This window comes from Lactimicrobium massiliense (assembly GCF_900343155.1).
GTDB lineage: Bacteria > Bacillota_I > Bacilli_A > Erysipelotrichales > Erysipelotrichaceae > Bulleidia > Bulleidia massiliensis.
The window spans coordinates 1-115343 of record NZ_OUNG01000002.1 but is presented as its reverse complement, the minus strand read 5'-3'; the positions used below and the strand labels follow the sequence as shown (position 1 = coordinate 115343).

Annotated in this window: 111 protein-coding genes, 1 rRNA gene, 1 other RNA gene, 1 pseudogene and 3 other annotated features (1 of these 117 running past the window's edge); of the genes and pseudogenes, 100 read left to right on the top strand and 14 right to left on the bottom strand. The window is 48.6% G+C overall.

The window, feature by feature from the left end; all coding sequences use genetic code 11:
* From DHU66_RS03995 to DHU66_RS03950, 10 genes are all read left to right on the top strand, one after another.
* Positions 1-335, top strand: the 3' portion of a protein-coding gene (locus tag DHU66_RS03995; RefSeq protein WP_108774607.1) for a Jag family protein. It extends 304 nt beyond the left edge of the window; the window shows 335 of its 639 coding nt (coding positions 305-639); its start codon lies off the left edge, out of view; the stop codon is at positions 333-335.
* A gap of 45 nt (positions 336-380) precedes the next feature.
* Positions 381-1784: an ROK family protein gene (locus tag DHU66_RS03990; protein WP_108774606.1), complete on the top strand. Its 1404-nt coding sequence runs from the start codon at positions 381-383 to the stop codon at positions 1782-1784.
* Positions 1785-2334: 550 nt separating this feature from the next.
* Positions 2335-3714: a chromosomal replication initiator protein DnaA gene (gene dnaA, locus DHU66_RS03985; protein WP_245309377.1), complete on the top strand. Its 1380-nt coding sequence runs from the start codon at positions 2335-2337 to the stop codon at positions 3712-3714.
* Positions 3715-3872: 158 nt separating this feature from the next.
* A complete protein-coding gene (gene dnaN / locus DHU66_RS03980) occupies positions 3873-5009 on the top strand; it encodes a DNA polymerase III subunit beta (protein WP_108774605.1) in 1137 nt (378 codons plus the stop codon).
* 158 nt (positions 5010-5167) lie between these two features.
* Positions 5168-5368 carry an RNA-binding S4 domain-containing protein gene (locus tag DHU66_RS03975; protein ID WP_108774604.1) on the top strand — a complete coding sequence of 67 codons (201 nt, stop codon included), beginning with the start codon at positions 5168-5170 and terminating at the stop codon, positions 5366-5368.
* Entirely contained in the window at positions 5368-6453 is a 1086-nt protein-coding gene (gene recF / locus DHU66_RS03970) for a DNA replication/repair protein RecF (RefSeq protein WP_108774603.1), read from the top strand. The genes DHU66_RS03975 and recF overlap by 1 nt, the downstream gene beginning before the upstream one ends.
* 92 nt (positions 6454-6545) lie before the next feature.
* Positions 6546-8468: a DNA topoisomerase (ATP-hydrolyzing) subunit B gene (gene gyrB / locus DHU66_RS03965; protein WP_108774920.1), complete on the top strand. Its 1923-nt coding sequence runs from the start codon at positions 6546-6548 to the stop codon at positions 8466-8468.
* Positions 8469-8484: 16 nt separating this feature from the next.
* Complete coding sequence (gene gyrA / locus DHU66_RS03960) at positions 8485-11037, top strand: DNA gyrase subunit A (RefSeq protein WP_245309376.1); 2553 nt, start codon at positions 8485-8487, stop codon at positions 11035-11037.
* Between the two features lie 283 nt (positions 11038-11320).
* Complete coding sequence (locus DHU66_RS03955; RefSeq protein ID WP_108774602.1) at positions 11321-11722, top strand: Hsp20/alpha crystallin family protein; 402 nt, start codon at positions 11321-11323, stop codon at positions 11720-11722.
* Between the two features lie 40 nt (positions 11723-11762).
* Positions 11763-12191, top strand: coding sequence for an Hsp20/alpha crystallin family protein (locus tag DHU66_RS03950; protein ID WP_108774601.1), 429 nt, complete (start codon positions 11763-11765; stop codon positions 12189-12191).
* Positions 12192-12245: 54 nt separating this feature from the next.
* On the opposite strand, the gene DHU66_RS03945 is transcribed toward DHU66_RS03950, so the two are convergent.
* Positions 12246-12536, bottom strand: a complete 291-nt coding sequence (locus tag DHU66_RS03945) for a hypothetical protein (protein ID WP_108774600.1) — start codon at positions 12534-12536, stop codon at positions 12246-12248.
* A gap of 119 nt (positions 12537-12655) precedes the next feature.
* Positions 12656-12868, top strand: a binding site (T-box leader).
* A 34-nt stretch (positions 12869-12902) separates the two neighbouring features.
* Here DHU66_RS03945 and serS point away from each other — a divergent pair.
* The 25 genes from serS (at position 12903) to DHU66_RS03820 (ending at position 33764) form a co-directional block, all read left to right on the top strand.
* A complete protein-coding gene (gene serS / locus DHU66_RS03940; RefSeq protein WP_108774599.1) occupies positions 12903-14195 on the top strand; it encodes a serine--tRNA ligase in 1293 nt (430 codons plus the stop codon).
* A 92-nt stretch (positions 14196-14287) separates the two neighbouring features.
* Positions 14288-14383: signal recognition particle sRNA small type (ffs, locus tag DHU66_RS03935), an RNA gene on the top strand.
* Positions 14384-14875, top strand: a complete 492-nt coding sequence (gene tadA / locus DHU66_RS03930) for a tRNA adenosine(34) deaminase TadA (protein WP_108774918.1) — start codon at positions 14384-14386, stop codon at positions 14873-14875. It begins immediately after the preceding RNA gene.
* A 47-nt stretch (positions 14876-14922) separates the two neighbouring features.
* Positions 14923-16674, top strand: a complete 1752-nt coding sequence (dnaX, locus tag DHU66_RS03925; RefSeq protein WP_167836246.1) for a DNA polymerase III subunit gamma/tau — start codon at positions 14923-14925, stop codon at positions 16672-16674.
* Between the two features lie 11 nt (positions 16675-16685).
* Positions 16686-16994: a YbaB/EbfC family nucleoid-associated protein gene (locus DHU66_RS03920; protein ID WP_108774597.1), complete on the top strand. Its 309-nt coding sequence runs from the start codon at positions 16686-16688 to the stop codon at positions 16992-16994.
* Between the two features lie 2 nt (positions 16995-16996).
* The gene (gene recR / locus DHU66_RS03915) at positions 16997-17590 is read left to right on the top strand and encodes a recombination mediator RecR (RefSeq protein ID WP_108774596.1); all 594 of its coding nucleotides are present in this window, start codon (positions 16997-16999) and stop codon (positions 17588-17590) included.
* Positions 17591-17610: 20 nt separating this feature from the next.
* The gene (locus DHU66_RS03910) at positions 17611-19278 is read left to right on the top strand and encodes a formate--tetrahydrofolate ligase (protein WP_108774595.1); all 1668 of its coding nucleotides are present in this window, start codon (positions 17611-17613) and stop codon (positions 19276-19278) included.
* Between the two features lie 15 nt (positions 19279-19293).
* Positions 19294-20196, top strand: coding sequence for a hypothetical protein (locus DHU66_RS03905; protein WP_108774594.1), 903 nt, complete (start codon positions 19294-19296; stop codon positions 20194-20196).
* A complete protein-coding gene (mnmG, locus tag DHU66_RS03900; protein WP_108774593.1) occupies positions 20183-22063 on the top strand; it encodes a tRNA uridine-5-carboxymethylaminomethyl(34) synthesis enzyme MnmG in 1881 nt (626 codons plus the stop codon). The genes DHU66_RS03905 and mnmG overlap by 14 nt, the downstream gene beginning before the upstream one ends.
* On the top strand, positions 22053-22682 hold the full coding sequence (locus DHU66_RS03895) for a hypothetical protein (protein WP_108774592.1): 630 nt from the start codon (positions 22053-22055) through the stop codon (positions 22680-22682). Before mnmG ends, DHU66_RS03895 begins: the two co-directional genes overlap by 11 nt.
* A gap of 170 nt (positions 22683-22852) precedes the next feature.
* A complete protein-coding gene (gene rsmG / locus DHU66_RS03890; protein ID WP_108774591.1) occupies positions 22853-23548 on the top strand; it encodes a 16S rRNA (guanine(527)-N(7))-methyltransferase RsmG in 696 nt (231 codons plus the stop codon).
* Positions 23549-23557: 9 nt separating this feature from the next.
* Entirely contained in the window at positions 23558-24376 is an 819-nt protein-coding gene (locus DHU66_RS03885; protein WP_108774590.1) for a ParB/RepB/Spo0J family partition protein, read from the top strand.
* A 12-nt stretch (positions 24377-24388) separates the two neighbouring features.
* Positions 24389-25171 carry a ParA family protein gene (locus DHU66_RS03880; RefSeq protein ID WP_108774589.1) on the top strand — a complete coding sequence of 261 codons (783 nt, stop codon included), beginning with the start codon at positions 24389-24391 and terminating at the stop codon, positions 25169-25171.
* On the top strand, positions 25171-26064 hold the full coding sequence (locus DHU66_RS03875; protein ID WP_108774588.1) for a ParB/RepB/Spo0J family partition protein: 894 nt from the start codon (positions 25171-25173) through the stop codon (positions 26062-26064). Before DHU66_RS03880 ends, DHU66_RS03875 begins: the two co-directional genes overlap by 1 nt.
* 106 nt (positions 26065-26170) lie before the next feature.
* Positions 26171-26530: a hypothetical protein gene (locus DHU66_RS03870; RefSeq protein WP_108774587.1), complete on the top strand. Its 360-nt coding sequence runs from the start codon at positions 26171-26173 to the stop codon at positions 26528-26530.
* Between the two features lies 1 nt (position 26531).
* Entirely contained in the window at positions 26532-27236 is a 705-nt protein-coding gene (locus DHU66_RS03865) for a F0F1 ATP synthase subunit A (RefSeq protein ID WP_108774586.1), read from the top strand.
* A gap of 15 nt (positions 27237-27251) precedes the next feature.
* Positions 27252-27491 (top strand): F0F1 ATP synthase subunit C, encoded by a 240-nt coding sequence (locus tag DHU66_RS03860; RefSeq protein ID WP_108774585.1) that lies wholly within the window; start codon positions 27252-27254, stop codon positions 27489-27491.
* Positions 27492-27505: 14 nt separating this feature from the next.
* Complete coding sequence (gene atpF / locus DHU66_RS03855; RefSeq protein WP_108774584.1) at positions 27506-28021, top strand: F0F1 ATP synthase subunit B; 516 nt, start codon at positions 27506-27508, stop codon at positions 28019-28021.
* Positions 28011-28556, top strand: a complete 546-nt coding sequence (gene atpH / locus DHU66_RS03850) for an ATP synthase F1 subunit delta (RefSeq protein WP_108774583.1) — start codon at positions 28011-28013, stop codon at positions 28554-28556. Before atpF ends, atpH begins: the two co-directional genes overlap by 11 nt.
* Positions 28553-30082, top strand: coding sequence for a F0F1 ATP synthase subunit alpha (gene atpA / locus DHU66_RS03845; protein WP_108774582.1), 1530 nt, complete (start codon positions 28553-28555; stop codon positions 30080-30082). The genes atpH and atpA overlap by 4 nt, the downstream gene beginning before the upstream one ends.
* Positions 30079-30933: an ATP synthase F1 subunit gamma gene (gene atpG, locus DHU66_RS03840; RefSeq protein WP_108774581.1), complete on the top strand. Its 855-nt coding sequence runs from the start codon at positions 30079-30081 to the stop codon at positions 30931-30933. Before atpA ends, atpG begins: the two co-directional genes overlap by 4 nt.
* Positions 30934-30950: 17 nt before the next feature.
* A complete protein-coding gene (atpD, locus tag DHU66_RS03835; protein ID WP_108774580.1) occupies positions 30951-32342 on the top strand; it encodes a F0F1 ATP synthase subunit beta in 1392 nt (463 codons plus the stop codon).
* On the top strand, positions 32339-32740 hold the full coding sequence (gene atpC / locus DHU66_RS03830; protein WP_108774579.1) for an ATP synthase F1 subunit epsilon: 402 nt from the start codon (positions 32339-32341) through the stop codon (positions 32738-32740). Before atpD ends, atpC begins: the two co-directional genes overlap by 4 nt.
* The gene (locus DHU66_RS03825) at positions 32737-33273 is read left to right on the top strand and encodes a hypothetical protein (RefSeq protein ID WP_108774578.1); all 537 of its coding nucleotides are present in this window, start codon (positions 32737-32739) and stop codon (positions 33271-33273) included. Before atpC ends, DHU66_RS03825 begins: the two co-directional genes overlap by 4 nt.
* A gap of 89 nt (positions 33274-33362) precedes the next feature.
* Positions 33363-33764 (top strand): transposase, encoded by a 402-nt coding sequence (locus DHU66_RS03820; protein ID WP_135358294.1) that lies wholly within the window; start codon positions 33363-33365, stop codon positions 33762-33764.
* Positions 33765-34523: 759 nt separating this feature from the next.
* Here the strand turns inward: DHU66_RS03820 and DHU66_RS03815 are convergent.
* The gene (locus DHU66_RS03815) at positions 34524-35762 is read right to left on the bottom strand and encodes a glycerate kinase type-2 family protein (RefSeq protein ID WP_108774576.1); all 1239 of its coding nucleotides are present in this window, start codon (positions 35760-35762) and stop codon (positions 34524-34526) included.
* A gap of 174 nt (positions 35763-35936) precedes the next feature.
* Here DHU66_RS03815 and DHU66_RS03810 point away from each other — a divergent pair, with 174 nt between their 5' ends.
* The 6 genes from DHU66_RS03810 to DHU66_RS03785 all read left to right on the top strand — a co-directional run bounded on the left by DHU66_RS03810 (position 35937) and on the right by DHU66_RS03785 (position 40981).
* Positions 35937-37247 (top strand): phenylacetate--CoA ligase family protein, encoded by a 1311-nt coding sequence (locus tag DHU66_RS03810; protein ID WP_108774575.1) that lies wholly within the window; start codon positions 35937-35939, stop codon positions 37245-37247.
* 133 nt (positions 37248-37380) lie between these two features.
* The gene (locus tag DHU66_RS03805) at positions 37381-37719 is read left to right on the top strand and encodes a metal-sensing transcriptional repressor (protein WP_108774574.1); all 339 of its coding nucleotides are present in this window, start codon (positions 37381-37383) and stop codon (positions 37717-37719) included.
* A gap of 76 nt (positions 37720-37795) precedes the next feature.
* On the top strand, positions 37796-38815 hold the full coding sequence (gene cbiM, locus DHU66_RS03800) for a cobalt transporter CbiM (protein WP_108774573.1): 1020 nt from the start codon (positions 37796-37798) through the stop codon (positions 38813-38815).
* Between the two features lie 4 nt (positions 38816-38819).
* Complete coding sequence (locus DHU66_RS03795; protein ID WP_167836245.1) at positions 38820-39518, top strand: energy-coupling factor transporter transmembrane component T; 699 nt, start codon at positions 38820-38822, stop codon at positions 39516-39518.
* A gap of 10 nt (positions 39519-39528) precedes the next feature.
* Positions 39529-40191 (top strand): energy-coupling factor ABC transporter ATP-binding protein, encoded by a 663-nt coding sequence (locus DHU66_RS03790; RefSeq protein WP_209451733.1) that lies wholly within the window; start codon positions 39529-39531, stop codon positions 40189-40191.
* Between the two features lie 91 nt (positions 40192-40282).
* A complete protein-coding gene (locus tag DHU66_RS03785; RefSeq protein WP_167836244.1) occupies positions 40283-40981 on the top strand; it encodes an HAD family hydrolase in 699 nt (232 codons plus the stop codon).
* Here the strand turns inward: DHU66_RS03785 and DHU66_RS12000 are convergent.
* Positions 40944-42305: a DEAD/DEAH box helicase gene (locus DHU66_RS12000; RefSeq protein WP_167836243.1), complete on the bottom strand. Its 1362-nt coding sequence runs from the start codon at positions 42303-42305 to the stop codon at positions 40944-40946. The genes DHU66_RS03785 and DHU66_RS12000 overlap by 38 nt on opposite strands.
* A 112-nt stretch (positions 42306-42417) precedes the next feature.
* Here DHU66_RS12000 and mnmE point away from each other — a divergent pair, with 112 nt between their 5' ends.
* The 5 genes from mnmE to DHU66_RS03750 are packed head-to-tail and all read left to right on the top strand — an operon-like array spanning position 42418 to position 46710.
* Complete coding sequence (gene mnmE / locus DHU66_RS03770) at positions 42418-43737, top strand: tRNA uridine-5-carboxymethylaminomethyl(34) synthesis GTPase MnmE (protein WP_108774570.1); 1320 nt, start codon at positions 42418-42420, stop codon at positions 43735-43737.
* Position 43738: 1 nt separating this feature from the next.
* A complete protein-coding gene (locus DHU66_RS03765; protein WP_108774569.1) occupies positions 43739-44506 on the top strand; it encodes a TatD family hydrolase in 768 nt (255 codons plus the stop codon).
* On the top strand, positions 44499-45032 hold the full coding sequence (gene rnmV / locus DHU66_RS03760; RefSeq protein WP_108774568.1) for a ribonuclease M5: 534 nt from the start codon (positions 44499-44501) through the stop codon (positions 45030-45032). Before DHU66_RS03765 ends, rnmV begins: the two co-directional genes overlap by 8 nt.
* Positions 45029-45871, top strand: coding sequence for a 16S rRNA (adenine(1518)-N(6)/adenine(1519)-N(6))-dimethyltransferase RsmA (rsmA, locus tag DHU66_RS03755; RefSeq protein ID WP_108774567.1), 843 nt, complete (start codon positions 45029-45031; stop codon positions 45869-45871). Before rnmV ends, rsmA begins: the two co-directional genes overlap by 4 nt.
* Positions 45868-46710: a 4-(cytidine 5'-diphospho)-2-C-methyl-D-erythritol kinase gene (locus DHU66_RS03750; protein ID WP_108774566.1), complete on the top strand. Its 843-nt coding sequence runs from the start codon at positions 45868-45870 to the stop codon at positions 46708-46710. The genes rsmA and DHU66_RS03750 overlap by 4 nt, the downstream gene beginning before the upstream one ends.
* On the opposite strand, the gene DHU66_RS03745 is transcribed toward DHU66_RS03750, so the two are convergent.
* Positions 46711-47526: a tyrosine-protein phosphatase gene (locus tag DHU66_RS03745; protein WP_167836242.1), complete on the bottom strand. Its 816-nt coding sequence runs from the start codon at positions 47524-47526 to the stop codon at positions 46711-46713.
* Positions 47527-47621: 95 nt separating this feature from the next.
* On the opposite strand from DHU66_RS03745, the gene DHU66_RS03740 reads away from it, so the two are divergent.
* Together DHU66_RS03740 and DHU66_RS03735 are read left to right on the top strand one after the other, a co-directional pair.
* Positions 47622-48527 (top strand): bifunctional UDP-N-acetylglucosamine diphosphorylase/glucosamine-1-phosphate N-acetyltransferase GlmU, encoded by a 906-nt coding sequence (locus DHU66_RS03740; protein ID WP_108774564.1) that lies wholly within the window; start codon positions 47622-47624, stop codon positions 48525-48527.
* Positions 48528-48607: 80 nt separating this feature from the next.
* Entirely contained in the window at positions 48608-49570 is a 963-nt protein-coding gene (locus DHU66_RS03735; RefSeq protein ID WP_108774563.1) for a ribose-phosphate diphosphokinase, read from the top strand.
* Between the two features lie 78 nt (positions 49571-49648).
* On the opposite strand, the gene DHU66_RS03730 is transcribed toward DHU66_RS03735, so the two are convergent.
* From DHU66_RS03730 to DHU66_RS03715, 4 genes are read right to left on the bottom strand one after another with little or no spacing between them, the layout of a single operon-like run.
* Complete coding sequence (locus tag DHU66_RS03730; RefSeq protein WP_108774562.1) at positions 49649-49930, bottom strand: winged helix-turn-helix domain-containing protein; 282 nt, start codon at positions 49928-49930, stop codon at positions 49649-49651.
* Positions 49931-49934: 4 nt separating this feature from the next.
* Positions 49935-50660, bottom strand: a complete 726-nt coding sequence (locus DHU66_RS03725) for a hypothetical protein (protein ID WP_108774561.1) — start codon at positions 50658-50660, stop codon at positions 49935-49937.
* Between the two features lie 14 nt (positions 50661-50674).
* Positions 50675-51361: an ABC transporter ATP-binding protein gene (locus DHU66_RS03720; RefSeq protein ID WP_108774560.1), complete on the bottom strand. Its 687-nt coding sequence runs from the start codon at positions 51359-51361 to the stop codon at positions 50675-50677.
* On the bottom strand, positions 51354-51713 hold the full coding sequence (locus tag DHU66_RS03715) for a GntR family transcriptional regulator (RefSeq protein ID WP_108774559.1): 360 nt from the start codon (positions 51711-51713) through the stop codon (positions 51354-51356). The genes DHU66_RS03720 and DHU66_RS03715 overlap by 8 nt, the downstream gene beginning before the upstream one ends.
* Before the next feature lie 126 nt (positions 51714-51839).
* Between DHU66_RS03715 and DHU66_RS12515 the strand changes: the two genes are divergently transcribed.
* From DHU66_RS12515 to DHU66_RS03685, 7 genes are all read left to right on the top strand, one after another.
* Positions 51840-51965 (top strand): hypothetical protein, encoded by a 126-nt coding sequence (locus DHU66_RS12515; RefSeq protein WP_280952618.1) that lies wholly within the window; start codon positions 51840-51842, stop codon positions 51963-51965.
* A 39-nt stretch (positions 51966-52004) separates the two neighbouring features.
* A complete protein-coding gene (locus DHU66_RS03710; protein WP_108774558.1) occupies positions 52005-52943 on the top strand; it encodes an RpnC/YadD family protein in 939 nt (312 codons plus the stop codon).
* Positions 52944-52990: 47 nt separating this feature from the next.
* Positions 52991-53194, top strand: coding sequence for a hypothetical protein (locus tag DHU66_RS03705; RefSeq protein ID WP_108774557.1), 204 nt, complete (start codon positions 52991-52993; stop codon positions 53192-53194).
* A 47-nt stretch (positions 53195-53241) separates the two neighbouring features.
* A complete protein-coding gene (locus DHU66_RS03700) occupies positions 53242-53484 on the top strand; it encodes a hypothetical protein (RefSeq protein WP_108774556.1) in 243 nt (80 codons plus the stop codon).
* Between the two features lie 170 nt (positions 53485-53654).
* On the top strand, positions 53655-55364 hold the full coding sequence (locus tag DHU66_RS03695; RefSeq protein ID WP_108774555.1) for a phosphoenolpyruvate carboxykinase (ATP): 1710 nt from the start codon (positions 53655-53657) through the stop codon (positions 55362-55364).
* Between the two features lie 88 nt (positions 55365-55452).
* A complete protein-coding gene (locus DHU66_RS03690; RefSeq protein ID WP_108774554.1) occupies positions 55453-55986 on the top strand; it encodes an HD domain-containing protein in 534 nt (177 codons plus the stop codon).
* 108 nt (positions 55987-56094) lie between these two features.
* The gene (locus DHU66_RS03685) at positions 56095-56589 is read left to right on the top strand and encodes a nitroreductase family protein (RefSeq protein ID WP_108774553.1); all 495 of its coding nucleotides are present in this window, start codon (positions 56095-56097) and stop codon (positions 56587-56589) included.
* Positions 56590-56619: 30 nt separating this feature from the next.
* On the opposite strand, the pseudogene DHU66_RS03675 reads toward DHU66_RS03685, so the two are convergent.
* Positions 56620-58833: pseudogene (locus DHU66_RS03675) on the bottom strand (bifunctional diguanylate cyclase/phosphodiesterase).
* Between the two features lie 338 nt (positions 58834-59171).
* On the opposite strand from DHU66_RS03675, the gene DHU66_RS03670 reads away from it, so the two are divergent.
* A complete protein-coding gene (locus DHU66_RS03670) occupies positions 59172-60476 on the top strand; it encodes an IS4 family transposase (RefSeq protein ID WP_108773886.1) in 1305 nt (434 codons plus the stop codon).
* 217 nt (positions 60477-60693) lie between these two features.
* On the opposite strand, the gene DHU66_RS03665 is transcribed toward DHU66_RS03670, so the two are convergent.
* Positions 60694-61152, bottom strand: coding sequence for a hypothetical protein (locus tag DHU66_RS03665; RefSeq protein ID WP_108774550.1), 459 nt, complete (start codon positions 61150-61152; stop codon positions 60694-60696).
* Positions 61153-61352: 200 nt separating this feature from the next.
* On the opposite strand from DHU66_RS03665, the gene DHU66_RS03660 reads away from it, so the two are divergent.
* Genes DHU66_RS03660 through DHU66_RS03645 form a run of 4 tightly spaced genes read left to right on the top strand, consistent with a single transcriptional unit; the run spans position 61353 to position 64391 of the window.
* Positions 61353-61718, top strand: coding sequence for a GntR family transcriptional regulator (locus DHU66_RS03660; RefSeq protein ID WP_108774549.1), 366 nt, complete (start codon positions 61353-61355; stop codon positions 61716-61718).
* Positions 61705-62589 (top strand): ABC transporter ATP-binding protein, encoded by an 885-nt coding sequence (locus tag DHU66_RS03655; protein ID WP_167836241.1) that lies wholly within the window; start codon positions 61705-61707, stop codon positions 62587-62589. Before DHU66_RS03660 ends, DHU66_RS03655 begins: the two co-directional genes overlap by 14 nt.
* Positions 62582-64102 carry a hypothetical protein gene (locus DHU66_RS03650; protein ID WP_108774547.1) on the top strand — a complete coding sequence of 507 codons (1521 nt, stop codon included), beginning with the start codon at positions 62582-62584 and terminating at the stop codon, positions 64100-64102. Before DHU66_RS03655 ends, DHU66_RS03650 begins: the two co-directional genes overlap by 8 nt.
* 1 nt (position 64103) lies before the next feature.
* The gene (locus DHU66_RS03645) at positions 64104-64391 is read left to right on the top strand and encodes a winged helix-turn-helix domain-containing protein (RefSeq protein WP_167836240.1); all 288 of its coding nucleotides are present in this window, start codon (positions 64104-64106) and stop codon (positions 64389-64391) included.
* 71 nt (positions 64392-64462) lie between these two features.
* Here DHU66_RS03645 and DHU66_RS03640 read toward each other — a convergent pair whose 3' ends face one another.
* Together DHU66_RS03640 and DHU66_RS03635 are read right to left on the bottom strand one after the other, a co-directional pair.
* Positions 64463-64663, bottom strand: a complete 201-nt coding sequence (locus tag DHU66_RS03640; RefSeq protein WP_108774545.1) for a cold-shock protein — start codon at positions 64661-64663, stop codon at positions 64463-64465.
* Positions 64664-64846: 183 nt separating this feature from the next.
* Positions 64847-66211, bottom strand: coding sequence for an ATP-binding protein (locus tag DHU66_RS03635; protein WP_108774544.1), 1365 nt, complete (start codon positions 66209-66211; stop codon positions 64847-64849).
* A 210-nt stretch (positions 66212-66421) separates the two neighbouring features.
* Positions 66422-66629: a binding site (T-box leader), on the top strand.
* A 35-nt stretch (positions 66630-66664) separates the two neighbouring features.
* Here DHU66_RS03635 and metG point away from each other — a divergent pair.
* From metG to DHU66_RS03485, 30 genes are all read left to right on the top strand, one after another.
* On the top strand, positions 66665-68605 hold the full coding sequence (gene metG / locus DHU66_RS03630) for a methionine--tRNA ligase (RefSeq protein ID WP_108774543.1): 1941 nt from the start codon (positions 66665-66667) through the stop codon (positions 68603-68605).
* Positions 68606-68646: 41 nt separating this feature from the next.
* Positions 68647-69423 (top strand): diacylglycerol kinase catalytic domain-containing protein, encoded by a 777-nt coding sequence (locus tag DHU66_RS03625; protein ID WP_108774542.1) that lies wholly within the window; start codon positions 68647-68649, stop codon positions 69421-69423.
* 16 nt (positions 69424-69439) lie between these two features.
* Positions 69440-70990 (top strand): PTS sugar transporter subunit IIBC family protein, encoded by a 1551-nt coding sequence (locus DHU66_RS03620; RefSeq protein WP_108774541.1) that lies wholly within the window; start codon positions 69440-69442, stop codon positions 70988-70990.
* 356 nt (positions 70991-71346) lie between these two features.
* A complete protein-coding gene (locus tag DHU66_RS03615) occupies positions 71347-72327 on the top strand; it encodes a helix-turn-helix domain-containing protein (protein WP_108774540.1) in 981 nt (326 codons plus the stop codon).
* Between the two features lie 308 nt (positions 72328-72635).
* Entirely contained in the window at positions 72636-73616 is a 981-nt protein-coding gene (locus tag DHU66_RS03610; protein ID WP_108774539.1) for a PfkB family carbohydrate kinase, read from the top strand.
* Positions 73617-73619: 3 nt separating this feature from the next.
* Positions 73620-75470 carry a PTS sucrose transporter subunit IIABC gene (locus tag DHU66_RS03605; RefSeq protein WP_108774538.1) on the top strand — a complete coding sequence of 617 codons (1851 nt, stop codon included), beginning with the start codon at positions 73620-73622 and terminating at the stop codon, positions 75468-75470.
* Between the two features lie 202 nt (positions 75471-75672).
* Entirely contained in the window at positions 75673-78207 is a 2535-nt protein-coding gene (gene mutS / locus DHU66_RS03600) for a DNA mismatch repair protein MutS (RefSeq protein ID WP_108774537.1), read from the top strand.
* Positions 78197-81061, top strand: coding sequence for an excinuclease ABC subunit UvrA (gene uvrA / locus DHU66_RS03595; protein ID WP_108774536.1), 2865 nt, complete (start codon positions 78197-78199; stop codon positions 81059-81061). The genes mutS and uvrA overlap by 11 nt, the downstream gene beginning before the upstream one ends.
* Before the next feature lie 98 nt (positions 81062-81159).
* Entirely contained in the window at positions 81160-81378 is a 219-nt protein-coding gene (locus DHU66_RS03590) for a hypothetical protein (RefSeq protein ID WP_108774535.1), read from the top strand.
* A 54-nt stretch (positions 81379-81432) separates the two neighbouring features.
* Entirely contained in the window at positions 81433-82383 is a 951-nt protein-coding gene (gene hprK, locus DHU66_RS03585) for an HPr(Ser) kinase/phosphatase (protein WP_108774534.1), read from the top strand.
* 3 nt (positions 82384-82386) lie between these two features.
* A complete protein-coding gene (locus DHU66_RS03580; RefSeq protein WP_108774533.1) occupies positions 82387-83703 on the top strand; it encodes a prolipoprotein diacylglyceryl transferase family protein in 1317 nt (438 codons plus the stop codon).
* Between the two features lie 98 nt (positions 83704-83801).
* On the top strand, positions 83802-84083 hold the full coding sequence (locus tag DHU66_RS03575; protein ID WP_108774532.1) for a hypothetical protein: 282 nt from the start codon (positions 83802-83804) through the stop codon (positions 84081-84083).
* Positions 84084-84171: 88 nt separating this feature from the next.
* Positions 84172-85056: an RNase adapter RapZ gene (rapZ, locus tag DHU66_RS03570; protein WP_245309373.1), complete on the top strand. Its 885-nt coding sequence runs from the start codon at positions 84172-84174 to the stop codon at positions 85054-85056.
* On the top strand, positions 85049-85996 hold the full coding sequence (locus tag DHU66_RS03565; RefSeq protein ID WP_108774531.1) for a gluconeogenesis factor YvcK family protein: 948 nt from the start codon (positions 85049-85051) through the stop codon (positions 85994-85996). Before rapZ ends, DHU66_RS03565 begins: the two co-directional genes overlap by 8 nt.
* Positions 85997-86013: 17 nt before the next feature.
* Positions 86014-86934 carry a DNA-binding protein WhiA gene (gene whiA, locus DHU66_RS03560; protein ID WP_245309371.1) on the top strand — a complete coding sequence of 307 codons (921 nt, stop codon included), beginning with the start codon at positions 86014-86016 and terminating at the stop codon, positions 86932-86934.
* Complete coding sequence (locus DHU66_RS03555) at positions 86931-87110, top strand: hypothetical protein (protein WP_108774529.1); 180 nt, start codon at positions 86931-86933, stop codon at positions 87108-87110. Before whiA ends, DHU66_RS03555 begins: the two co-directional genes overlap by 4 nt.
* Positions 87107-88021 carry a GNAT family N-acetyltransferase gene (locus tag DHU66_RS03550; protein WP_108774528.1) on the top strand — a complete coding sequence of 305 codons (915 nt, stop codon included), beginning with the start codon at positions 87107-87109 and terminating at the stop codon, positions 88019-88021. The genes DHU66_RS03555 and DHU66_RS03550 overlap by 4 nt, the downstream gene beginning before the upstream one ends.
* Positions 88022-88102: 81 nt before the next feature.
* On the top strand, positions 88103-89122 hold the full coding sequence (gene gap / locus DHU66_RS03545; RefSeq protein ID WP_108774527.1) for a type I glyceraldehyde-3-phosphate dehydrogenase: 1020 nt from the start codon (positions 88103-88105) through the stop codon (positions 89120-89122).
* A 122-nt stretch (positions 89123-89244) separates the two neighbouring features.
* Positions 89245-91422 carry a fibronectin type III domain-containing protein gene (locus DHU66_RS03540; RefSeq protein WP_108774526.1) on the top strand — a complete coding sequence of 726 codons (2178 nt, stop codon included), beginning with the start codon at positions 89245-89247 and terminating at the stop codon, positions 91420-91422.
* A 3-nt stretch (positions 91423-91425) separates the two neighbouring features.
* Positions 91426-91656, top strand: coding sequence for a DUF4339 domain-containing protein (locus tag DHU66_RS03535; protein ID WP_108774525.1), 231 nt, complete (start codon positions 91426-91428; stop codon positions 91654-91656).
* Between the two features lie 233 nt (positions 91657-91889).
* Positions 91890-93233 (top strand): cysteine--tRNA ligase, encoded by a 1344-nt coding sequence (gene cysS, locus DHU66_RS03530; protein ID WP_209451732.1) that lies wholly within the window; start codon positions 91890-91892, stop codon positions 93231-93233.
* On the top strand, positions 93233-93619 hold the full coding sequence (locus DHU66_RS03525) for a Mini-ribonuclease 3 (protein ID WP_108774524.1): 387 nt from the start codon (positions 93233-93235) through the stop codon (positions 93617-93619). Before cysS ends, DHU66_RS03525 begins: the two co-directional genes overlap by 1 nt.
* The gene (rlmB, locus tag DHU66_RS03520) at positions 93616-94329 is read left to right on the top strand and encodes a 23S rRNA (guanosine(2251)-2'-O)-methyltransferase RlmB (RefSeq protein ID WP_108774523.1); all 714 of its coding nucleotides are present in this window, start codon (positions 93616-93618) and stop codon (positions 94327-94329) included. Before DHU66_RS03525 ends, rlmB begins: the two co-directional genes overlap by 4 nt.
* 113 nt (positions 94330-94442) lie before the next feature.
* Positions 94443-95027: a hypothetical protein gene (locus tag DHU66_RS03515; protein ID WP_108774522.1), complete on the top strand. Its 585-nt coding sequence runs from the start codon at positions 94443-94445 to the stop codon at positions 95025-95027.
* Between the two features lie 62 nt (positions 95028-95089).
* Positions 95090-95245: a 50S ribosomal protein L33 gene (rpmG, locus tag DHU66_RS03510; RefSeq protein WP_108774521.1), complete on the top strand. Its 156-nt coding sequence runs from the start codon at positions 95090-95092 to the stop codon at positions 95243-95245.
* Positions 95246-95255: 10 nt separating this feature from the next.
* The gene (locus DHU66_RS03505) at positions 95256-95546 is read left to right on the top strand and encodes a preprotein translocase subunit SecE (protein ID WP_108774520.1); all 291 of its coding nucleotides are present in this window, start codon (positions 95256-95258) and stop codon (positions 95544-95546) included.
* 1 nt (position 95547) lies between these two features.
* Positions 95548-96141 carry a transcription termination/antitermination protein NusG gene (nusG, locus tag DHU66_RS03500; RefSeq protein ID WP_108774519.1) on the top strand — a complete coding sequence of 198 codons (594 nt, stop codon included), beginning with the start codon at positions 95548-95550 and terminating at the stop codon, positions 96139-96141.
* 145 nt (positions 96142-96286) lie between these two features.
* Entirely contained in the window at positions 96287-96709 is a 423-nt protein-coding gene (rplK, locus tag DHU66_RS03495; protein ID WP_108774518.1) for a 50S ribosomal protein L11, read from the top strand.
* 5 nt (positions 96710-96714) lie between these two features.
* Positions 96715-97392 (top strand): 50S ribosomal protein L1, encoded by a 678-nt coding sequence (rplA, locus tag DHU66_RS03490; RefSeq protein ID WP_108774517.1) that lies wholly within the window; start codon positions 96715-96717, stop codon positions 97390-97392.
* Positions 97393-97464: 72 nt separating this feature from the next.
* Positions 97465-98541 (top strand): M24 family metallopeptidase, encoded by a 1077-nt coding sequence (locus DHU66_RS03485; RefSeq protein ID WP_245309369.1) that lies wholly within the window; start codon positions 97465-97467, stop codon positions 98539-98541.
* A gap of 43 nt (positions 98542-98584) precedes the next feature.
* Here the strand turns inward: DHU66_RS03485 and pepI are convergent, their stop codons facing one another.
* Entirely contained in the window at positions 98585-99484 is a 900-nt protein-coding gene (gene pepI / locus DHU66_RS03480) for a proline iminopeptidase (protein WP_108774516.1), read from the bottom strand.
* Entirely contained in the window at positions 99477-100148 is a 672-nt protein-coding gene (locus tag DHU66_RS03475) for a TetR/AcrR family transcriptional regulator (RefSeq protein WP_108774515.1), read from the bottom strand. The genes pepI and DHU66_RS03475 overlap by 8 nt, the downstream gene beginning before the upstream one ends.
* Before the next feature lie 105 nt (positions 100149-100253).
* On the opposite strand from DHU66_RS03475, the gene DHU66_RS03470 reads away from it, so the two are divergent.
* The 10 genes from DHU66_RS03470 to DHU66_RS03425 form a co-directional block, all read left to right on the top strand.
* A complete protein-coding gene (locus DHU66_RS03470; RefSeq protein WP_108774514.1) occupies positions 100254-101087 on the top strand; it encodes an aldo/keto reductase in 834 nt (277 codons plus the stop codon).
* Between the two features lie 21 nt (positions 101088-101108).
* Complete coding sequence (locus tag DHU66_RS03465; RefSeq protein ID WP_108774513.1) at positions 101109-101987, top strand: NAD(P)-dependent oxidoreductase; 879 nt, start codon at positions 101109-101111, stop codon at positions 101985-101987.
* Between the two features lie 2 nt (positions 101988-101989).
* On the top strand, positions 101990-102607 hold the full coding sequence (locus DHU66_RS03460) for a flavodoxin family protein (RefSeq protein ID WP_108774512.1): 618 nt from the start codon (positions 101990-101992) through the stop codon (positions 102605-102607).
* Positions 102608-102684: 77 nt separating this feature from the next.
* Positions 102685-102799 (top strand) — a sequence feature (ribosomal protein L10 leader region).
* 30 nt (positions 102800-102829) lie between these two features.
* Positions 102830-103378 carry a 50S ribosomal protein L10 gene (gene rplJ, locus DHU66_RS03455; RefSeq protein WP_108774511.1) on the top strand — a complete coding sequence of 183 codons (549 nt, stop codon included), beginning with the start codon at positions 102830-102832 and terminating at the stop codon, positions 103376-103378.
* Positions 103379-103399: 21 nt separating this feature from the next.
* Positions 103400-103774, top strand: a complete 375-nt coding sequence (gene rplL / locus DHU66_RS03450; protein WP_108774510.1) for a 50S ribosomal protein L7/L12 — start codon at positions 103400-103402, stop codon at positions 103772-103774.
* Between the two features lie 56 nt (positions 103775-103830).
* On the top strand, positions 103831-104424 hold the full coding sequence (locus DHU66_RS03445; protein WP_108774509.1) for a class I SAM-dependent methyltransferase: 594 nt from the start codon (positions 103831-103833) through the stop codon (positions 104422-104424).
* 110 nt (positions 104425-104534) lie between these two features.
* On the top strand, positions 104535-108716 hold the full coding sequence (rpoB, locus tag DHU66_RS03440; protein WP_108774508.1) for a DNA-directed RNA polymerase subunit beta: 4182 nt from the start codon (positions 104535-104537) through the stop codon (positions 108714-108716).
* Positions 108716-112537, top strand: coding sequence for a DNA-directed RNA polymerase subunit beta' (gene rpoC / locus DHU66_RS03435; protein WP_108774507.1), 3822 nt, complete (start codon positions 108716-108718; stop codon positions 112535-112537). The genes rpoB and rpoC overlap by 1 nt, the downstream gene beginning before the upstream one ends.
* A gap of 135 nt (positions 112538-112672) precedes the next feature.
* A complete protein-coding gene (gene glmS / locus DHU66_RS03430; protein WP_108774506.1) occupies positions 112673-114514 on the top strand; it encodes a glutamine--fructose-6-phosphate transaminase (isomerizing) in 1842 nt (613 codons plus the stop codon).
* 726 nt (positions 114515-115240) lie between these two features.
* Positions 115241-115343, top strand: a 16S ribosomal RNA gene (locus DHU66_RS03425); the annotation flags it as partial.

The following is a 115343-nucleotide window of genomic DNA, read 5'->3' as shown; positions in this document are numbered from 1 at the left end:
CTGCCTTCAATACTGTTGTCCGCAGTGCAGTCAACGCCGCCTTTAAGAGCAGAATCAACGTTCTGATTGATGTCAACCACTACAAGGAAGACCGCTATTCCAAGCTGCGCTTCCTTGCTAAAAAGCTTGGCCGTCAGGTCCAGAAATCCCATGTCGATGTGGAAATGGATCCGATGCCGAATGATGAGCGCAAAGTCGTTCACCAGCAGCTTAATGAATGGCATAATCTGCGCACGGAATCTGAAGGTGAAGGTGCCAGCCGCCATGTCTGCATCCGCTATGTACCGGATGCGAATGAACCTGCTGAAAATACAGCAGAAAGTGAAGAAGCATAAGGGATATCGTGTACGATATCTCTTTTTTTCATCTATTATTAAGGTATGAAATGGACAAAGGAAGAATGCTGTACATGGATTAAAAGCCTCCATGTGGAAGGCTTTGATCTGCACCAAGAAGAAGACCACTATCAATTTGTCTCATCAAATGCAAATGGCAGTATCAACATCTACCCTGAGGACATTGTCGAGCTTTGCATCCAGGACAAAGAAGGCAAGACCACGTTCTACCTGCACTTTCACATTGAAGACAAAGAACATGATCAGGATCTGATCCATCAGATGCTTGTCTCGCTGCAGGAAACCGCCCGTAAGCGTATTCTGCAGGTTGTACTCTGCTGTACATCCGGACTGACTACATCCTTCTTTGCCCAGCAGCTTAACCAGGCTGCCGAAATTCTTCATGAAGACTTTGTCTTCTCAGCAGTCTGCTTCTCTGATTTGTATAAGAAGGGCTTTGACTGTGACATCATCCTGCTGGCCCCACAGATTCATTTCCAGTACAAAAAGGTCAAAGACGTTTTCCACGATCAGCTTGTAATCCGGATTCCCGCAGATATTTTTGCGGCTTATGATGCCGGCAGAATGCTGGGATTGCTGCAGAAAGAATATATGCAGCACATTGATGAAAGCATTGGCGAAGAAAACATTCCACTGCGTTCCATCTATGACAATCCATACCGCATCCTGACCATCGCTGTCATCAGTCACCGCCAGCAGACACGCTTTGGCTACCGTATCTATGACCATGGCAGTAAAACCCTGGACAAAGAAGTCATTAAGCCTGACATCACGCTGCAGGACCTTTTCGATCTGCTGGACTATGTGATGATGCGCCATCACAACATCGATGCCATCGGTATTTCCTTACCAGGCGTTGCCAACCATGGCTTCCTCAACCTTGAACATTCCGACTTTGATCACTATAACCTCGCCGATGCCATCACAAAACGCTATCACCATCCCGCTATCATCCTGAATGATGTCAATGCCATGGCTCTTGGCTACCATGCGATGCATGAAGACAGTGACGACATGGCCTTCTGCTTCATGCCCCATGGCCAGATGGATCTTGGTGCCGGGCTGATTATGGATGGAAAGCTGCGCCTTGGCTATGCCCACCATGCCGGTGAAATGCACCACCTGCTCAAAGCATTCTGTCCCAACATCTCATCAGATAACATCACGCCGGAAAGTACCAGACAGCTGTTAGTCATCTCAATCCTGTCACTGATCTCCACACTTGCCCCGGCAAGAATCGTCTACTATTGCGAACTGTGCCCAGACCCTGATGAAATATGCAATGCACTGGCAGAGTACATTGAACCTGCCTATATTCCCGAAATCATCCACGTCAACCGTCTCAAACGCTACCAGCTGCCCGGCACCATGATCCGCTGTCTGGAAGTACTCAACAGGCATACCATCAAGGAACATATGAAATACTGACACTTCTGGCATCTATTGCAGAGGTTTTTTTCTGTGGAAAAGCCGTCTTACATTCCCATCATCCACAGTGGATAACTTTCTACCGCAAGAGTTTTCCACATATTGTAAAAAGCCTGTAAATAAGCCTACTTTTCCACTGTCGTACAATTTTATACACGGTGGAGAACAGGATTCTCATACCACTTTTCAACAGTGTTTTCCCCGATCCACAAAATGAATTTTCCACATATGTTGAAAACTGTTGATAACAGCAAAATAGTCAGTATTTATGCATATTTTTTCATGTTAGTAAAATGTTAAAAACAAGTCATGTTCTGATGATTTTCCACATTTTTATGAGTTATGCACAATGTGGATATTTTCTCCACAAATTATCCACACCCTGAATTTTGTGGAAAAGTGTGGAAAACTTTCTTTTAACCTGTATTTATCGTATGATCTGCATTTACTGCTATTGTGGAGAAAATAGTTTTCAACAATTTTCATGTGGATTTTACCATCGTGCATGCCTACAATAGTCGTGCTGTAAGCAAGCAATACAGGAGTTTTCATGATAACAGAGAACAAAGATATGTACCTTCAGGATGTCTGGGGGAAGGTACTGCAATATCTGCAGATGAACTGCAATATGGAGCCAGAGATCATCGATAATTTTTATCGTCCTTGTTCTCTGTACGATTTAACATCGTCCAAGGCTGTCATCCTCGCCCCGACGATCGTCAACAAACAGATTCTGCAGCCGGAGTCAGAAATGATCTCAGCCGCATTTACAGACATTCTGCAGGCCGATTCGCCTATCACGGTAGAAATATGCCGGAAGGACGATCTGCACAATGTCATGCGTTCTAACAGCCTTCCTGAGCAGGATCTCGATGAAGCATCCTTTCCATCCATGCCCATTCAGAAGGACCGCACCTTTGACAACTTCGTCGTCGGTGACTGCAACCGCGAATCCCATGCGGCTGCCCTGGCATGTGCTGCCAAGCCCGGACAGTTCTTCAATCCCTTATTTATCTATGGCAATTCAGGCCTTGGCAAGACACACCTGTTAATGGCCATCGCCAACTACGTATTGAAGAATGATCCCACCCGCAAGGTGTATTACACTGAATCTTTAAAATTCGTTGAAACAGTTGTCAATGCCATCCGTGATAACAAGATCGAACAGTTCAAGCGGTACATGTACTCCGTCGATCTGCTGCTGATCGATGACATCCAGTTTCTGGCAGGCAAAGAAAAATCACACGAAATCTTCTTTACCATCTATAACGAACTGATCAATAACCGCAAGCAGATCTGCATTGCCTCAGACCGCCAGCCCAATGAAATCAAAGGACTGGAAGACAGACTGATTTCCCGCTTCTCCAGCGGTCTGAGCGTTGGCATTGATTCACCGGAATTTGAAACATCACTCGCCATCCTGCAGATGAAGATCCGCCAGAACGGCTATGGCATTGAAGATGTTGACCCGGAAGGCCTGGCCTATATTGCCTCCAACTTCTCCGGCAATGTCCGTAACCTGGAAGGGGCATGGAACAGAGTGCTCTTCTATGCCATCCAGTTCCAGCCAGACGGCGGCGTCATCCGCTTTGAAACCGTCATGAATGCCCTGAAGTCGCAGGCCGTCGTCTCAGACAAGACCGGTCTTTCACCAAAGAAGATCATCCAGGCTGTGGCTGACTACTATGGCCTGACCCACCAGCAGATTACATCCAAGACAAGAACAAAGAACATCGCCAATGCCCGCCACATCTCCATCTACCTGTGCCGGCATCTGCTCAATCTGTCCTACATCAAGATCGGCGAAGAATTCGGCGGGCGGGATCATTCCACGATCATCAGTGCCTGCACCAAAGTCAGCCGCCAGATCAAGAGTGACCCTGCCATGGCAACCGCCATCCAGCAGATCGAAAATTCCATCAAACAGTAAAAAGTTTTCCACAGTTATCCACCGGTTATCCACACCGCATCAATGCTGGAAAACACGCATTTCTACAAGCTGTTTCATGCTTTATCCACAGTTTCCACAGGCTTAGTAATAATAAGCCTGATAAAAGATATAAAATAACAGACAGGAGGCCAACCGCCATGAACTTCACCGTATCCAAAAACAAATTCTACGCAGCTCTGCAGAACGTCGCCCATGCGATTTCTCCAAACAGTCCGCTGCCCGTCTTAAAAGGCATTAAGATCAACGCCAATGAACCTGACAACCTCATCCTTACTGCCAGCAATAACGATCTTGCCATTCAGACATCCTTAAGCAATGAACAGGACAAGGATCTCAACCTGACCATCGAAGAAGGAGGCGCAGTTGTCATTGATGCCAAATACCTGCTTGATATTGTCCATAAGATTGATGGCGATACACTGCATATGGAAATCATCGACGGTGCTCTGACCATGGTCAAAGGACAGAATGCCCAGTACCGCATCAATGGCATGAAAGCAGATACCTACCCAACCATTGACCTTTCCAAACCAACCGATGCCATCACAACCAAGGCAGACCAGCTGGCAGAGATCATTGATGAAACAGCGTTTGCCGCAAGTGATCAGGAAACCCGTCCGGTTCTGACCGGCGTCAACTTTGCCCTGCATGACGGTGTTCTGGAATGCACGGCAACTGACTCTTACCGCCTGGCCAAGAAAACCATTCCTTTTGCCAGCGACCTTACCTTCCGTGTCACCATTCCTGCCAAGAGCCTCAATGAAGTCAAGGCGATCATGTTGCAGGAGGCAGACAAGGATATCGAAATTGCCCAGAATACCAAGAAGGCACAGTTCTCCAATGGTACTGTACTGCTGCAGACAAGACTGCTCGATGGTGGCTATCCGGATACAGACCGCCTGATCCCGAGAGAATTCCATCATACTTTGACCATCAGACGTTCCACACTGCTCAGTGCCCTGGACCGCTGCATCTTCAAGAGTGACAACATGACTGTCAACCGCCTGCAGTGTTCCCAGGATGATGTCATCTTCTCCAATGGCTCTCAGGAAATCGGCGACTTCCAGCAGTCACTGATGGAAGAGGGGACAAAGTTCGAAGGTGATCCGATCGATATCAGCTTCTCCGGTGCCTATGTTCAGCAGGCAGCCAGAGCTCTCAAGGGAGACACCATTGAAATCTGCTTCTCAGGACCAATGAAACCATTCATCCTGAAAGATCCTGCCAACGATACGATCCTGCAGCTCGCTCTGCCGGTACGCACTTATAACTGATCACATACAAGCTCCTGCCCAAGGAGCTTTTTTGATGCCTTTCTGCACGGTTGTTTCAGCCTGCTTTCATTCCCCGGAAATGCCTTGTTTATCGGCAAAAATCAACATTTTTATGGTATAATCCAAGAGTGGATTTTTCATTTGAAAAGGAGCCCGTCATGACCAGAGAAAAGACAGAATATATCACCCTTCAGCAGTTTCTCAAAAAGGCAGGACTCGTCCAGTCCGGCGGCGAGGCAAAGGTCATGATTCTGCAGGAAACTGTCAAAGTAAATGGCATTCCTGAAACCCACAGAGGCAGAAAACTGTATCCCGGTGATATCGTAGAAGCCTGCGGCAGAAAGCTTGTCGTTGGCTGATGCATGTAAGCAATCTGAAACTGCATCAGTTCCGCAACTATGAGCAGGCTGAAATTACCTTCTCTGATGGCATGAACGTAATCACGGGTGATAATGCCCAGGGAAAGACAAACCTGCTGGAAAGCCTTGTTTATTTGTCTTTGACAAGGTCTTTCCGCATCAACAATGAGCGCCGCCTGATCAAAGATGGCTGCGAGTATGCGGACATCCGCTGCACGCTTCATGAAAACAATGAAGAAAAAGTGCTGCGGGCCCTGATCACACCCAAAGGAAAGACACTGCTGATCGATGGCAATGCCATGAAAAAAAGCAGTGACTTCATCGGCATTCTCAATGTCATACTCTTCTCACCGGATGATCTTGGCTGGTTCACGGCATCTCCCATGGACCACCGCCGCCTGCTCAGCCAGGAAATTGCCAAGATTTCACACAAATACATGCATGCTCTCTACAGCTATCAAAGCCTGCTCAAACAGCGCAATATTGTGCTGAAGCAAGAGAGCGTAGATGAAACCTTCCTGGATACGCTGGATGAAGAAATGGCTGCCCAGGAAGCTGTCATCATTCGTGCCCGCCGCTACTTCACAAGCCAGATCAATCAGAATCTCGGCAGTCTCTTCCATACCTTGTCAAAAGAAAACCATCAGGTACAGGCTGTCTATGCCTGCTGCATGGATGGCAATGCAGACAGGCAGGACATCCAGAACATGCACAAAGAAAGCCGGCTGAAAGACCGCCAGTACCAGACGACCACAGCCGGTATTCACCGGGAAGATTTCACCTTTGATCTGGATGGCAGAAGAGCAATTGATGCGGCATCCCAGGGACAGAAGAGAATGATTCTGCTGGCCTATAAGATGGCCCTGCATGCCTGTATTGAAAACAATACCGGCCGCAATGCCATATACCTGCTGGATGATGTGCTCTCGGAACTGGATCTGACCAGACAGCAAACCCTGCTGGAAATGATCCGCGGTTCACAGTGCATCCTGACAGCGACCAGCATACCCGCATTTTTAAAGACAGATCACATGAAAGAATACCGGATCAAAGCCGGTACGATTACAGAAATGGAGGCATTATGAGTACAGAAGACGATTTCAGGCGCAAAGAGGAAGAAGAACTGCTTCAGGAAGAGCCGGATATCTCCCATGCCGTGATTGGCCAGGAACTGGATATGAAGGCTACCCAGGAATATGATGATTCCGAAATTCAGGTTCTGGACGGCCTGGAGGCAGTCAGAAAGAGACCGGGCATGTATATTGCCACGACATCTTCCCGCGGTCTGCACCACCTGATCTGGGAAATCGTAGACAATGGCATCGATGAAGCCATGGCCGGCTATGCCTCTACTGTTACCGTCACAATTGATAAAAACAATGCAGTACAGGTTGATGATGACGGCCGCGGCATGCCTACCGGCACCAATGCCAAGACCAGGAAATCAACGATTGAGACCATCTTTACTGTCCTGCATGCCGGCGGCAAGTTCGGCGGCGGTGCCTACAAGATCTCCGGCGGCCTCCATGGCGTCGGTGCATCCGTTGTCAATGCCTTGAGCACATGGCTGGAAGTCACCGTCTATCACGAAGGCAAAGTTTACTTTGTCCGCTTTGAAAACGGCGGCCATGCCGTAGCGCCATTGCATGTCATCGGTACCTGCGACCCGAAAAAACATGGCTCTACTGTCCGTTTCCAGGCAGATCCGACCATCTTCCAGGAGACCACTGTTTATGACCATGATACGGTCAGAAACAGGCTCAGACAGCTTGCCTTCCTGAACAAGGGCATCCGCCTTGTCTTCCATGATGAACGCATGGAAGACCCTGAAAAACGGGATTACACATTCCTATATGAAGGCGGCGTGCGTGAATATGTTGCCTTTTTGAACAAGGACAAGGAAGTCGTCAACCCGGATATCATCTATGCCGAAGGCTATGAATCCGATATCCAGGTAGAAGCAGCCATTCAGTACAACGATGGCTACAACCAGTCTGTCTATACCTTCTGCAATAACATCAACACGGTAGAAGGCGGCACCCATCTGGAAGGCTTCAATCTTGCCCTGCAGCGTGAGATCAACAAGTATGCCAGAAATGCAAAACTGCTCAAGGACAAGGATCCCAACCTGTCTACCGAAGACTGCAAGGAAGGTATCACCGCTGTCATCTCCGTCAAGCATCCGGATCCGCAGTATGAAGGACAGACCAAGACAAAGCTTGGCAACAGCGAAGTCAGAAAGATTGTCTCAGATATCTTCGGCTCTCAGCTGGAAAAGTTTCTGATGGAGAATCCGGATGAGGCCAAGGCCATCGTCGAGAAGTGCTCCCTGGCATCCCGGGCTAGAATTGCAGCAAAGAAAGCCAGAGAGATGACCAGAAGAAAGAATCCGCTGGAAGTGGGTTCTCTGCCTGGCAAGCTTGCGGACTGCTCAAGCAAGGATGCCAGCATTTGTGAAATCTATATCGTCGAGGGAGACTCCGCTGGCGGCTCTGCCAAACAGGGCAGAGATTCTCACTATCAGGCCATCCTGCCTTTAAGAGGTAAGATCCTGAACGTTGAGAAAGCCAGGGAGGAACGTGCCTTTGATAATAATGAGATCCGCTCCATGGTTACGGCCTTTGGCTGCGGGATCAAGGAAGAAGTAGATGTATCCAAGCTGCGTTACAACAAGATCGTCATCATGACCGATGCCGATGTTGATGGTGCGCATATCCGGACACTGCTGCTGACATTCTTCTACCGCTACATGAAACCAGTGCTGGAACAGGGCCATGTCTACATTGCCCAGCCGCCTCTGTACAAGGTACAGAAGGGCACCAGTGTGAAGTATGCCTATACCGATCATCAGCTGGAACAGGTGAAGGCGGAGATGGGCTCCAAGATCTCGATTCAGAGATACAAAGGACTTGGTGAGATGGATCCTTCCCAGCTGTGGGAGACAACCATGGATCCAAAGAATCGCACCCTGATCAGAGTCACCGTCGATGATGCCGAGGAAGCAGACCGCAATTTCAGCATGTTGATGGGTGAGGAAGTAGAACCCCGCAAGCGTTTCATTATTGATAACGCCCACTTTGTAGAGAATCTGGATGTCTGAGGAAAGAAGGTAAGTTATGGGATTAGACGATTTCATGGAATTTGACGAAGAAAACTTCGACCCAGGCAATATCACCGAAACAGATTTATCTCACGAGATCCGCCGTGACTTTCTGGAATACTCGATGTCTGTCATCGTGGCCAGAGCCCTGCCGGATGTAAGGGATGGACTGAAACCGGTACAGAGAAGAATTCTCTATGCCATGTATCAGATGAACAATGGACCTGACAAGCCATACCGTAAGTGTGCGCGTATTGTCGGTGATACTATGGGAAAATATCATCCTCATGGCGATTCTTCCATCTATGGTGCCCTTGTCTATATGGCCCAGGACTGGAACATGAGAGAAGTACTTGTCGATGGTCATGGCAACTTTGGCTCCATGGATGGCGATGGCGCTGCTGCCATGCGTTATACCGAAGCCAGAATGTCCAAGATTGCCGTAGAGATGCTGCGGGATCTGGATAAAGAAACCGTGGATATGCAGGACAACTATGATGGCGAAGAAAAAGAACCGGTTGTACTGCCATCCCGTTTTCCAAACCTGCTTGTCAATGGCTCCATGGGTATTGCCGTAGGCATGGCCACCAATGTAGCCCCGCACAATCTTGGTGAGGTCATCGATGGCTGTGTTGCTGTCATGGACAATCCGGAAATGACTGCAGTTGAACTGATGCAGTACATCAAAGGACCGGACTTTCCGACCGGCGGCTATATCCTTGGCCGCAGCGGCATCAAGCGCGCCTTTGAAACTGGCCGGGGCTCCATCATCATGCGCGGCAAAACCCGCATCGAAGACATGCCGAATGGCAAAAAGAGAATCATCATCTACGAGATTCCCTATGCTGTAAACAAGGCCACCATGGTCGAGAAGATTGCTGCGCTGGCCCGTGAAAAGCAGATTGAAGGCATCACAGACCTGCGTGATGAATCCAACATGGACGGTGTCAGAGTCGTCATTGAACTGCGCAAGGACGTCCAGCCGGAAGTCATTCTCAACCAGCTGTACAAGCTGTCACCGCTGCAGTCAAACTTCGGCGTCAATAACGTTGTCCTGTTTGACGGTGTACCGCGCACCACATCCATGAAGGATATGCTTGTCGGCTACATCAAGTTCCAGGAAGAAGTCATCACCAGAAGGACGCAGTATGACCTGCGCAAGGCCAGTGAAAGAGCCCATATCCTGGAAGGACTGCGCATTGCCGTCGATAATCTGGATGCGATCATTCATACGATTCGTGATTCCAAGGATGCCAATGAAGCCATGCCAAGACTGATGGACGGCTTTGGACTGGATGAGATCCAGGCAAAGGCCATCCTGGATATGCAGTTCAGAAGACTGACAGGTCTGGAACGCGAAAAGATCGAGAATGAATACCAGGATCTGCTGCTCAAGATTGCGGACTATCAGGATATTCTGTCCCATCATGAGCGCATCGTACAAATCCTCAAGGATGAAATGCTCGAGATCAAAGCAAGATACAACACACCAAGACGCAGCGAGATCATTGATGCACCGGAAAGCATGGATGATGAAGATCTCATCCCGGTAGAGAATGTCATTGTCTCACTGTCGTCCAATGGCTATGTCAAGCGTCTGACCACAGATACCTACCGTGTACAGAACCGCGGCGGCAAGGGCATCAAGGGCATGGAACTCAATCATGACGATGTCATTGACCAGTTCATTAACATGTCGACCCATGATTATCTGCTTGTCTTCACCAATACCGGCAGAGTCTTCCGGATCAAGGGCTATAACATTCCTGAATTCTCCAGAACATCAAAGGGTATTCCGATGATCAACATCATTCCAATGGATAAGACAGAGAAGGTCAAGGCCATGGTGCCATATGCCGACACTGGTGATGACAAAGTCAAATACCTGTTCTTTGCAACAAGCAACGGCCTGGTCAAGAGAACACCAATTTCAGAATTTGAATCGATCATGAAGAATGGCAAGAAGGCTATTACTCTGCGTGATGATGATGAACTTGCCTTTGTCAAAGGCACTACCGGCCACAATGAGATCATCCTGGCTGGTTCCAACGGCAAAGCAGTCAGATTCGCTGAAGATTCGATCCGGCCAAGTGGAAGAGGATCCATGGGTGTCAAAGGCTTCAATACCGATGGCAGTACGGTCATTGGCATGGCTCTGGACAGTGAAGGACAGTATATCCTCACTGTCAGCGAAAACGGCTATGGCAAGAAATCACTGCTGTCAGAATACAGACAGACAAACCGTGGTGCCAAGGGTGTCAAAGCTGCCAGCATCAACGAAAAGACGGGCAGCCTGGTATGCATGAAAGCCGTCAACGGTGATGAAGACTGCATGATCATGACCAATGACGGTATCGTCATCCGCATCTCGCTCAAACAGGTATCTGTCTATTCCAGAAGTGCAGCCGGTGTCAGACTCATTCATGTCTCCGGTGATTCCAAAGTACAGACCATCTCCATCCTGGAACCGGAAGAAGATGAAGAAACTGCGGAAACAGCAGACAAAGAGAAAGAAGAACCCGCAAAAGAAGCAGAAACACCGGAAACAGACGATGATTCTGCCAAATAAGCACTGAACACATCTCAACAGAACATCAGATCTGGCAGATAAACTAATTAACTGCCAGATCTTTTTTGATGCATTATGATGATCAGAATTGAATTGCATGCATATATCAAATTATATTTAATAAAATGATAATTAGAATAATTAAATAATTGAACACATAAGCATATAAGTTGAAATGAAATAAAAAATAATTTATAAAAATTTAGCACTTAACTATTGACAGTGCTAAACAAGTGATTACTATTATGGGTGTAAGAGGTGAGAGCCTCAGGGAGGTAATAACATGAGATACGCACCTGAAAGAAGTTTGTTTGAAGATATGTTCAATGAGTTTGGCCTGAATTCCACAGGTCTGATGAGAACAGATGTCCATAAGAAGGATGGCAGCTACAGCTTAGAGGTTGAGCTGCCGGGATATCACAAGGATGATATCAGAATTTCTCTGTACAATGGTGAGCTGACGATCCGTGCACAGCACAATGAGAGTAAAGAAGAGAAAGATGCCAAGGGTGAAGTCATTCATTCCGAGCGCAGCTATGGTGCCGTGAGCAGAACGTTCTACGTCGGTGATCATGTGAAGGAGAGCGACGTACATGCGTCCTATAACAACGGTATTCTGACTGTGACGGTTCCTTCCGCTGAGAAGAAAGAAGCCGAAGAGAAGAAGTATATTGATATCCAGTAATCAGTAAAGAGAAGTTTGATCAGTAAAGGAGATGATTGCAATGAGGTTCATGCCGGATGTGAGAGATGATTTTGATCTGTTTGATGATGTCTTTGACAATGGGTTTGATGTTCCGATGTTCAATCAGGAGCCTGTGCTGAAGACAGATGTGGTTGAGAAAGACGGCAAGTATATCATGAAGACAGATCTGCCGGGCTTTGCAAAGAATGATGTCAAGGTAACACTTGAAAACGGTACATTGAGCATTCACGCTTCCCGCCATGAGAACAAGGACGAGAAGGACAAGAAGGGCAAGGTGCTGCGCCGTGAGAGAAGATACGGATCCTACAGCCGCAGCTTCTATGTAGGCAATCAGGTGAAGGATTCCGATGTGAAGGCAAACTATAACAATGGTGTACTGACCATTGAGCTGCCTGCTAAGGAAGACAAGAAAGAGATCCCTGAAAAGAAGTATATCGCAATCGAATAAACCCCTCTCAAATAAAAAAGACAGGCAGTGCCTGTCAAAGAAATTGGATTTGGACTACTTTCTGTCCTTATCCTTTTTCTTTTTTTTCTTCTTATCTTCAGACTTTTCTTTATCCTTGTCTTTCTCTTTCTTCTTCGCTTCCGGCGCATCTTCTTTCCGGGCAGCCATATCTTTACGAATCAATCCTTCCAGGTACGGCTTCACGCCATTTTTTCTCTGCAGCCACTCAATAATATCTTTCTCTGACTCCAGGTTGAAACGCATGGAGAAGGACCGATACTTTTCCCTGTTATAGGCGTTATTGTAATCCAGCTTCTTGGCATATGAACTTTTTGTACGTGTCATTTTGCCCTCCTTTATATATGCGGCATGATTCAAAATGGTTTTGCATGAATGGTGCTGTTCGCCCTCATGTTAGCATGTTGAATCTCTGTTGACAATGTGTTTTTAGAATGGTTAAATGGGGTAAAGCGCTGAAGAGATCTAGTACTTTTGTGGCTGCAGTGCAGAGAGCCGGCATCTGATGAAAGCTGGTATGCAGCAGAAAGGAAGTCCATCTTGGAGTGAAGCTAATTCCTTCCGGCTGCGTCCGTTATCCGATATGAGAGGCTGATATTGTTTCACGTGAAACATATTGGCAATCAGGGTGGCACCGCGAACAACACATCGTCCCTATAGGATGGTGTTTTTATTTTCAGAAAGGAGTCGAACATGATCGACATCAAATTAATCCGTGAAAATCCGGATCTCGTCAAAGAAAACATCAAAAAGAAGTTTCAGGACGAAAAGCTGCCTCTTGTTGATGAAGTAGCCAAGTTTGACAAGGAACACCGTGAAGTCAAACAGAAGGGCGATGAACTCAGAGCAGAGCGCAACCGTCTGTCCAAGTCCATCGGCAGCCTGATGCGTGAAGGCAAGAAGGACGAAGCACAGAAGGTCAAGGATCAGGTCAAGTCCATGGGTGATGAACTTGAATCTCTGGAAACAAGAGAAAAAGAACTGGATGATGAAATCACCAAGAGAATGATGGTTATCCCGAACATCATTGATCCATCTGTGCCGATTGGTAAGGATGACAGTGAGAACGTAGAAAACGAACGTTTCGGTGAGCCAAAGGTTCCGGACTTCCCGATTCCGTATCATACAGATATTCTGGAAAGCCTGGATGGACTTGACATTGACTCTGCCGGCCGCACATCCGGCAATGGCTTCTATTATCTGAAAGGTGATGTTGCCAGACTGCATTCCTCCATTCTTGCCTATGCGAGAGACTTCATGATCAACAAGGGCTTCACATACTTCGTGCCGCCATTCATGATCCATGGCAATGTCGTCAATGGCGTCATGTCCTTCAAAGAAATGGAAAACATGATGTACAAGATCGAAGGCGAGGACCTGTATCTGATCGGTACATCTGAACACTCCATGGTTGGTCGTTTCATTGGTCAGATTCTCAAGGAAGAAGATCTGCCGCAGACGCTGACATCCTACAGCCCGTGTTTCCGTAAGGAAGTTGGTGCCCATGGCATTGAAGAAAGAGGTCTGTACAGAGTCCACCAGTTTGAAAAGCAGGAAATGGTCGTCGTCTGCAAGCCAGAGGATTCCATGTACTGGTATAACCAGCTGTGGAAGTATTCTGTTGAATTCTTCCGTTCTATGGATATCCCGGTCAGAACGCTGGAATGCTGCTCCGGTGACCTGGCTGACCTCAAGGTCAAGAGCTGCGACGTCGAGGCATGGTCTCCGCGTCAGAAAAAGTACTTTGAAGTCGGATCCTGCTCTAACCTTGGCGATGCCCAGGCAAGAAGACTGAAGATCAGAGTGAAGGGCAAGGATGGCAACTACTTCCCACATACACTGAATAATACTGTTGTAGCACCACCGAGAATGCTGATTGCATTTGTTGAGAACAACCTGCAAGCAGATGGATCTGTATTGATTCCAAAGCCTCTGCAACCATATATGGGCGGTCAGACTGTTCTTGTTCCTAAGAAAAAGAAGTAATGCGTCAAAGCTGCAGGTGAAATCCTGTGGCTTTTTGTTTCACGTGAAACATTCCAAACCTCACAGTTGCCACAAATCAAAAACTTTCATATAATAAACAGCGGTACAGCAAACATGTACTAATCTGGTCAGATCCGGAAGGAAGCAGCCATACGTTCCTCTGTTTGCGTGTACCACTTTTTATTATCATGGAAAAAACACCTGAATATTACATGAGACTTGCTCTGAAAGAAGCAGAGAAAGCAGTTGCCATTGATGAAGTACCTGTTGGCGCCGTGATCGTACAAAATGGCAAAGTGATTGCCAGAGCACACAATCTCAAAGAAAAAAAGATGCAGTCTACAGCTCATGCGGAAATGCTGGCTATTCAGAAAGCATCCAGAAAGCTGAACAACTACTATCTTGATGACTGTGATCTGTATGTCACTCTGGAACCCTGCATGATGTGCACCGGTGCGATCGTATTGAGCAGAATCCGGACATTGTACTATGGCACTGCTGATCCTAAAGGCGGATGTACGGATACACTGATTCAGGTACGAAACATCAAGCGCTTGAATCATCATCCGAATGTTATTTCTGGTGTACTACAGCCAGAATGTGCCGAGATTCTAAGCTCCTTTTTCAGAGAAAAGCGCAAACATCCAAAGAAGAACCGGAAACCTGTGCAGCCTGCATAAATATGCAGGTTTTTTGCTATAATAGGGGAACGAAGAGGAGAGTGTCTGTGAGCAAACTGGCATTATATCAGAAGTACAGATCATCTACATTTGACGAGGTTGTCGGGCAGGAAGTCACGGTGCGCACCATCAAGAATGCCATCAAAGAAAACAAGGTAGGACATGCCTATCTGTTCTGTGGACCAAGAGGCACGGGCAAGACAACGATGGCCCGTCTGCTTGCCAAGGCAGTCAATTGTGAAAATCCAGAAGAAGCACCCTGCGGTCATTGTGAAAGCTGCATCGCTGCAGCCAATGGCACCCATCCTGATATCATTGAAATCAATGCTGCCAATGAGACCCACGTGGATGATATACGTGACCTGATTGAACGGGCAAGACTGGCACCGATGGTTGGAAAGCATAAGGTCTATATCATCGATGAGGTGCATCAGCTGTCATCCGCAGCATCCTCTGCATTGCTGAAAACACTGGAAGAACCGCCTGAAAATGTCATTTTCATTCTGGCAACGACAGATCCTCAGAAACTGCTGCCAACCATCATTTCCAGATGCCAGCAGTTCAATTTCTATCGGATTAAAACAGATCAGATTCAGAATCATCTGCTGGATATTGCCAAAAAGGAAAATATTGAGATGGATGAGGGTGCGGCCAGAAAGATTGCCATCCTGGCCAACGGCGGTATGCGTGATGCACTGTCCATCATGGACCAGTGTGCTTCCTTTTCATCCGACAAGATACAGGAAAAAGATATCGACCGTATTTATGGTCTGACATCTTTGCAGGAACAGATTGATCTGCTGCAGAATCTGTTTGACCATGATCTGGCAAGTGTTCTTAACAGAATCCGCAGCTATGATGAAAGCGGCATTGATATGAACCGTATGTCAGATGCTCTGATTGCGGATCTGAAAGATGCGGCCGTGTACGGCTATACAAGACAGGCAGATCTATTGAAAGTACTGGATGAAGAACATGCAAAGCAGCTGAGCAAAGACCATTCACCGGCAATTCTGTTAAAAATGATTGATGTACTGATGGATGGCAAGAATAAATTCAAGCTTGCCCAGAGTGCTTCTTCGGCCTTTGAAGTGGTATGCCTGGAAACCATTGCGGCTATGGATGCACCAGTAGAGTCAGAACAGGTGCAGACGGTCAGAAAACCTGCTGCTGATAAGATAAAAGCTGAGCAAAAAGCCGAAAATAAGCCGAAACCTCCAGTATCCATGATGCAGCAGTCGTATGCACTGGAGCAGAATGAGGAGCACCCTGTCAGTGCAAACGAAGAAGTATTATCTTCAGCACCAATAGAAACAAAAACAGAAACATCATCTGATCTCAGCATGGATGATATTCTTGCCATTCTGCAGGTCTGCAATAAGGACGATAAGAGTGCAGATCAGCAGAAATACAGTCATCTGAATGAAATCATGGGTTTGGAAAAGGCAAAATGGAAACTGATGCTTAATGGCGTTGTGATTGCAGCAAGCGGAAAAGATCTGATCCTGTTTGCATGTGACAATGCCGCAAGTGCTTCCCGCATCAACAGTGACAAGGAAAACCGCGGGCTATATGGCTTTCTGCGGGATGATCTGCATATTGAAAAAAGGCCGTATGCGATCACATCAGGACAGTTTCAGGATGCGGCAAGGCAGTTTATGATCCGCAGAAAAAACAATACATTGCCCGATCCCTGGAAATGTGAATCATACAAAGATAACGAAGATATTCCGCATCAGGAAACATCAGAAGAAAAAGTAATCAATCTGTTTGGCAGAGAAAATGTACAGATCATATAGAGGAGAGAAACATGGATTTTAACAGCATATTGCAGCAGGCCCAGATGATGAAGGATAATCTTGGCAAGCTGAGTGAAGAACTTGATGAAAGAACCTATACCGGCAATAATGGCGGCAAAGATGGTGCAACCATTGTGATCAATGGCCGATATGAAGTACAGAGTGTCACCATTGGTGAAGATCTGTGTGACAAGGATAACCGTGAGATGCTGCAGGACATGATCCTGCTGGCCTTCAATCAGGCAAGTGACAAAGCGCGTGAAGATCGTGAAAAGTCACTGGATGAGGCAACCGGCGGCCTGAATATTCCGGGGATGTGAGCATGTACCCGCAGAGTCTGAGAAAACTGATTGACTGCTTTAAGATGCTGCCGGGTGTCGGTGAAAAGACCGCAGAACGCTATGCACTGCTTGTGACTGATATGAATCCTGAGAAGGTGCAGAACTTTGCGGATGCACTTGTCGAAGTACGCAACAATCTTCACCACTGCAAAACATGCGGCAACCTCTGTGAAGGGGATGAATGCGAAATCTGTACAGATACAGAACGTGATCATGCCCTGATCTGTGTCGTGGCATCTCCCAAGGATGTCATCGCCATGGAAAAAACAGGTGAATACAAAGGTGTTTATCATGTCCTGAACGGACTGATCTCAACAACAAAAGGCATTATGCCGGAAGATCTGAACCTGCAGACACTGCTGGAAAGGGCAGAACATGCAAGGGAGATCATCCTGGCAACAAATACAACACTCGAAGGAGAAACGACGGCAATGTATCTGAACAAGCTGCTTGCCAGCCAGTATCCGGATTTATTGGTTACCCGCATTGCTCATGGCCTGCCAAGCGGCGGTTTACTGGATTATGCTGATGAAATGACCCTCGCCCATGCGATGAGTGACCGCAGAAAGATGTAATCAGAAAGAAGGTGGAACATATGAATGAAGATTTGAAAATTGCCCAGGCTGCGACCCTGGAAGACATTGAAACCATTGCTGCAAAGGCAGGTATTGCCAAAGAATATCTGGAACCTTATGGCAGAGACAAAGCCAAGGTCGATACCAAAATATTTGCCAGTCTCAAGGATAAATCAGATGGCAAACTGATTCTGGTGACAGCCATTACCCCGACAAAAGCAGGTGAAGGCAAGAGTACAACAACCATTGGTCTTGTCGATGGACTGAACAAGATTGGCAAGAAAGCCATGGGTGCCCTGCGTGAACCATCCCTGGGACCTGTCTTTGGCTTAAAGGGCGGTGCCACCGGCGGCGGTCATGCCCAGGTCATCCCGATGGAAGCGATCAACCTTCACTTTACCGGTGATATGCATGCCATCACCACTGCAAACAATCTGATTGCTGCGATGCTCGACAATTCGATCTATCAGGGCAATCCATTAAATATTGATCCAACTAAGGTTGTCTGGAAACGCTGCATGGATATGAATGACCGCACGCTGCGTTCCATCACGATTGCCCAGGATAAGAAGACAAACGGTGTGGAACGCAAAGACGGCTTTGTCATCACTGTGGCATGTGAAGTCATGGCCATCCTGTGTCTTTCCAAAGACCTCCGCGACTTCCAGCAGCGCATTGCCAGATGCGTTGTCGCATATACCTATGATGACAAGCCAGTCACCGTCAAGGACATCCAGGCAGACGGTGCTGCTACAGTTGTCATGAAGGAAGCTCTCAAGCCGAATCTTGTACAGACATTGGAACACAATCCGGTTCTCATCCATGGCGGACCATTTGCCAATATCGCCCATGGCTGCAACTCCCTGATCGCCACAAAGCTTGCATTAAAACTCAGCGATTATGTTGTCACAGAGGCAGGCTTCGGTGCAGATCTTGGTGCCGAGAAGTTCCTGGATATCAAGTGCCGCATCGGCAATCTTCATCCTTCTGCAGTTGTCATTGTCGCTACTGTCAGAGCACTCAAGATGCATGGCGGTGTTGAACAGGAAAACCTGCAGACAGAGAATGTTGAAGCCATGCTTGCAGGTGCAGAAAACCTGCAGAAACATATTGAAACCATTCAGGCATTCGGTCTGCCGTATGTGGTTGCCATCAATAAGTTTGTAAAGGATACATCGGCAGAAGTCGCTGCCCTGCTTTCCTGGTGCAAAGACCACAATCACCCGGTATGCCTGGCCGATGGCTGGGCAAAGGGCGGTGCAGGCATGACGGAACTTGCCAGCTGTGTGAGCAAACTTTGTGAGAAGGAAAATCACTATGCACCGATTTATGATGTCAATGATTCGATCGAAGACAAGCTGACAAAGATTGCCACGACTGTCTATGGTGCAAAGGACGTCGAATTCTCTGATGAAGCAAAGGCGAAGATTGTTCAGTTTGCAAAGTATGGCTGGGACAAGCTGCCTGTGTGTGTTGCCAAGACACAGAACTCTTTGTCCGACGATGCCAAGCTCAAAGGCAGACCGCGTGATTTCACGGTTCATGTCAGAGATCTCAGCATCTCGGCAGGAGCTGGCTTTGTGGTTGCCTATACCGGCACAATCCTGACGATGCCAGGTCTGCCCAAGGTACCGGCAGCGGTTAATATGGGTGTTGACGAAAACGGCAATACCTATGGTCTGTTCTGATTAGAAAGGATATGCATGAGTTCCATTGCCTACGTAAGTGATCCAGCCATGCTGGAATATCATCGTCTGTGCCGCAGCCAGACGATCCTGTTCTGGCGGCTGACCGTGAAAAACAGATTCTCAGATTTCCATCATGGAGATCTGCTGTTTTTCTATGCCCGCGGCCCCCGCTCCAGGAAGAAGGGATTTATTGGCTACGGGCATTACGAAGGCACAAGAAAACTGTCACTGAACCAGATGTGGAAACAGTTTGGCAGAATGACCGGCTATGATACCAAAGCACAGCTGGAAGAAGCCATTGCCAAAGCATCCCGAAACCACATTCCGGAATCCATGCAATGTCTCATCCTCAGCAACATCGTCTTCTTTACAGCACCTGTCTTTCCAAAAGAGGTCGGCCTGGATATTCCTGCTAACCTGGAATCCTACTGCTACATTGATAAGGATGATCCTTCTGTGACAGTACGTATTCTGAAACAAGCGGATAAATTTGGCATTGATCTCTGGAGCTATGACAACAGGCAGTCTCCTGAGACTGTTTTCAAGGCAGATGAAGTCCGCCACATCCTTGCTATGGCCTGCTATCAGATGGGCAAAGAAACAGGATCAGAAAATGAGAAGACCATCAGCCATCGTCTGGCCAGAGAAAAAACAAAAGTAGACGGCTGGGAATTGATCAGGGGATCACTGAGTGACTGCGGATCCATGGACAGCCATGGCATTCATCTTGCCATTCCCTTTGTATGCAGCAGTATTGACCGTCCGCACCGTATGCAGATGTGGATTGGCCGTGCAATGCTCTATGCATTGTATCTGAAACAGAATAAAATCAATGATGCACTTTCTGTGTCCGTACTATGTGAGACAGAGGATGCGGAAATGGAAAGGCTCGTGAAACAGTTGAATGGACAACTATGAAGTCATTGTAATCGGCGGCGGCCATGCCGGCATTGAGGCAGCACTTGCCTGTGCCCGCATGCATCACAAGACGCTGCTGTTATCACTCAGTATTGAAAACATCGGCAAGATGCCATGCAATCCTTCTGTCGGAGGACCAGCCAAAGGCATCGTTGTCAGAGAAATTGATGCCCTTGGCGGTCAGATGCCAATCACCGCAGACAAAACAGCACTGCAGTTCAAGATGCTCAACAGTGCCAAAGGACCTGGTGTCAGAGCACTGCGCGTACAGTCTGACAAGCTGGCTTACAAAGCCATGATGCAGGATGTCTGTCTGCATCAGGAAAACCTGACAGTCAAGGCAGACATGGCTGTGCGCCTGAATGTGGAAGATGGAAAGGCCACCGGCGTCACATTAAAGGATGGCTCTGTCATCAACAGCCAGATTGTCATCCTGACAACCGGTACATACATGGCCGGTCTGAACATGATCAGCAGTGAAGTCACACCAGGCGGACCAGACCGTGAAACCACAACAAACGATCTGTCCGCATCACTGCGGGAAGCAGGTCTGCGCACATTCCGCTTAAAGACCGGCACACCGCCAAGAGTGCTGACAAAATCCATCGATTTCTCTAAAACAGAGATCGAACCAGGTACCAACAAGTTCATCTGCTTCTCTGACACGACAACGCATATTCGCCCGTTTGACCAGCAGGTACCTTGCTATCTGACCTATACAACCCCGGAAACACATGAGCTGATTCTCAGCAATCTGCACAAGTCATCTATGTATTCCGGTGTTGTCAAAGGTGTTGGACCGCGCTACTGCCCATCCATCGAAGACAAGCTTGTTCGCTTCAAGGACAAGCCAAGACATCTCTTATTCCTGGAACCGGAATCACTGTCTCTGGATACAACCTATGTCCAGGGATTCTCCACATCTCTGCCAAGAGACATCCAGGAAAAGATGGTTCACTCTCTGCCGGGCTTTGCCAATGCCGTGATCAAGAAGTATGCATATGCCATCGAATATGATGCCATCGATCCAATCCAGATGCGGCCATCTCTGGAATCCAAGATCATTCAGAATCTGTTCACTGCCGGTCAGGTAAATGGCACCTCCGGTTATGAGGAAGCAGCCGGACAGGGTATCATGGCAGGCATCAACGCCAGCCTGAAACTGGAAGGAAAGCAGCCACTCATCCTTTCCAGAGATGAAGCCTATATCGGGGTCATGATTGATGATCTGACAACCAAGGGTACGGCAGAACCATACAGGCTGTTAACAAGCCGTGCTGAATTCCGCCTGTTATTACGCCATGACAATGCCGATCAAAGACTGCTGGAAAAAGGCTATCAGATTGGTCTGATCTCTGAAGAGAGACATGATGCGTATCTTAAAAAGATGGAGAAAATCAAAGATCTCAAAGAACATCTGAAAAATACAGGTCTGAACCATGAAAATAAGGATGCCAGCGATTATCTTGTCTCACTTGGCTATAGTCCGCTGGAAGGACACGTGTCAGAAGATGAACTGGCCAGACGTCCGAAAGTCGATCTGTATACGCTGCTTTGCAAAGCAGGGGAAGATGTGGATGAAAGAATTGCCGAACAGGTTGGTATTGAAGTCCGCTATGAGGGCTATATCAATAAGGCAAAGCGTGAAGCAGCAAAATTAGCAGCCATGGACCATGTCATTCTTCCTGATGATCTGGATTATCAGAAGGTCGACAATCTGTCTATTGAAGGCAGACAGAAACTGTCAAAGTTCCGTCCTGCCACCATGGGCCAGGCATCCCGCATCTCGGGTGTCAATCCGGCTGATCTTGCCGTACTTGCTATATATCTCAAAAGTCAGAAAGAAGTGAAGTCATATGAATTATGAAGAAGTTGTTTCCAATGTCCAGGTCTATGGTCTGGAAGAATCCGTCAAGGGATCCAAATATCCCATGGCAACCGATCTTGCCAAAGTTACCTCGGAAGTAACCCCAACCACCCAGAAACTTGCGAACGCTAAAACAGGATCCGGCCATGATAACTTCATGAACGGCATCGTTGTCCAGTTTGATCTGACCTTCACCAACAAGGCATGGGTCGAAGCCGAGCGCTATCACTTCCTGGACTTTGTCTCTTCACAGTCCACCATGCACCGGATCACCAAGTTTGATCTTGATCAGGCCTATATTTCCTATGTCGATCCCCGCATCATCACGATCATGAAGGAAAAGGTCAAGGATTACAATGACCTGCAGGCCGATATCAAGCGTCTCAAGGCAGAAGGCAAAGACACCTCAACCCTGGATGATCTTGCCCGCAGTAAGTATCTGGAAATCCTGTATTCCAACCCGGCCGGCTTCCGTTTGACCGCCCGCATGACGACCAACTATCGTCAGCTCAAAACGATCTATTTTCAGAGAAGAGATCACAGACTGCCGGAATGGCGTGCTTTCTGCAAGTGGATTGAAACACTGCCATATGCCGAATTTATTACAAAAGCACAGTAAAACAGCAGGGTACATGTATGTAATCAGATGTGGAGAATAAACTTTTCCACATTTATTTTGCCCTGTACGTTTTCTTTTCATGAAAATGTGGATAAATTGTTTTTCAACAATCCAATGTATCCGCATCTGAATCTTGATGGTAGAATGGGTTAGCGCAGAGAGGGAAAGACATGACCAATGAACAACTGAAGGATGCCTGCACGGCCATGCACATGCCTTTAGACAATGAACAGATGGCAATGCTCCATATATATGCTCAGATGCTTGCCAGCTGGAATGAAAAGATGAATCTGACTGCTATTACCGAGGAAGAGGAAGTCAATGAAAAGCACTTTCTTGACAGCATTCTGCCTCTTGGCGATGTTCATGTCCTGGGAAATATTTGTGATGTCGGCTCCGGTGCCGGCTTTCCCGGCCTTGTCTGGAAGATCGTAAGACCAGACCTCACTGTCACCCTGCTGGAGCCAACAGGCAAGCGCTGCACCTTTCTGCAGGCAGTGATTGATGAGCTGCATCTCAATGAAATCAAGGTCATCAATAAAAGAGCTGAAGATTTTGCCAAGGAAAAAAGAGAAAACTTTGATGTGGTAACAGCCAGAGCCGTTGCCAATCTGTCACTGCTTTCAGAACTCTGCCTGCCTCTTGTCAGGCCAGATGGCCTCTTCATTGCCATGAAAGGCCTTCATGGAGACGAAGAAGCCATTGCGGCAGAACATGCCATCACCGTTCTTGGCGGCAGAAAAGAAGCTGAATACAAACATGAACTGCCATCGGGTGAACGCATCAACCTGGTTTACCGCAAGGTCAAAAAGACACCAGTGATGTATCCACGCAATTATGGCCAGATGAAGAAGAAACCGCTGTAAGGAGATTGTATGCGAACAAAGGGAAGAAAAGGAATCCTTGATATCTTTGACCGTCAAAGTGAGCAGACAATCAAACAAATTCCGGTGGAGCAGATTGCAGCATCCCGCTATCAGCCAAGACTGAAGTTTGATGAGGAAGCATTGCAGGAACTTGCACAGTCGATCAAGGAGCAGGGACTGATTCAGCCGATCACGGTCAGACAGGTAGAAGATCATTATGAGATCATTGCCGGTGAGAGAAGATTCCGTGCCTGCCAGATGGCCGGCTATGACACGGTGCCATGTTATCTGCTGACACCAAGTGAAGATCAGGCTGCCCAGATGGCACTGGTAGAGAACATTCAAAGACGTGACCTCAGTGCGATTGAGGAAGCCAAGAGTTATGTACAGATCATGCGGCAGGCCAGTCTGACCCAGGAACAGATGGCAGAGAGGGTCGGCAAATCGCAGTCGGCCATTGCCAACAAGATCCGCCTGCTGAATCTTCCTCAGGAAATTCAGGAAGGCGTGCTGGACCAGAAAATTTCGGAGCGGCATGCCCGTGCACTGCTGAGTGCGCCGGCTGAAAAGCAGAAACAGATTTACCACGAGATTCTCAAGCATGGCCTGACTGTGCGGGAAACCGAAGACTACATCAGGAAAGCATCACAGCCTGAAAAGGTACATAAAAGACAGAAGACAAAGGGATTCACCAGGCAGACACAGCTTGCCATCAATTCGGTGAATCAGTGCGTACAGATGATCCGTAAGATGGGCATTGACGCAGAAGTGCAGCAGATGGAAACAGACAATGACATCCGAATGGTCGTCCGTTTCCCTAAAAATTAAGGGAAAAACGTTATGGGAAAAATTATTGCAATTGCCAACCAGAAGGGCGGCGTAGGAAAAACAACCACCAGCATTAACCTGGCAGCTGGTCTGGCATATTTTGACAAGAAAGTACTGTTGGTCGACTTTGACCCCCAGGGCAATGCCACCCATGGCATCGGTGCCAACAAAGTCGGTTTTGATGCAAGCGTTTATGATGTATTAACCGGCGACAATACCCTGGAAGAAGCCACTGTGCATCTGACCATGCCGCCGCTGGATGTTCTGCCCAGCACGATCGATCTGGCTGGTGCCGATGTAGAGATGAGCTCCTATGAAGTCGGCAAGGAACAGCTTCTCAAGAAGCGCCTGGAACCAGCCCGCGACAAGTATGATTTCATCATCATCGACTGCCCGCCGGCACTGGGCCTTTTGAATACAAACGCACTGACTGCTGCTGATTCTGTCATGATCCCGGTACAGTGTGAATATTTTGCCCTGGAAGGACTGACCCAGCTGTTAAGCACGATCCGCCTTGTCCAGAAGCTCTGGAACCCGCATCTGTCGATCGAGGGCGTATTACTGACGATGTTTGATGTGCGTACCAGACTGTCAGTCGAAATCCAGCAGGAAGTGCGCAAATACTTTAAAGAAAAGGTGTACCATATCGTGATTCCACGCAATGTCAGGCTGTCGGAAGCACCATCCATGGAAAAGTCGATCTTTGAATATGACACCAGATGTGATGGCGCCAAGTCTTATGCACAGCTTGTCAAGGAAGTCATTACACAGAATGCAAAGGACGGCAGAAAATAATGGCAGAGAAGAAAAAGAAACTCGGCAGAGGACTTGATTCCATCTTTGGCGGCAATGTGGAACAATTCCTGGACGAGATCCAGGAAAATGCCAATGATGAACCAGGCCGCCGGGAAGTACAGATCAATATCAATGAAATCAGGCCGAACCCATATCAGCCTCGTAAAGAGTTTGATGAAAAAGGACTGCAGGAACTGGCTGACTCCATCAAGGAACATGGCATCTTTACACCGCTGTTAGTCAGAAAGTCTGTCATGGGCTATGACCTGATCACCGGTGAAAGAAGACTGCGTGCAGCCAAGATGGCAGGCCTGGATAAAGTGCCAGCCATTCAGGTAGATTTCGATGATTCAGAGATGATGGAAATCGCGCTGCTGGAAAACGTGCAGCGTGAAAATCTCAATCCGATCGAAGAAGCCCTTGGCTATGAAGCCCTGGTCAAAAAGCTTGGCTATACGCAGGAAAAGCTTGCCGAGCGGGTCGGTAAGAGCCGTGAGTACTGCGCCAATATGATGCGTCTGCTGAAACTTCCTGATTCCATCAAGGATCTGGTCGTCGCAAAGAAACTGACGATGGGGCACGTCCGCCCATTGCTCAGCTTAAAGGATGAAGATGCGATGGAAGATGCGGCCGATGAAATTCTGAAAAAGAAGATGTCGGTGCGTGAAGTTGAAAAATATGTCAAGCAGCTCAATGCCCAGGATCAGCCGGCTTTGAAGAAAGAGAAGGAAAAAGATCCGTATACGAGGGATCTGGAAACCCGCATGAGTGATAAGTATGGCACCCGGGTAGAAATCGGCAGGCACGATATCAGGATCAGTTTCAGTGATACTGATGATCTCAATCGTCTGCTGGAAATGCTTGGCTGTCTGGATGAATCAGAGCAGGATTAACAAACAAAGCACATTTTCTGTCTATGATATACAGGAAATGTGTTTTTTTTACAGATGAATTCCACTAAAATTATAAGTATGGTTCATATCCGAAAGGAGTGATACGATGTGTACGAATTCGTGGAAGCTTTTCAGGATTTTGACGATTCTGATATCGCTGGTCACCGCAGTATTTAACTGGCGGTGGACAACAGGTTTTCTTGCGGGAACGGCAATGTGCATTCTGCTGTATTACCGCACAGATACCTACTGGAGCGATATCCTTGACAGTGGTACGACCAAAGGCAGCCGCTACATGTTTCATTTCGCCATCAATTTTCTTCTGATGGCACTGCCGATGGTGCTGGCAGCACTGTTCCCGCAGATCATGAATATCTTCGCAGCGGCACTCGGCTTACTGATGATCAAGATCACGGTCACCGTGGAAGTACTGCTGCCAAAAGGAAAGGAGGAAGCACGATCTTAGAATGAAAATTCAATCGGATGTCTATACGATCATCCTCATTACCCTGATCATTGGCATCAGTATTGTCCTGATTTCAAAGAAGATTGACAAGCTTGATCCCTATGCAAAGCCCAAAGGCTTTACCGGCGCGGTTATCCTTGGCGTCCAGGCAGTTTACAACACGGTCAGTGACAACACCGGCAGAAAGCTGGCAGACCACTATGTACCGTATATTCTTGTCCTGTGGACATATATCTTCCTTGCCAATATCATCTCGCTGTTCGGTATTTCATCACCAACTGCGAATCTGTCCGTGACCCTGCTGCTGGCCATCATTACCTGGGTTATGATCCAGTATGTGGAGCTCAAATACGGCGGCTTCAAAGGCTACATGCACAGCTTCATTGAACCGATTGCCGTCATGCTGCCAATGAACATCTTCGGCAAATTCTCTACCATGATCTCCATGTCGCTGCGTCTGTTTGGAAACATTCTGTGCGGCGGCATCATGATGCAGCTGGTATACAACGCCTGCCAGTCACTGTCCAACCTGTTGCTGGGCTGGATCACCAAGTCAGGAACCGTATTCAATTTCATGGCGCCGATTCTGGCTCCATTGCTGCATGCATACTTCGATCTGTTCTCTGGATTCATCCAGACACTCGTCTTCGTCACATTAACAGTAGTTCTGATCGGGAATGATATTCCTGAAGATATCAAGAAATAAAAAGGAGAAAAAAATATGGATATCAACAAAGGTTTAATCGCAATCGGCGCCGGCCTGGCAGTTATGACAGGTATGATGACTGGTCTTGGTGAAGGTACCTGCGCAGCTCATGCCTGCGATGCCATCGGCAAGAATCCGGAAGTCGAAAGCAAGATCCGTTCCACGATGATCCTTGGTATTGCTCTTTCTGAGACATGTGCCATCTATGGTCTTCTGGTTGCCATCCTGCTGATGTTTGTCTATCCGAATCTTTAATAAGAGGCTGATCAATGATTAATATCGACATCGTTGAACAGCTTGTTCCAAACGTTTACACGATGATCGTTCAGCTCTGCTCCACACTCGTTCTGTTTTTACTCATGAAGAAATTCCTGTGGAAGTCCGTCAAGAAATTCATGAATGCCCGGGAAGAGAAGATGCAGTCAGATCTGGCTGCATCTGCTCAGGCAAAACAGGATGCCCTTGGCGACCGCCAGAAGGCATTGAGCGAACTCCAGGAAGCTTCTTCCCGCAGCAAGCAGATTGTGGACGCTGCCGTACAGCAGGCCAAGGATGAAAAGACAAACATCCTTGCACAGGCAAATCAGGAAGCTGATGCGGTCAGAAAGAAGGCCCAGGAACAGATTGAATCCGAGCGTCAGGATATGTACAGGTCCATGCAGAAAGAAATGGTCGATGTGGCGATGGCCGCAGCCGGCAAGCTCATTGGTGAAAAGAGCAATGAGGAAATGGACCGCAAAGCCGTTGACGCTTTTGTAAAGGAAGCAGCCGGCAATGAGCAGTGAAGTCGCTGAAAGATACGGCACAGGTCTGTTCGAGCTGGCATGTGAAGACAATACCGTTGAAAGCAAGAAGGAACAGGCAGAAACACTTCTTGATACATTAGAACAGAGTGATGAACTGCTTTTATTCCTGCAGGCTGTCAAAGTTACGAACGAAGAAAAGAAAGATACGGTTGTGGAAATCTTCAAAGATACACTGGACAAGGACATGATCAACCTGATCAGGCTGCTTGTCGACCGCGATCGTACCTGGTATCTCAAGGATATTCTGCGTGTGTATATCGGTCTTGCCGACGAGAAACTCGGCATCCAGAAAGCAGAAGTTTACTCGGCCCGCAAACTGAGCAAAGAAGACCTGCAGCGCATCGCAGATGCCATTGGTAAAAAACAAAACAAGAAGATTATTCTGCGCAACATTGTGGATCCATCCCTGATTGCCGGCATCAAAGTCAAAGTTGGCAATACCGTGACGGATATCACCATGAAGAGCCAGATTGAAAATCTCAGACAAGCATTACTGAAAGGAGGCAACGCATGAAACAGCTGCGTCCGGAAGAGATCAGTTCCCTGATCAAGGATTCCATCAAGAACTATGACAGCCGCATTCATTCCGATGATGTTGGCTATGTCATCAGTGTCGGTGATGGCATTGCCATGGTCCAGGGTATCGATAAAGCTATGTCATCCGAACTGCTGGAATTCCCGCATGGCGTCATGGGTATGGTACAGAACCTCGAAGAAGACCATATCGGTGTCGTCTTGTTTGGCGATGATTCCCTGATTCATGAAGGTGATGAAGTACGCCGCACCGGCAGAATTACAGAAGTACCGGTCGGTGATGCCATGCTGGGCAGAGTCGTCAATGCCCTTGGCATGCCTATTGATAACAAAGGTCCCATCAACACAACCAAGACCCGTCCGGTAGAAAGAGTCGCTCCTGGCGTCATGACCAGAAAATCTGTCTGCCAGCCGCTGATGACAGGTCTTAAAATTATTGATTCCATGATTCCGATTGGCAAAGGCCAGCGTGAATTGATCATTGGTGATCGTGAAACCGGTAAGACTGCCATTGCAGTTGATACCATCATCAACCAGAAGGGCAAGAACGTTTACTGTATCTATGTCGCGATCGGCCAGAAGGAAAGCACCGTAGCCCGTATGGTACAGAAACTGCGTGAGACCGGTGCCATGGACTACACAGTTGTCGTTAACGCAGGTGCTGCTGAAAGTGCACCGCTACAGTACATTGCACCATATGCAGGCTGTGCCATTGGTGAGGAATGGATGGAACAGGGCAAGGATGTCCTGATCGTCTATGATGACCTCTCCAAGCATGCAGTTGCCTACCGTACGATGTCCTTACTGCTCAGACGTCCTCCGGGAAGAGAAGCCTATCCTGGTGATGTCTTCTACCTGCACAGCAGACTGTTGGAAAGAGCTGCCAAGCTCTCGGATGCCCTGGGCGGCGGTTCTTTGACGGCACTGCCGATCATCGAAACCCAGGCAGGTGATATCTCTGCCTACATTCCGACCAACGTGATTTCCATCACCGATGGTCAGATCTTCCTGCAGACAGATTTGTTCGCTTCCGGTGTCAGACCGGCCGTTGATTCCGGCCTGTCCGTATCCCGTGTCGGTTCCAGTGCCCAGACCAAGGCAATGAAGAAAGTATCCTCATCCCTCAAGCTGGATCTGGCCCAGTACCATGAAATGCTGAGCTTTGCCCAGTTTGGATCTGATCTGGATGCCAATACCAAGAAGATCATTGAACATGGTGCCAGAGTGACAGAACTGCTCAAACAGCCGCAGTATCAGCCGATGTCCATGGCAGATCAGGTATTGTCCCTGTACTCGGCCAGGAAAGGTCAGCTGGATCAGGTGCCAACCGATCAGGTTGCCGCATTTGAAAAAGCCATGCTCAGATTCTTCCATGACAAGCATGCCGATCTTGTCAAAGAGATCGAGGATACGGAAGACATCAGCAAGGAACTTGATGCAAAGCTGAGTGCTGCTATGGATGAAGCCCTGCAGCATTTCCAGCTGCTTAAGGGAGTCGCTGCATGAGTCAGTCCAAACAGGCCCTGCGGTCCCGGATCAAATCGGTCAATTCGACCAAGAAGATTACCCGGGCCATGGAAATGATTGCCAATGCCAAGCTTTTCAAGCAGAGAAACAAGATGGAAAGCAATCGTGAATATGCCCAGCGCCTGCAGGACACCGTCAATGAGATTGTCACCAAGAACAAAGGAATCGACAATCAGTTCATGAAGCCCAGGACTGCCAAAGCAGTCTACTCCATCGTATTCTGCTCTGACCTTGGTCTTTGCGGCGGCTACAATGGCAACATTACCCGCTATGTTGAGACCTATCTGAACAAAGAAGATCCGATGATCCTGATCGGCACCTCATTGTTCCATATCCTGCAGGAGAAAGGCTTCCATCTGCTCAATGACAAGCCGATTTCCAGTGATCACATGGATTTCATGACTCTCAAGGGCTATGTCGAAGATGGCGTGAAGCAGTATCAGGCAAACAAGGTTGGCAAAGTTCAGCTTGTCTATACAAAGTTCATCAATACGATGACTTTTGTGCCTGCTGAAGATGTCTTGCTGCCATGTGAAGTCAGGGAAGACCAGCAGGTCAAAGAAAATGAGAACCACGTCGAAACATTGTTTGAGCCGGATCCGGATACGATTCTGGATGCACTGATTCCGATGATGATCGCCGATGTTGCCTATTCTGACTGGATGGAGAGTACAACCAGTGAGCAGGGCAGCCGCAGGGTTGCCATGAAGACGGCAACAGACAATGCGAATGATCTTTCTGACAAGCTGCTGCTGGCTTACAACAAGGCAAGACAGGCGGCGATCACGCAGGAGATTACTGAAATCGTCAGCGGATCACAGGCCGTCTGACAAGAAAGAAGGAAAAGATGGAAAATACTGGAAAAATCGTACAGGTCATCGGACCTGTCGTAGATATTCGCTTTCATCCGGATCATTTGCCTTCCATCCGCAATGCAATTCATATCAAGATGGGTGATAAGGAAATGACCTGTGAAGCAGCCCAGCATATCGGCGATGATATCGTCCGCTGTATTGCCATGTCTTCCACCGACGGCCTTGTCCGCGGCATGGAATGCATTGATACCGGCAATCCAATCGAAGTGCCGGTAGGTGATGAAGTACTGGGCAGAATGTTCAACGTCCTTGGTGAACCGATTGATGGTCTGGGACCGATCAATGCCAAAGAGCATCTGCCGATCCACCGTCCTGCCCCGACCTTTGCCCAGCAGCAGACATCCAGTGAAATTCTGGAAACCGGCATCAAGGTCATTGACCTGCTGTGCCCGTATGCCAAAGGCGGTAAGATCGGTCTGTTCGGCGGTGCCGGTGTCGGCAAGACCGTATTGGAACAGGAGCTGATTCATAACATTGCGATCGAGCACGGCGGCCGTTCCGTCGTTGCCGGTGTTGGTGAAAGAACCCGTGAAGGCAATGACATGTACTATGAGATGAAGCAGTCCGGCGTCTTGAAGAACACCGTGCTTGTCTATGGCCAGATGAATGAATCTCCGGGTGCCCGTATGCGTGTTGCTCTGAGTGCACTGACCATGGCAGAGTACTTCCGTGATGAAGAACATCAGGATGTGCTTCTGTTCATCGATAACATCTTCCGTTTCACCCAGGCTGGCTCGGAAGTATCTGCTCTGCTTGGCAGAATGCCTTCAGCCGTTGGCTATCAGCCAACCCTGGCAACCGAAATGGGCCAGCTGCAGGAACGTATCACATCGACCGACAAAGGATCCATTACATCCGTACAGTGTGTCTATGTGCCTGCCGATGACCTGACCGACCCTGCGCCGGCTGCTACTTTCACCCATCTGGATGCCAGACTCGTTCTGGATCGTTCCATTGCTGCACTGGGTATTTACCCGGCCGTAGATCCGCTGCAGTCCAGTTCCAGAATGCTGGATCCGCTGGTAGTTGGTGAAGAGCATTATGAGACAGCCAGAAAGGTTGTTGAGATTCTGCAGAGATACAAGGAACTGCAGGATATCATTGCCATCCTTGGCATGGAAGAACTTGGTGAAGAAGACAAGCGTACCGTCAACCGGGCAAGAAGAATCCGTAACTTCCTGTCACAGCCGTTCTATGTTGCCGAACAGTTCTCCGGCCTGCCGGGTGTCTATGTCAAGGTTGAAGATACGATTCGTTCCGTCAGAGCGATTCTTGATGGCAAGTACGATGATCTGCCTGAACAGGCTTTCCTGTCTGTAGGCACCATTGAAGATGTCGTCAGGAAGGCAGAGAGTCTGAAATGAGTACGCTGCACGTGAGGATTGTCACCCCGCATGGTCTGTACAAGGAATTTGATACAGAGATTCTCAATGTGCAGACAAATGATGGTGATCAGGGCATCCTTGCCCATCATATGCCGCTGGTGACAATGCTGAAGATTGGTAAGATGTCGACGGTGGAAAATGGCAGAAGAGAAGAATATGCCGTGGCCGGAGGGCTTCTGTACTTCCGTGACAACACGGCTGAGATTCTGACCGATGCAATCGAAAGCAAGGATGAAATCAATGTAGACAGAGCCGAAGCTGCTAAGAAAAGAGCAGAAGAGCGGCTTGCCTCCAAGGATCCTAACATCGACATGAAGCGTGCCCAGGCAGCACTCGCCAAGGCACTTAACCGTCTGGAGCTCAAACATATCAAATGATCAGAAGATACTATAAGTCTGTCATTTCGTTAAAAGCAGCATTGCGCCAGACCATCAATGCACTACTTGTCTTCCTGTTTGCCTATCTGACCTTTCATACCGGCACTAAAACATACTGGTATCTGGGCGTGATCACTGGCATCACATTGATCATCCAGATCATTCTGACTGAGATCAAAAAAGCTTCCACAACAAGAAGTCTGCACCAGGTGAAACATGCGGATCAGTATTATGATGAAGGAGCTATGCTTGGCAAATCCTTCTTCCTGGAAGACAGAATTCTTCTTTGCACAGATAAGATCAAGGTGAAAGAATATCCATCCACCGGATGGACAAAGGTGCAGATCAAGCCGGGCAAGAAAGAAACCATGCAGGTAACACTGCAGGGCAGTGAAAGTATTACATTCACTGTCGATAACAAACTGCAGGCGGAAAGGCTTGCGGCTTTCCTGAAGAAAAGAAACAAAGAAATTACCATTGATGGGATTGCACCAAAGGGAAATGGAACCCTGCAGGAATTAAAGAGTGAATGAAGAACACCAGCTGATACGTATTGGCTGGTGCTTTTTCTGGTTGCCAGGCATTCAGAATTCATCGGAATCGACGAGTTTCTGCTAACAAAGTGCATAAGTATGCGAGTGTTATCATCGACCCGATGAAAGGCTGTGTTCTGTATCAGGTGAATGAGAAGAAGCAGACGGTATATGAGTTCATGGAATTTGTCAAAGATGACTGGATACGCCACGTAAAGGCGGTTGCCCGTGACAGAAACAGCGATTACAAAGAAGCTTTTAAAGACAAGGATCCGGAAGTGAAGATCATATTCGATCATTGTCATATCGTTAAAAATTCAAATGACAAGGAAGTCTCTGAAGTGCACAAAGATGAACAGGAGAGACAGATCTCAGAAGGCAAAACCGAAGCAGAAACACTTCTGAAGGGATCAAAGTACGTCTTCATGGCAACTGAGTGGTTACTTTCTCCCGACGCTAACAATACTAATCTTTTCTTTACAGCATCATGAATTCCGCTCATCTGAATATTTTCTCTCAAACATAAAATGACCTCCGCAACAGGTAAAAGCTCTGTACTGCTTACGGAGATCATCTGATAAGTAAAGGAGGACTTTACATTTTGTCTAAACGATTTTTAGACTTTTTTGGGGGTGCATATAATTTAAATGATGAATACAATGTATCTCCTAAAAGAACTAATTCAATCAGATTGTGTGGATAAGGAGATTTTATACAGACAGTAATAACCGCAGCCACCCAAATCGGGATTGACCACAGAAAACGATGATATTTTTCCTCCTTTGTCAAATTCCACCAGAAAAGTTTTTTCATAATATTACGACCTTATAGGATCCCACCATCCACTGTTGTATGGACCTGCAAGATGTCTGCTATAAGGAGAAGATTCATAGAAATTAATATATTCATTGATAATTTCAGGCACGGATACCTGGCAATTCATTGCCAGGAAGAAGCACCCATCCTCCTATCTTTATAATTATTTGCAGATTCGTCTGTTTGACTGATTTGCCTGCTTTCTGCAGCCTGACAATATTCTTTAATGGATTTTCCTTTACCATAAAAGCAAATATTCCTCCTGAAATCATTATACGGGAAAGAATTGTCACTATCCGCCACAGCGTGTATACATTTGCACATTGCAAAAGGAAAAATCAGTTGAAAATGGCACAGACACATGAGCCCTCAAAGTCATATTTCTTATCGATGATCATGTTCTGCATCAACTGCTGCCGCAAAAAGTAATATCTTTACCTGCGCTTGATTAAAAGTACAGTCAGATCATTGACATTGGTGCCGGTAGGACCTGTTTTGACCAGAGCACCCGCAGCCTGTAAGGCATGATAGCTGTCATTATCAGAAAGAATGGCAGGAATGGAAAAGCCTTTCTCCTGCAGCAGTTGTGCCGTATGTTCATCCACCATACCCCCAGCCGCATCACTTGGCCCATCCGTGCCATCTGAACCAATGGAAAAAAGACATGTGTCATGATATCCGGACAAGCCTTCACTTGCTGATAAAGCCAGCTCCTGGTTTCTGCCACCCATACCGCTGCCAGTCAGATGCACAACGGTTTCGCCACCCAGAACATATGCCAGTGAAATCGGGCTGCCCTGATGATCACGGGCAATTGCCGACAGGAACCTTCCTGCTTCCCTGGCTTCACAGTCCAAAGAAGATGTCAGATAGATGGGCGTATAACCAAGTCTTTTGCATTCCTCCTCAGCACTTTGACACAGTTGTTTCACACTGCCAGTGACGATGCTTTCCACATTCCATAACGCTTTGGGTGTTTCTTCCTGCAATGCTGCAATTGCATCATCAGACAGGGTGAGATGGTATTTGCTTACAATTGCCATCGCATCCTGGCAGGTATGGGGATCCACGGCGGCCGGACCGGACGCAATGGCATCCAGCGGATCGCCAATAATATCAGACAGAATAATCGCGTACACATGGGCTGGCTGGCACAGCTGGCCGAATCTGCCTGCCTTCACACCGGACAGGTGCTTGCGGATGATATTGATTTCCTGGATATCTGCTCCACAGGCAAGCAGCTGGCTGGTGATATTCTGCAGTTCAGGAAGGGGAATGATCGGATCCTCAAACAGGGCACTGCCGCCGCCGGAGATACAGAAGATGACAAGATCATCCGACGATAAATCAGAAACCAGCTTCTCGGCCTTCTTTGTGGCAAAGATACTGTTCTGATCAGGCACAGGGTGGCTTGCTTCCAGACATTTGACATGGGGGATATCGCCTTTGACATGGCCGTACTTGGTGATACAGACACCTTTGTACAGCCTGTCACCAAGCTGCTTTGCGACTGCATCTGCCATCGTCCAGGCGGCTTTGCCAATTGCCACAAGCACAATTTTTCCTGTTACTTCCGGCATCTTCTTCAAGGCAGAAATGACGGCCTGATCAGGCTGGGCATCCTGCAGTGCTTTCTTCATAATCTGCTGTGCATCTTCTTGTATTGTTCTCATCGTACAGTCCTCATTTCTATTGTATGACACCAGTGTTTGCGGCAGGTAAAAACACGATGAAATTGCATGCATGATTTTGAAGAGGATTAATTTGATCATAATCGTCTCCAATTTGATCAAATTCATCAAAATGATCAAATTGAAGTATCGGTGTACTGATATACTGTGGATGAGATGTCATTACTTACACTTGTCATAGAAAGCCGGAGATACTGGCAGAATTCGCTGCTTTCACGGGAAGAGATCCAGCAGAAGAGTCTGGATGGTTTTCATCATGTGCTTGTGCATGCCTATGATCATTCAGCGTTTTATCATGATCTGTACAGCAGAGCGGGACTGAAAAGAGATGATCTTTTTGAGATTGCACCAGTCGATGTGCCAGTGATGGCAAAGCAGGATGTGATCGATCATTTTGAAGAAATTGCCACTGTTCCAGTCCATCATACAGCAGATGGCTGGAAGGCGTCCCATGGCGCCATGGTGATTCATTCTTCTGGTTCTACGGGAATACCGACGCCGTTTGTTTATGGACGTGGAATGATGACGGCAATTGAGGCAAACTTTGTCAGACTGGTCAACAGAGGCGGCATGAACCGGATTGCCTGGCCTGATCTGCCGATCAAAAACATCCATGCGGCATCGGTTGGCTCCGGTTATGCCAGTACGCTATTGTTAACAAGCGGGTTGAAGAAATATCATGTGAACTGCATTGTGGTGAAAGCTTCTGATCCTTTGGACGAATGGGTCAGTAAGATCGGTGCTTTCCAGCCGCAGTTTCTTTCCGGCTATCCATCCTGTGTGGCGATTCTATTGAAACTGCAGAAAGAGGGCAGGATTCATCTTGCCCCGAAGAAAATCATCATCGGCGGTGAACCAGTCACGAAAGAACAGATGCAGGCTCTGTGTGATACATTCCATGCGGATGTGATCAATTACTACGGCAGCTCTGAATCCATCCTGATTGGTGCCGGCGGCAGCTGGTATGAAGGCATGTATTTGTTTGATGATCTCAACTATGTCGAGGAAGATTCCATGCACAGACTGATTCTGACAACCCTGCACAATCCGGAATTTCCTTTGATTCGCTACCGCATGAATGACATCATGACCGGCTTTGATAAAGGCTACGACGGCGTATTGCCGTTTACGCATATTGATGGCATTGCCGGACGTGTGGAGGATACTCTCTGGTATGACAATGAAGAAGGAAAGCCTGATTTCCTGCATCCACTGCTGCTGGATGATTTATATGTGGAAGGCGTATCTGCCTATCAGTATGAAAAGACAGGAAAAGAGGAACTGACCGTGTATTGTCTGACAGATCAGGATCATCAGAAAGTACAGGCGGAAGTAAGAAAACAGGTTGGAGAAATGCTGGCAGAGAAAAAGATGCGCAACATCAGAATTCGAACTGTATTTCCGGAACAGTTATATCGGAATCCGGTATCAGGCAAGACGGCCATGATTGTAAATCGCAGCAGATGAGGCAGAATCTGAAAAGATATCAGGATTCTGCTTTTTCATGCTTTCAGGTATTCTTGAATATTCCGTGTATTTGGGACAATCATTGTGTTCTGATGGATGCGGAAAATGTGGATTATCGTATAAAGTTATAGATATGAATAAGGTACAGAAAGATAATGTTGGAATTCCTGGTGATGTGACTGTGGGACATGCACACGTTCATGGGCACTATCATTCACCTGAAGAAAAGAAAAAGCAGCTGAATCGTCTTGCCAAGGCGAGCGGGCATTTGACCCATGTGAAAACGATGATTGAAAATGATGATGATTGTTCTGAGGTATTGATGCAGCTGGCGGCCGTAGAGTCTGCTCTGCATAGTCTTGGCAAAGAGATCATCAATGAACATCTGACACACTGTATTACCCATGCGATTGAGGATGGCGATACAGATGCAATCGAAGAATTTAAGAAGGCAATATCAAAGTACATGTAAGTAACCCCCACCCGGGTTGTGAGTAATTCCCATTTTTCATACAATGTAAGCACATACAGAAAAAGGGGAGAATACAATGCATATTCCGGAGAATTATCTTTCACCTGCCACGTGTGCCGTTATGGGGGCAGCAATGGTACCAGTGTGGGTACATGCTGTGCGCAGGGTAAATCGTGATCTGCCAAAGGAGAAGATGCCGCTGCTTGGGGTTGGAGCGTCCTTTTCTTTTCTGAGCATGATGTTCAATGTACCACTGCCGGGCGGAACAACCGGTCATGCCGTAGGCGGCACATTGATTGCAATCTTATTCGGACCAGATGCGGCCTGCATTGCAATCTCCATTGCTCTGTTGCTGCAGGCAGTGATCTTTGGTGACGGCGGTATTTTATCATTTGGCGCCAACTGCTTTAACATGGCCTTTGTGCTGCCCTATGCAGGATATGGCATTTATTCGCTGATCCAGAAAGCATCAGGAAAGAAGGACCGGCATGGCATCAGCTATGCCGCTGCTGCGATTGGTTCCTATGCAGGCATCAATCTTGCGGCATTATGCACAGCCATCGAATTCGGCATCCAGCCCATCCTGTTTCATGACGCAGCCGGCAACGCTCTGTATTGTCCCTATGGTCTTTCCGTTTCCATCCCGGCTATGATGATTCCCCATCTGCTTGCTGCAGGCATTGTGGAAGCTGCTTTTACAATTGCAATTCTGGCCTTTGTCAGAAAGACATCACCGGATCTGCTGTACGGTGATGCCACAAAGACACACACAAAATCTCATGTGCCACTGTTTGCTCTGACTGCCATTTTAATTGCGGCATCACCATTGGGTCTTCTTGCCCAGGGAACAGCATGGGGAGAATGGGGTGCAGATGAGATCTCAGCAATTGTCACAAATGGAAAAACACTCGGTTATACACCGCAGGGGTTATCAAAAGGGTGGACATTACAGGCCTTACTGCCGGATTATGCAGTTTCCGGCTTCAATGAGATCATCGGCTATATCCTGTCTGCCATCATAGGAACAGCTTTGCTGATTATCTTTTTCAAACTGCTTTCCATTCCTGTGAAGAAAAAGGAAAAGTATGCTGCCTGAATGGATGCAGAAAGAAGATGATTACCATCCGGAAAAGGATGGCAGCCGTTTCGCTCTTTCTACGATCAAAACCATTGGCTGTGCCATGGCACAGATCCGTGTTCAGCATGGCCATGAAAAAGGGCGGACACTGCCGCCTGTTTTCAAACTGTGCCTGCTGTTGATCCTGATCCTGTCCGTGTCCATTGCTCGAAGCAGAATCCTGCTCATGGCATGTGCTGCCATGATCCTTGGATATCTTTGCACATGGCCTGCAAAAGATATCCTGCCTGTTGTCAAAGCCAGCAGCAGGGCATCGCTGCTTGCATGCTTGCTCTTGCTGCCGGCAATGCTGATGCGTCCAACCCTGATCCCCAACGATCTTTTCATCATTTCCAAAGTGTTTCTCTGTGTCAGTGCACTTGGGATCTATAATCACACAACCCAATGGAATCACATCACCACAGCACTGCGAAAGCTCCATCTGCCTGCCGTCTTCATCTTCACGCTTGATCTCACCCTGAAATACATTGTTCTGCTGGGTAGCCTGATCAATGATCTGCTGACTTCTGTGCAGCTTCGCTCGGTGGGCAAAAATCAGAAGAAGTACAATTCCATTGGCGGCGTCATGGGCATCACATTTGTGCGCGGATCAGAAATGAACCAGCAGATGTATGAAGCCATGCAGTGCCGCGGCTTTACAGGCGATTATAATGGACTGTGATATGTGCTTGATGGAACTGAAAGATATTAGCTTTGCATACAGTGAAGATGAACCGCCGGTGCTGGAACACCTCAGCTTTTCACTTGGCAAAGGAAGATGCCTGGCAGTGGAAGGCGCCAATGGTGCTGGCAAGACAACCCTGTTCCAGCTTCTCAACGGCCTGTCTTTTCCCCAGGATGGCACTTACTTCTTTGATGGTGTACAGATTGATCAGAAATACCTGAAAGACCAGCAGAAAGCCAAAATGTTTCATAAACGGATCGGCTATCTGTTCCAGAACCCGGATGTGATGCTGTTCAATGGCAGTGTGTATGATGAGATTGCATTTGGGCCAAGGCAGATGGGACTGTCAGACCGTGATGTCAGAGAAAGAACAAATGACTGTCTGAAACTGTTCCATCTGGAAGCACTGGCAGACAAGGCGCCGTATCATCTCAGCGGCGGACAGAAAAAACGGGCAGCACTGGCAGCGGTTATGTCATTGAATCCGGAGGTATTGATCCTTGATGAGCCATTTGCCTCTCTTGATCAAAAGACGATTGAACAGCTGGAGACATTTTTGCTGGATCTTAAAGCTGCCGGCAGAACCATTCTGCTGGCAGACCACCAGAAAACATGTATAGAAAAACTGGCAGATGACGTATTGAAGCTGCCGCAGAGAACCGAAGAATAATGCAGGCAGAATATGAATTCTGCTGTTCTTTCTGGCATTGCATGAAAAACCTGCTATCATAGCAGGGCTGAAATGACAGAAGGAGATGGGCATGAAGAAACTGGTGATCTTTGATGTGGATGGTTTACTGCTGAATACGGAATTTATCTGGCAGAAGATCTGGAATGAAGTGGGCAAGAGGAATCATGTGCCGGCGTTTGGGCCATTATTTCATAAAGCGGTTGGCACCAATGGCGATATGGTCATGAATATGCTTCGAGAAGAACTGCCTGCTTTGACTTCTGATGAGATTGACAAGCTGCGGGATGATGTTTTTGCACTGGGAGATGTGCAGATGGACCGTGATCTGTCTTTGATGCCGGGTGCCCAGGAGCTGCTTGCCGATCTGAAAGAGAAGAAGATTCCGATGGCAGTTGGTACGGCCACATCCCGCATCAAGACGGTGGAGCGCTTTGCAAAAATGCAGATCACACAGTATTTTTCCTGCATCGTATGCGGTGATGAAGTGAAAAAGAGAAAGCCTGATCCTGAGATTTATCAGACACTGCTTGCCAAAATGAAAACAGCACCGGAAGATGCACTGGTGCTGGAAGACACATGCTATGGGGTTGAAGCTGCCCATCGCGCCGGTATTGATGTCATCATGGTGCCCAGCATCAATGCACCGACTGGCACTGACAGACAGCGTGCCTGTGCCATCCTCGACAGTCTGTATGATGTCCACAAGCTGATCAGCTACGGAACCATCCAGCTTATGCCAGCACACTCTTCTGGCGAAGCTGCACTTTGACTTTCTTCTTCTTGATCGTCAGTCCTTCCAGCAATGGCAGGACTTTTTCTCTGGGCAGAAAGATGATGACAGCACAATAGCGGTCCTGCAACTGCAGCCGGCCGATCTTTTCAAACGGCATCCTGGCACACAAAGCACCAATCACATCCTTGATGCGGATCCCATCTTTTTTGCCAAGCGATAACAAAATTTCCGTGGCATCCACGTTTTCTGCTGCTGCTTTTGCAATTGGCCGGGAAAGATCACCGGCCTGATTCCGGATCTGATACGGTTCTGCGATATCCATGATCTGCTTTCCCATGTCACTGTCCTGATCATCCGGATCCAGCAAAGCAATCGTCATGCCGGCTTGTTCCTGATGGCCGGAGCGGCCAGAGCGGTGCAGGAAAGTATCCATATCCACCGGCAGATCATAGTGAATGACTCTGGATATGCTGGTGAGATCCAGGCCCCTTGCGGCCGCATCTGTCGCACACAATACCCGGATTTCACCTTGTTCAAACTGATGCAGTGTATGCAGGCGCTTTGCCTCATCAAAGTAGGCAGAAAACGGTGCCGCAAGAATCTCATGATGAGACAAAACGTCACAGATTGTATTGGCATCCGAACGATGATTCACAAATACAATGGCCTGCTGGATGCCGTCTTCGTGAAGCAGTTCCAACAGTGTCTCTTTCTTATTCTGGGTAAGGATGTCATAGGCTTTGATGTTTTGGCTGAGCTTTGCCTCATCCAGAATCACTTCTTCATAAGGCTCTGGCAGAAAGGATTTGACATCCTCATGCAGCGTCGCGGAAAACACAGCACGCTGTCCTTTTACCTGCTCAAGAATCTGCTTTGTCTGTTCACTCTGGCCAGTGCCTGCCATCATGTCTGCTTCATCAATGATTGTCAATGTGACACGCTTCAGGTTCAGCCTGTTCTGATGAATCAGATCCAGCAGCCTGCCTGGTGTGCCAATCACCAGTTCAGCTCCTTGTTTCAAGAGATTTTCCTGCTGTTCAATCGGCATGCCGCCAATCAGGCAGGCCGTATGAATGCGTGTATACAGGGAAAGCCGCTGAGCCGTCTGTTCCACCTGCACCGCCAGCTCCCTGGTCGGGGTCAATACAAGCACCTGGGTCTCTCTGTTTTCCTTGATGCAATCCAATGCAGGCAACAGATACGCCGCGGTCTTGCCAGCGCCGGTATGAGCCTGGACATAGAGACTTTTTCCCTGCTTCAATAACGGAATGCATTTCTGCTGAATCGGCCGCAAGTCTTTCATGCCGCAATGCACCATTGCTTTTTGCAGTGTTTCTTTTGCAATCATCGTATCGCTCATAATTCTAGTGTAGCCTTTGTGCAGGAAAAAATGCAAATCGATGTGAGCGGTGCAATCTGTGCGGAAAGAAGAAAGGGAAGGTATACTAATAAGGAAATGAAGGGAGACAGACATGGAAGATACAATTGCGGCGATTGCGACTGCCAATGCCATGGGGGCCGTTTCGATGATTCGCATCTCGGGTGAAAATGCGATATCCGCTGCGGAAAAGATCACACACAAAGACTATTCCCATGCGGCTGGCTATACCATCCACTTTGCGACGGTCTATGATGGCAAAGAACCCGTGGATGAAGTGCTTGTCTCTTTGTTCCGGGCACCAAAGTCCTATACGGGTGAAGATGTGGTGGAGCTGTCATGCCATGGCGGTATGTATATCACCCGTCGTATTCTTTCCATCGTATTAGGCACTGGCGTGCGCATGGCAAGACGCGGTGAATTTACGGAACGTGCCTTTCTCAATGGCAAAATGGATCTCACCCAGGCCGAAGCGGTCAATGATCTGATCCGCTCCCGTGACAAAGTCAATGCCAGAAGTGCGGTCCATGCCATCAAGGGATCCGTTCAAAAACTGCTGGCGCCGCTGGAAGAAGATCTGACCCAGATCATCTCCAACATCGAAGTCAACATCGACTATCCTGAATATGATGATGTCCACCAGCTGACCGAAGAGGAAATCCTGCCCAAGGCAAAGCAGTGGGTGAAGCAGATTGATCAGATCATTGAGACAGCCCAGGATGCGGTGCTGATCAAAGAAGGTATTGATACTGTGATCCTTGGCAAGCCGAATGTTGGCAAGTCCTCTCTTTTGAATGCCCTGCTGGAAGAAGACAAGGCAATTGTGACGGATGTGGCCGGTACAACCCGGGATCTTGTGGAAGGCAGTGTGCGGGTCGGCAATATCACACTGAACCTGATTGATACGGCCGGCCTGCATGATTCATCCAACAAGATTGAACAGATCGGCATGGCCAAGACCATGGATGCACTGCACAAGGCACAGCTTGTCATCGTGGTCATTGATGCCTCCCGCCAGGACGCAGAAGATGAAAAGCTGCTGGCGATGACAAAAGATAAAAGCAGAATTGTCGTCTATAACAAGAAAGATCTGCAGGAAGTGCCGGGCAAGCTTTGTATCTGTGCCGGCAGGGGCGACGTGCAGGCATTGAAAGATGCCATTGAGACAAAGTATGAGAAAGAGCTGCTGGCAGCACAGTCTGATACCTTGAATAACGAAAGGCAGATCGGTCTGGCCATTGCCGCCCGCAATTCTGTGCAGGATGCCATTGCCTCTTTGGAAGCTGGCATGGAGCTGGATCTTGTGACCATCGACCTGCAGAAGGCATGGACAGACTTAAGAGAAATGACAGGAAAGGCAGGCAGGGAAGATCTGCTGGATGAAATATTCAGCCGGTTCTGCCTCGGTAAGTAATATGCAGTATGTTGATACACATGCCCATCTGTTTGATGAGGCATTTCACGATGATTTTCATGATGTTGTCAGGCGTGCTGAAAATGCCGGCATCACCAGGACACTGATCATCACGCTGAAACATGAAGAGACGATGCAGGCCATCGCCTTTGCTGGCAAAGATCCTGAACACTATCAGGTCGCGGCGGCCATCTTCCCCGAAGACGCTGACAAGATCACGGATGCCGACTATGCCCAGTTTGAAAAAGACGCCGCCCTGCCCCAGGTCAGCGTACTTGGTGAAATGGGTTTGGAATACCACTGGGTCAAGGATCCAGGCATCCGGCAATTGCAGAGAGATCTGTTTGTCAAACAGATGGAACTTGCCAAAGCACTGAACAAGCCGGTGGCAGTCCATGCCCGCGATGCCATGCAGGATACCTATGACCTGATGAAACAGGTCCATCCAAGAGGCCTGCTGCACTGCTTCTGTGGCACCAGGGAAATGGCAAAGGAATTCACAAAGCTCGGCTTCTTTCTTGCGCTGGGCGGGGCACTGACATTCAAGAATGCCCGGCATTCGGTTGAAGTTGTGGAAACGGTAGATGAAAAGTGGCTGCTAACAGAGACCGACTGTCCGTACATGGCACCGGAACCAGTGCGCGGCACCCGCAATGAGCCGGCCAACATTCCCTATATTCTTGCCAGGATGGCATCTGTGCGCAATGAAAGTGTGGAACACATGGCAGATGTTGTGATGGCTAACTATGAAAGGTATCTCCATGGCTGAGAAGAAACGGATCAAAGAACTGATTGTAGTGGAAGGACACCATGATACGGCAAGGCTGAAACAGCTGTATGACTGCGATACGGTGGAAACCCATGGTACGTGTCTTTCTGACTGGACGCTGCGTTTGATCAAGCGGGCTGCCAGAACCCGCGGTGTGATTGTCATGACGGATCCGGATTCTCCTGGCAACCGCATCCGCAAGGCAGTCAATGATGCCGTGCCTGGCTGTATGAATGCCTTTGTGGATAAAGCGCATGCCCATACGACACATAAAGTAGGCGTTGAGCATGCGGATGACAAAACGATCCAGGATGCACTGGACAATCTGATTACATTTACGGAAGAGAGTCATCTGACGATGCAGGATATGTATGCACTGGGCCTGTCAGGACGTCCTGACAGTGGGGAAAAGCGTGAGAAGATCGCACAGCTCTATCATCTTGGCAATGGCAATGCAAAGACCATGCTGAGCAGGCTGAATGCGCTTGGCATCAGTAAAGAAGAACTCCAGGAGGCACTGAAATGACAAAGTGGATTGCAACACCATCCCGGACAAAACAAATCCTGGCAGATTATGGCCTGCATGCAAAGAAGGGCTATGGTCAGAATTTCCTGGTGGATCCGATGCTTGTGGAGCGCTGTGCCCAGCAGGCTCATGCCGAAGATGCCGTCATTGAAATCGGACCAGGCATCGGCTCATTGACCGAGCAGCTTGCCCGCGTGGCGAAACATGTCACCGCCTATGAAGTCGACGAAGATCTGAAACCGGTCCTGGCAGATACATTGTCACCCTATGACAATATCGAAATCATCTGGCAGGACTTTCTGACCTGTGATATCAAGACAAAAGTGCAGGAACTCAGGGAACAGTACGGCAGTGTTTCCGTGTGTGCCAATCTGCCTTACTACATCACCACACCCGTCCTGTTCCGTTTGTTTGAGGAAGCACCTGAGATTCCCTATATTACGGTCATGGTGCAGAAGGAAGTTGGAGAACGCTTTGCGGCTGGTGTCAATACCCAGGAGTATGGTGCCCTGAGTGTGGAGGCGCAGACACTGTATGATGTCAGAAAGCTGTTCAATGTGCCGGCCAGATCCTTCAATCCCAGTCCGAATGTGGACAGTGTGATCATTCAGTTTGCCCGCCGGTCGGAAACTGTTGATCCAGAAGATCTGCAGAAATTCTTCACCTTTGTCAAAGCCTGCTTCCGCCAGAGAAGAAAGACGGTTTACAATAATCTCAGAGACTATCTTGGCTCAGGAGATCAGGCACTTGCTGTCCTTGAAAGGGCAGGCATTGATCCCCGCACCAGAGCGCAGGAACTGAGCAAAGAGGAGTTAAGAAAGCTGTACGATACATTATGAGAGAACGTGCTTATGCCAAAATCAATCTGTGCCTGAATATCAAAGACACAAGAGCAGACGGCTATCATGATCTGGAGATGATCATGGTGCCGATTGACTTCTATGATGTGCTGGAAATGGATATTGCCCCGGAAACAACCCTGTCCAACAACCGCAGCTTTCTGCCGGTCAATGAGAAAAATACGGTGATTAAGGCAATCCGGGTCATGCGTGACCGCTATGGCTTTACGGAAAACTTTGCCTGCACACTGAACAAGCATATTCCAACCCGGGCAGGTCTGGCCGGGGGCAGTGCCGATGCGGCGGCCGCCATCCGCATGATGAACCGCATGTTAAACCTGCAGATGAGCAGAGATGACATGATTGAAGTGGGCAAGGAGGTCGGTGCCGATGTACCGTTCTGCCTGTTGAATCAGCCGGCCTTTGTTCGGGGCATCGGCGAGATCCTGCAGCCATTTGTATGCCATCCTGACTTTGAAATCCTGCTGGTCAAGCCCAAGCGCGGTGTCTCCACCAAGGAGGCCTTTGCTCTCAGTGACAAGACAGATCCCATCCATCCTGACTGCATGGCCATGTGCAGGGCATTGATTGAAAATGATTATCAGGGTGTGATTTCATCGCTTGGCAATTCCCTGGAGGATGCGGCTGTACAGCTTGTGCCCGAGATTCGCAGCGTAAAAGAAGCCCTGCATGCGCTGGGCTTCGATGGCGTATTGATGTCAGGCTCAGGCAGCACAGTCTTTGGCATCACCAGAGATCATGATCTTCTGGAAAAAGCCAGCCAGCTGCTGTATGAGCGCAAATATTTTGTCAGAAGAACGCGGATTCTTACCCGCTGATCATTCCAGATACATGGCTTTCAGCCGATCAATCTCATCATCGCTGAGATTGATTTTTTTCTGCACAAATTCCTTTACAGAACCATATTCACGGTCACACCAGTCCATCATCTGTTCCATGGTCTCCGGCATGACGCCAAACATGCACCGGATGCCGGTCATGATGCGCTCATCATCAGTGAGCTCACGTGCCTTTTCCAGCATCGACTCAATCCGGTCTGCCCGGAACTCATTGGTAAGCAGATAGTCTTCCATCATGGTTTCTCTGTCAAAGTCCAGTACAGACATCAGGAAGACAGCCGCAATGCCAGTACGGTCCTTGCCGGCATTGCAGTGCCACAGCACAGAACAGCCATCCGGATTGGACAGCAGATAGTCAAAGAACTTGCGGTATCCCTGCTGGGCACGGAACGTCTTGATGATCTCAATATAGAAGCCATACAGATCAAACGGCATCTTGACCATCTCCATGACCATGGACAGTTCATCATCATTGGCATGCACAACCGGATTTTTATCTTCAGACACCTCTGGATTGACCGAAATCCAGACATAGTCTGTGCCGGGAATGGAAACATCCGGCTTGGCAGCAGCTTCCAGGCGGGTGCGGAAGTCAATGATCGTTTTGACATGATATTTGTCAGTCAGTAAGGCAATGTCATCATCCTGCAGATTATGCAGATTGGCGGTGCGCAGAAGACGGTCCATGCGGATCTTTCTGCCCACTTTGTTTACATAGCCGCCCAGCTGGCGGTCATTGTCGACATGGGCAAGCCCCAGGGCATGGGGCATGGCCGTGACGGATTCATAGTCCATAAAAAAGTCCTCCGCTTTCATGATACATCATCCGCCACCGGTTGGGATGGCAATTGCCAGCGGTATAATAGACTTGCAACTAGCGGAGGATGAATATGAAGAATGCAATTATCATGGCCGGGGGCAAAGGCACCCGCATGAAGTCAGACAAGCCCAAGGTTCTGCATGAAATCCTGCATGAACCGATGCTGGGACTGGTTATTGACAGCCTGCAGGCTGCCGGGGCACAGCGGATTGTGACCATTGTCGGCTATCACCATGAAGAAGTCGAAAAAGCCATGGCAGGCAGATGTGAATTTGCCGTGCAGGAACCGCAGCTTGGCACCGGCCATGCGGTCATGCAGGCTCATCAGCTTGAAAAGGAAGAGGGTATCACATTGGTGGCATCCGGTGACTGTCCGTGTGTACGGCCGGAAACGTATGCCCACATGTATGAAGCGCTCAAAGATGCCCAGATGGCCGTATTGACGGCTGTTCCGGATGACAATGGTGCCTATGGCAGAGTGATCCGGAACGCAGATGGCAGTGTGAAGAAGATTGTGGAGTTCAAGGATGCGGATGAAGAGGAAAAAAAGGTCAGGGAGGTCAACACCGGCATCTATGCCTTTGATACACAGTCTTTGTTTGCAGGACTGTCTCATCTGGACAACAACAATGCCCAGCATGAGTACTATCTGACCGATCTTGTGGAGATTCTGCAGAAGATGGGAAAGAAAGTAACAGCCGTTGCCTGTGATGACTGGCAGGAAGTATCCGGCATCAATGACAATCCGGCCCTGGCCGCATCCAGTTACTATCTGCAGCAGCGCATCAACCTGGCCCATATGCAGGCCGGCGTGACAATTGTCGATCCAAAGAACACCTACATCGGTCCGCATGTGTCAATCGGCCATGATGTCGTCATCTATCCCAATACGTGCCTGTTTGGTGATACGAAGATTGCGGATGGAACTGTCGTAGCACCGGGTACGGTGCTGACAAACGGAAAGATTGGCCTGTAAGATTGGGATTCTAACCTGTTCATAAAGCGGTTTCGCGCTTATAATATAACCTGTTTGTGAGGATATAGAAGGGAACCAGTATGGTAAAGGAAACTGTCATTTTCGCACTTACTTCCAGCACTGATCTCGCTGCGCATGTATGCCGGGATCTTGGCCTGCCGCTTGGCAAAATCAAGGTGGAACATTTCGCTGATGGTGAGATTCTTGTAGAACCGCAGGAATCTGTCCGTGGAAGATCTGTCTTCATTGTCCAGAGTACATGCAATCCGGTAACGGAGAGACTGATGGAGGTGCTTGTATGCATTGATGCCTGCAAGCGTGCTTCTGCCGGTGAGATCAATGTCATCATGCCGTATTATGGCTATGCCCGCCAGGACCGCAAGGCAAAGCCCCGCCAGCCGATCACAGCAAAGCTTGTTGCAGATCTTCTGCAGGTAGCTGGTGCTGACCGTGTTGTCGTATTTGACCTGCACGCAACCCAGATTCAGGGCTTCTTCGATATTCCGATTGATGATCTGACCGCTGTACCGATGCTTGGTCAGTATTTCAAGGAGAAGAACCTGCCGTCTGACAAGCTGGTCGTTGTATCACCTGACCACGGCGGCGTCACCAGAGCAAGAAGACTGGCCGATATTCTGGATGCACCGATTGCGATCATTGATAAGCGCCGTCCGAAGCCGAACATGGTCGAAGCACAGAATGTCATTGGTGATGTGAATGGCAAGATCTGCATCGTTGTCGATGATATCTGCGATACAGCCGGATCTCTTGTTGCAGGATGCCAGATCCTGAAGGACCATGGTGCTTCTGAAATCTATACCGGCATCACACATGGTGTCTTCTCCAGAGATGCGATTGAAAAGATCGAGAATTCTCCGATCAAGGAAATGGTCATCACCGATACCATTCCGATGAGTGAGGAACAGAAGGCAAGAACGACCAAGATCCACGTTCTGTCCGTCGCAGACATGATCGCCAGGACGATTGATTCCATTCAGAACCATACACCGGTATCTGATGTCTACGATCTGTTCAAGGACTGAGGACATAACAAAAGTTACACATACAGCCAGTGGAAACACTGGCTTTTTCATACAAAAAAGGAAGCCGCAAAGACTTCCTCAGGCTGTAAATCGATAACCCATGCCCATATCATAATTGACATGGACTGGATGAGATGGATTCACTTCAATCTTTTCACGAATGTGGCGGATGTGCACAGAGATGATCGGCCTGACTTCAAACGGCTCTTCCTGCCAGGCATGACGGTAAATCTCTTCGGGAGAGAACGTGCGGTCAGGATGAGCCATCAGGAAGTGCAGAATCTGAAACTCCTTGGGAGTCAGATGGCTGTTTCTGCCATTGGCAGAGACACTGTGCTTTTTGATATTCAGAAAGATCATAGGCTTATACCGATAGTTTGTCCTGCATCAGCCATCCGTCAAGACCATACAGACCAAGCACCCAGACAAGAGATAACAGGGTAGTGGCCGCATAGCTTGTATCAACTCTGCTGGTCATCCATGCATTCAGGCAGGCAAGGACAATGAACAGCAGGAAGGCCAGCCAGCCGCCGTACTTTTTGCCATTGAACAGCGTGGCCTGAATAATGACGGCAGAGAATGCAGCAAGGGTGAAGGAGAGCAGTTCCAGCAGGCTGATAACGCAGAATCTGACAATATCAAGCACGCGTAAACTGTCCAGATCAAACGCAGACAGGAAGGCACGGATCGTGATATCCGGGCTGATGGTGCCGGCTGCTTTGAGGTCAATGATGGCCAGCAAGGCAAAGAAGGCAATCATGACAAAGAAAGATACCGTGTTTTCAATCACTTTGGCACCCAGGATCTCCCAGGAGGAGTGAGGTGTCAGAAACAGCATATAGCTCTGCTTGGTATTGAGATCCTTGTACAGAATCATTGTGGAGTAGATGGCAATGATCATCAGGCCAAGGGCAGTCGTAAAGACAAGCCCCATAGAGCCAAAGATCAAGGATCTGCTCATGTCATATTTCACCGGATTGCCATGGAGCAGACCAACCAGAAACAATGCCTCAAACAAACAGGCAATGACAATAATGATCAGCTTCAGATTCCGCGTTTTACGGAATTCATATTTCAACAGTTTTCCCATGTTTTTTCTCCTTCTTACTTCATGATTTCACGATACAGATCAGCTAGAGAATCATGATCCTCACTGCGGACATCTTCCGTATCAACCGTCTTGATCAGATGACCGTTGTGAATAAAGATCGCATCTGTCACATACTGTTCCAGCTCTTCCACCAGGTGGCTGGAGATGACAATGGCTGTATCCGGCTGGGCAGCAGAAATAATCGTGTTCATGATGGCATCACGTGATAACAGATCAATGCCGTTGAGCGGCTCATCCAGCAGATACACTTTGGCATGGCGGGACAGCACGCCGGCTGTTTTCAGCTTTGCCAGCATGCCAGAAGACAGATTCTTCAGCTTTTTGTCAGCAGGCAGCTGCATTTTCTCTAAAAGATTATCAAAGCGCGATGGATCAAAATCATCAAAGAAGTCGGCAAACCAGGACCGTACATCCTGCACGCTCATCCAGTCATAGAAGTAGGATTCCGTGCTCATATAGGCAATGTACTTCCGGCTTTTCACACCCACCGGTTCGTCTTCATACAGCACTTCACCGGATGTCGGCTTGCTTAAACCAGCCGCAATCTTCATCCAGGTCGTCTTGCCGGATCCATTGGGGCCAAGCAGGGCATAAATCTTTCCTGGTGCAATCGTAAACGACACATCATCCAGTGCCGTCGTATTCAGAAATTTCTTCGTAACATGATTTGTTTCAAGCATCTTTCCAATTCTCCCTGATCATCTGGATCATTTCTTCTTCACTGTAGCCAAGCTCTTTCAAACTGCTGATCAGACTGTCAACAGACTCTCTTGCCATCTGATTGCGGATGTTTTTCACCATGTCCGCATCCTCGCTGACAAATGTGCCAAGTCCGCGCCTGGTCATACAGATGTGTTCACTCTCCAATACCTGATATACCCGCGAAGCAGTATTCGGATTGATCTGAAATGCAATGGCAAGATCACGCGTTGAAGGCATCTTTTCACCTGGCTTGCGCTTGCCAGAGGCAATCTCTTTCTCAATCTGATGTACAACCTGCAGATAGATCGGCATACTCGTGTCATACTTCATATGTCTTCCTCACTAGTGCACTAGTAGATTAGTACACCGTGACGATAAATGCAAGTAAAAGAAACAAATTTCTTTTCCAACAGGGAAAACATGGCTTTTCTGGCTATAAGGAAGCAGGGAACAGATATGTCAGAACAGTATGCAAACCGGCAGGATAAAGGACAACTGGGCAGACTGCAGAATATCCAGGCATCAAAGATGCTGGCAGAAAATGCTTTGGGCTCACCCGGATTCTGGATGAGCAGACCGTAAAAGATATTCTTTACAGAACAGAGAAGCAGGAGAAAAACAATGATGCCAATCAACAATGCCATTAACCTTGCCTATCAGAAAGAACAGTTGGATCTGTATGCCAAGAAGATCATGGCAGACGATCAGATCATCAGAGTTCTGCTGAAAAATGCAGTACCAGATCTGTTTCCCCAGCAGGTAGAAATAACCATCAGAAATATGTTGGTCTCCAAGGTGCCTGTAGACCCTGGCTATACCAATCGAATCAGCGTGAAACAACAGGAAAACTTTATCCCGTCGGAAGGCAGAATTGTCTTTGACCTGCTGTTTGATACGCAGCTACAATCCAATAAAACAATCACTGTCAATGTCGAGATCCAGAAGAATTTCCATCTGAAATATCCACCTGCCTGCCGGGAAGAATTCTATCTGGCAAGACAGATTTCTGCACAGGCGGAAAGCATCTTTTCACTGGCCAGACAGGAGTATGGAAAGATTCATCATGCGATTGGCATCTGGCTGTACCTGAATGTGCCAAAGAAATACAGCAATACCATCATCAGATGCCAGAGAGAACGCAGAATCATGGCGGGATCAGGACAGCAAAGAACGGATAACTTCCCATCCACGATCATTGAAATCATGGTCGGCAATGAACCGTATACTGGTGACAATGATCTTCTCCATGTGCTGCATATCATCTTCAAAGAAACCTGCAGCGCAGAAGAGAAGATGAAAAGGCTGGCACAATTCGGCATCATCGATCATAATGAATTCAGAAAGGAGCTGAGAGATATGTGCAACTACAGTGACCTGATTTATGAGAACGGTATCAGGAAAGGCAAGATGGAAGGCAAGCTTGAAGGCATAAGAGAGCATAGTCTTCAGGCCGCAAGGAATATGCTCCAGATGGGTGGCTTTTCGGATGAAACAATTGCCCAGATATCTGGTATTTCTCCTGCAGAAGTTCGTCAGCTCCGCAAGAAGAAGCTTAACTGATAACAGGAGCATCCTTCTCCAATGAATTCAGAAAGGAGCTGAGAGATATGTGCAACTACAGTGATCTGATTTATGAGAACGGTATCAGGAAAGGTAAGATGGAAGGCAAGCGTGAAGGCATAAGAGAGCATAGTCTTCAGGCGGCAATGAATATGCTTCAAATGGGTGGCTTTTCGGATGAAACAATTGCCCAGATATCCGGTATCTCTCCTGCAGAAGTCCGTCAGCTCCGCAAGAAGCAGCTTAACTGATAACAGGAGCATCCCTCTCCAATGAACTCAGAAAGGAGCTGAGAAATATGTGTGATTACAGCGACTGGGTCTATGAAAAAGGCTATCAGACTGGGTATCGGCAGGCGTATCGGCAAGCGTATCAGCAGGCGTATCAGGAAGAAGTAAGAAAGTATGCAGTCAATATTGCAGAAAAAATGATGAAAGATGGCATTCTTCCTGATGAAAAGATTGCAAAGATTGCAGGTTTAAGTCTTGAAGAAGTCCAGCAGTTGAGGAACCATCCAGAGAATGGATCCGATCAATCATGAATCAGATGGGTGCTGCCAGAAATGGTAGCTTTTCTTTTGACTGTCAATACAAAAATTACAAAATGTATGAAAGAATCGTGAAAGAATTCTTGAAGTCTTGAAAGAAAATTGGAAATCAGTCATCATTAGGGCAAAGGGGACAGATTCATTGTTGACATTGGAGGTTATTTATGAAGGAACCATGCTATTTTCATGATCATGAGGTGATTCTGAACTATTCTGCCGAGTTTGTCACCTCAACATCACAGCTGCTGGATTCTCAGGTATTCAATGAGTTTCTGGATCATTATCTGACGTATCTGGACAGCCACCGCGGTGATCTGCGTGTTTTTTTATACAAGAACACGGATGAGCGGAAAAAAGTAAAAGAAGACCTGAAGAATGTTCTCCATGTTCTTTTGTTAATGAACATGAACAAGGTGGATATGCCGTATCTTCAGCTGCCTGAGACAATGCAGGATGTGATTGAGGAAGGATACCGCTATTGGAACAGTCTGCAGCGTTTCAGTGTGCTCTATGCCCAGAGAGCAGATTCCTATCAGACCAATTCCTTTATGAACGTGGACAACCAGATCAATGAGGTTGCCCGCAATTTCTTCCGTACTGTTGAAGCCAAAATCACCGGCCGTGCGGATAATGTCTACCGTCAGATTCAGGCAGGCACCAATGCCTCTTTGCTCATGCAGAAATATGCCTGGAAATGCCCGAAGGAATATCAGGAACTTGCGGATATTGACTTTGTGCATACAATCATGGTCCGTACACCATTGATCATTCATACCAAGTCCAACAAGCGCACCAACACCTTTGCACCATCGGATCACAATCCTGTCCTGGATTTTAAAAAGGGTGATGATGACTGGTTCTGCTTCCCGGCACTTGTTGGTGAAGTCCTGATCTTTGTGTATTTCCACAAAGATGAAATGAGCTCCTGTGTCGCCACCTCCGGTCTGTTTCAACTGGCCAGAGAAGAAGACTGCCGCGGCAGAAAGCCAGATGCGATACTCTTCTTTGGCAATCCCGACGGCACCAAAGACACGGTCTATTATCATGACACTGACAATCACATGTGGATCGGCAAGACAAGTGCTTCCCCGGAGATTGACTACTTCGGCTATACCAAGAAGAGCATCCTGACCCTTCACAACCTTGCCATGATGGAACGCGGCTGGCTGCCAATTCATGGGGCGATGGTCAACCTCTATCTCAAAGATGGCAGAAAGAAAGGCCTGATGTTCATGGGTGATTCCGGAGCCGGCAAGAGTGAAACCATCGAAGCATTAAGCAATCTTGCCAGTGATCAGATCGACCATCAGGAAACGGTCTTTGATGACATGGGCACAATCCACATGGATGAAGATGGAAATCTCTGGGCACAGGGTACAGAGATCGGTGCCTTTGTCCGCCTGGATGACCTTGATAAAGGCACTGCCTATAAGGACCTTGACCGTTCTATCTTCTTCAACCCGGACAAAAAGAATGCCCGGGTTGTCATGCCTGCTGCACCGTATAAGGTTGTCATAAAGAACCATCCGATTGACTGCTTTGTCTATGCCAACAACTATGATGACAAACGCGGCATGCATGTATTTGCCAATGAAGAAGAAGCCAAGAATGTCTTCATTCAGGGTAAGCGCTTCGCTCTTGGCACAACCCAGGAAAAAGGCCTGTCCACAACCTTCTTTGCCAATCCGTTTGGACCAATGCAGGAACAGGACATCTGCAAGCCCCTGATCGACAAGATATTTGCGGCACTATTTGAAAAAGGCATTCCGGTTGGCGAAGTTTACACATGCCTCGGCCTGCCTGACAAAGGAGACCATGGCATTGACAAAGGTGCCCAGGCACTGCTGGATTTCGTCATCAACAACGATAAATAAGCAGAAACCTGGTTTTTACAAAAAGCATGGGAAAACTTGTCATCATTTGACTTGAATTCAGAATACAAAGTGACTATTCTACATCTCGATGACAAGAGTATTGGGATCAAGACGCACCTTCTGTGATGAAGATGACGAAAAAGCTTTGACGTTTATAGAGACAGTCGCAGATATTACGACAGTAAAGGAGTACAGAGAACTGATGCACTGCCGCCAGCATCATGCGACTTCACGCTATCAGCACTGTCTGAATGTGGCGTGGTATTCCTACCTGATGGCCAGAAAAGCAGGACTTGATTACCGCAGCTGTGCCAGAGGAGCCATGCTGCATGACTTCTACCTGTATGACTGGCATAAGGGAACACCACTCCCCGGCAGGCACTGCGCTGTACATCCGCGCATTGCACTGATGAATGCAGAGAAGTACTTCAAGCTCAACGATATTGAGAAAGACTGCATTGTCCACCACATGTGGCCAAACGGAACATCCAGGCCAAAGACAAAAGAAGGCATGATTATCACCATTGCCGACAAGTACTGTGCTACGCTGGAATTCTGCAGCCACGGTGCCCTGCAGGTACCTTACTATGTCGCCAAGGCCTACAAGATGATTATGGAATGAGCAGAGAACAATCTCTGCTTTTTATGTCATAATCTGGTTTTGAATTCTGCATCTTTCTGCATGCATTTTGAGGATATCTCTACTATCCTGATAACAGGAGGTCATACTATGGAAAATCTGTTTCACCGTGTCAGTATCCGGAAATATCAGGATAAACCTGTCAGAAAAGAGGATATCACAGAAATCCTGCGGGCAGGCATGCAGGCACCAAGTGCCGGCAATCAGCAGCCCTGGGAGTTTTATGTTGTTACGGATAAGGATATGATTGCGCAGCTTGCCAAGGCAAGCCCCTATGCCGGCTGTGCAGCCGGTGCACCGGCAGTGATCGTACCTGTGTACCGCACAGATGGGCTGCGCTTTCCTGAATTCGCCCAGATTGATCTGGCAATTGCCCAGGAAAACATGTGGATCATGACAGATGCGCTGGGACTGGGCGGTGTCTGGCTTGCCATTGCACCTGTACAGGACCGCATGGATGCAGTCAGAAAGATATTGGATCTGCCGGATACACTTGTGCCGTTCTCCTTGTTTCCGGTTGGCTGGCCGGCGGAGGAGAAGAAACAGCAGGATCGCTTTGAAGAAAGCAGAATTCACTGGCAGTAAACTAAAAGGAAGATGCGAGGTCTTCCTTTTTCAGTTCTCTTTATCGGATGTCTGGTTATGATAGATTCCCATCTGGCAGATTGCCTTGCTGTTATCTGGCGATGTCCCAAGCCGCATGGCCAGCACCAGATAGGTATCATTGTCAATCTGGCCGGCCTGCCATACCGGAATGTTGGATCTGGCAGCTTTCCTGAGCACCTGCTGACATAAAGGCTTCTGCAGGATATTGCTGTGTTTGCCCATGAATTTCTCCATGGCATCTGACAGCCGCAGCATGGTAATACTAGAATTGGATACTTCCAGCACAATTTCAGGAATGATCTTGCCAATGGTGAGATAGTGACCTGCCTGAGAATAATAGGAGGAATTGGCTTTCTGATAATAAGGAAGCTGATCCATATGTACATAGTTTGTCCAGAACGTACTCTTGATCAGTTCCTCCCATGGCATCGGACTAGCATAATAGAAACCCTGAATATAATTGACGCCGCACAGACGGACAAAGGTCAGCTGTTCTCTGCTTTCTACACCTTCAACAACCACTTCCGTCCTCATCGAATGCGACATCTCAATCAGAGCCCGGATAATGATGGAAGAACGCGCATTCTCATGGAAGCTGCGCATAAACTCCATATCCAGCTTGACGCCATCTACCTTGTAATCTTTCAGAGCACTCAGGGAAGACATGCCGGTGCCAAAATCATCCAGTCAGATCTGATAGCCTTCCTTCTGCATGGCACGGATGGCATTCTGGATCTTGGGGCTTTCAATGATCGCAGATTCTGTGATCTCAATACGCAGGGCATTGTGAGGAATCTCATACTTTGAAACAATCCGGCTCAGTCTTGCCGGTACATCACATACATCAAAGTCCGTTCGTGACAGATTGAAAGAGAAGAATAGATTCTCACGGCGGTCTTCATTCATATCTGCCAGCAGCTGGCAGCCTTTCTCCAGCATATAGAAGTCAAGCCGATAGGCATCATGTGACTTTTCCAGCACCGGCATGAAATTACCAGGTGAGATGATGCCGCGTTCAGGATCATTCCAGCGTGCCAGCACCTCAAAGCCGCATGTCTTGCCGGATGCACCGCCGACAATCGGCTGAAAGTACGGGATGAAATCACCACGAGAAATAGCTTCGTTGAACTTGGAGAGCACGAAGGTTTCCTTCTGCGTGCTCTGAAACAGCTCATCATCAAACACACGGATGGAATTCACCGTCTGCTGACGCAGGGTATCACACGCCGCATGGGCCATATCGATACATGCGCGAAGATCGCTCGTGCCGCGGTCTTTGTGATGCAGGTAAACACCAGCACGCAGGAAGATGTAATTGTGCGGCAGATAACGGGAAATACCCTGCTGCACCTTTTCGATTCTGGCTGCGTCATCTGTTCTTTGGGTTAGAACCAGAAAGTGGTCATTCTCACTCCGGGTGATCAGATCGCCGGGGAAGTTTCTCTGCAGCAGCTGGCCGGTTCTGGTCAGTACCTGATCACCGGTTTTGAAACTGTTCGTCTGATTCAGACTCTGGAAACGGTCGATATCAAAGAAGATCAGCTTCCATTCCGGATTATCTTTGATCAGATCTTGAGCCTCATGGGTGAAAGAAGAAAGCGATGGCAGGCCGGTAATCCGGTCTTTTTCGTTGCTTGGCACATGTTCATCCGGCTTGTTATAGTCAATGGAAAATGCCCGGCTGACAATCTGATTCTTGCCCTGTGCCTTGACTTCATACAGACAGTCATCTGCCTGCTGCAGACAGGAGCGGATATCGCGCTCATTTTTCAGCATGCCGTAGCTGATGCCAATCGAGAACGAAGACATCGTCCCATCCGGCATCTTCCGGGCAAAGTCTTTGCGGAACTGTTCCATCTGCGCCTTGAAATCTGCCTGGGTGATATTACGGCTGATAACCAGGAATTCATCACCGCCATAGCGGTAACACTTGATCTTGTCACTCTGCAGATCCTTGGCCATGGCAGTACCAACTCCCTGCAGCAGAGTATCACCATATATATGGCCAAAGACATCATTGACCCGTTTGAAATCATCGATGTCCATCATTGCCATGCACACATAAGCTCCGGTAAAAGCGGGGAAGTCCTGGCGCAGGGCAGCACGGCTGTTCAGACCGGTCAGTACATCCGTGCGGTTTTCCTTTGTCAGCGTGGAGTTTGCTTTGGCAAGTTCTGACTGCAGCCAGGTCGTCTGGGCAAACCAGATCGTGCGCAGAATCATTGTAAATACGCAGATGAAATAGAAAATGCCAAGATCAAACGCATCCTGCCAGGCAATATGAGCGTTTGAGAAAATCAGGCAGGCCAACATTGTGATCGCGGATGTCAGCACGACCGGCACGATATGATTGCTGCGGTAAAAAGGCAGGATCGTGACCCAATGTCATTAAGTTAGGGCTTGATGATTGAAACGCTTTGTATTTTGTAAGAATACAAGGCGTTTTTTTTGATGGCCAAAAGGTCCGTATTTTTTTGGATGATTTTCTAAAAAACACTTGACAGCCAAAAATCAGCCTTTTTTACACAATCCGAAGGAAATTGTAGGAGGAAAAATTCACTATGATTTCCATTGATTCTGTTAAGTGCGTAGATGACATTTTAGCCAAGGCCATTGATATGGTCGAGCAAAATATAAGCTGCTATTGTACGCAGCCAGGTGTTGACTTCACTCGGATACGTGCACTGCCCGCTGGTATTCTGATTCGCTTCCTTATCCAGAAACAGGCCAAGGCATTAAACCAGGAACTCTCTGATTTCTTTGTTTCCAAAGTCCCGCCGTCTGCTTCGGCTTTCTGCCAGCAGCGTTCAAAGCTCGATCCCGAAGCTCTTGAAAGAGTAATGCACTTAATGACTGAAAACATTCCTGGAACCAGATTCTTCAAAGGCTATCGTGTATTCGCTTGTGATGGATCAGATGTACGTATCCCTTATAACCCTGATGATCCAGAGACATTTCTGAAGAATGATGAGAACAGCCAGGGCTACAATCAGCTTCATCTCAATGCTCTGTATGACGTTCTGAATCGCGTATATACAGACGCTATGATAGATACGAAACAGAAGTCTCATGAGAAAGGCGCTCTGCTTGATATGCTTAAAGCCCATGATCTGCCAGCCAAAACGATTATTACTGCTGACCGCGGCTACGAAAGCTATGAGCTGCTTGCCTATATGCTTGAAAACAGCATTCACTTCGCCATTCGTATAAAGGATATATTCAGCAGCGGGATCTTATCTGCCATTGATCTGCCAGATGAAGAATTCGATCGAGATATCACTCGTATATTGACAAGAAGCCAGACGAAAGAGATCAAGCAAAACAAGCAGAAATACGTATTCCTGCCATCAAACGTAAATTTCAGTTATCTGGATTTTGATCATCCGTTCTACAATATGACTTTCCGTGTCGCCCGTTTCAAAATCACGGACGGTACTTATGAGTGCCTGGTTACGAATCTGCCCAAAGATGAATTTTCCATCACTGAGCTTAAGGAACTTTACCATATGCGCTGGGAGATTGAAGGTGCATTCCGCCACTTGAAATACGATACAAACATGGTTTACTTCAATTCAATCAAGCAGAAAAACGCAAGACAGGAAATCTATGCCGCTCTCATCATGTACAACTACACCCAGCTTCTGATCAATGCTGTGCCGGTAGAAAAGGATGGCAGAAAATGGACGTATCAGATTGCTTTTAAGCCTGCCGTTACGAATGCGCGATTATTCCTGAAGAAGCTTATTACGACAAAAGCATTCATAGACAGAATAAAAAACTTCCTGAGTCCCGTACGACCAGGAAGAAAGTTCAAGCGCAATATAAAGTCACAACCAGCAAGACTGTCACTCTATAGAGCTGCCTAAGCAACTTCATTATACGAGGTCAGCCTTTGGATTCAATGATAAAGTGACAGATTGCTCAAAAGATGTTTTCGTCATGCCTTCTTTTTGAGAACCTCTGGATTGTCCTCTAAGAGCTGATCAAAAAAGAAGCTGAGTCCTGAAGAATAACATTATTATTCTTCATCCAGCTTCTTAACTTAACGGGTCAAAATCTCAATATCACTTTCATGAGCTTATCTTAATGACATTGGATCGTGACCAGTGTCATAATGATGACAAGCTCAAAAAACAAGGAACTGCCTGTCTGGGTTGTAAACAACGTCATGCCGGAGATCAAAGCATTGATCAGAAAACCGACATAACTGACATTGAGGTTGTGAATGGCAGACTTGCGGTCGGAGGCTACACTGAGATGCAGCAGATAGAAAATCAGGACAGTGTTGAAGATGATCAAGGCAAGATAAGCGAGGATGCTTGGCACCTGTGGGTACAAAGCTGCCTCATCTTTATAGATCAAAAGACCGGCGGAGCCAATGAAACCAAGCAGAATGAGCAGGAGAGAGACGACATAGCTGATGCGGACATTATTCTCCGCAGCTGCGATCATCATCGGTGTACTGTTCATGAATTGCTTCAGGTCTTTGTTTCTGGTAAGCCGCAGATAATCTTTGATTGATCGTGCGGAATTGATCTCCATGCGCTCTCACCTCTTCCGTATCAACACAGTGCGCATACATATAAATTATATAAAAAAATCAGGGGAACTGGATTGCGTAAAGTGCGCAGTATGTTGGTATTTTTGAACAATATATTTGAAGTCTTACGATTGACTGATTGACAAACAGATAGTACAGATAATACACTTAATACAGACAGTACAGAAGAAAGGGAGGATATATGTTTCTGCTTAATCTGCAAAGCAAAGAGCCGATCTATGAACAGATCCAGAAACAGCTGATCCGGTTTATTCAGGCAGGTGTGCTGAATCCGGGGGACAAGCTTCCTTCCGTCCGCCAGCTTGCCCAGGAAAATGGGATTAATCCGAATACGGTTGCCAAGGCATACAGTGAGCTGGAAAAGACAGGCTGTGTATACAATGCACCAAAAAAAGGGGTGTATGTTGCCAGGATGGATGTGCAGCAGCCGCACCGCCATCAAATTGCTGCAGTGCTGGCACCGCTCAAGGAGATGGGAATCCAGAAGCAGGAAATTCTGGATGCTGTAAAGGAACTGTATGGGGAGGACGAACATGCTGAGAATTGAGAATCTGACCAAGTCATTTGACTGCAGAGAAGTTCTGAAGGATCTGAACCTGGAGATACAGGATGGTTCCATCTTTGGGCTTGTTGGCATCAATGGTGCCGGCAAGAGTACGCTGCTGCGGCTGATTGCCGGTGTATATGAAGCAGATGGAGGCCATATTCTGTTTCAGGATGAAGACGTCAGTCTGGATCCTGCGGTCCGCCGCCAGATTGCCTTTGTTTCTGATGAACAGTACTATCCGATCGGTTCTACCATCCGTTCCATAAAACTGCTGTACCAGACCATGTATGACTTCAATGAAGCAGTCTATCAGAAGTATCTTGCTCTGTTTCATCTGGATGAGAATGCCGGCATCGTGAATCTGTCCAAAGGAAACAAACGACGGGTTGCGCTGCTGTTTGCCTTCTGTATCCATCCCCGCCTGCTTCTGCTGGATGAAGCGTATGACGGCCTTGAGCCCCTTGCACGTCTGACGGTCAAAAAAGCACTGGCAGAACTGATTGAAGAGGATCATGCGATCGTCATCATTTCTTCCCACAATCTCAAGGAGCTTGAGGATATCTGCGATTCCTTCGGCATTCTGGAAGATGGCAGAATGATGCAGTATGGTGATCTGCTCGCCTCCAAGTCAGTGATCAACAAGTACCAGGCAGCCTTTGCAAAACCAATGACAAAAGCTGATTTTGCCGGTTTTGATCTGCTGCATTTCAGCAGTGAGGGTCGTGTCTGTCAGATGGTGATCAAAGGTGAGCGTGAACAGGTGATGGCAAAGCTGGAAGAAATGAACCCGCTGGTGCTGGATGTGCTTCAGGTGAATTTCGAGGAACTGTTTATCTATGAAATGGAAAGCAGGGGTGATGCACATGAATAAGAACTATGCGTTATATCTGTTTAAGAGATGGAAACCGGGCTGGCTGTTCTATGCTGTGATGTATGTCATGATCCCGGCGGCGTGCATCCTGCTGGATGGCAGTAATTATTATCTGAACCAGGGAGAGGCTGTCAGAGACAGTCTGCACACTGCTTTTGGTGTTTCTGCAGGCATTGCCATTGTTTCCTGCTTCATCCTGCCCGTCTTCATGTTCAGCTATCTGCACCGCAAGCGCAGTGAGGATCTCTTCCTGTGTCTGCCAATCTCACGTGCACAGCAGATCCGTACTGAATTCTTCATCATGTACGCTGCTGTCATGGGCGGCTTCATCGCATCTGCCCTTGTCAGTTTGCTGTGCGGCATCTTCACATATCCCGGGCTGATTCATGCGGCGGGACAGACGGCTGCCCTGACAGCCCACATGGCCCTGTTCACCGGCGTCATGCTGCTGTTCAACAGTCTGCTCTACATGACTGCCAACAACATTCTGGATGGTGTTGTGATGCTTGGCGCCTATACGCTGCTGCCTTTCATTATGCAGTTCGTCGTCAAAACCTTCCTGCAGGATGTGACGGTCGGCTCTGCCCAGTTCTACAGCAGCGCATTCTTTGAGCGCTGGCTGTCACCACTTTATCTTGGCACTGCCAATGCAAACATACTGATTGATCCGGATATGATTGGCCTTTCTGATATAAATGCATGGAGCTGGATATCAGAAGCAGTTCTGCTTGCCTATGGCATCTTTGCCTTCATCCTGAACCAGAGGCTGCTTGTCCGCAGAAAGGCAGAACGTGCAGAACAACTGTCAGACAGTCCGCTTGCTTATCCCTTTGTGATTCATATTATGCTGTTTCTTGGCCTGCTGCTGATCTCCAGCAGCTATCACCAGGAAGGCTTTACCGCTTCCTTCATCTTTATACTTGTGATGCTGTGCCTGTATGCAGCAGGTTCCTTCATCTACCGCCGCCGCATCATCATCCGGCCGCGCCTGTTTATCATCTTTGCTATCTTATGCCTGTTGACAGGCGCACTGTCAGAAATTGGCTGGAAGACAAAGGGCTTCGGACTGATCTATCCTGTCAATCTGTCTGCAGACAGCGATGTGGAAATCAACTATGACGCGTATATGAGCAAAAAAGATCTCGGTGATGTCAGTGCACCTGATGAATATGTTTCCGTATATTTCGACGCCGTCATGACATATGACCAATGGCAGAACAACAAAGATTTCCAGGATATTTTCAACCGGCACATGGAAGAAAGCATTACTGCGTTATACCAGGAGAAAACAGCATATTTCTCATCCAGCGCTCTTGCCATCTACAATACCAGCACTGTCGCTGACGGCAGCACCAGAATGACCAATTATCACCGCTATCCGCTGCCGGAAGATCACATGCTTACACTTGATGAGCTCATGACGGTCAGTCAGTTTACGAAAGTGAATGTTGCGACGGATGATGGCGAAAATACATATACGCTGCAGGCGTATTTACAGAAAGAAGGAAAGTAATATGTCAATCTTGCTTGATGACAAAACAAGGAGTGTCTGTGCCAATGGCAGAAATGCTCACCTGACACCGCATGAGTATGGCATTCTTGCCTATCTGATGTCTCACCCAAACCGGACCTTTACGGCCGAGGAGATTTACCGCAATGCCTGGAATGAGGAACCGTATGAATGCAGACCAATTATCTCAGTGCATATCCGCCATATCCGGGAAAAGATTGAGATCAATCCCTCACAGCCCATGTATCTGGATTCTTTCTGGGGAAAGGGCTATCGTTATAATCAATACTGAACAGGAAGGGAGAAATCTCTTCCTTTTTTGCATAGAAAAAGAGATGGCAGATGCCATCTCCCTGGCTAAGCTCAGAGCTTGACGACGTTAGAAGCCTGCGGTCCGCGGTCACTCTGTGTAATATCAAAGCTGACTGCCTGACCTTCATCCAGAGTCTTGAAGCCTTCACCCTGAATTGCGGAATAATGTACGAAGACATCATTGCCGTCATCTGTTGTGATGAAGCCATAGCCCTTTTCAGCGTTGAACCATTTTACCTTACCTGTTGCCATAATACTTTTGAATCTCCTATCTATATGATCTGTATCCCCGCATTATCATTTTCATGTACATACTCAGAATACAAAAGTACATTAGCACGCTTGCCACCCTCACGCAAGAAGAAAGCGGGTGAACTCAGTAGAAATTCATGCGGAAGAATGGCATGTGCGGAACATGCCATGGAAACAGATGATTCACGCTTTCTCAATCAGAATCACATCACTGGTTTCCGGAAGATCTTTTGTAAAACCGGCACGGCTTGCCAGCAGATAATATACTGTCCGGTTCTGTACAGGAATATATCTGGATTTTTCTTTCAACAGTTCCAGTTCCTTCAGCCCGATTTTCTTTTCACGGTATTTGCATTCACCGATGATGATATGACTTGTATCAAAGGCGATGACATCCACTTCACTTTCATGCCATCTGCCTTGATCCATGACATTTCCCCACCATTTGCCAACGGTCTGCGGCATGAAGGGGATCTTTCCGGTTAGGGCATAGGAAAAGCATTTCTCCTGGATGATTTCCTCATATACAAAGCCAAGATATTCATTAAGCTGATTTTTGAGAATGTAATCTGCACTCCTCTCACCAACAGCAGCGATCATGGAAATGTTTGGCTCCACAAACGTGAAATGGAACCGCAGCAGACGGTCAATGATCCGGTATCTTGCACCTCTGTCTTTGCTGGAAAGCGGGTTTGCAGCAACAGCAATAATTTCCAGCTCTTCCAGCTTTTTCAGATAAGCAAAAACAGCTCTGCTTTCAAGACCGCATTTTGAAGCAATCTGGCCTGAATCCTTCTCACCACTTCCAATGGCACGTAAAACATTTGCATATACCGTAGGATCTTTGAATTCCTGCAGCAGATAATTTGCAGACTCCTGAAACAGCCTGCCATTGCGGTTGAAATAGAGATGCCTGACGGCTTCATCAACAGACGGATAATTCTTGAAGAACATCACATATTGGGCGACACCGCCCGTTTCGCCATATACCTGCACGGCATCATCAAAGTCAGGAAACAACTGCCAGACTTCATCAAACGTAAAGGGGCGGATTTCCAGAATTTCATCAAATCTGCCATAAAGAGGCGATTCGCGGTCAGAAACCTGGTGTTTCATGAAGGAACGGTTTGAGCCCATCAGAATCAGCTTGATTCCATTCAGGCCATGATCAATGATCCATTGAAATTCTGTAACAGTATCTTTTTTCTTCTTGCAGAGAAACGGAAATTCATCAATGACAATCAGGTCAACTTTCCGATCCCGGGAAATATAGGTAAAAACATCGCGAAATGTCTGCAGAGAATCAAGTATGGTATCACCCGAATAATACAGCTTCAAAATACTTGTAAAGTCCTTCAGGCATGTATTGTAGTCATAGCTTGTGCACTGATAATACAGAATGCGGTCTGTAGCGTGAAGATCCATATAGTGCGTAATGAATTCTGTCTTTCCGGTTCTGCGTCTGCCATAGACTGCCATTGCTTTACTGGATACGTTTGAACAGAAATTCTGAAGTGTAAGAAGTTCCTGCTCACGGAAATAGAACATGGTAACCCCTCCTTTCTGCTAACATCAGTCTAATAAGCAAATCTAAATTTGTCAAATTCAGATTAGTCAAATCAGGATTTGCGAAAAGCGGGCTATGCATGAACGAGCACGATCTTGTCAGGCACATTCTGCCGTGATGGTTTCATCTTCGGGTGGAAATTGGCATGGCATGATCTTTGCAAATGTTGACAGCTCACATATAATAAGAAAGCAAATGCAGGGAAGGGAAGAGTACTCTTTATCTGATATGAAGCGAGCCGGTATATGGTGGAAGGCCGGTATGGAGGGGAAGAGGAAGATGGTCCTGGAGCAGGCTGTGTGAATGTTGAGCATGGCACGTTGGCTGCGTTAAAGCTGTTGAGTGGTCTGTGAATTGCAGGCAAGATAAAGGTGGTACCGCGTGAAATACGTCCTTTCAGCAGGACGTTTTTATTTTATAAGGAGGTGCAGCAGATGAGTGATAAGGGAAAGTACTATATTACGACGGCCATTGCCTATACGAGTGGAAAACCGCATATTGGCAATGTGTATGAGATTGTCCTGGCAGATGCCATTGCCCGTTATAAGAGACTGACGGGTTATGATGTCCGCTTCCAGACTGGTACAGATGAACATGGCCAGAAGGTGGAAGAGAAGGCAAAGGCAGCCGGTGTGACACCGAAGGAGTTTGTTGACAAGGTTTCCGGTGAGATTAGGGAACAGTTCGATGTCATGAATGTGTCTTATGACAAGTTCATCCGGACAACCGATCCGTATCATGAGAAGCAGGTGCAGAAGATTTTCCGCCGCTTCTATGAGCAGGGTGATATTTATAAAGGAAAGTATGAGGGCATGTACTGCCAGGAGTGTGAGGCGTTCTATACCAAGAGCCAGCTGACGGCAGATGGCAAGTGCCCGGTATGCGGCCATGATGTCAAGCCGATGGAAGAAGAAGCGTACTTCTTCAAGATGAGCAAGTATGCACCGCGTCTGATCAAGTACATTGAGGAACATCCTGACTTCATCCAGCCGGAGAGCAGAAAGAATGAAATGCTCAACAACTTCCTGAAACCAGGCCTGCAGGATCTGTGTGTATCCCGTACAAGCTTCTCCTGGGGCATTCCGGTCGACTTTGATCCAAAGCATGTCATCTATGTGTGGATTGATGCTTTGAGCAACTATATTACCGGTCTTGGCTATGACGCTGATGGCAACAGTTCTGAGCTGTACAAGAAGTACTGGCCGGCTGATCTGCATCTGATTGGCAAGGACATTGTCCGCTTCCATACCATCTACTGGCCGATTATGTTAATGGCACTGGGTGAGCCGCTGCCAAAGCAGGTATTCGGTCATCCGTGGCTGTTAACCGGTGATGCAAAGATGAGCAAGTCCGCCGGCAATGTCATCTATGCGGATGATCTGGTATCCCTGTTTGGCGTGGATGCCGTACGTTTCATCATGCTGCATGAGATGCCGTTTGCCCAGGATGGCCATGTGACCTATGACCTGATGATTGACAGAATCAACGCAGATCTTGCCAACAACCTCGGCAACCTGGTCAACCGTACACTGTCCATGGAGAACAAGTACTTCAATGGCCTGGTCTCCAATCCGCATGATGATGAACCGGTGGATGAAGAGCTGAAACAGGCTGTCAGCGACACGGTCCGCCTGGTCAATGCCAAGATGGATGAGCTCCGTGTGGCAGATGCGATCCAGCTGATTCTGGATCTGTTCTCCCGCTGCAATAAGTACATTGATGAGACGATGCCGTGGTCTCTGGCCAAGGATCCTGGCAAGAGCGGGCGTCTGGCAACGGTTCTCTACAACCTGCTGGAAGCCATCCGTACAGCAGGCGTACTGCTGAAGGCATATCTGCCGGATACAGCAGATAAGATTCTCAAGAGTCTGAATACAGTACATACTGACTACGATTCCATTCAGAGCTTTGGGCAGCTGGAAACCGGCATTACGATCACGGATCATCCGGAGATTCTGTTCGCCCGTCTGAATGAGAAGGAAGTCATGGCCAAGGTTGATGTGATCAATGCACGCATTGCCAAGGAAAGAGCTGTGCAGGCCGAGAAGAAGCAGGAAGTCACGGTCGATGACTTTGACAAGCTGGATCTGCGGGTTGGCAGAGTGGTATCCTGTGAACATCATCCCAATGCGGACAAACTGTATGTCCTGCAGGTAGATCTGGGTGAGGATAAGCCAAGACAGATTGTGTCTGGTCTGGCAAGCTCCTATACACCTGGTCAGGTCATTGGCAAGAACATCGTTGTGATTGCCAACCTGAAACCGCATGTCTTCCGCGGTGTGGAAAGCAGGGGCATGCTCTTGGCGGGAAAGAATGACAAGGAAATTGCCGTGGTTGAAGTAAACGGTCTCAAACCGGGAACGAAAATCTGTTAAAGTAAGAGGAGATGTGAAAGCATCTCCTTTTTGGAGGTTTCATGAATAAAAGATATGCACTTGTAATAAGACCGGATGAAACTTCGGCAAAGATCGCAGATCAGCTGCGGAAAAGACTTGCGGTATATGGCTGTGTGGAAGATCCTCACATGCCGCAGACAATCTTTGTCATCGGCGGGGATGGCACGTTCATCTATGCCGTACATGAATATATGCCCCACCTGGATGAAGTGTGCTTCTATGGCATTCATACAGGGACACTTGGCTTCTATACGGATTATCTGGATACAGATCTGGATGCGTTTGTTTCTGCCTATGTCAATGACCAGTGTACAGAAGTCCGCTATCCCATCCTCAGTGCCCACTATGACGGCCATGAAGTACATGGCATCAATGAAATCCGGATTGAAAATGCAGCAAGGACACAGGTCATGGAAATCTATGTCAATGACAGAAAGTTCGAGGATTTCAGGGGCACCGGCATCTGTGTGTGCACCCAGCTTGGCTCGACTGCGTATAACCGTTCTCTGGGCGGGGCAGTGATCCAGGAAGGATTGCGCTTTATTGAGATGACAGAGATTGCCGGCATTCATCATGTCAAATACAGATCACTGGGTTCACCGATTGTGATGTGTGAGAATACCCAGCTGCGCTTTGAATCGGAAAGCTTTGACCATGCATTATTAGGAGTAGACTCAGATGTTCTGCCGCTGGATGGTGTTAAAAGCATCACCATGCATACCTCCCCGGATCTTTCAGTCCGCATGCTCAGAGGCAGACAGGTCAGCTATTTTGACAGACTGAAGAGCCTGTTCTGAAAGGAGGAAAGTGACAATGCAGAAAATCTGGCACTCATTCTATGAACTGCTGAAAACACCACTGGAGATCATGGTTGTCGGATATGTCTTTCTCGGCATTGGCAATCTGCTTGTCAATCCAGTTTTCAGCATCCTGTATACCGTCCATTCCGGATGGCTGACGACGGCCGCAATGATTTTGTCCCGGACTGGTTCTTTCCTGATCGTCAACTTTCCACTGCTGTTTCTGATTCGTCTTGTATCAAGACGCGCTTCTTCCTACACCACGATTCTGGCAGCCATTGGCGGCTACGCTGCGTATCTGTCAGCAACCATGGTGCTGCACAGCAATTCCCTTCCTGCCAGTGCCTATTCCTCTATCCTTGGCATCTCGATGTCACAGAGCGTGAAGTACTCCAGCCAGACAGTGACGGTATATCCTTTGCAGACAGGTGTCTTTGCCATGGTCATTGTGGCAGCGGTGACAATCTTCTGCTTCCGTCATACAAAGAATGTACCGGAACAGGGCAGTCACTTCTCATTCAGCAGTGTCGTCTTCGTCAAGACCGTCCTGCTAAGTGCATTATGCGGCATTGTGATTGCACTTGCCTGGCCGTATCTGATTGCAGTGTTAAACAGAGGCATCAGTTTCCTGGCCAGTGATACAAGCTCATCTGCCATGCTGGGCTTCTATGGTGTGCTGGACAGGATCTTTGGCGTACTGAACCTTGGCACTTTGTTCAGGACACCATTCTGGTACAGTACGCAGGGCGGCTCCTGGGTAAGTGCAGCGGGTACAACCATCACCGGCGATGCCAGTGTCTGGACTGCACAATACTCTGCCGGCGCCCTCAACGGCATGGCCGGCCGTTACTTCACACCATATTACATCCTGAATATCTTTGCAGTACCTGGCCTGCTCTGGGGCACACTTTCGCTGACCACAGACAGAACCAGACGCCGCCGTCAGTCTCTGACTGTTTTCCTGCTGACAATTGTCTCTCTGTTTTCCGGCATTTTGCTGCCGGCAGAAATTGCTCTTCTGTTTGTGGCACCTCTTCTGTTTGTGATTCATCTTGGCCTGACCGGCATCCTGTTTGCCCTGCTGCAGGGACTGCAGATCTACCTTGGCTACTATACAACCTCTTCACTGACAATGGTCGCCATGCCCGGAACCCTGATGGAACTGCTTGCCTATCTGCAGACAGACAGCCTGCGCTCCTCCATCCTGAAACTTGTTCTGATCGGTGCAGTCTGCTTCCTTGTCTGGTTTGCCGCATCCCGTCTGTACTTCCGCTATCTTGCTCTGGATCTGTTCAAAGGCGGCCGGGCAAAGGAACTCGTCCTGGAAACAGAGCGCGCCGTCGGCGGCCTGTCCAATATCGTCCGGGCAGACAGTTCCTTTGATACCCTGTATATCAGTCTCTATGATCAGAGCATGATTGATACGGAACGCCTGATCAGACTGGGCGGAGTAAGAGTACTGGAAACACCGGATGGCGTGGCAGTGACCTGCGGTCCCGTCAGCACAATGGCGGCAAGGAGTATCAGGAATGGAATACGCAGCGGTGTCAGAGACACAATGTAATCAAAAAATAGCACAGGCCGCCGATCAAAGGCGGCTTTTATGATTTGCCCGAGACAGATATGAAGGCACGCGGAAAGAATGATTGAAATTGCATAACCAGGCACGATTCCGTTTTTACAGAGTGATGGCATTCTGCACCACCGTGGATATTTACAGACAATCTGACAAGAAGGCCATATTTCAGCAGTGTATGTACTGAAGTAAAGATGTATTATTGGTATTCAGCGTGATAAAAGCAAGTGAAACGCATAAACAATGTTACAGCTATTGATAACACAGCGACATTTGCTATAGTATCCTTGCAACAGTACCGCAAGCAAAGCGGTACGGTAATAAGAAACGGGAGGAAAACGAGGATGATAACGGATAAGGAAATTACCATGATGACCGAAAAACTTCAGGAAGAACTGGAACAATATTTCAGGCCGGATGATCAGAAGGTTGCAGAGCTGATACGGAAAGCACAGGGTAAACGGTCGCAGAGACAGTTTGCCAGTGAGACAGGTATTAGTACCGCAACGCTATCCAGAATTCAGAATGGAAAGACAGTGGAACCGCTGTCTCTTGAGAACATCGTCCGGATTGCATGTCACGCAGAGACAAAGGATTCCATGACGGCTATGGAACTTGCACGGGCAAGCGGATATGCCCAGAAATCGGAGGCTGATCAGTATCGGCGCAGAATGCCGCTGCGCAACCCGGGAAAGCAGACATTTGCTTCGGCAGCATCCCTGATGCGCAAAGCGATAAAAAATGCTCTGCAGCAGCATGTCGACAAAAAGAAATATGAGGCAGGGCCGCTCACGTTCAATGCTGTTTCAACAATGTTTGGAGCGGAAGTGAAGACTGATTTTGAAATACTAGTATACGGGGATATCCCTTACGGAAACAATCAAAGTATTTTCCAGTATCGTTGGGATTTCCTCTTCTTTCCACAGAGGGCGGAAGATTTCAGAGAGAGAGGCTTCTCTGTCAACCGGCTTGCCAGAAATGTGATCCGGGAATCATCCCTGCTGTTTCTGACAGATGCCTGGCAAGATACTCACGCCTATTCACCAGAAAAGGTGAGCTTCTGCTTCGCGGATGAGGAACTGTTTGATGAATTCTGTCGGCTGATGCAGAATGCACGACTGAATCATATGTTCTCTGCGATTCTGATCGAAACAAGAGTTCCGGCTGTGGTCAGGGAGATTTCATTTGACTCGCCTTTTCATAAGCACTCTATTCTGGATCTGGAATATAACTCCCAGGAAAAAACTGAAGACGAGCTGGTGAAGAAATGGACGCCGGAGCCGGAATATATTATGGTGCATGAAAGAAAGATGAATGATCAATGAGCCGAATAGGCGGTATTAGGGATATAGTGGAGTAAAAGCGGCATGAATGCCAGAAAATCATAGCTGACACTGTGAGATATAGATTTTCTGTGCAAGTGCCGCTTCCTTTCAGCAGTGCTGAATATTGCCATAATGATTCTGGTAATTCTTGCATGTGTAAAGTACCTGAAACAGAATAAGGAAGATAGCTGTTGATAATTGGATGAAAGAACCGTATTCAAAATAATGGTATTTGGGTTTCCCGCATATGGCGGTGAGACCCTTTTTATGCTAGTGTTGAGTTGCATAAATGCATAGGAGTTACAGACATGAGTGAGGAAAAGAAAGCTTTTGATGTGGCTGCGCTTGGCGAGCTTCTGATTGATTTTACAGAGAATGGAAAATCAGAGCAGGGGAATCCTCTTCTGGAGGCTAATCCGGGCGGTGCACCATGCAATGTTTTAAGCATGCTGTCCCGTCTGCATCGCAGAACAGTCTTTATTGGAAAGGTAGGCAATGACGGCTTTGGCCAGATGCTTGCCCGTACGATTGTGGAACAGGGTATTTCAGACCTAGGACTCAGGTATGATGACAAGGTTCATACGACGCTGGCTCTGGTTTTGAAGCTGGAAAATGGCGACCGTGATTTTGCTTTTTACCGGAATCCGGGTGCGGATGTGGATCTGCGGGCAGATGAGATTGATGAGAATCTGATTGCCAGTTCAAGGATCTTCCATTTTGGCTCGCTGTCTTTGACTGATGAGCCTGCCCGCAGTGCTACAAAGCTGGCTATTCGGTATGCCAGGGCACACAATCTTCTGATTTCATTTGATCCAAATTTGCGTGAGCCGCTGTGGCCGACGCTGGATGCAGCAAAGGAACAGATTGACTGGGGCATGCAGCAGGCAGATATCCTGAAGATCTCTGACAATGAGATCCAGTGGTTTACAGGTTATGATGACTTTGACCAGGGGGTTGCGTATCTGCAGCAGAAGTATCCGAATCTGAAACTGATTGCGCTGTCCAAGGGACCGGATGGCAGCAGTGCCTTTGCCAATGGTGCCCGTGCGGATGTGCCTGCCTTTCTGCAGAAAGGCACGATTGAGACAACCGGTGCCGGTGATACGTTCTGTGCATGTGTGCTGGATACTGTATTGTCAGAAGGTCTGGAAGGACTGGATGAAGAGAAGCTTCATGCGATGCTGGTGCGTGCCAATGCGGCGGCATCGATCGTCACAACACGCAAAGGTGCTCTGCGTGTGATGCCAACTGAACAGGAAATCAATGCATTTATCAAGGGGGAGAATTAATTTATGGCATTGGATTACAGAAAGTGTGCGGAAGAGATCTATTCCCATCTGGGTGGAAAAGACAACATCGCCAGTGCTGCACACTGCGCAACGAGACTGCGTCTGGCAATCGTCGACAACAGCAAGGTAGATGTCAAGGCAATTGAGAACACAGAGGGTGTACAGGGTGTCTTCAATTCCAATGGACAGCTGCAGATCATCATCGGTACTGGTACGGTCAATAAAGTCTATGATGAGTTTATTGCCGTGTCCGGTGTCGCTGCTGGTTCCAAAGAGGATGTCAAGGCAGCAGCGGCTGCCAACATGCCGTGGTGGAAACGTCTGATCAAGACACTTGGTGATGTCTTCGTTCCGATTCTGCCGGCTATCGTCGCTGCTGGTCTGATGATGGGCCTGGTCGAAGCGCTCGGCCATGCCATTCCGAACTTTGCGTCCACTGACTGGTACGGCTTCCTGGATATGGCTGCCAACACAGCCTTCACGTTCCTGCCTGTACTGGTAGCGATCAGTGCTGCCAAGGTATTTGGCGGCAATGTCTATCTGGGGGCTGTCATTGGTCTGATGATGGTCCATCCAAGCCTGACCAACGGCTGGAATGCCGCTGATGGCTACAAGGTATGGTACCTGTTTGGCCATGGTCTGAAGATTGGCAGCTATACACTTGGCCAGGTCAACCAGTTAGGCTACCAGGGCCATGTCATTCCGATTGTCATCTCTGTCTATGTCATGAGCAGCCTCGAGAAGTGGCTGCACAAGCATGTGCCGGAGATGATCGACCTGTTTGTCACGCCGCTGACAACCGTTGTTGTCACGGCACTGGCAACCTTCATGGTCATCGGCCCGATCTTCTCTGCATTGGAAACACTTGTTCTTAACGGTGCTACATGGCTGGTTGCCAACCCGATCGGCGCCGCGGCAATGGGTGCGCTGTATCCTGTCACTGTCGTCATGGGTCTGCATCACATGTACAACACGATCGAGCTTGGCATGCTTGCCCAGGGTCATCTGAACACCTGGATGCCGATTGCTTCGGCTGCCAACTTTGCCCAGTTCGGTGCCTGCCTTGCCGTAGGTCTTAAGACAAGAGACAGACATACCAAGGCACTGGCTGTGCCGGCTTCCATGTCTGCTTCTCTTGGCATTACCGAGCCTGCCATCTTCGGTGTCAACCTGCGTTTCTTCAAGCCGTTTGTCGCTGCTATGATCGGCGGTGCCGCCGGTTCTCTGGTTGGTGCCATCACCGGCCTTGGCGCAACTGCCAATGGCGTTACCGGTCTGCCGGGCTATCTGATTGCGTCGAATCCGCTGACCTATACCATTCTGTTAGCTGTATCCTTTGCGGTTGCCTTCGGTATCACATTTGTAACCTTCCGTGATAATAAGGAAGTCGAAGAAGAAGGCGGCGAAGAGCCGGAGATGGAGACAAAGGATGTCTTCACAACCGAGAAGGGCAACGTTGCTCAGCCGGTTGCCGGCAAGGTCATTCCTGCTTCTGAGATTGCAGATCCGATGTTTGCCCAGGAAACCATGGGTCCGTCTGTCGGTATTGAACCGGCAAACGGTACAGTTGCGGCGCCGTTTGATGGCAAAGTCACAATGCTGTTCCCGACCAAGCATGCCATTGGCGTCACATCCAAGGATGGCATTGAAGTACTGATTCACATTGGCATTGATACCGTCGCAATGAATGGTGATGGCTTTGAAGCCTTTGTCAAACAGGATGATGAAATCACCAAGGGACAGAAGCTCATTCATTTTGACAGAAAGAAGATCAAGGATGCCGGACATCCGGATACGGTCATTGTGGTCGTAACCAATGGTGCCCAGTTCACAGATCTCAAGAAAGCTGCATAACGAATCAGTCAATAAGAACTTTCTGATGGAGAATCATTAGGATTTTCCACCGGAAAGTTCTTTTTTCGCTCTGAAAATATCTTACATGATCCTTAACACATCATCATACATGACTTGCTATTTGCTGAAATGTCAATGCTGGTCATGCTTTTTGTACTTGCAACAGATGCTATAATAGCGGGGCAAATTAAGGGGAGGCACTATGGCAGAAAAGTATTCACCGATGATTGAGCAGTATCTGAAGGTCAAGGAACAGTATCCGGATACGATTGTGTTCTACCGCATTGGTGATTTTTATGAGATGTTTTTTGATGATGCCCAGCTTGCCTCCAAAGAGCTGGATCTTGTATTAACGGGAAAGAATGCTGGCGTGCCGGAGCGGATTCCAATGTGCGGTGTTCCTCACCATGCCGTTTCTTCCTATGTGCAGCGGCTTGTGGCAAGAGGCTACAAGGTAGCCATCGTGGAACAGATGGAAGATCCTAAGAAAGCAGTCGGCTTGGTCAAGCGTGATGTGATCCGCATTATCACACCTGGCACCATCATGGATGAAATCACCGATGACAAGAGTTCTGTCTATCTTGGGGCCATCTGTGATTATGGCTATGGATACAGCTTTGCCGTAGTCGAAGCCAGCACCGGTGAAAACTTTGTGGAAGATGTTGCCCATAAGGATACTGTGCTTGTCCAGACGGTCATGAAGAACAATATCCGTGAGGTGGTTGTCAGGGAAGGCTTCCCGCAGCGTCTGATCAAGTCTTTGCGGCAGATGCAGGTTGTCATTTCCTATTGCGAGGAAGATGGCATCAAGAGTGAATATGAGCCGTTATGTGAGAATCTGAAGAAGGACTATGAGCGCTCTGCCTATGGCCTGATGCTCAACTATCTCGAGCAGACGCAGAAACATATGCTGTCCCATCTGGAAACATGCCAGATTGAAAATGAAGAAGATTTCCTGGATATGGACTATGATACCCAGCGCAATCTGGAGCTGACCGTGTCGCTGCATCCCAATGGCAAGAACATTACGCTCTGGTCGTTTCTGGATAAGTGCAAGAGTGCGATGGGATCGCGTCTTCTGCGCCGCTGGATTGAAAAGCCGCTGGTCGATCAAAAACGCATCAATGCCCGATATGACTGCGTGCAGTATCTGTGCAACAACTTCATGATGCGCCAGAACCTGCGCGATGCGTTGGATGGTGTGTATGACCTTTCCCGTCTGATTGCACGCTGTGCGATGATGTCTGCCAATCCGGTTGATCTTGTGCGTCTTACCAAAACCCTTGCGGCCGTGCCGTCCGTACTTGCCTGCATCCAGGATGATGCCTTTGGCAGGCTGAAGGATGTGGATCCGCTGACGCCATTATATGATCAGCTCAGGGATGCCTTTGTCGAAAATCCGCCGGTTGTTTTGAGCAATGGCGGCGTCTTCCGCGATGGCTACAATGCCGGTCTGGATGAAGCCAGACAGATGGCACGCTCCGGTCAGGATTTTATTGCCAGCATGGAAGCATCTGAAAAGGAACGTACTGGCATTAAAACCCTGAAGATTGGATACAACAAGATCTTTGGCTATTATATTGAGATTTCCAAGGCTGCGGCACAGCAGGTAAAACCGGAATGGGGCTATGTGCGCAAACAGACACTGACCGGCTGTGAGCGTTTTATCTCACCGGTATTAAAAGAAAAGGAAGACATGATTCTGCATGCCCAGGAGAATGCGGTCAATCTGGAGAAAGAGCTCTTCAACAATCTCCTCCATGAGATCCAGGGCTATCTGCCCCGTCTGCAGAAACTGGCATCTGTGCTCAGTGAGATCGATGTGCTGCAGGCTCTGGCGGAAAGTACGTCTTCCTATGGCTATGTGCGGCCGGTGTTTGACGATGACGTGCTGGACATTGTCAGCGGCAGGCATCCGATTCTGGATGAGCTGATGAAAGATCCCCGCTATATAGCAAATTCAGTGCACATGGATGCCAAGGAGAGTATTCTTCTCATTACCGGTCCGAACATGGGTGGTAAATCGACCTATATGCGCCAGACAGCACTGCTTGTCGTCATGGCCCAGATGGGCTGCTATGTACCTGCCAAGTCATGTAAGATGCCGGTGTTTGACAAGATCTTTACGCGTATTGGCGCTTCTGATGATATCCTGTCCGGTCAGTCTACATTCATGGTGGAGATGAGTGAAGCTAACCGTGCTCTGCAGAATGCCACACCGCGCTCTTTGATTCTGTTTGATGAGATCGGCAGAGGCACCAGTACGTATGATGGCATGGCACTGGCCCAGGCAATGATTGAATATATCGCAGCCTGTGTGCATGCCAAGACGATGTTTTCAACCCACTACCATGAACTGACGACACTTGTCGACTCGATCGGCTGTGTGCGCAATATGCATGTGGCTGTGAAGGAAGACAACGACAAAGTGACCTTCCTGTATCGGATGAAGGATGGGCCGGCAGGCCATTCGTATGGTATTAATGTCGCGCGTCTGGCCGGTCTGCCGGACAGCGTGCTGGAGCGTGCCAAAGATCTGCAGAAACAGTTGGAAAGCAAGAAGCGGGTTGTGCAGCAGAGCTATCAGCTGATTGAAATGAAGAAGGAAGATACAGAGGCAGAGACGATCATCGCCCAGCTGAAGGAGGCTGATGTGGACAATATGAGTCCGCGCCAGGCGTGGGTGATGCTTTCGGATCTTGTGATGGAGGCAAAGAAGGATTCCAATGGCAAATGATAAGCTGATGATCCGGGGGGCAAAGGAAAACAACCTGAAGAATATTTCCCTGGAAATTCCGAAGAACAAACTGGTCGTGATGACCGGACTTTCCGGCTCTGGCAAGACATCTCTGGCCTTTGATACGATTTATGCCGAAGGGCAGAGAAGATATGTCGAATCACTGTCTGCCTATGCCAGACAGTTTCTGGGCGGTGTGGAAAAGCCGAATGTTGAGATGATTGAAGGACTGTCTCCGGCTATTTCCATCGACCAGAAGACAACATCCAACAATCCGCGTTCTACCGTTGGCACGGTGACGGAAATCTATGACTATCTGCGTCTGTTATATGCAAGATGCGGCGTGCCGTACTGCCCGCATCATCATATTCCGATTACCGGTCAGACCATTACCGAGATGGTGGATGCCGTCATGGCCCTGCCGGAGCGTACCAGACTGACCATCATGGCACCGATTGTCAAAGAGAAGAAAGGTACCTTCAAGGATACCTTTGCCAAGCTGCTGAAGGATGGCTATGTGCGTGTGCGGGTGGATGGTGAAATCCGCATGCTGGAAGAAGACATTGAACTGGAAAAGAACAAGCGCCACCGCATTGATGTCATTGTGGACCGCATCATCAAGAACGATGATTCCAAATCCCGTATTCATGACTCTATTGAGACAGCTCTTTCTCTGGCAGACGGCATGGCAACGGTGCTTGCCGGTGACAAGGAAATGCTGTTTTCCAGCAACTATGCCTGCAAGATCTGCGGCTTTTCTGTACCGCATCTGGAGCCAAGACTGTTCTCGTTCAATGCACCATTGGGTGCCTGTCCGGTATGCCATGGCCTTGGCATTACCGAGGAAGTCGACATCAGTAATCTGATGCCGGATCTTTCTCTTTCGATCAGAAAGGGCGGCATTCGCTACTATAAGAATCTGGTCGATAGCGACAACATCGAGTGGCAGACATTCTGTGTGCTGTGCAAGGCCTATGACATCGATCTTGATGCGCCGCTGTCATCCTTGAGTGACTATCAGATGCAGCGCATTCTGCATGGCTCTGACAAGCCGATCTCTTACCGCATCACCTCTTCCGGCGGCAATACGTATTCCCGCAATGACTATATTGAAGGCGTCAAGGATCTGATTGAACGCCGGTATGTTGAGACAACTTCTTCCTGGAACAAGGATTACTATCATTCCTACATGGCAGAAACACCATGCCGCCAGTGCCATGGCGACCGTCTCAATGAACAGGCTTTAAGTGTCATGGTTGGCGACAAGAACATCGCTGACTTCACGAAGATGAGTGTCAAGCAGGCTCTGCTCTGGCTGAATGATCTGAAGCTGGATGCAGAGAAGGCAAAGATTGCCGATCTTGTCATCAAGGAAATCCGCAGCCGTCTGCAGTTCCTTTCCAATGTCGGCCTGGATTACCTGACTCTGGACAGACTGGCAGGCACGCTGAGCGGCGGTGAGAGCCAGCGGATCCGTCTGGCTACCCAGATCGGCTCCCAGCTGTCCGGTGTACTGTATGTCATGGATGAGCCAAGCATCGGCTTGCACCAGCGTGACAATGCCAAGCTCATTGCGACCATGAAGAGCATGCGGGATCTTGGCAACAGCCTGATTGTTGTCGAACATGATGAAGAGACGATGATGGCTTCTGACTGGATCGTGGATATCGGCCCGGGTGCCGGCATCCATGGCGGTCAGGTCATGGCCAACGGCACCCCGCAGCAGGTCATGAACACACCGGGATCCATCACCGGTGATTACCTTGCCGGCAGAAAAATCATTCCGCTGCCAAAAGAAAGAAGAAAAGGCAACGGTAAGTTTATCGAACTGCGCGGCGTCCAGGAACATAACCTGAAGAAGATCAATGTGAAGTTCCCGCTTGGTGAGCTGGTGCTGGTCACCGGTGTATCCGGTTCCGGCAAGAGTACGCTCGTCAATGATGTGCTGATGCAGGCAGTTCTGCAGAATTTAGGCAGACAGAAAGTGCATCCAGGCAAGTTCAGGTCGATCAAGGGTCTGGAGAATATCGACAAGCTTGTGCAGATTGATCAGGCACCGATCGGCAGAACGCCGCGTTCCAATCCAGCTACGTATACCGGTGTATTTGATGATATCCGCGATGTGTTTGCCCACACGCCTGAGGCAAGATTAAGAGGCTATGACAAGGGCCGCTTCTCGTTTAATACAAAAGGCGGCCGCTGTGAAGCCTGCCAGGGTGATGGCGTCAAGGTCATCCGCATGAACTTCCTGCCGGATGTGTATGTGCCATGTGAAGTGTGCCATGGCAAGCGCTATAACGAAGAAACCCTGCAGTGCACGTACAAGGGTAAGAACATCTATGATGTCCTGGAGATGTCAGTGGAAGAAGCGCTGCAGTTCTTTGGCAATCATCCCAAGATCAAGCGTAAGCTGCAGACGCTGTATGATGTGGGCCTTGGCTATATCAAGCTCGGTCAGGCAAGTACAACCCTTTCCGGCGGTGAGGCACAGCGTGTCAAGCTGGCTACGGAACTGCAGAAAGTGGCAACCGGCAGAACAGTATACATCCTGGATGAGCCGACCACCGGTCTGCATACGGATGATGTCAAACGTCTGATTGCCGTGCTGGAAAGAATCGTAGATGGCGGTGATACAGTCATTGTCATTGAGCATAATCTGGATGTCATCAAGTGTGCTGACTGGATCATTGATCTTGGTCCGGAAGGCGGTGACGGCGGCGGTACGGTTGTGTGCACAGGCACACCAGAGCAGGTGGCAGCCTGCAAGGAAAGCTGGACCGGACAGTATCTGATCAAAGCGCTCAAGTGGACAAAAGAGCATGATCATCGTGAAGGGAATGAAAAAGCTGCCTGAGGCAGCTTTTTATGTGACGGTAGTATGAAATTGTCTGCACATTTCTTGCAATCCTGTTTCAATCGTATTAGTATACCCGCCATGAAAGGAGGAATTGCATGATAGGGTTTTTCCAACAGGAAAGAAATGAACTTGGGTATTATGCCAGACAGACCTGGCAGGTGATGCAGGGGCGCTATGCTTTGACCAAGATCCGCTCGCTGCAGTATGAAGTGACGATTTCGCCTGAGCGTGTCACGATTGTCCATGCGGACGGCCATCGGGAAACGATGGGGACAGTGAAGTTCAAGGCGTTTACAGAAATGTTCAGGAGCTGATTGTTTTCACAAAACGGCCACAGAGTTGTGATAGAATCACGATGAGGGTTTTGTATGGAAAACAAAGAGAATAAATATACAAAGAAAGTAACAGTCAGGGAGATTCTGAACTTCTTCAAGTTTGAACGTCTGACTGGTGATGATAAGTCGCTGGACCGCTGGACGGTTGTACCGGATGTCAACCGGCCTGGCTTTGAGCTGTGCGGCTTTTACAAGCAGTCGGATCCACGCCGTATTATTATCATCGGCAACAAGGAATCCGAGTTTATCAAGACAATGACACCGGAGGAGCAGCGTGCCCGTTTCCCGATGCTGACGGATGGCTATACGCCATGTCTGATCATTACCAAGAACAACGCGCTGCCGCCGATTCTCAAAGAGATTGCGGATCATCTGAACTTCCCGATCATGCGGACAGATATGGAGACTTTCCGCCTGGTGACGGAACTGATTTCCTTCCTGGATGAGCGGCTTGCCCCGGAGGATACGATCTCCGGCACATTGATGAGTGTTTATGGCAAAGGCGTGCTGATCACCGGTGAAAGCGGCATGGGTAAATCTGAAACCGCTCTGGAGCTGATCCGCAATGGACAGGTGCTGGTGGCGGATGACCGTGTGGATGTACAGCATATCCATAACAATATCATCGGCCATTCCCCGGCTATTATCAAAGGCCTGCTGGAAATCAGAGGCATCGGTATCATCGATGTGGAGAAGATGTTCGGTGCCAGTGCGCTGATTGCCCGTTCGCCTGTGGATATGGTTATTGACCTGGTTAAGTTCAATGCGGCGGATGAATACAACCGCATTGGTGATGAGACGATGCACTATACAAAGATTCTGGATGTTCTTGTCCCGACGATTGTGCTGCCGGTCAGTGCCGGCCGCAATATGCGCATTCTGATTGAATCTGCCGTGACCAATTTCCGTCTGCAGCAGGATGGCTTCTCTGCCAGCAAGGAAATCAAGGAACGCTTCAATACATATGCCGGAAAGGATATCTAAGCGATGTTTGCACATGTAACAATACGGTGGGCCGGACTTGCGACCCTTTTCGGCTGCTTTGTGGCATACCTGTTCTTCCGGCGTGACATGAAAGAAAACGGCTATGTCCGTGCCATTTCCCAGGAAGTATTCCTCGGCATTGTCGTCTTTGGCCTGCTGGGAGGCAGAATCGGCTGGTATATCGCCAATGGATTCGATCATATCTCCCGGTTCTTCCTGTTCTTCGATGACGGCTTTGAACCACTGATGGCCATCTACTTCGTGATGCTGTTTGTCTTCTTCTATGTCCGTAAGAACTTTATGTCCTTCCGGCGTACCCTGGACTGCATCATCCCGCACTTTCTGTTAGCCGCGGCCATTTCCCGCATACCCTATATGTTCTCCGACTGGCGCAATATTCTTATCGTCGGTGTTGACATGCTGGGCTACATTCTGCTGGAGGTGCTTTACCGCAACTACTTCTATGACAAACACAGAGGGGACCGGGCAGCCCTGGCACTGCTGTGGATTGGCCTGAGCCGCTTCTTTGTCAACATTGCAACCTATGGCCGCTCCAATGCAAGCCTGATGATGCTGCTGCCGGGACTTGTCACAGCCGTTGGTGCTTTGATTTTCTACGTGTTCAACCGCCGCAAGAAGATGGACCGGAAGCCGCTTGTGCTGTTTGACTTTGACGGCACCCTGATGGATACCCAGGCAATGGTGAATGAATCCTACCGGTACCTGTTTAACAAGTACCGTACAGTAGATGACTTTGATGACCGTACCCAGCTGGAAGTGTTCGGCGCGGATGACCGCAGGGAAATCAAGCGTCTGTTCAAGGGTGAGGATCCCAATGAGCTTACCCATGAGTTCCGTACCTTCCAGGCCAACCTGCCTGCCCTGGGTCTTGTCAATACCATGCCCCATGCGCTGGAAGTGCTGATGTGGCTGAAGAAGAACGGATATACGGTCGGCGTTGTGACCTCAAGACCTACAGACAACTGCCGCTATTGGATTGAAGAGTTTGATCTGGAAGACTATGTGGATATGGTTATGGGCAAGGAGATTTACAAGAAGGCAAAGCCGGCACCGGATGCCCTGCGGCGGATCTGCCATGCCCTGGGTCTTGGCCATGACAACTGCGTGTATATTGGCGATCATGCCAGAGATGTGCGGATGGCCAGAAGAGCCTGTGTCTATGCGATCGGCTATGTTACCAGCAAGGAGAATTTCAACAGGATTACCAAAGCCATGCCCAACCGCATGATCCGTGATCTGCGGGAACTGGAAGATATTCTGCAGGAAACTGACCATAACTGGACATACAATCTGCTGTAATGCCAATGGAAAATCTTTTGAAAACACAGGTACAAATTTGAGTATCTGCTCATGCTCTGAAAAAATCATGATATACTGGGTACTGTGAGCAGGGGTGTATGAAGAGTATTGAAGAGTTTGAAAGAATTATTCGGTTCAAGAAGCAGGAATTTTCAGCAAATGGGTGGAATGCGCTGGAAATCAATGCGAAGGATCTGATGACTTCCATTGGTGCAGGTGATGAAGATCTGATGGCAGCGGTTGAGGCGATGCAGGAATGCATGCTGGAGGGTGACTGCTTTATCAATGATCCAGGCAGCGGGCACCGCCAGTGTCCGGAACTGACGGTCCGCTATTATTGTGATAATCTTTCTCCGGATCGCAGAAAGTATTCTGAATGAGCAGCGCAGGCTGCTTTTTCTTTTGGATGATCTGGCACGCCGGTATCCGTTGTAGTGAGTGGGGGAGAATGCTACAATACCATCGGTGATGCATATGGAAACACAGAAGAAGAAAAAAGTGATTCTCATCAGTGGGATGTCAGGGGCCGGCAAATCAACGGCTGCCCGCATTCTGGAGGATATGGGATATCACGTCATTGATAACTTTCCGGTTCAGCTGATCAGCCTGCTTGTGGATATGATCGAAACAAGCACAGATCCCCGCTATTCGTATGTTGCGTTAAGTACAAGTGCCCAGGATTTCCCGGCTTTTCTGCGCGGATTAAAGGGACAGAACATGACGATCAGTGTGCTGTTTCTGGATGCCAGTGATGCTGTCATTCTGCACCGCTACAAGAGTACAAGACGCATGCACCCGCTGCTGTTGAGCAATACGTGCAATACATTGGATGAAGCCATCTCGGTGGAACGGCAGATGCTGGCCCGCAACGTCAACAATTCCTTTGTGACCATTGATACAAGCTTTCTGCAGGAAAAGGAATTCAAGCGCAAACTCGAGAAGTATTTCAGCAAGAGTGCTGTGCCTGCCTTCTCCATCTCATTTGTGTCCTTTGGCTACAAGTATGGCGTGCCGATGGATGCTGATCTGATGATCGATGTCCGTTTCCTGCCGAACCCGTTCTGGGAGGTTGAGCTGCGGCCGTACTCCGGCAATGATGCCTGTGTCTACAACTATGTCATGGACAAGCCGGAAACCCAGGAATTCATCAAACGTCTGCTGTCTTTTCTGGACTATGTTTTTCCCCAGTACGAAAAGGAAGGCAAGAATCATTTCACCGTTGCCATTGGCTGCACTGGCGGCCAGCACCGCTCGGTGACAATTACCAACTTCCTGTATGAGCATTATCGGAAGATCTATAACTGCTACAAGGAACACCGTGACCAGAAGGAGTGGATTCGTGAAGATGCGTAATGTTGTTGTGATTGGCGGTGGCCATGGCCAGGCCCAGATCTGCCGCGGCATCAAGAATATTGCCGATACCCACATCTCTGCCATTGTGACCGTGGCAGATGACGGCGGTTCTACCGGCAGACTGCGCCGGCAGTTCAATATTCCGGCTATGGGTGATATCCGCAATGTCATGCTTGCATTGGCTGATCATGAATCGATCATGAGCAGCCTGATGAATTACCGCTTTGATGATCCCAATGGCACCGAGACGGATGTCGCCGGGCATAACCTGGGCAATCTGATCCTGACTGCTCTGACACAGCAGTCCGGCTCCTTCTTTGATGCGGTCAAGATCATTGATGATGTATTGAATGTCAGAGGTGAAATCATTCCGAGTACAACCCAGGTCATTACCCTGTATGCCCGCATGGAGGATGGCGTGATTGTGGCTGGTGAAGCCAATATCCCGCATATCGACAATCACATTGAGCGGGTATTCTACACAGAGGATGTCCATGCCACCCCGGAGGCGGTAAAAGCCATCGAGGATGCGGACCTGATCATCTTTGGCATCGGCTCTTTGTATACCAGCATCATGCCCAATATCATCATTCCGGAAATCGGCGATGCCTTGCATCATACCCATGGCCGCAAGGTATATTTCTGCAATGCCATGAGCCAGCCGGGTGAGACGGATGGATACAGTGTAGAAGACCATGTGGATGCTTTGAAGCGCCATGGTGTCAGTGTGGATGCTGTGGTGGTGGCGGATGACCATATTCCGGAGACTAACCGGGCCCGTTACAGGCGCCAGCATTCGTATCCGGTATGCCTGCGGGAGTGCAAGCATGACTATGATATTATCTGCCGTCATCTGCTCAGCTTTGATGACGGTCTGATCCGCCATGATGTCAAAGGCATTCATGATGTGACGAAAGATCTTCTGAAAGGGAAAGTGTAATGTCATTCTCTGCCGAAGTGAAAAATGAAACGGCATCGCTTGTTTTCTCACAGAACGATGCCAGGGCAGAACTGTCTGCCTTGATACAGATGTGTTCATCCTTGTCCTTATCCTCACGGGGGATGGCCATTGTAGTCAGTGTGGAAAATGCGGCGGTGGCCAGGACGATCTACCGGCTGATCAAAGAGCGCTATGATGCCGGCATCGATCTGTCTGTCAAACGGAAGATGAACCTGCACAAGAATCTGATCTATGGTCTGCGCATCACAGCGGATGTGCCGATGATTCTGCAGGATCTTGGCATTTACAGTGCCAGGGGCCTGCTGGAAAAGCCGCTGGCAAAGATTGTGGCAGCTGACACCAATGCCAGGGCTTATCTGGCTGGTGCGTTCATGGCTTCGGGCAGTGTCAATCCGCCAGAGAAGACAAGCTATCATCTGGAGATTACGGCCAACAATGAAGAACATGGAAAATTTCTGGTTTCGCTGCTGAAGCGTTTTGAAATTCAGGGCCGCACAATTCAGCGGCGCGGGCGTACAATTGTGTATATCAAGGCTGCAGAGAAGATCGCGGACTTCCTGCGCATCATTGGTGCCAATGATGCGGTTATGAAGTTTGAGAATGTGCGTATTTCCCGCGACTTTACCAACTCTTTGACACGGCTGAACAACTGCGATGTGGCAAATGAAGTCAAGTCGCAGGCAGCGGCGAAGAAGCAGCTGGAAGATATTGCGCTTCTGGAAGAGATGGATCGTCTGCGCCATGTGGATCAGAAACTGCAGGATGTTGCTTTGCTGCGGAAAGAAAATCCAGAGGCCAGTCTGAATGAACTGTGCGCGCTGTATGAAAGAAAGACAGGGACACCGGTATCCAAGTCGGGGATGAAACACCGCTTTGTCCGGATCCATGAACTGGCTGAGAAAGGCAGAGGCGTGTGATCTTCATTTATCTTTCAGCGATCACAGTGGGCATGATTGTGATGTATGTGCTGGCACCACAGTTTTGGGGGCTGTACACACTGGCGATGATGATGTCTGTGATCGGTCTGATCCGTACCAGAAGGCTGTTGAAAACAGAGCGCGAAATGAAGAAGAACAAGGAGGACCGCTTATGATCGTACTGGCAGAAGAAAAGGACCGCCAGCAGGTCCGTGAGATGTGGAAAATCTGTTTTCCACAGGAAGATCCAGGATATATTGATTACTACTTCAAGTCGGTATGGGATCCGGCATCCTGCTATGTTGTGAAGGAAGATGGGCGGATTGTGTCTTCTTTGTGCCGCCATACCCATCCGGTCATGTTTCATGGCAGGGTACTTTCCGCAAGCATGATTTCCGGTGTATGCACGCTGCCTTCCTATCAGGGAAAAGGCTATATGCATCAGCTGATGAATGTGACGGTGGATGCGTGTGCCCATTCCGAGCTGATGACCTTCATCCGGGCCAGGGATCCTGCCCTGTATGAACCATTTGGATTCCGGGCAGGGATGTATCGGACAGGATGGATGGTGCAGCGGCAGGATGTGAAGCGGGTGCCTTCCTTTGGCTGCGCCTATGACGTACAGGCACTGGATATGCTGAAAGTATATTCTGCTTATATCCGGCGCTTTTCGGGCTTTTACTGCCGTGATCTAAAGGATTTTGTGCGCTACCGCAATGAAATTGCAGCCCAGGGCGGCAAGATCATCGGATATTACAATGGCCAGGACAGGATTGACGGCTATGCGGCACTGACGATGCAGGGCTCCGATTTCTATATTGATGAGCTGGTGTATCTGGACAGTGTAGCTTTGGCCAAACTGCTGAATGCCTGCCTGCAGGAACGTCCAAGAGTACATTTCAATGTATCAAAGGCAGAAAACTTTACGCCGCTGTTTCCTAATGCAAAACATCACGATTATATTGGCACGATGGTGCGCATCAATGACTATGAATTGTTTAACAAGCTGTATCAGTCGCAGGCGTCCAATGTGAAGGAGGCATTAGCGGTATCGAGGAGGCCATTAAATCAGAACGAAGCGTTCTAGGATTTAGCCTTGTCAATTGACGAACAAACAGTGAGACTTTATAATTTAAGCGCAACATTAAGGAGGTCTAGATTAGACAATATGACAGATGTAAGAGTTGCAATTAATGGTTTCGGCCGCATCGGACGTCTTGCTTTCAGACAGATGTTTGTATCAGAAGGCTATGAGGTCGTTGCGATCAATGATCTGACAAAGCCTTCCATGCTTGCTTACCTGCTGAAGCATGACACAACACATGGTAAGTGGGATCATGCAATTTCCTGCGATGATGAGAAGGGTACACTGACAGTTGACGGCAAGGAAATCAGAATTTACTCTGAGAAGGATGCTAAGGATCTGCCTTGGGGTGAGCTGAATGTTGACGTTGTTCTGGAGTGCACAGGCTTCTATACAAGCAAGGCCAAGGCACAGGCTCATATCGATGCTGGTGCTAAGAAGGTTGTTATTTCCGCTCCTGCTGGAAATGATCTGCCGACTATCGTTTACAGCGTAAACGAGAAGACACTGAAGCCGGAAGACAAGATTATCTCTGCTGCTTCCTGCACAACGAACTGCCTGGCTCCGATGGCTAAGACACTGAATGATCTGTATCCGATTCAGTCTGGTATTATGTGCACAGTTCATGCTTACACAGGTGACCAGATGATTCTCGATGGACCTCAGAGAAAGGGCAACCTGCGTCGTTCCAGAGCTGGTGCCTGCAACATCGTACCGGCTTCTTCCGGTGCTGCTAAGGCTATCGGTCTGGTTCTGCCTGAACTGAATGGCAAGCTGATCGGCGCTGCTCAGCGTGTTCCGGTTCCTACAGGATCCACAACACTGCTGTTCTCCGTTGTCAAGGGCAAGGATGTTACTGTTGACGCCATCAACGCTGCTATGAAGGCTGCTCAGTCTGATTCCTTCGCATACAACGATGAGGACATTGTCTCCAGCGATATCATCGATGAGACACATGGTTCCATCTTCGATGCTACTCAGACAATGGTCAACAAGATTGACGACGACACATACGAAGTACAGACAGTTTCCTGGTACGATAACGAGAACTCCTATACTTCTCAGATGGTTCGTACAATCAAGTACTTCGCTAACGTTAAGTAAGCTTTGTACAATGAAGGCTCTGGCTTGTCCAGAGTCTTTTTTTGTTGGAAAAGCGGACAAACGCGGCATTTCGTTGAAAAGAAAATAGAGTGCACATAAAATATAGGGCAGGGAGGATCGCTATGAACAAGCTTCCAGAGAAACTGAACCTGCTGCGGAAAAACAGTGGACTGCCGCAGTCGGAAATTGCCAAACGGCTGTTTGTGCCGGTGGCAGAATATATGAATTGGGAAAATGGCAACAGTATCCCGGACATCATGCATCTGAAGGCACTGGCATCCCTTTACCATATTGATGTAACGGCACTGCTGGACAATACCATGACATTTGTGATGCCAAATATCGATAATCTGGAAAAGAGTGCCACCATTCCTTTCCAGAAAAATAATGGTATGGCTGCTACCCAGCAGCTGGATACAGTGGATGACAGTCCAACCACCGTTCTGGATCAGGACCGGGACGAAGATCTTGGTGCTACCAAGGTTATGAATCCGGATGATCTGACCAAAGAGAGTGAAACCAAAGATACCTCTGACGAAGATGATGAGGATGACGATTGGGACGAGGAGGATGAAAAGGAAATCAGGCAGGCTTCGCGTCCCAGGAAGACAGTAAAAAAGAAGCAGCCTCTGAAGAAACGTAAAACCGTGTTTGTGCTGGCTGGCTGCATTGCCGCAGTGGCAGTGCTTGCCATTCTGCTGATTGCGCTCAAAGGCCGCGGTTCCTCTTCCACTCTGTCGGTTGGCTCTACTAACCGCCTGGTGCTTGGCAGCAAGTATTCCCTGTATCTGGACAGTGACGGCAAGATCACAAGCCATGGCACCATAGACACAAGCAAGCTGAGCAATGCGGTACAGATCAGCGGATATGATGAAACAGCTGCTGCTCTGAAGAAAGATGGCACGGTTGTGACGACAAACAGTTCTCTGGACACTTCTGACTGGAGCAATATCACGGATATTGCCATGGGCGAAGATCATATCGCCGCGGTACGCAAAGATGGCTCGGTGGAATGCACCGGTTCGGATACAGCGTGCAAGGTATCTGACTGGCAGAATGTATCGTCTGTGTATGCAGGCAAGGATGTTACGGTTGCTCTGACAAAGAGCGGCACCTTGTTATCTTCCGGCGGCATCAAGATTCCTTCGGACAACAATATCAAGCTTGTCGCTCTGAGTGATCATGCCCTGTACTACGTCATTGCAAACGGTGCGGTGCAGAGTGTGGCAATCAATGGCGGTTCTGCACTGGATGCCTCTTCAATCTCCAATATCACAGCTCTGGCAGCTGGCAATGATGTCGTTGCCGGTTTGAAGAAAGATGGCACGGTTGTGGCAGTCAGCTCTGACAGCGCGATCACCGATGCCGTCAAGAACTGGAAGAATGTCAGCTTCATTGCAGCTCACGGCAATACGCTGATTGCCATTACCAAGGATGGCAAGATGTATGGTGCCGGCGACAATACTTACAACCAGTACGAAAACACTGCCGATGCCTCGGCAACGGCAAGTGCCTCAGCATCCGCGGATACAGGCAAGCTTTCAGCAGTAACCAATATCACCTTTACCGAGACAACCGAGAATGTGCAGATCAAGTGGGATGCTGTAACCAATGCAGACTACTATGAAGTCACTGTTTCACCATCTGTTGGCACATTGGCCAAGAGTGCCAGCAACTCTGCTTCCATTCCGGCATCCTCTTTGAGCAGCGGCACAACCTATACGGTATCGATCGTTGCCAAGGCAAACGATTCCAAAAAATATTCGGACAGTGATGCCAGCACGGTGAATTACACATACAATGCCAAGACGATCCAGCTGGATGCCCCAAGCGGATTGAGCACCAATGTCGACGCTACCGGTGCCTTGACCATCAGTTGGAACGCTGTATCCAATGCCAGCTACTATGATCTGACGATCAATGGTGAATCCGCTGGCCAGGTATCACAGACTTTCTACACGATCAGTGGTGCCAACCTGCAGGATGGTACGAACTATACCATTGGTGTTGCGGCAGGTTCCAATGACAGCAAGTATGGTGAAAGTTCCACCAGCCAGATCAATGTGACTTACAATGCACCTAAACAGTCTTCTGATGTCAATGTTGCGGTGACGTATGTTGATAAAGACAGTAACAGTGAAGTGGGAACACAGACGGTCAATAAAGTGTCTGCGGGTTCTTATTCTGCAAGTGATCTTGGCCTGAGTGCACCAGGCGGCTATAAGATCAGTGATGAATCCAAGGAATATACGATTAGTTCCTCGAATAGTGCAATTACGGTATATGTGGAGGCGGACTGAGCTATGGACGCAGGCAGTGAGAAGATCTGGTACTACATGAAAAATGATGGGTCCAGGGATAAGTATGGGCCGTATTCTGACAAGGAGCTTTCCAATTTGATTTCCAAGGGAATTCTGGATGGGAATGACTGGATCTGGATGCCGGATTTGTCACAGTGGATGAAGATCGGCAATACGATTTATTCGTTCTATCTGACGGAAAGCAGCGAGTTTGAAAACGACTTTAATATCTGATATCATCAAGGAAACCGTTGAACGGAACGGGTACCTGCATGTCTGGCATGGAAGCGAAGGCGGTATGGTGGAAGCGCCGCATGTCTGCGTGATGGGGAGTGCATCCGCGAGGGCAGATCTGAATGCAGTAGGGTCTGACGTATGCCGCGTTATGGCTTTGAGCAGAATGAAAAGTGGAACCGCGCGAGGCGTCTTTTTAAAGAAAGACGCCTTTTTTGAAAAGGGAGGATAGTATGATTCGACTGTATAATACGCGTACATTGCAGATTGAGGATTTCAAGCCAATTCATGAAGGTCATGTGGATATGTATGTCTGCGGCCCGACGGTATATAACTATGCACACATTGGCAATGCCAGACCGATGATTGTGTTTGATGTTCTTAAGAGGCTGTTTGAGGCAGAGGGGTATACGGTGACCTATGTTTCCAACTTTACGGATGTGGATGACAAGATCATCAATAAGGCTGCCCAGGAAGGTACGACTGAGGCTGTCATTGCCCAGCGCTATATTGATGCGTATCAGGATGTCAGAAAGCAATTGAATACGGAACTTCCTGATATTACGCCAAGAGTGACCCAGACAATGGATCAGATCATTTCCTTCATTGACGGTCTGGTCAAGAGCGGCCATGCCTATGAGGTCAATGGGGATGTTTACTTCAGCGTGGATTCGGATCCGAAGTATGGTGAGATTTCCCACCAGAAGCTGGATCAGCTGGAGGCAGGTGCTTCTGAGCGTGTGGATGAAACCGGTGATGGCAAGCGCAACCCATATGACTTTGCTTTGTGGAAAAAGACGGACAAAGGCATCCAGTGGGATTCGCCATGGGGCAAGGGCAGACCTGGATGGCATACAGAATGTGTTGTCATGATTAACAACAATCTTGGTGAGAGGATTGATATTCATGGCGGCGGCATGGATCTGAAATTCCCGCATCATGAAAATGAGGCGGCTCAGCAGGAAGCCATGCATCATAACTGCCTGGCGAATTACTGGATTCACAACGCGATGGTCAACATCAATGGTGAAAAGATGTCCAAGTCTCTTGGCAATACACTGTGGGCAAAGGATGTCATTGCCCAGCTTGGCACCAATCTGACCAGATGGCTTGTATCCAGTGTGCATTACCGCAAAGAGCTCAACTTCTCGGATGAGACGGTTGAAACAGCCCGCAAGGAGCTTGACAAGGTCATGAAGCCGCTGCATCAGGCCGATATCAAGGCACAGCTGGCTGGCTATGCCGGCACCGATGCCTTTGATGAGGCATCGTGGCGTGCCTTCCTAGACTGCATGGATGATGACATGAACACACCGAATGCCTATGCTGTGATCTTTGATACGGTCAAGAAGATCAACCAGCTGCTGCGTACAAAGGATGTCAGCTGGGAAGAGGTTGGCAGGTATCGCAACAGTGTGGCCAAGATGCTGGATGTGCTTGGCATTGTAGTGGAAAAGCCGGTTGTGACAGAAGATGACAAGGCGTTGTTTGCCGCCTGGAACAAGGCCAAGGCTGAAAAGAACTGGGATGCTGCAGATGCGGCCAGAAAACAGCTGATGGAAAAGGGACTGCTTTGATGAATCCGGAACTTTGTTCAGGCCGCACACTGGCGTTCCTGGGTGATGCGGTATGGTCACTGTATGTACGCCGCTGGCTGATCGAAAAGGGTGAAGGCAGAGGCAAGACGCTGCAGAGGCTGAGTGTTTCTTATGTCTCGGCCAAGGCACAGTGCCGCTTCTATGAAACACTCCATGCAAAGAACTTCTTTGACGAAGAAGAGGAAGGCTGGTTCCGGCGGGGCCGCAACGGGTTTACCGGCAGCGTGCCGAAACATACCGATGTACAGATCTATAAAATATCCACTGGCTTTGAGGCACTGCTTGGCGGTCTTGAACTGGCGGGAAAAGAAGAGCGGATCCGGGAGATCTTTGATGCCGTGACTGCGATGGAGGAAAAGCAATGACACAGTATATATATGGAAGAAACACTGTCCATCAGATTCTGGAAGATGGCGGCCGTGCCAAAGTGATTTATCTTTCCTCTCCGGATGACAAGGCGGAAAAGCTGGCAGCAATGCGGCACATTCCTGTGAAGCAGGTCGATAAGAAAACCATGGCTAAGATGGTCCACAGTGATCATCACCAGGGTATCTGTGCAGAGATTGCACCATATCAGACATACAGTGTGGATAACCTGATTGAACATGTGGAAGACGGCAGGGGACTGCTGATCATGCTGGATGAGCTAGAAGATCCTCATAATCTTGGCGCAATTCTGCGTACCGCGGATGCGGTTGGCGCGGATGGTGTCATTTTCAAGAAAAATAATGCAGTCGGCCTGACGCCGGCAGCTGCCAAGGTGTCTGCCGGTGCCATTGATACCGTGAAGTGTGCCTGTGTGACAAACCTGTCCCGCACATGTGAAGATCTCAAGAAAAAGGGCTGGTGGATTGTCGGTGCCGACATGGATGGTCAGGATTACCGCGCCCTGCATTATGATGTGAATACAGTGCTTGTCATCGGTAATGAGGGTAAGGGGATTTCCCGCCTGTTATCAAAGCAGTGCGACTACATTGTGTCTTTGCCGATGGTGGGGAAGATCACATCACTGAATGCCAGTGTATCCGCTGGGATTCTGATGTATGAGATCTTCAGTAAGCGCCATCCTCTGTAATTCTCCACAATTGTTGAAAAATGCCGGTCATTCTGACGGACAATATGGCGACAAGACAAGAACGCTTCCTGCTGAATCCTGTGACACAATACAGGAAACAGGGGGCGTTTTATATGAGAGACAATCCGTATGAGCTGATGTATATGAACAGGATGGGAGACGGCTATGCCCAGCGCGCTTTATATGAGCAGTTTCACAATCTGATCGGTTACTGCGTCAATCGTTTTCCACACTGGTATGCACAGCGGTATGAAGATGAAATGTTTGCACTGGGACTAAGGGCATTGCAGGAGGCTGTCAATACGTACCGTTTTGACCGGCAGGCATCCCTGGCAACCTTTGCGGCCCGGGTAATCACCCACCGGCTGAGCAAGTTTGTCAAATCTCTGCAGAATGTGCAGATGGAGACTGTCAGTCTGGATGCGATTCTCAATGGACGTGAGAATTTCAGCGGGCATGAATGCATTGGTGAACCGGCGGGGATGAAAGAGCCGGAGTATGCTCTGCACTATGAGCAGGCCCTGGCCAGTCTGGCTGAGAGTGTACGGCAGATGAGTGTGAAAGAGAAGCGGGTGATGGCCTGCTGGCAGAGGAGTCTGACGTATGCGCAGGGTGCGCAGCTGCTTGGCATGACGGGCAAGGCGTATGACTGTACGCTGCAGAGGGTGCGTTCAAAAGTCAGAAATGCCGTTAAATAAAGGCCATTGACGCCGAAAAAAACAGCGTATAGAATAATAAGGCATTTGAAGGAGTTTTTGTTATGGCTAAAGATGACAAGATCATCCTGGCATGCGAGGTCTGTCTGTCCCGCAATTATACGACGAATAAGTCGCGCAAAGGCAATGGCAAGCGGCTGGAGCTGATGAAGTACTGCCCAAAGTGTGGAAAGAAGACTCTGCATAAGGAAACAAAGTAGGAGGTTTCCAATGGCAAAAGAAGAAAAGAAAGCCAAGGCACAGGCGAAGGCTGAGGAAAAAGCCAGACGCAAGGCTGAGAAGAAGAATAAAGCACCGAAGGACCATTGGTTTACGATCCGCGGCATCCGCAAGGAGGCCAAGCGTGTTGTGTGGCCGCACTGGCGTTCTTCTGACCGCGGTGAGGGTATCTGGCAGAATACAGGTGAGGTTGTGATTTTCACTGCATTCTTTGCACTGTTCTTTGTTCTGTGCAATTACGTCATTACGATTCTGTTAAAGCTGATTGGAATTGGAGCATAACATGACTGAGAAGAAGACTGACAAAAAAGATGTAAGCGCAGCTGTGGATGATGAGCATCAGAAGCGCTGGTATGTAGTCAATACATATTCCGGCCATGAGAACAGGGTCAAGGATAATCTGGAGAAGCGTGTGGAATCCATGGGCATTCAGGATTCTCTGTTCCGGATTGTTGTGGCCGAGGAACCTGAGATTGAGATCAAGAACGGCAAGCAGGTTGAGAAGATGCACAACATGTTTCCGGGCTATGTGTTTGTTGAGATGAAGATGACAGATGAAGCCTGGTATGTTGTCCGTAATACACCGGGTGTTACCGGATTTATTGGCTCTTCCGGCGGCGGTGCCAAGCCGTTCCCGGTTGCACCGGATGAGATGGAATCAATCCTGAGAAGAATGGGCAAGTCTGATAAGAAGGTGGATGTTAACTTTGGCATTGGTGACAGAGTCAGAATCCTGACTGGTCCGTTCTCTGGCATGGAGGGCAAGGTTTCTTCCATGAATGATCAGACGCAGGTTGCCAATGTGCTGACGATGCTGTTTGGCCGTGAGACACCGACGGATATCAACTATACAGATCTGGAAAAGATTAATGACTGAGGAGTGCTTCGGCACTCTTTTTATTGACGCATCAGATAAACAAGGGTAATATATTTCAGCACATGTTTTTTGTGTGTGCATGCGTGGGAGGGTGAAGCAGACACCCGATAACCACTGCATGTGGAAAATACAGGAGGAAAACCACATGGCAAAGAAAATTGCAAAGATTTCAAAGCTGCAGTTCCCTGCCGGCGGTGCTAAACCGGGTCCAGCTCTGGCTGCTGCCGGTATTAACATGCCGAAGTTCTGCACAGAATTCAACGACAAAACAAAGGATAGAAAGGGCGATATCGTTCCTGTCATCATTACTGCATATGAAGACAAGAGCTTTGATTTCGTTCTGAAGACTACTCCGGCTGCTGTTCTTCTGCTGAAGGCTGCTGGCGTCAAGAAGGGCTCCGGTACACCGAAGACTGTCAAGGCTGGCAAGATCACAAAGGATCAGCTGAAGGAGATTGCGGAGTACAAGATGCCGGATCTCAACGCCAATGATGTTGAGGCTGCAATGAAGATTGTGGCTGGCACAGCCCGCAACATGGGTATTGAAGTAGAAGGAATGGAGGACTGACTCAGATGGCAGGCAAGAAGTATAAGGCAGCTAAAGAGCTGGTAGATTCCAATAAGCAGTACCCGTATGCTGAGGCAGTTGCCCTGGCTAAGAAGACAAATACAGCTAAGTTTGATGCAACGGTTGAAGTCAGCTTCTCGCTGAATGTTGATCCGCGTCAGGCTGATCAGAACATCAGAGGCGCTATGGTGCTGCCGAATGGTACTGGCAGAAGCCAGAGAGTTCTGGTTGTTACCCAGGGTGCCAAGGCTGAAGAGGCTAAGAATGCTGGTGCTGATATTGTCGGTGCAGCAGATGTCCTTGAGAAGATCAAGGGCGGCTGGATGGACTTTGATGTCATCGTTGCTACCCCGGATATGATGGGTCAGCTGGGCCGTCTTGGTAAGATCCTTGGTCCGCGCGGCCTGATGCCGAACCCTAAGACAGGTACTGTGACAATGAACATTGCCAGTGCTGTTGAAGAGATCAAGAAAGGTAAGGTTACATACCGTGTCGATAAGGACGGCAATGTGAACTGCCTGATCGGCAAGTGCAGCTTCTCTGAGGATGCACTGGCTGCCAACTACAAAGCTCTCTATGATCAGATCGTCAAGGTAAAGCCGACATCTGTCAAGGGCGCTTATATCAAGGGCATCACGGTTTCTACAACGATGGGTCCTGGTATCAAGGTAGCTGCTGAATAAGTAAGCACACAGGAAGTCAGTCTGATGGCTGGCTTCTTTTTTTCGTTTGCTATAATAGAAGCAGAGGTGAAAATGATGCTGAATACGGATAGAGTCAATCGTGTTTTGAATAAGCTGCAGCAGGATGCCCTGCTGGTGATGGATCCTTATGCCATCGATTATCTGTGTGGAAAACATTTTGAGCCGGGTGAAAGATTCCTTGGCCTGCTGTTGCGCAAAGATAAAGAGCCGGTGCTCTATGTCAATGCCCTGTTCCGCTTTGATGATGATCTGGGCTTACGCAAAGTCTATTATGATGATACCGATGATGTCACTGCGATGCTGAGAAAGGATCTGGATCCTAACCAGAGTCTTGGTGTGGATAAGATCATGCCGGCCAGATTCCTGCTGCCATTGATGGAGCAGAAAGCAGCGTCAAGCTTTGCATTGGGATCATTGGCTGTAGATCAGACCCGTGCGGTCAAAGACAGACGTGAGATTGAGCTGATGCGGGCATCTTCCCATGTGAATGATCTTGCTATGGAACAGTTCAAGAAGCTGATTCACGAAGGCGTAACAGAAGTGGAAGTTGCTGATCAGATGCTTGCCATCTACAAGAAGCTTGGTGCTTCCGGCTATTCCTTTGATCCGATTGTGGCCTTTGGCGATAATGCAGCAGATCCACATCATATGCCGGATGACACTGTGCTGGAAGAGGGCGACATCGTCCTGTTTGATGTTGGCTGCGTGGTCAACGGATATTGCTCTGATATGACAAGAACATTCTTCTATAAACAGTATCCGGACAAGGAAGCGGAGAAGGTCTACAACCTTGTCAGAGAAGCCAATGAACAAAGTGAAGAGATGCTGAAACCAGGCGTGGAGATTGCTTCGGTTGACAAGAAGGCACGCGATATCATCACCAATGGCGGCTATGGTGAAGACTTTACCCACAGACTGGGCCACTTCATCGGCCTGCAGGACCATGAGTACGGTGATGTTTCCAGCACGAACCACAATCTGGAAGAGGCTGGCATGATTCATTCTATTGAGCCGGGTATCTATCATCCTGGCATTGCCGGTGTCAGAATTGAAGACCTTGTTTTGATTACAGAAGATGGCCATGAGGTATTGAATCACTATCCGCATGATATTGAAGTGATTGGATGATATCAGACAACAAAAGCTCCGAAAACGGAGCTTTTTAGGTGGATTACTGTACTGATTCGTTTCTGATCATACCTGTATCTGTCTCCTGACACCAGTCAGCTAACAGCTGCAGGTATTTTTCTGTATACTCCGCAAAGACCATATGCCTTGTATTGGCAAACAATTCCCATCTGGCATAGGGCAGATGATCATACATGGTTTTTGCAATCAATGGCGTACACAGATCATCTGTTCCACTGATGATCAGACAGGGTACTTTGATTTCACACAGTTTGTCGGTCACATCAAAATTCTTCAGGGTGCCCTGCGGTGTGAGCTCATTAGTTCCCCAGGCAGTCATATAGGATTCTGTGCCGCTTCTCTTCTTTCTCCGCAGGCATTCCGGATCATTGTCTTTGATATCTGCACAGTGCAGCTTCATATAGCGGGCGATGGCTTTCTGTGCCATTTCGTCCTGCCAGTTTCCGGTTTCTTCGGCTTTCGTGATGGCATCCTGCTCTTCTTTTGTCATATATTTCAGCATGTGGCGCTGTTCTCTGCCCCAAAGCTGTGAACTGGAAAGCGTGGAAGAAAGAATCAGTGACTGCAGGCCCTGCGGCTGCTGCAGCGCATACGCTAATGCAAGCATACCGCCCCAGGACTGGCCAAGCAGATGAAATCTGGTCAGATGCAGTGATTTGATCACATTGTCCAGCTCTTCCATCCATGTGGATAACGTCCAGAGCTCTGGATGATGATCCACATAGCTGTTTCCGCATCCCAGCTGGTCATAGCTGATCACAGGACGTTGTGCAGACAGGGGATCAAGTACTTCGAAATAATTGTGGGTGCTGCCAGGGCCGCCATGTAATAAAAGGATCGGCACACTGTCCTGATCATCTTCTTTTATAATGCGCACATAGGTCTGATATTCACGGAACGGGATGTATTTTTCCTCAATCATGGCTGTTCTCCTTATGTTGGAATGGTTTGTAGTGCTGCATGCACATGGTGATGAACTCTGCCAGCATGTCGGTGAATGAATCATTCTGATTCGTAAATCCGGCAAGCTCCATTGCTTTGATGGTTAATGGTGATGCCTGGGTATGGGCATACAGGCCGCTGCTTTCATATAAGAAGGTCAGAAACATCTGCTGGATCTGTTTCTGGCTTAAAGAAGGACACTGCTTTTTCAACAGTGCATAGACGGGGGCACGGTCTTCTCTGACCTGCTTTTTAAAGGCAGTCAGTGCTTCCAGAGAAACATTCTGCTCAATGATCTGGGCAAGGATGCTTTGATAGTGTATAAAGTCCAGATGATGGAAGAAGATCTCTGCCATCTTTGCACCGAAAAGGGCGGGATCGCACGGCACGATGCCCTCCAGGCTCTGCATTTCCTGGATACAGTCTTTTTCTTTTTGCAGGTACAGCTGCAGAAAGATCTCTTCTTTTGTTTTGACATAGCGGTACAGGTTGGCCCGGGAAGATCCAAGATCCCTGGCAATGGTGGACAGTGTGATCGATTGATACGGCATCTTGTGAAACTGTGCGTCGGCAACTTCCATGACCGCACTCATACGGATTTCCTTCTGCTCTTTTGTACGCGCTCTGATGAATTCTTCTGACATGGTTTTCTCCGGTGATATTGTAACATATGTTTTGCGTAAATAACATGTTGTCGCTTATTGACAAATGACAACATGTCACTTATATTGATGCTGTGAGGTAAAACCATGAAAAAAGTCAGGCTGAACAATGGTATGGAAATGCCGCGCATAGGATTGGGCGTGTTTCAGGTAGACGGCAACACTTGTGAGAAAGCCGTTTCCAATGCACTTGCCCTGGGCTATCGGCACATTGACAGTGCGCATCATTATTTCAATGAAGCGGCGGTTGGCAAAGCAGTACGGGAAAGCAGCGCAGCCCGCAGTGAGATCTGGGTGACAAGCAAGATCTGGCCGAATGAATATGAAGATGAAACAGCAGTTGACCGCATGCTGGATCGTTTTGGCCTGGATTATCTGGATCTTGTGATTCTGCATCAGCAGGTTGGCAATTATCTGGCTGGGTATCACAATCTGGAGAAGGCGTATGAAGCTGGTAAGATCAGAGCCATCGGCCTCTCCAACTTTGAAAGTGAGCGGCTTGAGGATGTGCTTTCTCATGCCGAGGTAAAACCGCAGATTCTGCAGGTGGAATGCCATCCTTACTTTCAGCAGTGGGATCTGCAGAAGAGGATTGACCCGTATGGCATGAAAATGGAATGCTGGTATCCGCTGGGACATGGTGATGCCGGGCTGCTCAATGAACCTGTCCTTGTTTCTATTGCAGAGAAGTATCACAAGAGCACTGCCCAGATCATTCTGAAATGGCATGTGATGGAAGGACGTATTCCGCTGCCAAAATCAACCAATCCGGTGCATCAGAAAGAAAACATTGATCTGTTTGACTTTACGCTGACGGACGGGGAAATAAAGCAAATCGAGGCTCTTGACTGCGGCAGGAGATACTGGCATATGACACTTGCCCAGCAGGAAGAGAAGTTTCTGAATATTCATCTGGATTAAGAAAGTAAAAAGGAGGACGTGATGATGAAAGTTGGCATGATTGGTTTAGGCAATATGGGAATGCCTATGGCAGAAAGACTGCTGGACAAATTTGGTGATCTGATGGTGTATAACCGCACTGCTTCCAAATGTGCACCGCTGTGTAAAAAGGGTGCTGTGCAGGTGAAAAGTGCCGGCGATCTGGCTGCCAGGTGTGATGTGGTTGTGATGTCTCTGGCTGGTCCGGCGGCTGTTTCGGCAGTGATGAAAGAGGTGCTTTCTGATGGACATGAAGGCTTGTGTGTGCTCGATACATCGACGATTTCTCCGGAACTTTCCCGGGAAATGGCAGCTGCTGCAGATGAGAAAAACATGCACTATATCGACTGTCCGGTATCCGGCGGACCTGCTGGTACTGCCAGAGGAACACTGTCGATCATGATCGGCTGTGAAGAAGAACCATTTGTCAGTCATGGCTGGAAAGAGGTGACCGATGCCTTTGCAAAGACTTACTTCTTCATGAAGAAGCCTGGCATGGGAAGTGCTATCAAACTGATTAATAATTTCATGGCATTCTCTGCACAGGTGATCAATGGAGAAGGCCTTACCATGGCAGATGCCCTCGGTATTTCTCCAGAGGATTTCTATGCCGTGACGACGGCTTCTTCTGGCAATAATATGATTCTGAAAGCAAAGATGAACAAGGTACTTTCAGGGGACAGAAAGCCGGGCTTTGCGACGGATCTTGTCGTGAAAGATCTGGAACTTGCGGATGATTTGTGCCATGATGCAAAGGTACCTGCCATCATGTTAAACAATGCATTGCAGATGTACAGGCTTGGCCAGGCAAAGGGCTATGGAAGCGATGATTCTTCTGCGGTGATTGGCATGATCCGGCAGCTGAGAAAGAAGGAAAACTGAGGATGAAGGTATTGATGATCAATGGTTCCCCCCACCAGCATGGCTGTGTGGACAGAGCTCTGCAGGAAGTTGGCATGGCATTGAAGCAGGATGGTGTTGACAGTGAGATTTTCTGGATTGGAAACAAGGATATTCGCGGCTGTATTGCCTGCAATCAGTGTCAAAGACTTGGACACTGTGTCTTTGATGATGCAGTAAATGAGGCTGCAAAGAAGTTTGAAGCTGCGGATGGGTTGATCATCGGCACACCGGTGTACTATGCTTCGGCCAATGGCACCGCAGTATCCTTCATGGACAGACTGTTCTACAGTACCCCTTTTGACAAGCGCTTCAAGGTTGGCGCGTCGGTTGTCTCTGCCCGGCGGGCAGGTACCACAGCCACCTTTGACCAGATGAACAAGTACTTCACGATTGCTGAGATGCCGGTTGTGTCCTCCAGCTATTGGAACATGGTTCATGGCTTTACGGCAGAGGATGTCGAAAAGGATCTGGAGGGCCTGCAGGTAATGCGTGTGCTGGGGCATAATATGGCATTCATGGTCAAGGCAATTGCGGATGCGAAGCAGAAGTATGGCCTGCCGGCGGTGGAAAAGCACATTTTTACGAATTTCATCGATTAAATCTAGTGGAAATGCATGTCCTGACATGCATTTTTTATGTTTTCGCATTGACAGGTTCTCCAGGACAAAGTAATATTTACAGGCGTTATCAAATACCATAGACAGTAACTGCGGAAGCTTAATTTGTTACCGAGGTAAAAAGGATATGTACTTTTTGGCCCTCGCTTTCGCGTGGGCTTTATTTATGAGTAGGCGATAACACGGAAATATGGAGGTGAAGAGATGAATCAGGATGTATTGAAGTCCAAGCAGAGCGTTGTCAGCGAAATCGAAGACAAGTTCAAGAATTCCTCTTCTGCCGTCGTTGCGGAGTATCGCGGACTCAGTGTTGCTGAGGTTACCGAACTGCGCAGAGCCCTGCGTGCTGAGGGTGTTGAGATGAAAGTCTATAAGAACACTCTGGCTGCCAAGGCTGCTGAAAACGTCGGTTATGGAGATCTCAAGGATTCTCTGACTGGTCCGAATGCGCTGGCATTTGGTTCTGATGAGACTGCTGCTGCGCGTGTCATGGCAAAGTTTGCCAAGAAACACAAGGCTCTGGTTCTCAAAGGAGGCGTTGTAGAGGGCAAGGTCGTTGATGATAAGACTGTTGCTGCGCTGTCTGCACTGCCGAACCGCGAAGGCATGCTGTCTATGCTGCTTTCCGTACTGAATGCGCCGGTTTCTTCATTCGCTCGTGTCGTTAAGGCTGTTGCGGATCAGAAGAATGAAGGTGCGCCTGCAGAAGAAGCAGGATCTAATGAAAAGGCTGCTGAAGAGGCAGCTGCCTAAGGAAGAGGAGGAAAATAATCCATGGCAAAGTTAACACAGGAAGATATTCTTGCATATCTTGATGAAGCTACTATTCTCGAGCTCAATGATCTGGTTAAGGCAATCGAAGACAAGTATGGCGTAACTGCTGCTGCTCCTGTTGCTGCAGCTGCTGCTCCGGCTGAGGACGCTGCTGATGCTGCTCCGAAGAACGTTACTGTTGTTCTGACAAGCTTCGGCGACAAGAAGGTTGCTGTTATCAAGGCAGTCCGTGAGATCACAGGTCTGGGTCTGGTTGATGCCAAGAAGCTGGTTGATGCTGTACCGTCTGAGCTGAAGAAGGATGTTCCGGCTGACGAAGCTGAGAAGATCAAGGCTACTCTGACAGATGCAGGCGCAACTGTCGAACTGAAGTAAGAGCACCACAATTTCTGAAAAGCTTTACGCTTTTCGGCCCAGGAGTATCGATATAAGTGACACACTATTTCACTGACAACCGAAATCTCAAAGAAAACCGGAAGGAGCACTCTTTCCGGTTTTCGGGCCATTTATACACATTTGTCACTGACAACGGCGTCTTTTCCAAAACCGGCGTTGACTATGGCACACTCGTCCTGCTTGAAAGCTGTGAACATGAAGATCTTCATGGTGAGATCCTTGATATGGGATGCGGGTACGGCGCAATTGGAATTGTCCTGAAGGGACAGTTTCCTTCTGCGCATGTCACCTGTGCCGATGTCAATCCACGGGCATGCGAGCTGACCGTGCTCAACGCAGAAAAAAATGAACTGCCGGTATCAGTACTTGTTTCCGATGGCTATGCGGCCGTAGAAGGCTCTTTCGATGCCATCGTGACAAATCCCCCGATCCGGGCGGGCAAGAAAGTGATTTATCCCATGTTTGAAGATGCCTTTGCACATCTGTATGCAGGCGGGATCTTTCTGGCTGTCATACGGCGGGCGCAGGGTGCAGAAAGTGCCCAGAAAAAGCTTCTCTCTGTGTTCGGCAATTGTGAGATCATCAGCCGTGACCGGGGCTACTGGGTGTTGAAGTGTATGAAAAATTGACAAGTTGAATGTGTAATGTTAATATAGTAAACTGCAAAAGAATCCAAATTGGGTAAGGGGTAAAACTACCCTTTTTGGCGTTACGAGATGCGTGTGAAAGGATGGCGTACATGGAGAATAAGCAAACATACCACGTTGTGCAGTACGGCAAGAAAGCATCCCGCAGGGATTATTCAAAAGTAAGCAGCGGTCTGGATCTTCCGGATTTAACGGAAATTCAGACAAAGTCTTTTGACTGGTTTCTGAAGGAAGGCATCAGGGAGGTATTTGACGATATCTACCCCATCAGCAACTATGCCGGCAACATCCGTCTGAAGTTCCTGGACTATGAGTTCGGTGAACCGAAATATTCGATCAGCGAGTGCAAATACCGTGAGGTGAACTACAGTGCTCAGCTGAAGGCCAAGATGGAACTGGAGATCATGGACAATGAGACCGGTGAAGTCATGACCAAGTGGGAGGAAGTCTTCCTCGGTGATTTCCCGATGATGACTCCGACCGGCACTTTTATCATCAACGGCGCAGAACGTGTTATCGTTTCGCAGATTGTCCGTTCCCCGGGTGCTTACTTTGATATTGTTTCAGAGGAGAGAACCGGCCGTGATACGTATACATGCGAGCTGATTCCGAGCCGCGGCACCTGGCTGGAATTCATGTCTGATGACAAGAAGGCAGCCCTGGGCAGAATCATGAATGTGTCCATTGACCGCCGCCGTAAGATTCTCAGCACCATCCTGTTCAAGGCGATCGGCATGGCCCTGGATCCGGAGAAGGGTGAGGATACCCATGATACAACTGCCATGGAGAAGTTCCTGCAGGCCATGAACTTCGAGGTTCATAAGGACGTTGTTGTACCGGAAGAACCGCGTGATCTGCAGAACGACTATATGCTGCTGTATACTTCCGTCTTCGGTGACTATGAAGAAGTGAAGAATACACTGGCTGCGGATAAGACCAATACCAAAAACGAAGCTCTGCTTTCGGTTTATGAAAATCAGCGTGCTGATGAAATTGCGACTATCGATGGTTCATTGAACCTGATGGATGCCAAGTTCTTTGATTACCGCCGCTATGATCTGACCAAGGCAGGACGCTACAAGGTCAGAAAGAAGCTGAACATTCTGGACCGTATGGAAGGTCATGAGCTTGTTGAAGATCTGATCGGTGCCGATGGTACACTGCTGTGGCCGAAGGACAAGCTGATTGACAAGGAAGCACGCAATCAGCTGCGTGATGAGATCAACAAGGGCATCAACTGCCGTGCTCTGCCGTTCACCCATAGATTCTCTCATCCGGTGACTGCTGTGATGAGCACAGAATGGAAGAACGCACTGGTAGGCAGAATCCTGGCCGTTGACCTGGATGGCAGCAGCGAGGAAACACAGCTGGATGCCGGTACTGTTCTGAGTGAGAAGAACGTGGCAGATCTTGCCAAAGAGTTCAAGGAAGTCACTGTCTGGACAGGCGTCTATGGTCAGGCTGCGAAGCTGACCAATGCCAATGTCAATGCCGTGCTGGATCTTGGTTCCCGCATGTATGTCATTGGCCGTCTGACTGAAAATGGCACAGATGTCCTGGATAAGGATGGCGAACTGGTCGCTGACCGCTACATTCCGGATGAAGCACCGCTGAAGCTGACAACAGCCCAGAAGGATTACATCCAGAAGAAGGTCATGGCTGGTGAAGAGATTTCTGTATGGCTGGTTGGCGCCTGCGTACAGGAAGTTGAGGTCAAGGCTGAAGATGGTCATGCTGTGAAGCTGATCGGTATTGATCCGCTCAACCAGAAGCACACAATTACGATGAGTGATATGTATGCACTGTACAACTATGAGCTGACAATGCTGGATGGTATCGGTACACAGGATGATATCGATATGCTGTCCAACCGTCGTATCCGTACAGTCGGAGAGCTGATCCAGAACCAGTTCCGTATCGGTCTTTCCCGTATGGAGAGAGTCGTCAAGGAAAGAATGTCCATTGCCGAGGCTGGCAGCCTGACCCCGAAGCAGCTGACCAATATCCGTCCGCTGACAGCAGCGATCAAGGAGTTCTTCTCTTCTTCCCAGCTGTCTCAGTTCATGGATCAGGAAAACCCGCTGGCTATGCTTTCCAACAAGCGCCGTATTTCCGCTCTTGGTCCGGGCGGTCTGACCCGTGAAAGAGCAGGCTTCGAAGTCCGTGATATTCACAACTCTCATTATGGCCGTATCTGCCCGATTGAGACACCTGAAGGACCGAACATTGGTCTGATTTCCTACCTGACATCCTATGCCAAGGTGAATGAGTACGGCTTTATCGAGACACCTTACCGCAAGGTCATTGATGGCAAGGTTACCGATGATATCAAGTACATGGCTGTGGACGAGGAGTATGATCACATCATTGCTCAGGCCAACGAGATCAAGGACGGCCACCTGGCTGGTGACAAGGTTGTTGCCAGAATCAAGGGTGAAACTGTGATGGTGGATGCCTCTACAGTTGACTATGCCGACGTTTCGCCGCGCCAGATTGTATCTGTTGCGACGGCCTGCGTGCCTTTCCTGGAAAACGATGACTGCACACGTGCCCTGATGGGTGCCAACATGCAGCGTCAGGCTGTTCCGCTGCTCAATCCGCACAGCGCCTATGTCGGTACTGGCATGGAATATGCCATTGCCCATGACTCCGGTGCTGCCTGTGTCGCAACTGCCCCTGGTGTTGTTTCCTTCGTGGATGCCACCAAGGTTGTTGTCACTGAGGAAGACGGACATGAACATACGTATGAGCTGGTCAAGTACCAGCGCTCCAACTCTTCTACCTGCCTGAACCAGAAGCCGATTGTCTGGGATGGTGAGAAGGTAGACAAGGGTGATATCCTGGCCGATGGTCCGTCTATGTACAATGGCGAGCTGGCTCTTGGTCAGAACGTGCTGGTTGCCTTCATGACATGGCATGGCTACAACTATGAGGATGCCATCATCATGTCAGAGAGAATGCAGTACGATGATGTCTACACATCTGTTCATATCGAGGAATACGATATCGAATGCCGTGAGACCAAGCTTGGTCCGGAAGAGATTACCCGTGATATCCCGAACGTTGCCGAAGCTGCCTGCCGCAATCTGGATGGCAGAGGCATTGTCATGGTTGGCGCCGACGTCAAGGAAGGCGACATCCTGGTTGGCAAGGTGACGCCGAAGGGACAGTCTGAAGTATCTCCGGAAGAGAAGCTGCTGCTGGCCATCTTTGGTGAGAAGTCCCGTGAAGTGCGTGACAATTCCCTGAAGGTGCCGCATGGCGGGGCTGGTACTGTCCACAGCGTGAGAGTATTCAAGCGCAAGGATAACCATGAACTGCCGCCGGGAGTCAATGAGGTCGTCAAGGTCTACATCGTGCAGAAACGTAAGATTTCTGAAGGTGATAAGATGGCTGGCCGTCATGGCAACAAGGGTGTCATTTCCCGCATCAATCCGGTTGAGGATATGCCGTACATGGAGGATGGTACCCCGATCGATATCATGCTGAACCCGTTCGGCGTGCCTTCCCGTATGAATATCGGACAGGTGCTTGAGCTGCATCTTGGCATGGCAGCCAGAAAGCTGAATGTCAAGTTTGCAACACCGGTCTTCGATGGTGTTTCCAACGAGGATCTCCGTGACATTATGAAAGAAGCCAATGTTTCCCCGGATGGCAAGTACGTTCTGTATGATGGCCAGACAGGTGAGGCATTTGATGAAAGAATTGCAGTCGGCGTGATGTACATGATCAAGCTGGCTCACATGGTCGATGATAAGCTCCATGCCCGTGCAACCGGACCTTACTCTCTGGTAACACAGCAGCCGTTGGGCGGCAAGGCCCAGAACGGCGGCCAGAGATTTGGTGAAATGGAAGTCTGGGCTCTGGAAGCATATGGTGCTGCCCATGTTCTGCAGGAAATCCTGACCGTGAAGTCTGATGATATCATGGGCCGTACAAAGACCTATGAAGCAATTGTCAAGGGACAGGATCTGCCTGAGCCGGGCATTCCGGAATCCTTCCGTGTCATGGTTCATGAACTGCAGGCTCTGGCTCTGGATGTCAGAATGCTGGATGACGATGGCAATGAGATGGATCTGAAGCAGATGGAGCAGGAAGAGCTGCGTGAAGAGACAACACTCGACATGAGCCGCCAGAACATCGTCAACGATGCGGCGGAGAATGGCGATCTGACCATCCGTGACCACATTGATGAAGAGGACGCTCCGGAAGCTGCCATTGTCGGCTTTGGCGATGATGACGATGAAAGCGGAGACGATAAGGAGGGCGAGTAATGAATATCAACAATTTCACAGCCTTTAAAGTAGGACTCGCATCACCTGAGAAGATTCGTGAATGGTCTTATGGCGAAGTCAAGAAGCCTGAGACAATCAACTACCGTTCCCAGAAGCCGGAGCGTGACGGCTTGTTCTGTGAGCGTATCTTTGGTCCGACCAAGGACTGGGAATGTGCCTGCGGCAAGTACAAGAAGATCCGCTATCAGGGTGTGGTCTGCGACCGCTGTGGTGTTGAAGTTACCAAGTCCAGTGTGCGCCGTGAACGTATGGGTCACATTGAACTGGCTGCCCCGGTTGCCCACATCTGGTATCTGCGCGGCATTCCGAGCCGCATGTCCCTGCTGCTGAACGTACCGCCGAAGCAGCTGGAAGAAGTTGTTTACTTTGTGTCCTGGATCGTAACTGATCCGGGTGATACAGGCCTGGCTTACAAGCAGATTCTTTCTGAGAAGGAATTCCGTGAGAATACAGCCATTTATGGACCGGGCAGCTTCACTGCTGCTACCGGTGCTGAGGCTGTCAAGACGCTGCTGGAACAGGTAGATCTGCAGGCTGAGTATGATGGCATCATGAAGGAACTGGATGGTGCCAAAGGTGACAAGCGCAAGAAGCTGATCAAGCGTCTGGAAACAGTGGAAGCATTCATGACCTCTGGCAATAAGCCGGAGTGGATGGTGCTGACTGTTCTGCCGGTTATTCCGCCGGATTTAAGACCGATGCTGCAGCTGGATGGCGGCCGTTTTGCAACAAGTGATCTGAACGATCTCTACCGCCGTGTCATCACCCGTAACAACCGTCTGAAGAAGCTGCTGGAACTTGGCACACCTGCCATCATTGTCCAGAACGAAAAGAGAATGCTGCAGGAGTCGGTCGATGCTTTGATCGATAACGGCAGACGTTCCAAGCCGGTCACTGGTGCCGGCGGCCGTGCTCTGAAGTCTTTGTCCCATGCCCTCAAGGGTAAGCAGGGACGTTTCCGTCAGAACCTGCTCGGCAAGCGTGTTGACTTCTCCGGCCGTTCCGTTATCGCCATCGGCCCGTACCTGAAGATGTGGCAGTGCGGTCTGCCGAAGGAAATGGCAATCAACCTGTACAAGCCGTTCGTGATCAACGAACTGGTTAACCAGAACATTGCCTCCAACCCGAAGACTGCTGAAAAGCTCATTGCCAGACTGGATCCGCGTGTCTGGGATGTTGTTGAAAAGGTCATTGCAGACCACCCGGTATTCCTGAACCGTGCACCGACACTGCACAGACTTGGTATTCAGGCATTCTTCCCGATCCTGGTTGAAGGACGTGCAATCCGTGTCCATCCGCTGGTCTGCCCGGCATTCAACGCCGACTTCGATGGTGACCAGATGGCTGTCCATCTCCCGCTTGGTGAGATGGCAAGAGCTGAGACGGAAGTTCTCATGCTTGGTTCCAATAACATTCTGGGCCCGAAGGATGGTAAACCGATCGTTACACCTGGACAGGACCTCGTGCTTGGCAACTTCTATCTGAACATGGAAGAAACCGCACAGGAGTTCTATAACAAGGCAGATGCCCTGGAGAACCTTGGCGAAAAGAGCGAGGCTGCCAGATGGAGAAGATATGGTGACAATGAAGGCCATGTCTTCAAGGATCCCAATGAAGTTCTGATGGCGTATCAGACTGGTGTTGTGCATCTGCACAGCCGTATTGCCCTGCCGGCAAAGACTGTTGGCAAGACATGCTTCACAGAGCATCAGAATGAATGCTATCTGCTGACATCTGTCGGCAAGATCATCTTCAACAGTGTCTTCCCGTCGGATTTCCCGTATTTGAATGAAACAAATGCAGCTAATCTGAAGGTGACGCCGGATGATGACTTTGTACCGATGGGCACTGATATTACCAAGGAATTTGCCTCTAGAAGAATTCATGGTGAGTTCAAGAAGAAGGACCTTGGCAATCTGATCGCTGCTGTGTTTGACAAGTATAAGACACACGGTACATCCGATATCCTCGACTCTCTGAAGGATATGGGCTATCTGTACTCTACTGTTGCCGGTATGACCGTTGCCCTGAGTGACATCAAGGTTGCACCGCACAAGGAAGAAATGGTTGAAGAAGGCCGTAAGAAGGCTGATGAGCTCAATCGTTTAAGAGACAGAGGCCTGCTGACCATGCAGGAGTGGGACCGTGCTTATCAGGAACTGTGGGCTGCTGTCAAGGATAAAGTCGGTGATACGCTGATGGCATCTCTGCCGCGTATGAACCCGATCAACATGATGGCTGTCTCTGGTGCCCGTGGCAACAAGAACCACTTCACCCAGCTGGCTGGTATGCGTGGTCTGATGGCCCGTCCTACCCAGTCCAAGAGTAAGAAGGAATATCAGCCTTCCATCATCGAAGTCCCGATTACATCGTGCTTCCGTGAAGGCATGAGCGTATCCGAATTCTTCATTTCCACCCATGGTGTCCGTAAGGGACTTACCGATACCGCTTTGAAGACCGCTGAATCTGGTTATCTGACAAGACGTCTGGTCGATGTTGCCCAGGAAGTCATCATTTCCGAGGACGACTGCGGTACCGACAAGGCATACCTGGTAGAAGATATCATCGATCAGAAGAACAACTCCGTGATCGAAAAGTTCTATGATCGTATCGTCGGCCGTTATACACAGCAGCCGATCACCGATCCTAAGACAGGTGAAGTGATTGTAGATGCAGACCAGTACATCACAGATGAACTGGCGCAGAAGTGTGTGGATGCGGGCGTCAAGCAGGCATACATCCGTAATGTCTTCACATGCGAAGCTGCCAATGGTATCTGCCGCAAGTGCTATGGCAAGAACATGGCTACCGGCAACCTGGTCGAAGAGGGAGAAGCTGTTGGTATCATGGCTGCCCAGGCGATTGGTGAACCTGGTACGCAGCTGACCATGCGTAACTTCCATACCGGCGGTGTTGCGACCCAGAATGGTGATATCACACAGGGTCTTCCGCGTGTCGAGGAATTGTTCGAAGCACGTACACCGAAGGGTGTTGCGGTGATCTCCAAGATTGACGGTGTCGTTTCCGACATCCGTGAACAGGATAACCACACGGGTATGATCGTCACTGTAACAGGTGAAAAGGAAAGCATTGAGCATAAGTGCGACCTGACGCAGGTCATTCGTCCATGGATCAAGGTTGGCACCAAGGTCAAGGCTGGTGAAAAGCTGACAGAAGGTCAGATTGCACCGAAGGAACTGCTGGAAGTTGCTGGTGTCAGAGCTGTTCAGGAGTACATCCTCAAGGAAGTCAAGAAGGTTTACTCTGCACAGTCCATCGATATCTCTGATAAGCATCTGGAAGTCATGATCCGTCAGATGCTCAAGAAGGTCATTGTGCTCGAAGGCAATGATTCCGGTCTGTCTGCAGGCCAGACACTGTCTCTTGCACATATGAATGCCATCAATGAAAAGCTGCTGGATGAAGGCAAGACACCGGCCAAGTTCGGCCCGATTCTGCTTGGTATTTCCAAGTCTGCCGTCGAAACCGATTCCTTCCTGTCCGCATGCTCGTTCCAGGAGACAACCAGAGTGCTGACCGATGCTGCTGTACGCGGTAAGGTTGACCATCTGCAGGGCCTGAAGGAGAATGTCATCATTGGCAAGCTCATTCCGGCTGGTACTGGCCGTGACTTTGACCGTGAGACAACACGCCGCATCAAGGCACGTGCTGCCCAGCTCAAGGCTGCCCGTGAGGAAAGAAATGCCGAAGTTGCTGCAAACAATGTGCAGAAGCTGCCGGATGATATCCTCAATACAGGTACAGAAGAAGACGATAGCAAGGCTTCTGAAGCTGAATAATCATCAAAGAGACCTTTGGATGAAAGTCATTTCATCCGGAGGCCTTTTTTTATCGGCAGGATATTGTTGAAAAATACAAACTTTGTACTCAAACTTACTCTGTATTATAATTGGCAGGAAAAGGGGTAAGTGAATATGTGTGGAATTGTAGGATACATTGGGAATCAGCAGGCAGCTCCTATTCTGCTGGATGGCCTGGCAAGACTCGAATACCGCGGCTATGACTCAGCTGGTCTGGCTGTCAGAGATCATGAAAAAGATGTTGAGATCGTCAAAGCAAAGGGCAGACTGAAGGTTCTGGCTGAAAAAACAAATGATGGCAAGGCCTTAATCGGCACCTGCGGCATCGGCCATACCAGATGGGCTACCCATGGGGAACCAAGTGAGCTCAATGCCCATCCGCACTGTTCCGATGACCATAATGTCGTTGGTGTGCACAATGGCATCATTGAGAACTATCAGGAACTGAAGGAAAAGCTGATGCGCCATGACTACAGATTCTATTCGGATACCGATACAGAAGTGGCGATCAAGCTGATTGATTACTATATCAAGAAGTACAACGAAGGTCCTGTGGATGCACTGGCACGGGCGATGATCCGGATCCGGGGCACCTATGCGCTGGCTGTGATGTTCCATGACTATCCGGATGAGATTTACTGTGCCAGAAAGGATGCACCGCTGATCATTGGTACGGTTGGGGATGAAAGCTTCCTGGCATCGGATGTGACTGCCATCATCAATCATACACGCACCGTTTATTACATTGGCAACCAGCAGATTGCAAAGCTTGGTAAGGGTACAGTTACCTTCTATGACATTGACCGTGAAGAAACACAGGTGGAGCCTTCACAAGTGAAGTGGGATGCCCAGGCTGCAGAAAGAGGCGGCTTTGAGCATTTCATGATCAAAGAGATCCATGAACAGCCAAAGGCAGTCAGAGATACACTGAATTCTTTGATCAAAGAAGGTAAGATTGACCTGAGCGAGCAGGGCCTTGATGAGAAGACACTGGCGAAATACAAGCATATTGAGATCGTTGCCTGTGGTTCTGCGTACCATGTTGGTGCAGCCAGCCAGTATGTCATTGAAGATCTTGCCAGAATTCCGGTCCGGATTGAGCTGGCATCCGAGTTCCGCTACCGCAATCCGATTCTGGATCCCACGAATACCTTAGTCATCATTGTTTCCCAGTCTGGTGAAACAGCAGATTCTCTGGCTGCACTGCGTGAAGCCAAGCAGCTTGGCGCAGATACCCTTGGCATTGTGAATGTGGTTGGCTCTTCGATTGCAAGAGAAGCAGACCATGTGCTGTATACACTGGCTGGTCCGGAGATTGCCGTGGCAACGACCAAGGCGTACAGTGCCCAGCTGGTAGCAATGTATGTCATTGCCATCGCCCTTGCCAAGGTGAATGGCAAGATTGATGAGGATCAGGAAGCAGAACTGATCAGTGAACTGCAGCAGCTTCCGGAGAAGATTGGCAAGATTCTGGAAGATAAGGAGAGAATCCAGTGGTTTGCGGCCAAGTATGCCAATGCCCATGATGTGTTCTTTATCGGCAGAGGCCTGGATTATGCGATCAGTATGGAAGGCTCCCTCAAGCTCAAGGAGATCAGCTACATTCATTCTGAGGCATATGCTGCAGGTGAATTAAAGCACGGCACGATCTCACTGATCGAAGACGGCACCCTTGTCATTGGCGTCTGCACACAGCAGAAACTGTTTGAAAAGACAGTTTCCAACATGGTAGAAGTCAAGTCCAGAGGCGCTTATCTGATGGGCGTGACAACCTATGGCAACTATGCCATTGAGGACACTGCCGACTTCACTGTGTATATTCCAAGAACTGATGAGCACTTCACAACATCACTGGCCATTGTGCCGCTGCAGCTGCTGGCATACTACCTCAGTGTGGCAAAGGGCCTGAATGTGGATAAACCCAGAAACCTGGCCAAGAGTGTTACCGTAGAGTAAGATCATAAACCAAGAGATACAGCAAGGGCACATGGTCCATCAGGACTGTGTGCCTTTTCATGTGGAAGATGGATCACAGCTAATAACGAATGATGAAAACCAGCTGGTACAACTACATGGGAATCATCTGATCCTCATGGAAATTCGGGCTCTGGCTGATATCTGGGTTCCTGACACCACTAAAAGTCGATAATTGCATGAGTTGAAAATTCACCGGCAATGAATGCAGGTTTAACCTGCCCGGCTGCCTGATAGAAACCGATGCGCATTCACGGATCTGAATGGGCATGTGATCTGTAAATACAGAATACATGCAGCATTGTAATGGGCTGGATCAGCTGAAAACCTTAATGCAGAAACAGCAAAATTTTCCCATCTTGAAAATCATATATCCAGGACACAGAAGTTTCTGAATATTTCGGAAGGCGAAAGGATGCGAATCTTACAAAAAGCATGCATAAATGCTATGTTTTCCTTTACATTGGCGTGAATTAGTGCTATCTTACAAATGCTCACAAAAGAAGTACTTCTGATAAAGATCATGAGTTTCCAATAACTTCTGAAAAAACAGTTGACACTTCTTGTGTGCAGCAGTACTATTAACAAGCTGCTTCTGAGAAGGAAGCGAGCGCAGATCTTTGAAAACTGAACAGAAAGATTAGAACACAAACAACGTCAATGAGTTTATAAGAAATCCTGATTGTAAGTAATCAGGTGAGCACAAGTCAAATGAAGAGTTTGATCCTGGCTCAGGATAAACGCTGGCGGCGTGCCTAATACATGCAAGTCGAACGAGGAAGACCCAGCTTGCTGGGTTGACCGAGTGGCG

Bases quoted from the DNA above. Each gene is read 5' to 3' on its own strand.
- DHU66_RS03950 (WP_108774601.1), top strand. From the start codon at position 11,763: ATGAGGTTCATGCCGGATGTGAGAGATGATTTTGATCTGTTTGATGAT.
- DHU66_RS03740 (WP_108774564.1), top strand. From the start codon at position 47,622: ATGAAGAATGCAATTATCATGGCCGGGGGCAAAGGCACCCGCATGAAG.
- DHU66_RS03875 (WP_108774588.1), top strand. From the start codon at position 25,171: ATGGCAGAGAAGAAAAAGAAACTCGGCAGAGGACTTGATTCCATCTTT.
- DHU66_RS03565 (WP_108774531.1), top strand. From the start codon at position 85,049: ATGCGTAATGTTGTTGTGATTGGCGGTGGCCATGGCCAGGCCCAGATC.
- DHU66_RS03540 (WP_108774526.1), top strand. From the start codon at position 89,245: ATGAACAAGCTTCCAGAGAAACTGAACCTGCTGCGGAAAAACAGTGGA.
- atpA (WP_108774582.1), top strand. From the start codon at position 28,553: ATGAAACAGCTGCGTCCGGAAGAGATCAGTTCCCTGATCAAGGATTCC.
- DHU66_RS03975 (WP_108774604.1), top strand. From the start codon at position 5,168: ATGACCAGAGAAAAGACAGAATATATCACCCTTCAGCAGTTTCTCAAA.
- DHU66_RS03745 (WP_167836242.1), bottom strand. From the start codon at position 47,526: ATGGACTATGAATCCGTCACGGCCATGCCCCATGCCCTGGGGCTTGCC.
- DHU66_RS03895 (WP_108774592.1), top strand. From the start codon at position 22,053: ATGAATTATGAAGAAGTTGTTTCCAATGTCCAGGTCTATGGTCTGGAA.
- DHU66_RS03620 (WP_108774541.1), top strand. From the start codon at position 69,440: ATGCAGAAAATCTGGCACTCATTCTATGAACTGCTGAAAACACCACTG.
- DHU66_RS03715 (WP_108774559.1), bottom strand. From the start codon at position 51,713: ATGAAGTATGACACGAGTATGCCGATCTATCTGCAGGTTGTACATCAG.
- DHU66_RS03735 (WP_108774563.1), top strand. From the start codon at position 48,608: ATGGTAAAGGAAACTGTCATTTTCGCACTTACTTCCAGCACTGATCTC.
- DHU66_RS03550 (WP_108774528.1), top strand. From the start codon at position 87,107: ATGATCGTACTGGCAGAAGAAAAGGACCGCCAGCAGGTCCGTGAGATG.
- DHU66_RS03825 (WP_108774578.1), top strand. From the start codon at position 32,737: ATGATCAGAAGATACTATAAGTCTGTCATTTCGTTAAAAGCAGCATTG.
- atpH (WP_108774583.1), top strand. From the start codon at position 28,011: ATGAGCAGTGAAGTCGCTGAAAGATACGGCACAGGTCTGTTCGAGCTG.
- DHU66_RS03790 (WP_209451733.1), top strand. From the start codon at position 39,529: ATGGAACTGAAAGATATTAGCTTTGCATACAGTGAAGATGAACCGCCG.
- glmS (WP_108774506.1), top strand. From the start codon at position 112,673: ATGTGTGGAATTGTAGGATACATTGGGAATCAGCAGGCAGCTCCTATT.
- DHU66_RS03705 (WP_108774557.1), top strand. From the start codon at position 52,991: ATGTGCAACTACAGTGATCTGATTTATGAGAACGGTATCAGGAAAGGT.
- DHU66_RS03880 (WP_108774589.1), top strand. From the start codon at position 24,389: ATGGGAAAAATTATTGCAATTGCCAACCAGAAGGGCGGCGTAGGAAAA.
- DHU66_RS03795 (WP_167836245.1), top strand. From the start codon at position 38,820: ATGCAGAAAGAAGATGATTACCATCCGGAAAAGGATGGCAGCCGTTTC.
- DHU66_RS03815 (WP_108774576.1), bottom strand. From the start codon at position 35,762: ATGAGAACAATACAAGAAGATGCACAGCAGATTATGAAGAAAGCACTG.
- uvrA (WP_108774536.1), top strand. From the start codon at position 78,197: ATGGCAAATGATAAGCTGATGATCCGGGGGGCAAAGGAAAACAACCTG.
- DHU66_RS03615 (WP_108774540.1), top strand. From the start codon at position 71,347: ATGATAACGGATAAGGAAATTACCATGATGACCGAAAAACTTCAGGAA.
- DHU66_RS03660 (WP_108774549.1), top strand. From the start codon at position 61,353: ATGTTTCTGCTTAATCTGCAAAGCAAAGAGCCGATCTATGAACAGATC.
- gyrA (WP_245309376.1), top strand. From the start codon at position 8,485: ATGGGATTAGACGATTTCATGGAATTTGACGAAGAAAACTTCGACCCA.
- dnaN (WP_108774605.1), top strand. From the start codon at position 3,873: ATGAACTTCACCGTATCCAAAAACAAATTCTACGCAGCTCTGCAGAAC.
- DHU66_RS03505 (WP_108774520.1), top strand. From the start codon at position 95,256: ATGGCAAAAGAAGAAAAGAAAGCCAAGGCACAGGCGAAGGCTGAGGAA.
- DHU66_RS03765 (WP_108774569.1), top strand. From the start codon at position 43,739: ATGCAGTATGTTGATACACATGCCCATCTGTTTGATGAGGCATTTCAC.
- DHU66_RS03905 (WP_108774594.1), top strand. From the start codon at position 19,294: ATGAGTTCCATTGCCTACGTAAGTGATCCAGCCATGCTGGAATATCAT.
- DHU66_RS03720 (WP_108774560.1), bottom strand. From the start codon at position 51,361: ATGCTTGAAACAAATCATGTTACGAAGAAATTTCTGAATACGACGGCA.
- DHU66_RS03465 (WP_108774513.1), top strand. From the start codon at position 101,109: ATGATGAAAGTTGGCATGATTGGTTTAGGCAATATGGGAATGCCTATG.
- serS (WP_108774599.1), top strand. From the start codon at position 12,903: ATGATCGACATCAAATTAATCCGTGAAAATCCGGATCTCGTCAAAGAA.
- rplL (WP_108774510.1), top strand. From the start codon at position 103,400: ATGGCAAAGTTAACACAGGAAGATATTCTTGCATATCTTGATGAAGCT.
- DHU66_RS03605 (WP_108774538.1), top strand. From the start codon at position 73,620: ATGGCATTGGATTACAGAAAGTGTGCGGAAGAGATCTATTCCCATCTG.
- DHU66_RS03695 (WP_108774555.1), top strand. From the start codon at position 53,655: ATGAAGGAACCATGCTATTTTCATGATCATGAGGTGATTCTGAACTAT.
- DHU66_RS03655 (WP_167836241.1), top strand. From the start codon at position 61,705: ATGCTGAGAATTGAGAATCTGACCAAGTCATTTGACTGCAGAGAAGTT.
- rpoC (WP_108774507.1), top strand. From the start codon at position 108,716: ATGAATATCAACAATTTCACAGCCTTTAAAGTAGGACTCGCATCACCT.
- DHU66_RS03645 (WP_167836240.1), top strand. From the start codon at position 64,104: ATGTCAATCTTGCTTGATGACAAAACAAGGAGTGTCTGTGCCAATGGC.
- rplK (WP_108774518.1), top strand. From the start codon at position 96,287: ATGGCAAAGAAAATTGCAAAGATTTCAAAGCTGCAGTTCCCTGCCGGC.
- metG (WP_108774543.1), top strand. From the start codon at position 66,665: ATGAGTGATAAGGGAAAGTACTATATTACGACGGCCATTGCCTATACG.
- DHU66_RS03650 (WP_108774547.1), top strand. From the start codon at position 62,582: ATGAATAAGAACTATGCGTTATATCTGTTTAAGAGATGGAAACCGGGC.
- cysS (WP_209451732.1), top strand. From the start codon at position 91,890: ATGATTCGACTGTATAATACGCGTACATTGCAGATTGAGGATTTCAAG.
- hprK (WP_108774534.1), top strand. From the start codon at position 81,433: ATGGAAAACAAAGAGAATAAATATACAAAGAAAGTAACAGTCAGGGAG.
- mnmE (WP_108774570.1), top strand. From the start codon at position 42,418: ATGGAAGATACAATTGCGGCGATTGCGACTGCCAATGCCATGGGGGCC.
- DHU66_RS03670 (WP_108773886.1), top strand. From the start codon at position 59,172: ATGATTTCCATTGATTCTGTTAAGTGCGTAGATGACATTTTAGCCAAG.
- DHU66_RS03805 (WP_108774574.1), top strand. From the start codon at position 37,381: ATGAATAAGGTACAGAAAGATAATGTTGGAATTCCTGGTGATGTGACT.
- DHU66_RS12000 (WP_167836243.1), bottom strand. From the start codon at position 42,305: ATGAGCGATACGATGATTGCAAAAGAAACACTGCAAAAAGCAATGGTG.
- rplJ (WP_108774511.1), top strand. From the start codon at position 102,830: ATGAATCAGGATGTATTGAAGTCCAAGCAGAGCGTTGTCAGCGAAATC.
- DHU66_RS03470 (WP_108774514.1), top strand. From the start codon at position 100,254: ATGAAAAAAGTCAGGCTGAACAATGGTATGGAAATGCCGCGCATAGGA.
- DHU66_RS03955 (WP_108774602.1), top strand. From the start codon at position 11,321: ATGAGATACGCACCTGAAAGAAGTTTGTTTGAAGATATGTTCAATGAG.
- DHU66_RS03590 (WP_108774535.1), top strand. From the start codon at position 81,160: ATGATAGGGTTTTTCCAACAGGAAAGAAATGAACTTGGGTATTATGCC.
- atpF (WP_108774584.1), top strand. From the start codon at position 27,506: ATGATTAATATCGACATCGTTGAACAGCTTGTTCCAAACGTTTACACG.
- pepI (WP_108774516.1), bottom strand. From the start codon at position 99,484: ATGATTGAGGAAAAATACATCCCGTTCCGTGAATATCAGACCTATGTG.
- rapZ (WP_245309373.1), top strand. From the start codon at position 84,172: ATGCATATGGAAACACAGAAGAAGAAAAAAGTGATTCTCATCAGTGGG.
- dnaA (WP_245309377.1), top strand. From the start codon at position 2,335: ATGATAACAGAGAACAAAGATATGTACCTTCAGGATGTCTGGGGGAAG.
- nusG (WP_108774519.1), top strand. From the start codon at position 95,548: ATGACTGAGAAGAAGACTGACAAAAAAGATGTAAGCGCAGCTGTGGAT.
- mnmG (WP_108774593.1), top strand. From the start codon at position 20,183: ATGGACAACTATGAAGTCATTGTAATCGGCGGCGGCCATGCCGGCATT.
- DHU66_RS03725 (WP_108774561.1), bottom strand. From the start codon at position 50,660: ATGGGAAAACTGTTGAAATATGAATTCCGTAAAACGCGGAATCTGAAG.
- DHU66_RS03945 (WP_108774600.1), bottom strand. From the start codon at position 12,536: ATGACACGTACAAAAAGTTCATATGCCAAGAAGCTGGATTACAATAAC.
- atpG (WP_108774581.1), top strand. From the start codon at position 30,079: ATGAGTCAGTCCAAACAGGCCCTGCGGTCCCGGATCAAATCGGTCAAT.
- rsmA (WP_108774567.1), top strand. From the start codon at position 45,029: ATGACAAAGTGGATTGCAACACCATCCCGGACAAAACAAATCCTGGCA.
- DHU66_RS03990 (WP_108774606.1), top strand. From the start codon at position 381: ATGAAATGGACAAAGGAAGAATGCTGTACATGGATTAAAAGCCTCCAT.
- mutS (WP_108774537.1), top strand. From the start codon at position 75,673: ATGGCAGAAAAGTATTCACCGATGATTGAGCAGTATCTGAAGGTCAAG.
- rplA (WP_108774517.1), top strand. From the start codon at position 96,715: ATGGCAGGCAAGAAGTATAAGGCAGCTAAAGAGCTGGTAGATTCCAAT.
- gyrB (WP_108774920.1), top strand. From the start codon at position 6,546: ATGAAGGCTACCCAGGAATATGATGATTCCGAAATTCAGGTTCTGGAC.
- DHU66_RS03785 (WP_167836244.1), top strand. From the start codon at position 40,283: ATGAAGAAACTGGTGATCTTTGATGTGGATGGTTTACTGCTGAATACG.
- DHU66_RS03710 (WP_108774558.1), top strand. From the start codon at position 52,005: ATGATGCCAATCAACAATGCCATTAACCTTGCCTATCAGAAAGAACAG.
- DHU66_RS03690 (WP_108774554.1), top strand. From the start codon at position 55,453: ATGACAAGAGTATTGGGATCAAGACGCACCTTCTGTGATGAAGATGAC.
- DHU66_RS12515 (WP_280952618.1), top strand. From the start codon at position 51,840: ATGTCAGAACAGTATGCAAACCGGCAGGATAAAGGACAACTGGGCAGA.
- DHU66_RS03525 (WP_108774524.1), top strand. From the start codon at position 93,233: ATGAATCCGGAACTTTGTTCAGGCCGCACACTGGCGTTCCTGGGTGAT.
- DHU66_RS03475 (WP_108774515.1), bottom strand. From the start codon at position 100,148: ATGTCAGAAGAATTCATCAGAGCGCGTACAAAAGAGCAGAAGGAAATC.
- atpD (WP_108774580.1), top strand. From the start codon at position 30,951: ATGGAAAATACTGGAAAAATCGTACAGGTCATCGGACCTGTCGTAGAT.
- gap (WP_108774527.1), top strand. From the start codon at position 88,103: ATGACAGATGTAAGAGTTGCAATTAATGGTTTCGGCCGCATCGGACGT.
- DHU66_RS03575 (WP_108774532.1), top strand. From the start codon at position 83,802: ATGAAGAGTATTGAAGAGTTTGAAAGAATTATTCGGTTCAAGAAGCAG.
- cbiM (WP_108774573.1), top strand. From the start codon at position 37,796: ATGCATATTCCGGAGAATTATCTTTCACCTGCCACGTGTGCCGTTATG.
- DHU66_RS03515 (WP_108774522.1), top strand. From the start codon at position 94,443: ATGAGAGACAATCCGTATGAGCTGATGTATATGAACAGGATGGGAGAC.
- DHU66_RS03865 (WP_108774586.1), top strand. From the start codon at position 26,532: ATGAAAATTCAATCGGATGTCTATACGATCATCCTCATTACCCTGATC.
- DHU66_RS03700 (WP_108774556.1), top strand. From the start codon at position 53,242: ATGTGTGATTACAGCGACTGGGTCTATGAAAAAGGCTATCAGACTGGG.
- atpC (WP_108774579.1), top strand. From the start codon at position 32,339: ATGAGTACGCTGCACGTGAGGATTGTCACCCCGCATGGTCTGTACAAG.
- DHU66_RS03485 (WP_245309369.1), top strand. From the start codon at position 97,465: ATGATGCTGAATACGGATAGAGTCAATCGTGTTTTGAATAAGCTGCAG.
- DHU66_RS03730 (WP_108774562.1), bottom strand. From the start codon at position 49,930: ATGATCTTTCTGAATATCAAAAAGCACAGTGTCTCTGCCAATGGCAGA.
- DHU66_RS03640 (WP_108774545.1), bottom strand. From the start codon at position 64,663: ATGGCAACAGGTAAGGTAAAATGGTTCAACGCTGAAAAGGGCTATGGC.
- DHU66_RS03625 (WP_108774542.1), top strand. From the start codon at position 68,647: ATGAATAAAAGATATGCACTTGTAATAAGACCGGATGAAACTTCGGCA.
- DHU66_RS03885 (WP_108774590.1), top strand. From the start codon at position 23,558: ATGCGAACAAAGGGAAGAAAAGGAATCCTTGATATCTTTGACCGTCAA.
- rnmV (WP_108774568.1), top strand. From the start codon at position 44,499: ATGGCTGAGAAGAAACGGATCAAAGAACTGATTGTAGTGGAAGGACAC.
- DHU66_RS03920 (WP_108774597.1), top strand. From the start codon at position 16,686: ATGGATTTTAACAGCATATTGCAGCAGGCCCAGATGATGAAGGATAAT.
- DHU66_RS03610 (WP_108774539.1), top strand. From the start codon at position 72,636: ATGAGTGAGGAAAAGAAAGCTTTTGATGTGGCTGCGCTTGGCGAGCTT.
- rpoB (WP_108774508.1), top strand. From the start codon at position 104,535: ATGGAGAATAAGCAAACATACCACGTTGTGCAGTACGGCAAGAAAGCA.
- DHU66_RS03685 (WP_108774553.1), top strand. From the start codon at position 56,095: ATGGAAAATCTGTTTCACCGTGTCAGTATCCGGAAATATCAGGATAAA.
- DHU66_RS03635 (WP_108774544.1), bottom strand. From the start codon at position 66,211: ATGTTCTATTTCCGTGAGCAGGAACTTCTTACACTTCAGAATTTCTGT.
- tadA (WP_108774918.1), top strand. From the start codon at position 14,384: ATGGAAAAAACACCTGAATATTACATGAGACTTGCTCTGAAAGAAGCA.
- DHU66_RS03810 (WP_108774575.1), top strand. From the start codon at position 35,937: ATGTCATTACTTACACTTGTCATAGAAAGCCGGAGATACTGGCAGAAT.
- rlmB (WP_108774523.1), top strand. From the start codon at position 93,616: ATGACACAGTATATATATGGAAGAAACACTGTCCATCAGATTCTGGAA.
- DHU66_RS03665 (WP_108774550.1), bottom strand. From the start codon at position 61,152: ATGGAGATCAATTCCGCACGATCAATCAAAGATTATCTGCGGCTTACC.
- DHU66_RS03750 (WP_108774566.1), top strand. From the start codon at position 45,868: ATGAGAGAACGTGCTTATGCCAAAATCAATCTGTGCCTGAATATCAAA.
- DHU66_RS03460 (WP_108774512.1), top strand. From the start codon at position 101,990: ATGAAGGTATTGATGATCAATGGTTCCCCCCACCAGCATGGCTGTGTG.
- DHU66_RS03910 (WP_108774595.1), top strand. From the start codon at position 17,611: ATGAATGAAGATTTGAAAATTGCCCAGGCTGCGACCCTGGAAGACATT.
- rpmG (WP_108774521.1), top strand. From the start codon at position 95,090: ATGGCTAAAGATGACAAGATCATCCTGGCATGCGAGGTCTGTCTGTCC.
- DHU66_RS03580 (WP_108774533.1), top strand. From the start codon at position 82,387: ATGTTTGCACATGTAACAATACGGTGGGCCGGACTTGCGACCCTTTTC.
- DHU66_RS03860 (WP_108774585.1), top strand. From the start codon at position 27,252: ATGGATATCAACAAAGGTTTAATCGCAATCGGCGCCGGCCTGGCAGTT.
- recF (WP_108774603.1), top strand. From the start codon at position 5,368: ATGCATGTAAGCAATCTGAAACTGCATCAGTTCCGCAACTATGAGCAG.
- DHU66_RS03535 (WP_108774525.1), top strand. From the start codon at position 91,426: ATGGACGCAGGCAGTGAGAAGATCTGGTACTACATGAAAAATGATGGG.
- recR (WP_108774596.1), top strand. From the start codon at position 16,997: ATGTACCCGCAGAGTCTGAGAAAACTGATTGACTGCTTTAAGATGCTG.
- DHU66_RS03870 (WP_108774587.1), top strand. From the start codon at position 26,171: ATGTGTACGAATTCGTGGAAGCTTTTCAGGATTTTGACGATTCTGATA.
- rsmG (WP_108774591.1), top strand. From the start codon at position 22,853: ATGACCAATGAACAACTGAAGGATGCCTGCACGGCCATGCACATGCCT.